Origin of the sequence: Rudaea sp., from assembly GCF_047601565.1 — a bacterium.
GTDB lineage: Bacteria > Pseudomonadota > Gammaproteobacteria > Xanthomonadales > Rhodanobacteraceae > Rudaea.
This window is the reverse complement of sequence record NZ_JASGIY010000001.1, coordinates 1,662,688-1,778,030: the sequence shown is the minus strand read 5'-3', so window position 1 is coordinate 1,778,030 and position 115,343 is coordinate 1,662,688. Positions and strand designations below refer to the sequence as shown.

General features: G+C 65.7%; 90 protein-coding genes, 1 tRNA gene and 3 pseudogenes (2 of these 94 only partly in view). 36 read left to right on the top strand and 58 right to left on the bottom strand.

The window, feature by feature from the left end; all coding sequences use genetic code 11:
* The 8 genes from QM741_RS07650 to QM741_RS07615 form a co-directional block, all read right to left on the bottom strand.
* Positions 1 to 758: the 5' portion of an amidohydrolase family protein gene (locus QM741_RS07650; protein WP_415207121.1), read on the bottom strand. 271 nt of this gene lie to the left of the window's left edge; the window shows 758 of its 1,029 coding nt (coding positions 1-758); the start codon lies at positions 756 to 758; its stop codon lies off the left edge, out of view.
* Positions 755 to 1,480: a substrate-binding domain-containing protein gene (locus QM741_RS07645; protein WP_415207120.1), complete on the bottom strand. Its 726-nt coding sequence runs from the start codon at positions 1,478 to 1,480 to the stop codon at positions 755 to 757. Before QM741_RS07645 ends, QM741_RS07650 begins: the two co-directional genes overlap by 4 nt.
* Positions 1,477 to 1,803: a hypothetical protein gene (locus tag QM741_RS07640; protein WP_415207119.1), complete on the bottom strand. Its 327-nt coding sequence runs from the start codon at positions 1,801 to 1,803 to the stop codon at positions 1,477 to 1,479. Before QM741_RS07640 ends, QM741_RS07645 begins: the two co-directional genes overlap by 4 nt.
* Before the next feature lie 201 nt (positions 1,804 to 2,004).
* The gene (locus tag QM741_RS07635; RefSeq protein ID WP_415207118.1) at positions 2,005 to 3,357 is read right to left on the bottom strand and encodes a hypothetical protein; all 1,353 of its coding nucleotides are present in this window, start codon (positions 3,355 to 3,357) and stop codon (positions 2,005 to 2,007) included.
* 105 nt (positions 3,358 to 3,462) lie between these two features.
* On the bottom strand, positions 3,463 to 4,629 hold the full coding sequence (locus tag QM741_RS07630) for a glycoside hydrolase family 172 protein (RefSeq protein ID WP_415207117.1): 1,167 nt from the start codon (positions 4,627 to 4,629) through the stop codon (positions 3,463 to 3,465).
* 52 nt (positions 4,630 to 4,681) lie between these two features.
* Entirely contained in the window at positions 4,682 to 7,240 is a 2,559-nt protein-coding gene (locus QM741_RS07625; RefSeq protein ID WP_415207116.1) for a TonB-dependent receptor domain-containing protein, read from the bottom strand.
* Between the two features lie 136 nt (positions 7,241 to 7,376).
* Positions 7,377 to 8,366 (bottom strand): FecR family protein, encoded by a 990-nt coding sequence (locus tag QM741_RS07620; protein ID WP_415207115.1) that lies wholly within the window; start codon positions 8,364 to 8,366, stop codon positions 7,377 to 7,379.
* A gap of 25 nt (positions 8,367 to 8,391) precedes the next feature.
* Positions 8,392 to 8,931, bottom strand: coding sequence for an RNA polymerase sigma factor (locus tag QM741_RS07615; RefSeq protein ID WP_415209091.1), 540 nt, complete (start codon positions 8,929 to 8,931; stop codon positions 8,392 to 8,394).
* A gap of 269 nt (positions 8,932 to 9,200) precedes the next feature.
* Between QM741_RS07615 and groES the strand changes: the two genes are divergently transcribed.
* Both groES and groL read left to right on the top strand, forming a co-directional pair.
* Positions 9,201 to 9,491: a co-chaperone GroES gene (gene groES / locus QM741_RS07610; protein ID WP_395644183.1), complete on the top strand. Its 291-nt coding sequence runs from the start codon at positions 9,201 to 9,203 to the stop codon at positions 9,489 to 9,491.
* 54 nt (positions 9,492 to 9,545) lie between these two features.
* On the top strand, positions 9,546 to 11,195 hold the full coding sequence (groL, locus tag QM741_RS07605; RefSeq protein WP_415207114.1) for a chaperonin GroEL: 1,650 nt from the start codon (positions 9,546 to 9,548) through the stop codon (positions 11,193 to 11,195).
* An 80-nt stretch (positions 11,196 to 11,275) separates the two neighbouring features.
* Here the strand turns inward: groL and QM741_RS07600 are convergent, their stop codons facing one another.
* From QM741_RS07600 to QM741_RS07580, 5 genes are all read right to left on the bottom strand, one after another.
* Positions 11,276 to 15,049: a choice-of-anchor Q domain-containing protein gene (locus tag QM741_RS07600; protein ID WP_415207113.1), complete on the bottom strand. Its 3,774-nt coding sequence runs from the start codon at positions 15,047 to 15,049 to the stop codon at positions 11,276 to 11,278.
* A gap of 49 nt (positions 15,050 to 15,098) precedes the next feature.
* Positions 15,099 to 18,500, bottom strand: coding sequence for a choice-of-anchor Q domain-containing protein (locus tag QM741_RS07595; RefSeq protein WP_415207112.1), 3,402 nt, complete (start codon positions 18,498 to 18,500; stop codon positions 15,099 to 15,101).
* Positions 18,501 to 19,017: 517 nt separating this feature from the next.
* Positions 19,018 to 21,882, bottom strand: coding sequence for a protein kinase domain-containing protein (locus QM741_RS07590; RefSeq protein ID WP_415207111.1), 2,865 nt, complete (start codon positions 21,880 to 21,882; stop codon positions 19,018 to 19,020).
* A gap of 86 nt (positions 21,883 to 21,968) precedes the next feature.
* On the bottom strand, positions 21,969 to 22,517 hold the full coding sequence (locus tag QM741_RS07585; protein WP_415207110.1) for an ECF-type sigma factor: 549 nt from the start codon (positions 22,515 to 22,517) through the stop codon (positions 21,969 to 21,971).
* A 138-nt stretch (positions 22,518 to 22,655) separates the two neighbouring features.
* Complete coding sequence (locus tag QM741_RS07580; protein ID WP_415207109.1) at positions 22,656 to 23,861, bottom strand: fatty acid desaturase; 1,206 nt, start codon at positions 23,859 to 23,861, stop codon at positions 22,656 to 22,658.
* Between the two features lie 327 nt (positions 23,862 to 24,188).
* Here QM741_RS07580 and QM741_RS07575 point away from each other — a divergent pair, with 327 nt between their 5' ends.
* The gene (locus tag QM741_RS07575; protein WP_415207108.1) at positions 24,189 to 25,250 is read left to right on the top strand and encodes an IS110 family transposase; all 1,062 of its coding nucleotides are present in this window, start codon (positions 24,189 to 24,191) and stop codon (positions 25,248 to 25,250) included.
* Between the two features lie 593 nt (positions 25,251 to 25,843).
* On the opposite strand, the gene cutA is transcribed toward QM741_RS07575, so the two are convergent.
* The gene (gene cutA / locus QM741_RS07570) at positions 25,844 to 26,005 is read right to left on the bottom strand and encodes a divalent cation tolerance protein CutA (RefSeq protein WP_415209090.1); all 162 of its coding nucleotides are present in this window, start codon (positions 26,003 to 26,005) and stop codon (positions 25,844 to 25,846) included.
* 212 nt (positions 26,006 to 26,217) lie between these two features.
* On the opposite strand from cutA, the gene QM741_RS07565 reads away from it, so the two are divergent.
* Positions 26,218 to 27,234, top strand: coding sequence for an IS110 family transposase (locus tag QM741_RS07565; protein WP_415205730.1), 1,017 nt, complete (start codon positions 26,218 to 26,220; stop codon positions 27,232 to 27,234).
* A gap of 403 nt (positions 27,235 to 27,637) precedes the next feature.
* Here the strand turns inward: QM741_RS07565 and QM741_RS07560 are convergent, their stop codons facing one another.
* Positions 27,638 to 30,049 carry an ABC transporter permease gene (locus tag QM741_RS07560; RefSeq protein ID WP_415207107.1) on the bottom strand — a complete coding sequence of 804 codons (2,412 nt, stop codon included), beginning with the start codon at positions 30,047 to 30,049 and terminating at the stop codon, positions 27,638 to 27,640.
* Positions 30,050 to 30,111: 62 nt separating this feature from the next.
* Positions 30,112 to 30,375, bottom strand: a pseudogene (locus tag QM741_RS07555) (integrase core domain-containing protein); the annotation flags it as partial.
* Positions 30,376 to 30,498: 123 nt separating this feature from the next.
* Here QM741_RS07555 and QM741_RS07550 point away from each other — a divergent pair.
* Both QM741_RS07550 and mutM read left to right on the top strand, forming a co-directional pair.
* The gene (locus tag QM741_RS07550) at positions 30,499 to 31,215 is read left to right on the top strand and encodes a transposase (protein WP_415207106.1); all 717 of its coding nucleotides are present in this window, start codon (positions 30,499 to 30,501) and stop codon (positions 31,213 to 31,215) included.
* A 57-nt stretch (positions 31,216 to 31,272) separates the two neighbouring features.
* Positions 31,273 to 32,085, top strand: a complete 813-nt coding sequence (mutM, locus tag QM741_RS07545) for a bifunctional DNA-formamidopyrimidine glycosylase/DNA-(apurinic or apyrimidinic site) lyase (protein ID WP_415207105.1) — start codon at positions 31,273 to 31,275, stop codon at positions 32,083 to 32,085.
* Between the two features lie 8 nt (positions 32,086 to 32,093).
* On the opposite strand, the gene QM741_RS07540 is transcribed toward mutM, so the two are convergent.
* The 5 genes and pseudogenes from QM741_RS07540 to QM741_RS07520 all read right to left on the bottom strand — a co-directional run bounded on the left by QM741_RS07540 (position 32,094) and on the right by QM741_RS07520 (position 38,658).
* The gene (locus tag QM741_RS07540) at positions 32,094 to 32,561 is read right to left on the bottom strand and encodes a DUF1348 family protein (protein ID WP_415207104.1); all 468 of its coding nucleotides are present in this window, start codon (positions 32,559 to 32,561) and stop codon (positions 32,094 to 32,096) included.
* 245 nt (positions 32,562 to 32,806) lie between these two features.
* Positions 32,807 to 34,214, bottom strand: a pseudogene (locus tag QM741_RS07535) (MATE family efflux transporter).
* Positions 34,215 to 34,491: 277 nt separating this feature from the next.
* Positions 34,492 to 35,796: an amino acid permease gene (locus QM741_RS07530; protein WP_415207103.1), complete on the bottom strand. Its 1,305-nt coding sequence runs from the start codon at positions 35,794 to 35,796 to the stop codon at positions 34,492 to 34,494.
* 64 nt (positions 35,797 to 35,860) lie between these two features.
* Positions 35,861 to 36,202: a zinc ribbon domain-containing protein YjdM gene (locus QM741_RS07525; RefSeq protein ID WP_415207102.1), complete on the bottom strand. Its 342-nt coding sequence runs from the start codon at positions 36,200 to 36,202 to the stop codon at positions 35,861 to 35,863.
* Positions 36,199 to 38,658, bottom strand: coding sequence for a prolyl oligopeptidase family serine peptidase (locus QM741_RS07520; RefSeq protein ID WP_415207101.1), 2,460 nt, complete (start codon positions 38,656 to 38,658; stop codon positions 36,199 to 36,201). Before QM741_RS07520 ends, QM741_RS07525 begins: the two co-directional genes overlap by 4 nt.
* Before the next feature lie 167 nt (positions 38,659 to 38,825).
* Here QM741_RS07520 and QM741_RS07515 point away from each other — a divergent pair, with 167 nt between their 5' ends.
* The 4 genes from QM741_RS07515 to QM741_RS07500 all read left to right on the top strand — a co-directional run bounded on the left by QM741_RS07515 (position 38,826) and on the right by QM741_RS07500 (position 42,328).
* A complete protein-coding gene (locus tag QM741_RS07515) occupies positions 38,826 to 39,488 on the top strand; it encodes an alpha/beta hydrolase (protein WP_415207100.1) in 663 nt (220 codons plus the stop codon).
* A 15-nt stretch (positions 39,489 to 39,503) separates the two neighbouring features.
* Positions 39,504 to 40,589, top strand: a complete 1,086-nt coding sequence (locus QM741_RS07510; RefSeq protein WP_415207099.1) for a sensor histidine kinase — start codon at positions 39,504 to 39,506, stop codon at positions 40,587 to 40,589.
* Positions 40,586 to 41,320: a LytR/AlgR family response regulator transcription factor gene (locus QM741_RS07505; protein WP_415207098.1), complete on the top strand. Its 735-nt coding sequence runs from the start codon at positions 40,586 to 40,588 to the stop codon at positions 41,318 to 41,320. The genes QM741_RS07510 and QM741_RS07505 overlap by 4 nt, the downstream gene beginning before the upstream one ends.
* A 72-nt stretch (positions 41,321 to 41,392) precedes the next feature.
* Entirely contained in the window at positions 41,393 to 42,328 is a 936-nt protein-coding gene (locus tag QM741_RS07500) for a carbohydrate kinase family protein (RefSeq protein WP_415207097.1), read from the top strand.
* 72 nt (positions 42,329 to 42,400) lie between these two features.
* On the opposite strand, the gene QM741_RS07495 is transcribed toward QM741_RS07500, so the two are convergent.
* From QM741_RS07495 to QM741_RS07485, 3 genes are all read right to left on the bottom strand, one after another.
* Positions 42,401 to 43,930 carry a sulfatase gene (locus QM741_RS07495; RefSeq protein WP_415207096.1) on the bottom strand — a complete coding sequence of 510 codons (1,530 nt, stop codon included), beginning with the start codon at positions 43,928 to 43,930 and terminating at the stop codon, positions 42,401 to 42,403.
* A 122-nt stretch (positions 43,931 to 44,052) separates the two neighbouring features.
* On the bottom strand, positions 44,053 to 45,912 hold the full coding sequence (locus QM741_RS07490; protein ID WP_415207095.1) for a M1 family metallopeptidase: 1,860 nt from the start codon (positions 45,910 to 45,912) through the stop codon (positions 44,053 to 44,055).
* Positions 45,913 to 46,004: 92 nt separating this feature from the next.
* Entirely contained in the window at positions 46,005 to 47,615 is a 1,611-nt protein-coding gene (locus QM741_RS07485; RefSeq protein WP_415207094.1) for a S10 family peptidase, read from the bottom strand.
* Positions 47,616 to 47,808: 193 nt separating this feature from the next.
* Here QM741_RS07485 and QM741_RS07480 point away from each other — a divergent pair, with 193 nt between their 5' ends.
* Both QM741_RS07480 and QM741_RS07475 read left to right on the top strand, forming a co-directional pair.
* A complete protein-coding gene (locus QM741_RS07480) occupies positions 47,809 to 48,684 on the top strand; it encodes a DNA-methyltransferase (RefSeq protein WP_415207093.1) in 876 nt (291 codons plus the stop codon).
* The gene (locus tag QM741_RS07475; RefSeq protein ID WP_415207092.1) at positions 48,684 to 49,295 is read left to right on the top strand and encodes a BglII/BstYI family type II restriction endonuclease; all 612 of its coding nucleotides are present in this window, start codon (positions 48,684 to 48,686) and stop codon (positions 49,293 to 49,295) included. Before QM741_RS07480 ends, QM741_RS07475 begins: the two co-directional genes overlap by 1 nt.
* Before the next feature lie 2 nt (positions 49,296 to 49,297).
* Here the strand turns inward: QM741_RS07475 and ubiE are convergent, their stop codons facing one another.
* A complete protein-coding gene (gene ubiE, locus QM741_RS07470; protein WP_415207091.1) occupies positions 49,298 to 50,068 on the bottom strand; it encodes a bifunctional demethylmenaquinone methyltransferase/2-methoxy-6-polyprenyl-1,4-benzoquinol methylase UbiE in 771 nt (256 codons plus the stop codon).
* A gap of 177 nt (positions 50,069 to 50,245) precedes the next feature.
* Between ubiE and QM741_RS07465 the strand changes: the two genes are divergently transcribed.
* From QM741_RS07465 to QM741_RS07455, 3 genes are all read left to right on the top strand, one after another.
* Positions 50,246 to 50,830 carry a nucleotidyltransferase family protein gene (locus tag QM741_RS07465; RefSeq protein WP_415207090.1) on the top strand — a complete coding sequence of 195 codons (585 nt, stop codon included), beginning with the start codon at positions 50,246 to 50,248 and terminating at the stop codon, positions 50,828 to 50,830.
* A gap of 121 nt (positions 50,831 to 50,951) precedes the next feature.
* Positions 50,952 to 51,422, top strand: a complete 471-nt coding sequence (locus tag QM741_RS07460) for a (2Fe-2S)-binding protein (protein WP_415207089.1) — start codon at positions 50,952 to 50,954, stop codon at positions 51,420 to 51,422.
* On the top strand, positions 51,412 to 53,643 hold the full coding sequence (locus tag QM741_RS07455) for a molybdopterin cofactor-binding domain-containing protein (RefSeq protein ID WP_415207088.1): 2,232 nt from the start codon (positions 51,412 to 51,414) through the stop codon (positions 53,641 to 53,643). The genes QM741_RS07460 and QM741_RS07455 overlap by 11 nt, the downstream gene beginning before the upstream one ends.
* 31 nt (positions 53,644 to 53,674) lie before the next feature.
* On the opposite strand, the gene QM741_RS07450 is transcribed toward QM741_RS07455, so the two are convergent.
* The 3 genes from QM741_RS07450 to QM741_RS07440 form a co-directional block, all read right to left on the bottom strand.
* Positions 53,675 to 55,090, bottom strand: a complete 1,416-nt coding sequence (locus QM741_RS07450) for a sensor histidine kinase (protein ID WP_415207087.1) — start codon at positions 55,088 to 55,090, stop codon at positions 53,675 to 53,677.
* A gap of 10 nt (positions 55,091 to 55,100) precedes the next feature.
* On the bottom strand, positions 55,101 to 55,781 hold the full coding sequence (locus QM741_RS07445) for a response regulator transcription factor (RefSeq protein ID WP_415207086.1): 681 nt from the start codon (positions 55,779 to 55,781) through the stop codon (positions 55,101 to 55,103).
* A gap of 93 nt (positions 55,782 to 55,874) precedes the next feature.
* Entirely contained in the window at positions 55,875 to 56,324 is a 450-nt protein-coding gene (locus QM741_RS07440) for a hypothetical protein (RefSeq protein WP_415207085.1), read from the bottom strand.
* A gap of 152 nt (positions 56,325 to 56,476) precedes the next feature.
* Between QM741_RS07440 and QM741_RS07435 the strand changes: the two genes are divergently transcribed.
* The gene (locus QM741_RS07435) at positions 56,477 to 57,301 is read left to right on the top strand and encodes a universal stress protein (RefSeq protein WP_415207084.1); all 825 of its coding nucleotides are present in this window, start codon (positions 56,477 to 56,479) and stop codon (positions 57,299 to 57,301) included.
* Positions 57,302 to 57,389: 88 nt separating this feature from the next.
* Positions 57,390 to 58,100, top strand: a complete 711-nt coding sequence (locus QM741_RS07430) for a queuosine precursor transporter (protein WP_415207083.1) — start codon at positions 57,390 to 57,392, stop codon at positions 58,098 to 58,100.
* Here QM741_RS07430 and QM741_RS07425 read toward each other — a convergent pair.
* The 3 genes from QM741_RS07425 to QM741_RS07415 form a co-directional block, all read right to left on the bottom strand.
* Positions 58,084 to 59,145, bottom strand: a complete 1,062-nt coding sequence (locus QM741_RS07425; RefSeq protein ID WP_415207082.1) for an XdhC family protein — start codon at positions 59,143 to 59,145, stop codon at positions 58,084 to 58,086. The genes QM741_RS07430 and QM741_RS07425 overlap by 17 nt on opposite strands.
* Positions 59,146 to 59,239: 94 nt before the next feature.
* A complete protein-coding gene (locus QM741_RS07420) occupies positions 59,240 to 60,754 on the bottom strand; it encodes a YifB family Mg chelatase-like AAA ATPase (RefSeq protein ID WP_415207081.1) in 1,515 nt (504 codons plus the stop codon).
* A 383-nt stretch (positions 60,755 to 61,137) separates the two neighbouring features.
* Positions 61,138 to 61,437 (bottom strand): accessory factor UbiK family protein, encoded by a 300-nt coding sequence (locus tag QM741_RS07415; RefSeq protein WP_415207080.1) that lies wholly within the window; start codon positions 61,435 to 61,437, stop codon positions 61,138 to 61,140.
* A 209-nt stretch (positions 61,438 to 61,646) separates the two neighbouring features.
* On the opposite strand from QM741_RS07415, the gene QM741_RS07410 reads away from it, so the two are divergent.
* The 4 genes and pseudogenes from QM741_RS07410 to QM741_RS07395 all read left to right on the top strand — a co-directional run bounded on the left by QM741_RS07410 (position 61,647) and on the right by QM741_RS07395 (position 69,666).
* Positions 61,647 to 61,985 carry a P-II family nitrogen regulator gene (locus tag QM741_RS07410; RefSeq protein WP_415207079.1) on the top strand — a complete coding sequence of 113 codons (339 nt, stop codon included), beginning with the start codon at positions 61,647 to 61,649 and terminating at the stop codon, positions 61,983 to 61,985.
* A 263-nt stretch (positions 61,986 to 62,248) separates the two neighbouring features.
* Positions 62,249 to 66,704 (top strand): annotated as a pseudogene (gene gltB / locus QM741_RS07405) (glutamate synthase large subunit).
* Between the two features lie 20 nt (positions 66,705 to 66,724).
* Positions 66,725 to 68,281, top strand: a complete 1,557-nt coding sequence (locus tag QM741_RS07400; protein WP_415207078.1) for an FAD-dependent oxidoreductase — start codon at positions 66,725 to 66,727, stop codon at positions 68,279 to 68,281.
* Between the two features lie 203 nt (positions 68,282 to 68,484).
* Positions 68,485 to 69,666, top strand: a complete 1,182-nt coding sequence (locus QM741_RS07395) for an aromatic amino acid transaminase (RefSeq protein ID WP_415207077.1) — start codon at positions 68,485 to 68,487, stop codon at positions 69,664 to 69,666.
* A 132-nt stretch (positions 69,667 to 69,798) separates the two neighbouring features.
* Here QM741_RS07395 and QM741_RS07390 read toward each other — a convergent pair whose 3' ends face one another.
* The 9 genes from QM741_RS07390 to rpmB form a co-directional block, all read right to left on the bottom strand.
* Positions 69,799 to 72,054 carry a carboxy terminal-processing peptidase gene (locus QM741_RS07390; RefSeq protein WP_415207076.1) on the bottom strand — a complete coding sequence of 752 codons (2,256 nt, stop codon included), beginning with the start codon at positions 72,052 to 72,054 and terminating at the stop codon, positions 69,799 to 69,801.
* Positions 72,055 to 72,196: 142 nt separating this feature from the next.
* A complete protein-coding gene (gene lipA / locus QM741_RS07385) occupies positions 72,197 to 73,213 on the bottom strand; it encodes a lipoyl synthase (RefSeq protein ID WP_415207075.1) in 1,017 nt (338 codons plus the stop codon).
* Positions 73,210 to 73,935 (bottom strand): lipoyl(octanoyl) transferase LipB, encoded by a 726-nt coding sequence (gene lipB, locus QM741_RS07380; protein ID WP_415207074.1) that lies wholly within the window; start codon positions 73,933 to 73,935, stop codon positions 73,210 to 73,212. The genes lipA and lipB overlap by 4 nt, the downstream gene beginning before the upstream one ends.
* 122 nt (positions 73,936 to 74,057) lie before the next feature.
* Positions 74,058 to 74,363, bottom strand: a complete 306-nt coding sequence (locus tag QM741_RS07375) for a DUF493 family protein (RefSeq protein WP_415207073.1) — start codon at positions 74,361 to 74,363, stop codon at positions 74,058 to 74,060.
* Complete coding sequence (locus tag QM741_RS07370; RefSeq protein ID WP_415207072.1) at positions 74,363 to 75,739, bottom strand: D-alanyl-D-alanine carboxypeptidase family protein; 1,377 nt, start codon at positions 75,737 to 75,739, stop codon at positions 74,363 to 74,365. The genes QM741_RS07375 and QM741_RS07370 overlap by 1 nt, the downstream gene beginning before the upstream one ends.
* A 124-nt stretch (positions 75,740 to 75,863) precedes the next feature.
* Positions 75,864 to 76,817 (bottom strand): septal ring lytic transglycosylase RlpA family protein, encoded by a 954-nt coding sequence (locus QM741_RS07365; protein WP_415207071.1) that lies wholly within the window; start codon positions 76,815 to 76,817, stop codon positions 75,864 to 75,866.
* Positions 76,814 to 77,833, bottom strand: coding sequence for a lytic murein transglycosylase B (gene mltB / locus QM741_RS07360; protein WP_415207070.1), 1,020 nt, complete (start codon positions 77,831 to 77,833; stop codon positions 76,814 to 76,816). Before mltB ends, QM741_RS07365 begins: the two co-directional genes overlap by 4 nt.
* Positions 77,834 to 78,123: 290 nt before the next feature.
* The gene (rpmG, locus tag QM741_RS07355; RefSeq protein WP_018972500.1) at positions 78,124 to 78,288 is read right to left on the bottom strand and encodes a 50S ribosomal protein L33; all 165 of its coding nucleotides are present in this window, start codon (positions 78,286 to 78,288) and stop codon (positions 78,124 to 78,126) included.
* A 12-nt stretch (positions 78,289 to 78,300) separates the two neighbouring features.
* Complete coding sequence (rpmB, locus tag QM741_RS07350) at positions 78,301 to 78,537, bottom strand: 50S ribosomal protein L28 (protein WP_415207069.1); 237 nt, start codon at positions 78,535 to 78,537, stop codon at positions 78,301 to 78,303.
* 315 nt (positions 78,538 to 78,852) lie between these two features.
* Between rpmB and rplM the strand changes: the two genes are divergently transcribed.
* The 4 genes from rplM to QM741_RS07330 all read left to right on the top strand — a co-directional run bounded on the left by rplM (position 78,853) and on the right by QM741_RS07330 (position 80,291).
* Entirely contained in the window at positions 78,853 to 79,293 is a 441-nt protein-coding gene (gene rplM / locus QM741_RS07345; RefSeq protein ID WP_415207068.1) for a 50S ribosomal protein L13, read from the top strand.
* Positions 79,294 to 79,364: 71 nt separating this feature from the next.
* A complete protein-coding gene (gene rpsI / locus QM741_RS07340) occupies positions 79,365 to 79,757 on the top strand; it encodes a 30S ribosomal protein S9 (RefSeq protein WP_415207067.1) in 393 nt (130 codons plus the stop codon).
* Between the two features lie 87 nt (positions 79,758 to 79,844).
* Positions 79,845 to 79,918 (top strand) — tRNA-Gln (locus QM741_RS07335).
* A gap of 241 nt (positions 79,919 to 80,159) precedes the next feature.
* Positions 80,160 to 80,291, top strand: coding sequence for an Arm DNA-binding domain-containing protein (locus tag QM741_RS07330; RefSeq protein ID WP_415207066.1), 132 nt, complete (start codon positions 80,160 to 80,162; stop codon positions 80,289 to 80,291).
* 93 nt (positions 80,292 to 80,384) lie between these two features.
* Here QM741_RS07330 and QM741_RS07325 read toward each other — a convergent pair whose 3' ends face one another.
* The 5 genes from QM741_RS07325 to QM741_RS07305 all read right to left on the bottom strand — a co-directional run bounded on the left by QM741_RS07325 (position 80,385) and on the right by QM741_RS07305 (position 84,036).
* Entirely contained in the window at positions 80,385 to 81,725 is a 1,341-nt protein-coding gene (locus QM741_RS07325) for a type II toxin-antitoxin system HipA family toxin (RefSeq protein WP_415207065.1), read from the bottom strand.
* 1 nt (position 81,726) lies between these two features.
* Complete coding sequence (locus QM741_RS07320) at positions 81,727 to 81,987, bottom strand: helix-turn-helix domain-containing protein (protein WP_415207064.1); 261 nt, start codon at positions 81,985 to 81,987, stop codon at positions 81,727 to 81,729.
* A 231-nt stretch (positions 81,988 to 82,218) separates the two neighbouring features.
* On the bottom strand, positions 82,219 to 82,968 hold the full coding sequence (locus tag QM741_RS07315) for a FecR family protein (RefSeq protein ID WP_415207063.1): 750 nt from the start codon (positions 82,966 to 82,968) through the stop codon (positions 82,219 to 82,221).
* 52 nt (positions 82,969 to 83,020) lie between these two features.
* Positions 83,021 to 83,485, bottom strand: a complete 465-nt coding sequence (locus QM741_RS07310; protein WP_415207062.1) for a hypothetical protein — start codon at positions 83,483 to 83,485, stop codon at positions 83,021 to 83,023.
* Positions 83,482 to 84,036, bottom strand: a complete 555-nt coding sequence (locus QM741_RS07305; RefSeq protein ID WP_415207061.1) for an RNA polymerase sigma factor — start codon at positions 84,034 to 84,036, stop codon at positions 83,482 to 83,484. The genes QM741_RS07310 and QM741_RS07305 overlap by 4 nt, the downstream gene beginning before the upstream one ends.
* Before the next feature lie 216 nt (positions 84,037 to 84,252).
* Between QM741_RS07305 and QM741_RS07300 the strand changes: the two genes are divergently transcribed.
* A complete protein-coding gene (locus QM741_RS07300; RefSeq protein ID WP_415207060.1) occupies positions 84,253 to 85,242 on the top strand; it encodes a TonB-dependent receptor plug domain-containing protein in 990 nt (329 codons plus the stop codon).
* Between the two features lie 422 nt (positions 85,243 to 85,664).
* Here the strand turns inward: QM741_RS07300 and QM741_RS07295 are convergent, their stop codons facing one another.
* Entirely contained in the window at positions 85,665 to 86,699 is a 1,035-nt protein-coding gene (locus QM741_RS07295; RefSeq protein WP_415207059.1) for a YncE family protein, read from the bottom strand.
* A gap of 127 nt (positions 86,700 to 86,826) precedes the next feature.
* On the bottom strand, positions 86,827 to 87,369 hold the full coding sequence (locus tag QM741_RS07290) for a hypothetical protein (RefSeq protein ID WP_415207058.1): 543 nt from the start codon (positions 87,367 to 87,369) through the stop codon (positions 86,827 to 86,829).
* A gap of 218 nt (positions 87,370 to 87,587) precedes the next feature.
* Between QM741_RS07290 and QM741_RS07285 the strand changes: the two genes are divergently transcribed.
* The 3 genes from QM741_RS07285 (at position 87,588) to QM741_RS07275 (ending at position 91,005) form a co-directional block, all read left to right on the top strand.
* On the top strand, positions 87,588 to 88,490 hold the full coding sequence (locus QM741_RS07285) for a hypothetical protein (protein ID WP_415207057.1): 903 nt from the start codon (positions 87,588 to 87,590) through the stop codon (positions 88,488 to 88,490).
* Positions 88,487 to 89,935, top strand: coding sequence for a substrate-binding domain-containing protein (locus QM741_RS07280; RefSeq protein ID WP_415207056.1), 1,449 nt, complete (start codon positions 88,487 to 88,489; stop codon positions 89,933 to 89,935). Before QM741_RS07285 ends, QM741_RS07280 begins: the two co-directional genes overlap by 4 nt.
* Positions 89,936 to 90,084: 149 nt before the next feature.
* On the top strand, positions 90,085 to 91,005 hold the full coding sequence (locus QM741_RS07275) for an alpha/beta hydrolase (protein WP_415207055.1): 921 nt from the start codon (positions 90,085 to 90,087) through the stop codon (positions 91,003 to 91,005).
* Between the two features lie 205 nt (positions 91,006 to 91,210).
* Here the strand turns inward: QM741_RS07275 and QM741_RS07270 are convergent, their stop codons facing one another.
* Genes QM741_RS07270 through QM741_RS07260 form a run of 3 tightly spaced genes read right to left on the bottom strand, consistent with a single transcriptional unit; the run spans position 91,211 to position 93,584 of the window.
* Positions 91,211 to 92,584, bottom strand: a complete 1,374-nt coding sequence (locus QM741_RS07270) for a sensor histidine kinase (RefSeq protein ID WP_415207054.1) — start codon at positions 92,582 to 92,584, stop codon at positions 91,211 to 91,213.
* Complete coding sequence (locus QM741_RS07265) at positions 92,581 to 93,246, bottom strand: response regulator transcription factor (protein WP_415207053.1); 666 nt, start codon at positions 93,244 to 93,246, stop codon at positions 92,581 to 92,583. Before QM741_RS07265 ends, QM741_RS07270 begins: the two co-directional genes overlap by 4 nt.
* Entirely contained in the window at positions 93,246 to 93,584 is a 339-nt protein-coding gene (locus QM741_RS07260) for a PepSY domain-containing protein (protein ID WP_415207052.1), read from the bottom strand. Before QM741_RS07260 ends, QM741_RS07265 begins: the two co-directional genes overlap by 1 nt.
* Before the next feature lie 124 nt (positions 93,585 to 93,708).
* Between QM741_RS07260 and QM741_RS07255 the strand changes: the two genes are divergently transcribed.
* The 6 genes from QM741_RS07255 (at position 93,709) to QM741_RS07230 (ending at position 103,305) form a co-directional block, all read left to right on the top strand.
* Complete coding sequence (locus QM741_RS07255) at positions 93,709 to 94,014, top strand: PepSY domain-containing protein (protein ID WP_415207051.1); 306 nt, start codon at positions 93,709 to 93,711, stop codon at positions 94,012 to 94,014.
* 112 nt (positions 94,015 to 94,126) lie between these two features.
* Positions 94,127 to 95,281, top strand: a complete 1,155-nt coding sequence (locus tag QM741_RS07250; RefSeq protein ID WP_415207050.1) for an efflux RND transporter periplasmic adaptor subunit — start codon at positions 94,127 to 94,129, stop codon at positions 95,279 to 95,281.
* Positions 95,278 to 98,355, top strand: coding sequence for an efflux RND transporter permease subunit (locus tag QM741_RS07245; RefSeq protein ID WP_415207049.1), 3,078 nt, complete (start codon positions 95,278 to 95,280; stop codon positions 98,353 to 98,355). The genes QM741_RS07250 and QM741_RS07245 overlap by 4 nt, the downstream gene beginning before the upstream one ends.
* 482 nt (positions 98,356 to 98,837) lie before the next feature.
* Positions 98,838 to 101,063, top strand: a complete 2,226-nt coding sequence (locus tag QM741_RS07240; RefSeq protein WP_415207048.1) for a TonB-dependent siderophore receptor — start codon at positions 98,838 to 98,840, stop codon at positions 101,061 to 101,063.
* Between the two features lie 23 nt (positions 101,064 to 101,086).
* The gene (locus tag QM741_RS07235; protein WP_415207047.1) at positions 101,087 to 102,256 is read left to right on the top strand and encodes a PstS family phosphate ABC transporter substrate-binding protein; all 1,170 of its coding nucleotides are present in this window, start codon (positions 101,087 to 101,089) and stop codon (positions 102,254 to 102,256) included.
* Complete coding sequence (locus tag QM741_RS07230) at positions 102,253 to 103,305, top strand: PstS family phosphate ABC transporter substrate-binding protein (RefSeq protein ID WP_415207046.1); 1,053 nt, start codon at positions 102,253 to 102,255, stop codon at positions 103,303 to 103,305. The genes QM741_RS07235 and QM741_RS07230 overlap by 4 nt, the downstream gene beginning before the upstream one ends.
* A gap of 41 nt (positions 103,306 to 103,346) precedes the next feature.
* On the opposite strand, the gene QM741_RS07225 is transcribed toward QM741_RS07230, so the two are convergent.
* From QM741_RS07225 to QM741_RS07195, 7 genes are all read right to left on the bottom strand, one after another.
* The gene (locus QM741_RS07225) at positions 103,347 to 104,552 is read right to left on the bottom strand and encodes a PstS family phosphate ABC transporter substrate-binding protein (RefSeq protein WP_415207045.1); all 1,206 of its coding nucleotides are present in this window, start codon (positions 104,550 to 104,552) and stop codon (positions 103,347 to 103,349) included.
* Between the two features lie 28 nt (positions 104,553 to 104,580).
* Positions 104,581 to 105,624 carry a PstS family phosphate ABC transporter substrate-binding protein gene (locus tag QM741_RS07220; RefSeq protein ID WP_415207044.1) on the bottom strand — a complete coding sequence of 348 codons (1,044 nt, stop codon included), beginning with the start codon at positions 105,622 to 105,624 and terminating at the stop codon, positions 104,581 to 104,583.
* Positions 105,621 to 106,784 (bottom strand): PstS family phosphate ABC transporter substrate-binding protein, encoded by a 1,164-nt coding sequence (locus tag QM741_RS07215; protein ID WP_415207043.1) that lies wholly within the window; start codon positions 106,782 to 106,784, stop codon positions 105,621 to 105,623. Before QM741_RS07215 ends, QM741_RS07220 begins: the two co-directional genes overlap by 4 nt.
* 65 nt (positions 106,785 to 106,849) lie before the next feature.
* Positions 106,850 to 108,088, bottom strand: coding sequence for a PstS family phosphate ABC transporter substrate-binding protein (locus tag QM741_RS07210; RefSeq protein ID WP_415207042.1), 1,239 nt, complete (start codon positions 108,086 to 108,088; stop codon positions 106,850 to 106,852).
* Positions 108,085 to 109,368 (bottom strand): PstS family phosphate ABC transporter substrate-binding protein, encoded by a 1,284-nt coding sequence (locus QM741_RS07205; RefSeq protein WP_415207041.1) that lies wholly within the window; start codon positions 109,366 to 109,368, stop codon positions 108,085 to 108,087. The genes QM741_RS07210 and QM741_RS07205 overlap by 4 nt, the downstream gene beginning before the upstream one ends.
* 155 nt (positions 109,369 to 109,523) lie before the next feature.
* Positions 109,524 to 110,687 carry a PstS family phosphate ABC transporter substrate-binding protein gene (locus QM741_RS07200; RefSeq protein ID WP_415207040.1) on the bottom strand — a complete coding sequence of 388 codons (1,164 nt, stop codon included), beginning with the start codon at positions 110,685 to 110,687 and terminating at the stop codon, positions 109,524 to 109,526.
* A gap of 50 nt (positions 110,688 to 110,737) precedes the next feature.
* The gene (locus QM741_RS07195; protein ID WP_415207039.1) at positions 110,738 to 111,835 is read right to left on the bottom strand and encodes a PstS family phosphate ABC transporter substrate-binding protein; all 1,098 of its coding nucleotides are present in this window, start codon (positions 111,833 to 111,835) and stop codon (positions 110,738 to 110,740) included.
* Between the two features lie 334 nt (positions 111,836 to 112,169).
* Here QM741_RS07195 and QM741_RS07190 point away from each other — a divergent pair, with 334 nt between their 5' ends.
* Positions 112,170 to 114,815: a PAS-domain containing protein gene (locus QM741_RS07190; RefSeq protein WP_415207038.1), complete on the top strand. Its 2,646-nt coding sequence runs from the start codon at positions 112,170 to 112,172 to the stop codon at positions 114,813 to 114,815.
* Between the two features lie 8 nt (positions 114,816 to 114,823).
* Here QM741_RS07190 and QM741_RS07185 read toward each other — a convergent pair whose 3' ends face one another.
* On the bottom strand, positions 114,824 to 115,343 hold the 3' portion of the coding sequence (locus tag QM741_RS07185) for a LuxR C-terminal-related transcriptional regulator (RefSeq protein ID WP_415207037.1). Its footprint extends 119 nt past the window's final position; only the last 520 of its 639 coding nucleotides appear in the window; its start codon lies beyond the right edge, outside the window; its stop codon occupies positions 114,824 to 114,826.

The following is a 115,343-nucleotide window of genomic DNA, read 5'->3' as shown; positions in this document are numbered from 1 at the left end:
CCCAGCAGCGCCTGGCGTGGCTCAGGCTTTTTCAGCATCTGCGCCAGCCCGCGGAAGCGCCCCCAGTGGTAGGGCACCGCGCCGCCGCCGTGCGGAATGACGAAGCGCAGGGTCGGGAAATTCCTGAACAGATCATCGGTCAGCAGTTGCATGAAGGCAGTGGTGTCGGCGTTAAGGTAGTGCGCGCCGGTAGTGTGGAAGCAGGCGTTGCAGCTGGTGGACACGTGCACCATCGCCGGTATGTCGTATTCCACCAAGGTTTCGTAGACCGGATACCAATGGCGATCGGTCAACGGCGGCTCGCGCCAATGGCCTCCGGACGGATCGGGGTTTAGGTTGACCGCGACGAAGCCGTATTCCTCCACGCAGCGGCGGATCTCGGGGATGCAGGTGGCCGGGTCCACGCCCGGCGATTGCGGCAGCATCGCCGCGCCGATGAAGTGATCCGGGTAAAGTTGCGAGACTCGGAAACACAATTCATTGCAGATCGCCGCCCAGGTGCTGCTGACCTGGAAGTCGCCGACATGGTGAGCCATGAAACTTGCGCGCGGGCTGAAGATCGTCAGGTCCGAGCCACGCTCGCGCATCAACTTGAGCTGATTGAGTTCGATCGTTTCGCGCAGTTCGTCGTCGCCAATCGACAGATCGGACGCCTTCGGCGCCTGCGACGGATCCTTGATGCCGGCGACCTGGCGCTCGCGCCAGTTCTCCAGCGCCTTAGGCGCAGTGGTGTAATGGCCGTGGCAGTCGATGATCATGCGGATGTCCGGGAAAGGTTGGAAGGCAACGGAATGGGTTGCATGCCTTCGCGCCGCTTGGCCGGCTCCGCCTCGGGCGAAGCCATGAAGGACAGCAGCCGGCGTACGATGTCGGCGTTTGGCGAACCGGCAACCACGCCGGCCGAGAACACCGTATCGATGGCGATGGCCGGCGGCAACGGCCCGACGATGCAGATGCCTGGCACGTGGATCAGTTCGCTCAACTGCTGGAAACCCAGCGCGACCTCGCCGCTGGCCACCAGCGTGGCGACCGGCACACCCGGCGCGGCCTGCACCGTGCGCGACGCCAATTCCCTGGCGATGCCCCAGCGTTCGAACAACTTCTGCAGCGCGACTCCGCTGGGGCCTGTGGAATAGCCGATGCTGGATGCGGCTAGCACTGCGTCGCGCACTGCGTCCTCGCTGCTGATGTCCGGATGCGGGCTACCCGCCAGGACCGCCACCGCCGTTCCCGACAACATCAGGTCCACCTTGCTGCCGGCGACCACGCGTCCCGACGCCAGCAGGCGATCGAGGGCGTCGCCGGCTAGGAACACTGTGTCGAAGGCTTCGTTGCCGCCCTGCACGCGTTTCACGGCATCGACACCGCCGACCGCCTCGATGGCGATCGGCTCGCCGCCGCCGGTCTGCCAGACGGTGATCAGTTCGGCCAGTACCCGGCGCGTGGCCATCGACGAGATACCCTTCAGCGGAAGGCTCACGTGCGCTTCACGCAACCGAACAGGATATCGCCGTACGGCGCCAACGTCGCAATCTCGATCTTCATGGGCCGATTGTCTCGCCATCGGATTCGCAATGCCCGCCGAATCTTGCGATACGGCGCATCGGCAACATCGATGCCTTTGAATGCTGCCGCTCGCCCGAAAGTTTCCCCGCCCGCAACGGCCTCGAGAATCCGCAATCCGGTCGGTCGAACCGCCGGAAAGATTCCCGACAGACGACGATCAGACCAGTTCCGCGTCGAGCGCGCGGTGCATCTCCTGCGCAAAACCGATCGCGCGCTTTCCCGGATCGCCGCGGACACGGGATTATGCGATAAGAGCCATATGAAACGCGCAGCCCGCCGCTTGCTGGACCGTACGCGGACGATCGTGCGCAGGGAGCGCGCCGAGTTCGCAACGTGGCGACGACCGATGTCTTCGCCGCACCCGGCGCCAACCCACCCCGTCAGGGTTTTCGAAATCCTGCAAGCACCTGATCGAACCGGCGAAGCGGAGCGAATTCGCTATTCCGGTTTCTTTCCCGTCTCGACCCACTCGATCACGTCGTTGACCGCAGGAACGATCTGTTCGGGAGTGAATCCGCAATGGGCGAGGCCCGCCATGCCGGAACCGAGCACGTGCGGGTCTTCCTTCTGCGGCACCGGCCGGTCGACGAAATTGTCGGCGTTGCCGGCTTGCGCGATGGCGTCGCGCAGCTGCGGTTCGTTGACGTCGGTCGACACGAGCGGGTCGACCGCGTTGTAGATCGAGATCAGTTTCGCTTCGAACTTGCCGGTTGGTTTATACCATTCGTTGGCTTTGGCCACGGCGGCGGGATCGGCGTGCACACGTTCGATGTCGCGGTTCAGCGCGGCGTTCTCGGCTTCGGAAAGATGCGGGCTCGAATAGGTCTTGTGCGTGTTGTCGTAGATCATGCCGCCGAACGTGGCGTTGAGATCGTCCTGGCCGAGCGCGACGGTGGCGAGCGGTACGGCGAACGCGGCCGGGTCCTTCACCGTGCCGGCGACGGCGACGATGTTGTCGATGATGCGGTCCTCGACGCCTCCCGGATTCGTCTTGGCAGCGGCGAACAAGGCCAGCACCGGGCCGCGCAGGCGCGTGATCTGCACGATGATCGAGACCGGTGCGATGGAACTGAGCGGCCCGGAGGGAAACGTCGCGAGAGCCGAATGCGCGATGCTCTTGTCGCCAGGCAATTCGTAGGTCGTGCCGCGCGTGAAGTAGTTGTACGCTGCGCGAATGTCGATCAGCCAGCCGATCTCGTGCGGCCAGTCGCCGACCACGCCGCAGGCGGCGATCGCGCCGGCGAAATCGTGCGGGTATTTTTCGATCATGCCCATCGTGATGTTGCCGCCCATCGAGCCGCCGAACATGTAGGCGCGCGTGGAGCCCAGTTTGTCGGTGAATTGCTTCAACCGGTACGTGTTCTCGATCGCGCTTTCCACCGCCATGCCCGATTTGTCGTAGGCGCTCTCGCCGACGGCGAAGCCGCGCGCGTAAGGTGTCTTGAGCACGCCGAGCGTGTCGTGGTCGAGCGGGTCGGCCGCCGCGGTGAGATTGTTGCGGGCACCGGGTGCGCTGTAGCCGTTTGCCCAGAGCACGACCTGTTTGTTCCAGTGCCACGGAATGAGGAGGCTGAACGAGCGCCCTTCGAGCATGCCGTTCAAGCGCAGGCCGCCGTCGTCCGTGTGCGTGCCCGTGAGCGACGTCGCACCGGCTTTCTGCGCTGCGCCGACGAGCGCGGCCTGTGCGTCGTCGAGTCCGGGTACGCTGCGGCTGATGTACCAACTGCCGCCGACGCCGAGGGCGAACACGAGCAGCAGCAACGCGACGACGAGCAGGATTATTTTTTTCATGGCAGGCTTCAAATAAAGGTCCGACATGCCGTTTCAGATCAAGAAGGAATCCACGCACGACCTGCTTCGCGGGCACGTCCGGATAAAAAATCGGCAAACAGGGTACTAGCCTCCATTGCCCGGCCCGCCCGTCGGCTGCACGGCCGGCAGCCGTTCGTTCACCGGAGGAAGTTTCGGAAACGCGGCGTGCGGCTCGGCCTGGTACCAATAGGCCACGGAGTAGTAGCTGTCGGATCGATGATTGGCTGTGCCGTGCTCGATCGTGGCGCGGAAGGATTTACGGAACGGAATCGGCGAATCGAGATGGAAGCGATAGACGCTCGAACGTCCGCCTGCCGACTCCGCGCCGACGACGGGGGCGCCGTACAACGCGTACGAAAACGGCTTGCCGCCGAAGTTCCATGCGCCAAGGAAATAGTCTTCCGAGCCGGTGCCGACGATCGAAGGGTTCTTTTCTCCGTCGACGAAGAACATCTCGTCGCCTTCGCCCCACCAGTCGTCCTGGTTTTGCAGCACCGACATCGTCACGCCGACGAACTGGCCGTGCCCTTTGGCCTCCATCCAGACGTAGTTGTCGGCGCCGTCGGTGTTCGGCTTGTTCACGATCTTCGGATCGCCGTTGTTGCGCCAGTCGCGGCTCCAGCCCTTGTTGGGCTGCGCCTGGCGGTATTGCGCGTGGAAGTACAAGGTATCGGGCGGCAGCGGCGTTGCATACGTGCGATAGTCGATGTTGTAGTAGAGCGCCTGGATCGGTTCCTGGCCTTCGTTGGATACGGTGATACGAGCGTGTTTGGCAAACGGCATCGGGAAATAGCAGTTCAATGCCTTGACGCTGCCGACCGACAGCATCTGCGACTGCCAGTTGTGATAAGTGCCGAGCCCCAATCCGAAGAAGTCTCCGATCGGCGTTTCGACGCTGGGCGTTGCCTCGCCGTCCCAATACATGCGCAGCACGATGCGCTTGAGATGCAGCGGTTCGTCGTCGGCAAGGGTGAACCAGATGTGGGAGATCGTGCCGGGGCCGTCGGCATCCATAACCGTAATGGCGCCGCCCGCTTCCACCTTGCGCGAGTCCGCGTTGGCGCCGGTCGGGTCGGTGCTCGAGACATGATGCGGGGTATAGGATTGCTGGCGCGTCAGATCAGGCTGCCGTGCTTCCTGCGCGGACGCGCTCCCTGCGGCGAAGGACATCATCGCGGCGGCCAGTGCGGCGCACGGCGTGAACCCTGCCGCGCGATTTGCCGGGCGTTTGGCGGTCGCAATTTTTCTCATGCGGCGCAAGCCTCGAATTGAAAGGACATGCAATGGCTTCTCGTGCGCGTCCTCAGAAGCTGCCGGACAGCCGCAGCATCCAAGTGCGCGGTTGAATATACGTGACTTCGTGCCACGGCACTCCGGCGACGACTTCGCCGGAATACGAGGCGTTGATGGCGCGCTTGTCGAAGGCATTGTCGAGGGTCAATGCCAGCTCCGGAGCGGTCGGCAGGGTGGGCAAACCGATGCGAACCTGGGCATTGATCTGGTTGTAGTTGAATACCGTGTCCGATTGGCCGACGCCGAAGGTGGCGCGGCCGACATAGGCATCGGTCAGGAATCCGCCCCAGTACCAGTTTCCCATGCTGTGCTGGTAGTCGAGCGTCGCACTGCCTTGCCACTTGGGCGACAGCGGCCACTCCGAGCCTTTGGGCACCAGCTCCGATTCGACCGCGGTGATGAAGTCCGTCGTTGTCCTTGCGCGGTCGTAGGTTCCCGATATGCGGAACTTCAAGCCGGGCACCGACGAAAACAGGTACGCCAGCGACGTCTCGAAACCCTTGCTGATGACGCCGCCGACATTGTCGATGTACGCCCCCAGACCGTTCGACACGAACACGAGGACCTGCGGATTTTTCCAGCGCTCGTAGAACGCGGTGGCATCGAATTGCAGCCTGTTGTCCAGCCACTTCGAGCGCAGGCCGATTTCGTAGTTCCAGATCGTGTCGGTCTTGAACAGCGAGGGTGCGGGCTCGGAGGCGAAGAAGCCGGAATTGCCCCATTGCACGCCGCCGACGCGATAGCCTTTCGAGACGAGGCCGTACAGCATGACGTCGTCGTTCAGATGCCACTGCAGCGAGGCCTTGGGATTGAATCCGTGTTGCTTGACGGTCTTGTCCAGGTGCTGCCCATTCGGAAACCCGGTCAGGTCCAGCAGCAGGCCGCCGTTGTCGACCGTGCCGCCGGACGAGGTGTCGTACAAGCGCCCGCCGAAACTCGCTTCCCAATCGCCGAACTTGCGCGACACGTCGAAGAACGCGGCAAGTTCTTTCACGGTCACGTCGACGTTTGCGATCTGGTAAGCCGGCTGGCCCAGCTCGATCCAGGCCTGTCCCGCGCCGGCGCCGAGCGCCGCGTCGACGAGGCCGGCGGTTTCCGCCAACGACAACGATGGGTCGCCGAGCGGGAAAGCGCCGTATTGCGAGACGCTCTGATGCGAGGCGAACACGCCGGCGACCCATTTCCCGGGCGAATCCGCGTCGTCCTTCGACACGAGGCGGAATTCCTGGCTGAACGACGTCGAATGGTCGTAGGTGTCCTGCAGCAGGATCGGCAAACCGCCGCCCGGAACGACGTGACCCGAGGCTTCCGCGTTTTCGATGAACTGCTTCCAGACGTAGCCGGAATCGGAAACGAAATTGAACGCCCCGAAATCGTATTGCAGCTTCAGCGAGGTCAGGTCGTATTGGCTGCTCCAGGGACTCGCGCGCAGGCGGTCCTGAGTTTGCAGAAGGCCGTTTTCATTGTCCGCGTCGGCTTCGTCGTGCCTCGTCGTGCGCTGCGAGGCATAGGTAAGCGAAGCCTGGAAGTCGTCATTCGGTTTCCATGCGAGGATCGCGCGCTGGCCGCTCTGGTGGCCGCGGTTGGCATCCTTGTCCCGGTTGAGAATATTGTCGATCCAGCCCGGCAAACCCGAGTCGTAGGCGACTACGCGCAATGCGAGCGTATCGCTCGTGAGCGGGACGTTGACCATTGCGCCGCCGCTCCAGGCCTGGTCGCCTGCGCTGACTTGGCCGTATTCGGCGTAATACTTTCCGTCGAAAACACCGAATTCGGGTTGCTCCGGCACGTAGCGAATCGCGCCGTTGAGCGCCGATGCGCCGAACAGCGTGCCTTGCGGGCCCTTGAGCACTTCGACGTTCTCCATGTCGAACGGGTTCGGATCGAGCATCACGTGCGGCACGTAGGCATCGTTGAACGAAATGTCGTCGAACAGCACGCCGGTCGTCGCGTTCGTGTCTCCGTCATTGGTGATGCCGCGGATAGTGATTCGGGAGGTGGTGCCGTCCTGCATCGACACATTCACGCCGGGGACGAGCTCCGCAATGTCCACGATGCCTTGCGCGCCGCGTTGCTCGAGCTCGCTGCCCGAGATGGCCACGATGCTGGCGGGAATCGATTCGACCGATTCCTGGCGCTTCGTTGCGGTGACGACGATCGATTCGAGTTGCGTCGATGCGGGTTTGGCGGCGGGCGGGGCTTTCTGGCTGCTGCCTTGCGCAGCGCCGGCCTTGATGGCGATCGTGCTCCCATCGGTGAAGTCGTAGACGAGACCGGTGCCTTTCAGCAACGCCTGCAACGCCTTCTCGGCCGATACCGTGCCGTTGAAGGCCGAGGCATGGAGATTCTGCACGAGCGCCGGGTCGTACAGCACCTGCATGTGGCTTTGCGTGGCGAACTGGCGAAGCGCGGCATCGAGCGTCCCCTGCGAGATGTGGAATGCATGTGCATCGCTCGGCGCGGGCGTGGCTGCCAACGCCGGCAATTGCGCGGCAACGCCGATCGCGAGCGCCAGTGCGCTGGCACGCGCGTGAAAACGGCTGGCCATGCCGATGGAAATCGAACGCATGAATTTGTTCCCTCGATGTTCGTTGGTGCGGTTCTTATGAACTTCCACTACCAACAACGCAGCGAGGATGGATGTCCCCTATCGAATCGAAAAATATCGGTCGGGCGGAAAGGGGAGCCCGACATGACGCACTGCGTCAGCGACGTGCGTGCAGATGCGTTTCGCCGGCCACGGTCGTTTCGGCGCGGACAGGGAATGCGCTTTGCAACGCGCGCACGAACGCCTGCGCGTTGCCTATGTGGAAGTCCCCGCTGATCTGCAGCGCTTCCAGCGAACGGTCGGCGATGACGATGCGGTCCTTGTCGTAACGATTGATCTTCGCCACGGCATCGCGCAGCGGCGTGGCGAGGAAGACGAGATGGCCGCTGGTCCATTCCGTCACGCTTGCCAGATTGGAAACCGTTTGCTTGCGCCAGGTGCTGGCGTTTGAGATAAGCTGATCGCCCGGCGTGAGCTCGACCACGCTCGTGTCGCCGCCGCGCGTGACTTCCGCCAGCCCGCTGATCAGCGTGACCTGCGTCGAGCCGGTATCGTTGTGGATGTCGAAACTCGTGCCGATGTCGGTCACGATGAGGCCGTCGGTGCGTACGTGGAATGGACGCTCGGCTTCGTGCGCAACGTCGAACAAGGCCTCTCCGCGCAGCAATTCGACCTCGCGCGAGTTCGGATCCATGCGCACGCGAATGCGCGTGTCGGTGTTCAGGGTCAGGTGCGAACCGTCTTCCAGCGCGAGCACGTGTTGTTCGCCGGGAGCCGTTGCGTATTCCTTCGCTACCTGTCGGACCGGTTCGGATGGCCGATATCGCGTAGCAAGCACCAGGCACGCGGCCAAGACTGCGGCGGACAGGCCGGCGACCCAGCCGGGAAAGCGGCGTTTCGCAGGAGTTTCGCCGGCGCAAGCCTCGGTGCGCCAGCGCGCGATTTCAGGATCGTCCGCGAGCGGGCCGAGATCGTCCCAAAGCATTTGCGTGCGCAGATAGGCCGCGGAGTGTTCGGGCGAGGCATTGATCCACGCCTCGCAGTCACGCCGCTCCTCGACGGAAAAGTCGGGCGCGCGCCGACGCGCGAACCAGTGTTCGGCCCGTTCGCGGACCGCTTCGGTTTTCGCTGTCGCACGCGAGTTCATCGTTGGATACAACGCATTCGGCCGCTTAATCCCCTAATGCGCGCCGGCAAGCCGCCAGCGCGTGCGCGATCTGATTTTCCACCGTACGCGGCGAAGTGCCGAAACGCTGCGCGATGTCCCGGTAGCTCAGTCCCTCAAAACGATGCAGCAGAAACGCGTCGCGGCAACGCGGCGGCAGGCCGCGAATGGCCACCAGGATCAAGGCCAGATTCTGGCGGCCGATCTGCACCTGCTCGGGCTGTCCGTCGGCGGTCGGCAGTTCCACGACATCGAGCGGACAATGGTCCGCGCAGCGATGCGATTCGGTGCGACGATGGCGATCGGCCATCACGTTAGCGGCGATGCGATAGAGCAAAGCGCGCAAGTCATTGCCGCCCACGCTGCCCCGATAACGCAATGCACGCAGGCAGCTCTCCTGCACCACGTCGTCGACCCCATCCACGGCGCCTAATTGTCCGCACACGTAATGACGCAACGACGGCGTCAACGTCGCCAAACTGTGCGCAAACGCGTCGTCGGCTTCGGGCGCGGCGGAGCTCATGCCGCCAGGAAAGGAAGAAATCACGGTCAAGGATAGCAGCCGGACGATCGATGGTACCGATGTCATCAATCTCGGAATTTGAAGTCAAGTGCGGTCGCAGCAATTCGCCTGAGCACAGGTTGGCGCACAGGTATACCGGCGACTCTTGAAATCGTATTGCCGAGGCATATATCTCTTCGCGCGGCGAAACGTTTACACCGGGGTTGTTTTGTCGCTAAACTTGGCACTCGGCGTCCAGGAGTGCTAACAATCCGGACAAATTCCCAGTTTTTCAATCAGTTGAGGATACGCTTATGAAGCTTCGTCCATTGCATGATCGCGTGATCATCAAGCGCCTGGAGGCCGAGACCAAATCGGCCGGCGGCATCGTCATTCCCGACACCGCGACCGAAAAGCCGATCAAGGGCGAGGTCATCGCGGTCGGCGCGGGCAAGATTCTCGACGACGGCAAGGTTCGCCCGCTCGCGGTCAAGGCCGGCGACAAGGTGCTGTTCGGCAAGTATTCGGGCACCGAGGTGAAGGTCGACGGCGAAGAGCTGCTCGTGATGCGCGAGGAAGACCTCGTGGCAGTGATTGAGGGTTGATCGGCCGGCGCCGATCCCCGACAGACAAATCCAGATTTCCTGAGGAACTAGACAATGGCAGCTAAAGAAATCCGTTTCGGTGAAGACGCCCGCGCCCGCATCCTGCGCGGCGTGAACACCCTGGCCAACGCGGTCAAGGCCACCCTCGGCCCGAAGGGCCGCAACGTCGTGCTCGACAAGAGCTTCGGCGCGCCGACGATCACCAAGGACGGCGTGTCCGTCGCCAAGGAGATCGAACTCGCCGACAAGTTCGAGAACATGGGCGCCCAGATGGTCAAGGAAGTCGCTTCCAAGACCTCCGACGTCGCCGGTGACGGCACCACCACCGCGACCGTGCTCGCCCAGGCGCTGATCCGCGAAGGCTTGAAAGCCGTCGCCGCCGGCATGAACCCGATGGACTTGAAGCGCGGCATCGACAAGGCCGTCGTCGGCGCCGTCGCCGAGCTGAAGAACCTGTCCAAGCCGTCGGCCGACAACAAGTCGATCGCCCAGGTCGGCACGATCTCGGCGAACGGCGACACGCACATCGGCGACATCATCGCCGAGGCGATGAACAAGGTCGGCAAGGAAGGCGTGATCACGGTCGAGGAAGGCTCGGGCCTCGAGAACGAGCTGGATGTCGTCGAGGGCATGCAGTTCGACCGCGGCTATCTGTCGCCGTACTTTATCAACAACCAGCAGTCGCAGCAGGTCGAACTCGAAGATCCGTACATCCTGCTGCACGACAAGAAGATCTCGAACGTGCGCGAGCTGCTGCCCGTGCTCGAAGGCGTGGCCAAGGCCGGCAAGCCGCTGCTGATCGTGGCGGAAGAAGTCGAAGGCGAAGCGCTGGCGACCCTCGTCGTCAACACGATTCGCGGCATCGTCAAGGTCGCGGCCGTGAAGGCGCCGGGCTTCGGCGACCGCCGCAAGGCGATGCTCGAAGACATGGCCATCCTCACCGGCGGCCAGGTCATCAGCGAGGAAGTCGGCCTCTCGCTCGAGAAGGCGACGCTCAAGGATCTCGGCCGCGCGAAGAAGATCGTCTCCTCGAAGGAGAACACGACGATCATCGACGGCGCGGGCGACGCCAAGGCGATCGAATCGCGCATCGCGCAGATCAAGACGCAGATCGAGGAGACCACTTCCGACTACGACCGCGAGAAGCTGCAGGAGCGCGTGGCCAAGCTGGCCGGCGGCGTGGCGGTGATCAAGGTCGGCGCCGCGACCGAAGTCGAGATGAAGGAAAAGAAGGCCCGCGTCGAAGACGCCCTTCACGCCACGCGTGCGGCGGTGGAAGAAGGCGTGGTGCCGGGCGGCGGCGTGGCCCTCGTGCGCGCGCTCGACGCGATCAAGAAGCTCAAGGGCGACAACGAGGACCAGAACCACGGCATCCTCATCGCCAAGCGCGCGATGGAAGCGCCGCTGCGCGAGATCGTCACCAACGCCGGCGAAGAAGCCTCCGTGATCCTCAACAAGGTCGCCGCGGGCAAGGGCAACTACGGCTACAACGCCGCCAACGGCGAGTACGGCGACATGGTCGAGTTCGGCATTCTTGATCCGACCAAGGTCACCCGCACCGCGCTGCAGAACGCCGCGTCGATCGCCGGCCTCGTCATCACGACGGAAGCCATGGTCGCCGAGGCGCCGAAGAAGGACGAAGGCCATGCCCACGGCGCACCGGGCGGCGGCATGGGTGGCATGGGCGGCGGGATGGATTTCTAAGTCGCGCCGACTTTTGGAGTATCACGAGAAACCCCGCTTTTGCGGGGTTTCTTTTTGCCCGAGCACAATCCTTCGAGACATCAACCGCGCAAACCTCGCCTCAGCCCAATCGCACAGACCAGCAGCATCAACAATCCCATCCCCCACCAACTCGCGGCCGGCGCCGATACCGTGGTGGTATCTCCGCCGTTTCCACCGCCGGTCGTCACGAGCAACTGCATCGTGCCACTCGACCCCGCGTAGTTCGCATCGCCGCTGTAGACCGCGGTCAAAACATGCGTACCGGCCGTGGCGAAACTCAGTGCACAACTGCCGCTGCCGTTGCTGATAGTGGCCGTGCAGACATTCGCGCCTTCGCTTACCGTCGCCGTCCCGGTCGGAATCGGCGTCGCCTGCGGAGCGGCACCCGCAAGCAAGGCGGTCGCGCTTGGCGCATGCGTGCTCAGCCCATTGACCAGAACCTGGACGGTGACGTTCTGGCCGACCGTCGCCGGATTCGGATTCGCGACGAGGCTGGTCGCACTCTGCAACCGCGTCGCCGCGGCCGAGCAGCTCGCGGTCGCACCGCCGTTGCTGCCGGAGCACGTCCAGGTCCATGGTCCGTCGCCCGCGACCACGCTCGGTGTACCCGCGCTGCATAGATTCGTCGGCGTCGAAGCAAGCGTCTTGCCGTCGTCGCTGCCGCAGACGCCGTCGACCGGCGTCGCCGCCGGAACGAAAGTCGCTATCACGGTGCAGTCGGCCGTCACCGCCGCGGTGGTGTATACATTTACACTCAGGCTGCCGCCGCAGGTGCCGCCGACCGCGCCGATCGCGTAGTTCGCATCGGGTGTCAGGGTGAAGCTGGCGGTGGCGCCGTCGTTGACCGTTTGCGCCACGGCTGGACTGATCGCGCCGCTGCCGCCGGCCGACGGCGTGACCGTCCAGGTCGTCGCGGTGGTGCCGTATCGCGCCATGCAGGCGGCCGTCGTGCCGCTGCCCTGGCCGCCGCACGACCAGGTCCAGGGGCCGTTGCCGAGCAGGATGCTTGGCGTGCCGGTCGTGCACAGTTGCGTCGGCGATGCGGAAATCGTGTGGCCGTCGTCGGGGCCGCAGGCGCCATCGACGGGCGGTATCGCCTGCGAGAACGTGACGAACACCTGACAGTAATATCCGTCAAACGGACCTGGGGCACTGAGGGGTTCGGTCGTGTAGACGTTGCCGGCGAGGTTGCCGCCGCAACCCGTCGCGCCGGCCACCTGGTAGCCCTCGTCCGGCACGAAGGTCAGCACGGCCGGAACGCCGGCAAGAAAATTCTGGTTCTCGCCTCCCTGCGTGTGACCGTGCGAGGGCGGCTGTTGCGTCGGGTTTTGACCGTCGAACACGCCCACCGGCCAATACTGCGGCGCGGCGCTGGAACATTGTGCGGTGGTTCCGCCGTTGACGCCGGAGCAGGTCCACGTCCACGGGCCGGTGCCTGCCGGCGCACTGGTCACGCCTGCATTGCAAGTGAGTGCGGGGGGCGTGAACATCGTCTGGCCGTCGTCCGCGCCGCAGGCGCCGTTCACGCGCGTGTTCGCGTATTCGACGATCAGCGTACACACGCCAATGTCGTGGTACGGGCCTTGATCGGACTCCATCGGTATCGACGTGAACACGTTGCCCGCGAGCGTGCCGCCTCCGCAACCGCTGATGCGCGAAACCACGTAGCCCGAGTCGGGCGTGATCGTCATCGAATACACCATGCCGACGAATCCGTCGATCGGGCCAAAGGTGACGCCGGGCGATATGCTGTAACAGAGGATCGGAGCCGCGACGCAATCCGAGCCGACGACGTGAGCGTTTGTGAGAGTGCCGTGGCTGCCGTTGACAATGCTGGCATGCAGGTTCAGCTTGTGCAGCGAGCAGCTCGCGTCCGTGCCGCCGCCTTGACCCAGGCATTGCCACGCGATGGCGGGGTCGCTTCCGTAACCCGTGGCTGAGTAAACCACATTCGCAACCGGGCCCGTTGCGCACATCTGGTTGTGGTTCAGAGCCAGGATGTATGGCGGGCCGCTTATCGCGGCGCCGATCGGGCTCACCTGAACGTAGCAGGCGCCATTGATGGGAACGATCGCCTGCGCTTCGAAAGCGCCGATATCCTGCCCGCTGTAGTTGCGGTTGAACGGTTGTCCGCGCTGGTCCCAAGACAGGCTCAGCTCGGAGTTTGCCGCGCCGATGGCGCAAGAACCCGGCGCCAGTGCGTGAGTCAACGTGCCACCGCCGTTGTCGGCAAGCGGACCCAGTTGTGGATTGCAGCTCAGATCGTGCGTGCCGGCAGGCACGATACGCGAGCCGTGGGTGCCGACCAGCGTGTAGTCCGCGTAGAGCAGACCGTTCAACGCTGGCGCCGCGATGGTGTCGACATCGAAGCCACCCGTGTTGCCGTAGATCAGTGTCGAATCGGCGACCGCGATGTTGGTGCCCACGTACAGACCGGCGCCCAAGCCGCCCGCGGCTATCGTGTTGGCGGAAAGGGTGACGGAGTAGAACAGCAGCGTCTCTTTGCTCGAGGCGTTTGTCTTCGCCAAGGCAACGCCGCCGCCGATGCCGTCGGCGGCGGTGACGTGATTGCCGCTGATGGTCGTGTTGTAGATGGACATATCCAGCTGCGGCACCGTGGGCGTCAGGGCGGATTGGCTGATCGCGCCATCGCCGTAAATCCCGCCGCCGCCCTCGACCGCGGTATTGGCGTCGATCAGCAACTGGTTCAGTGCGATTTCGCTGCCGCCCTGATAGTGGATGCCGCCGCCGAATCGTCCGGCCGAGTTGCCGCTGATGCGCACGGGCAAGTACGTGCTGGAAGCATCGCTTGCCGTGTAGGGCAATGGCAGATTGATATTCACATGCGAAGTATTCACGCTGCCGTTGAACACGCCGCCGCCATCGGAGGTGTCCGACGTCGCCGCATTGCCGATGACCTGGCTCGCGTTGTTCAAATAGAAAAAGTTTTGGCCGGCACGATGTTCGATATGGATGCCGCCGCCGCTCGACCCGGCGCCCTGCACCTGGTTGTTGCTGACCGTGGTGTGTTCCAGATCCATGTAGGTGTTCGTGTAGATGCCACCGCCGCCCGAGTTGGCGCCGGTGGTGATGTTCGAGTCGATCGTCGCGTGATCGATCACGACGTTGCCCGCAGTGCCGTTCGCGCACACGCCGGCGCCGGACGCATTGGTGCCGCTCAAGCGGTTGCCGCTGACGGTGGTGTACGCGATCGTGGAGTTCTGACCGCCCTGCAGCGCGATGCCGCCGCCGCAGACGTTGTTGCCCGTGGCCGTGCTGTCGCGCACGATGCTGTCGGCAAGAGTCAGCGCCATGCCCGGATCGGACGGCGAAAAGCGAATGCCCGCACCCGAGCCGACATCGCCGTCAAGACGCAGGTGGCCGTTGGCGAGTGCGATGCCTTTGAGCGTCAGTGTGGCGGTGGCGTCGATCAGGCGGAAATCCGGGACGATCGGGCCGCTGCCGCGCTCGATCGTCACCACGGGCACGCCGGAGTTCTCCACCGCACCGCCGTCTATCGTGAGCGGCGCGGTGACGATCAGTGCGCTGGTATCGAACAGCGAACCGGGTATGGTCAGCACGATGTGATCGATGCCCGGCGCGAAGACGATCGTGTCGGCGCCCGCGCCCGGCGCGCAGGTCGAACCGGGCGCGGCCTGATCGGTATCGGCCGAGACGACCGCGTCCTGCAGCGTGCAGGCGCCGAACACGCTGCCGCTCGATGCGTCGTCGACGGTGATGATGGCCGACTGGGCCGCCGGCATCCCGCACGCGCACGCGATCAGGACGAATGCGGCGCCGGCACGAAAAACGAACCCGGATGTTTTGCGCATGGATGCCTCCTCTTTTTCGGCAACGCGATCGGCGGAAAAAATCGCGGCGTCAGCGCCGCGCAATACGGCGCGCCCCGCAACGAAACGCGACGAGCAGGATCAGCGATCCAAGCAACACCAATGCCCAGCAACTCAGTGATGGCGCCGCGACGGCCGCCGGCGTGGCGCCAGCGGCGACGACGAGTTGCGCGGTACCGCTCGACCCCACGTAGTTCGCATCGCCGCTGTAGACCGCGGTCAAAACATGCGTACCGGCCGTGGCGAAACTCAGTGCACAACTGCCGCTGCCGTTGCTGATAGTGGCCGTGCAGACATTCGCGCCTTCGCTTACCGTCGCCGTCCCGGTCGGAATCGGCGTCGCCTGCGGAGCGGCACCCGCAAGCAAGGCGGTCGCGCTTGGCGCATGCGTGCTCAGCCCATTGACCAGAACCTGGACGGTGACGTTCTGGCCGACCGTCGCCGGATTCGGATTCGCGACGAGGCTGGTCGCACTCTGCAACCGCGTCGCCGCGGCCGAGCAGCTCGCGGTCGCACCGCCGTTGCTGCCGGAGCACGTCCAGGTCCATGGTCCGTCGCCCGCGACCACGCTCGGTGTACCCGCGCTGCATAGATTCGTCGGCGTCGAAGCAAGCGTCTTGCCGTCGTCGCTGCCGCAGACGCCGTCGACCGGCGTCGCCGCGTTGGTCACGGTGATCGTCACGAAGGCCGGCACCGACGTGCCGTTGGCGTCGCTGACGGTAAAGGTGAACGAATCGTCGCCGGTGTAGCTGGCCGGCGCGGTGTAGGTGGCGAGGTTGCCGGACAGGACTACGCTGCCGTGCGCTGGCGGCGTGGCGATCGCGTAGGCGAACGTCCACGGGCCGCCCGCATTGGGATCGCTGCCGGCGAGCGCGATCGGCGTGACGCTGCCGGCGACGACGGTGAGGTTCTGCGGAATCGCGACCGGCGGCGCGGCCTGGGCGAAGCTCACGTCCACCTCGCAGTCGGCGGCGAGCGCGGCGGTGGTGTATACATTTCCACTCAGGCCGCCGTCGCAGCCCGTGGTGGTGACGCTCGCGATCGCGTAGCCGCTGTCCGGCGTCAGCACGAGGTCGACGATGGGCGCATCCGGCTCGCTCGAATAGACCGCGGGGCAGCCACCGATGTCCTCGAAAGTGCAGTTGGCGATGCCGCCGCTCAGAACTGCGGGCGGCACATTCTCGTCGACGCGGCCGTGCTCGCCGACGACGACGCTGAGCTTGACCTGCTTCACCTCGACCGCGCCGATGTCGCAATGCGCGCCCTGCGGCGTGGCGACGCCGCGCTGATCGGCGGACGTGCAGATGTCGCCGCCGCTGTCGATCGCCGCGCTGCCGGCGAGTGGCAGCATCGTCGGCGTCCAACCGCCGTTGTCCTGCAGCGGGCCAAGCTTCGGGTCGGCATCGAGATTGTCGCCGTCGTCGGTGCCGAACGATGCGTCCCAGCTCGCGCTGCCGCCCGAGCCCTGCACGATGCTGTAGGAGAAATGCGCCTTGCTGGATGGGCCGCGCTCGATCTCCGCGCCGGTGGGAGCGGTATCGCCCCAGAGTATCGTGTCGACGAAATGGATATCGACGTTGCTGTCGTTCGTGTTGAACACCACGCCGCCGCCGACTGCGGCGGAGTTGCCGTTGAATGTCGCATTGGCGAAATAGACGCTTGCGATGCCGCCGCTGTATGCGCTGTTGTAGATGACGCCGCCGTAGTAGTCGGCGCTGTTGCCGCTGAAGGTGACGTCGACGAACGCGGGCTCCGCGGTCTCGTCGCTGTTGCCGGGTTGCAGGAAGATCGCGCCGCCCCATCCGGCGTGGTTGCCGCGGAACGTCGTATTGGAAACAGTCGGACTGCTGGCTCTGATCAGAAGCATGGCGCCGCCGGTGTCGCCGAGGTTGCCGGAAAAAACGAGGTTGGCGAGCGTCGGGTTGCACGTGACGGCGTCCTGGCCACCCGCGCAGATGAAGCCGCCGCCGTCCTCCGACGTGACGCCGCCGCCGGTAATCGTGAAGCCGTCGAGCACGGTGTCGGGGCCAATGGCGCCGAGCGCGGTCGTGGCGAACATCACGACGACGTGCCAGCTGTTGTGGCCGGCGATGTCGGTATACGCAAGGTCGATCTGGTCGCCGCCGGCGTGCGCGTCGTTGCCGTCGATGTCGCCCGAGAGCACGGTCGGGTTCTGTTTCGCGTCGCGCGCGTCGCGCGTGGTCTCGTTGCCGGCGAAGCCGCCGTAGACGGCCACGCCCGGATGGATGTCGAAGTAGATCGTCGGGTCGCTGGTCGAAGTCGGTTTGTAGACGCCCTTCGCAACCCAGATTTCCGCGCAGCCGGAATCCTGCAGCGCCCATTGCAGGTCGGTGTAGGCGTTGGCCCACGAACTGCCGTCGCGCGCGCCCGTCGCGTCGGCCTTGACGTAGCAACGGCTGCCGGCGGCGTGCGCATCGACGAACAGCGAGATCGAAGCCGACGACGGCGCAATCACGCCGTAGCTGGTGCTGTCGGGCTGGAACACGACCGTGATGCTGTGTGGCCCCGGCGTCGCGAAGGTCAGTTCGCAACTGCCTGCGTAGGTCGCGAGCGTGGCGGTCGGGCAGAACGTCGCCGGATCGGCATCGTCGTGCACCGACACCGTGCCGGAGACGAGCGGGAAGGCGGGGCCGGGAACGTCGAAACTCACGGTCACGGGGCTGCCCGCGACGGGCGCGGCCGGCGTCAGCGCGATGTTCGCCACCGCCGTCTCCACGGTGGGGCAGCCCGCCGACCACAGATCGCCGGCGCTGCCGTGCGTGGCGACGTCCCAGGCCTCGTCGTTCGCGCTTTCGGAACTGCCGGCGGGAGTGAACCGGTTCGGACAGAGCCGGCTGCCGTGCGCTGCCAAACTCGTCGGCGCGGTCGGTGCCGGCCCGCCGAAGGCGTTGCCGTCGAGATAGACGCTGACGAGGTTCGGCGGAAACGTGGCGGCGCTCATGCTGCCGCTCAGCGCGTTGTCGCCCACATCGAAGGTGAGCAGGGAGGTCAAGCCGCCCATCGGCGGCAGCGAACCGGTCAGGTGGTTGTGGTAGACGCTGAATCGTTGCAGCGAAGCCAGTCCGTCGAGCGCGGGAATCGAGCCGGTCAGCTCGTTCTCGTCGAAATAGAATTCCTGCAGCGCCGCCAGCGCGCCGAGGGCGGGAATCGGGCCGTGCAGATCGTTGGCATAGAGCGCAAGGATTTGCACGGCGGACAGCGCCGACAGGTCCGGCAGCGAGCCGGTGAGCTGATTGTTCTGCAGGTTGATTTCCGTGACGTGACCGTTTCCGGCGTCGCAAACGACGCCGTACCAGGTGCATTCGGTGCCGGCCGCGCCGTTCCAGTGGGTGCTGTCGCTCCAGCCGGCGCCGCTGGTCGAGGTGTACAGGTCGATCAATGCCTGGCGTTCGCTCGCGGGAATCGCGGCCACGGCGCCGTGCGCGAAAAGAACGGCGGCGAATGGGAGAAGCGAGGAAAAAAAGCGGCGTGAAATTCGGGCAGGCATCGTCATCGACTCCGGGGCGGTCCGGTTTCGATCAACACCGAAACGACCCGGTTTGTGACATGTGCGCCGTCCGAAACATCGAACGCCGTCATTCCGGCAAAAGCCGTAGGGGCGCGATTCATCGCGCCCGGCTCTCGCCTTCTCGAATTCGCCGGGGGAAAGCGAAAGGCGCTGGATTCCCGCCTGCGCGGGAATGACGAGCAAAGGCGGCTTTCGCGGGAATGACGGACAAAGAAACGTGCCACACCGTCATTCCGGCAGGGACTGCCGGAATCCAGTCACAGGGATGTGAACCTCACGGATACCGGTACGTTGCCATCCTTGGCACTGGATTCCGGCAGTCCCTGCCGGAATGACGGTGCTTGGGTGCAACTGGATTCCCCTCAGCCCGCTGTCGCGGGCTTCGACCCTGCCGGAATGACGTCACTCGTTTGCCAAAGCCTCAATGATCGACGGTGCCGCGCGCCACTGCGGCCGCGTCTTCGGGCGCGAGCAACGCGGGCGGCACGTTCAGCGCGCGCGCTTCGGCGATCATGGCGGCCGCGCTCGCCGCGTCGCCACCGGCCGCTTCGATTCGCGCGCGCTGGATCAGCAACGCCGCCCGCCACGAGTGCGCATCGGGCGCCGCCTTGACGACGAGTTCATGAGCGCGGGTCGCGTCGGCGAGCGCCTCCTCGCGACGACCCAACGCGGCGAGCGCCAACGCACGCGCCTCCCGCACTCTTGCCTCGGCGCCCTGCGAGGAAGCCGAAGCAACGAGCCCGGCAAGAACGGACAATGCCCGGTCACCGATGGCCAGCCCGTTTCGCGCATCGTGACGCGTGACGGCGATGTGCGCGGCGAGAGCGAGGGCACGCGCGGTCATGAGGTCGTCGCCGCCGCTCCGCCGTTGCAATTCCGCAAGGGTCGCCGTGATCTGCGCCGCAGCTTCGTCCGCATTGCCATTTTCCATCAACGTGCGTGCGAGGTGCATGCGTGTGAAAGCGAGATCGTTTTCCTGCTGGCCCGCATCTGCGACGTGCGCAAGATAAAGCGCCAGCGCTTCGCGCAGATGTTTCTCCGCTTCGCCGAATTGCCGCTGCGCGGCTTCCAGTGTGCCTAGCGAGTCGAGCGTGCTCGCGGTATGCAGGTTGTCCGCGCCGAACACTTCACGATTGATCGCCAGCGCTTCACCGAGAGGCGCTTTCGCTTCGGCGAAACGCTCCTGGTTGGTCAGGAAAATCGCGAGCGCTTCGAGTGCGCTGGCCAGCCGATCGTTCGCATGCCCGGCGTAGATGCGCCGGCGCAGATCAATGTTTTCGCGGAATAATCTCTCGGCACCGGAAAGATCGCCGATGCGCTCCTTCGCTACTGCCATGCTGCCGAGCACCTGGACGAAGTCGGCATCGGGCGGCACGTCCAGCGCGCGCCAGCGCGCCGCCACGGGTTCGAGCACGGCAAGTCCTTCTTCCGAGCGTCCGAGCAATACGTCGATCTGGCCGGGAAACGACTCGGCCTTCACCGCATCCAGCGAATCGGCCGGCAGAATGCGCCGCGCCTTGGCCGCCGCCTCCTTTGACAACTCGAGCGCACGATCCGCGTTGCCGGCGAACATCCGGGTGAGCGCGTAAAGCATCAGACCTTCGACTGCGGTCTGCGAATCGGTGGCGCGCAATCGCGGCAGAACGGCGGCGATCAACGCATCGGCCTGCGCGTTGCGGTCGGTGGCCTGCAGCAAGTTGCCCTTCTGCACGGCCAAGTCCAGACGCTGCGGCGCGGCGCGCGACAAGCCAGCCTCATCCTGCCGCTTTGCCGCGTCATCAAGCAGCGTCTCAGCTTGCTTGTAGTCGCCCATCAATCGGCTCACCGTGCCAAGCGTGAGCAACAGATCAGCGCGCAGCTCAGGAGCAACGGATGCGTCCTCGCGAGCGCGCTTGCTCGCCTCTGCCACAAGTACTTCGGGCGTCGGACGCTGATTCGTCGGCAGATTGGCTTTGGCCGCGTCGAACAACTGCATGAGAAAATCGCGTACCGCGTTCGCGCGCGCCGCTTCGCGATGCGCGGCGCGCGCCTGCCACAAGGCCGTGCCGAGCGCGGCGAGCAGGGCGACGGTGAGGACGGCCGTGAGCGTCACGCCGCCGCGATGGCGCCGCACGAACTTGCGCGTGCGATACCAGCGCGTCGGCGGATGGGCTGCGACGGGGCGGCCGTCGAGATGGCGTTCGATGTCGTCGGCGAACGCGCCGGCCGAGGCGTAGCGCCGCGCCGGTTCGTTTTCCAGCGCCTTGAGCAGGATGTTGTCGACGTCGCCGCGCAGCGCGCGGCGCAAGTGCTGCTTCGACGAAACCAGCGACGTGGCCGATGCCGCCGCGTCGCCGTTCGCGGGCAGGCTTTGCCCGGCCAGCGACGACGGTCGCAGCGGTTCGCCGTCGGCGTCGAATTCCGGTCTCGATCCGAGCAGCAGTTCGTGCAGCAGCACGCCGAGGCCGTAGACGTCGGTCGCGGTCGTGATCGCGCCGCCTTTGGCCTGTTCCGGCGCGGCATAACCCGGCGTGTAGAAACCGAGCGTGCGCGTGGCCTCTTCGCCGTCGTCCTCGATCAGCTTGGCGACGCCGAAATCGAGCAGCTTGGGTTCGCCGCCCGCGGTGACGAGGATGTTCGAGGGCTTGATGTCGCGATGCACGACGAGGCTGCGGTGCGCCACCTCGACGGCGCGGCACACCTGCGCGAACAGGCGCAGGCGCTGCGTCAGGTCGAGCCCGCGTTCGTGCGCGTGGCGCGTGATGGCGACGCCGTCGACGAATTCCATGACGAGGAACGGCACGCCGGCGTCGGTGACGCCGCCGTCGATCAGGCGCGCGATGTGCGGATGGTCGAGGCCCGCGAGCACCTGGCGTTCGCGCTGGAACAGACGCTGTTCGAGTTTGGAATACAGGCCGCGGCGCAACAGCTTGATCGCGACCTGCTGGCTGAAATCCACGCCGGCGCGCTCGGCCAGAAACACGGCGGCCATGCCGCCTTGGCCGAGTTCGCGCACGAGGCGCCAGCCGCCGATCTGTCGGCCGAGGTAATCCTCGGCTTGCAGTTCGGCGACGCCGATGCGCGCATCGAGTTCGCACACGGGCGTATCGAGAATGCCGCCGTCGTCATCGGCGGCGAGCAGGCAGCGCAAGGCATCACGGTCGCCCGCATCGGCGACGTGCTCCGCTATCCACGCCTCGCGTGCGGCGGGCGCAAGTCGCACCGCAGCGTCGAACCATTCGCACAAACGGTTGAACGTGTTGTCTGGATCGATCGAAAAATCCGGTTCGGAATCGTCGGCCTGCATCGCGGTTGGCTCTCCGCCTCGCTCGCCTCGTCGGCATCGGGAATCGTCTCGTATCCTAAAACACGCTTCGGCGCTCGTTTGTGACATCAGCCCAAGCGCTGATGGATGAACGCGCAGGCGAAACGCCAGTCGCGATCGACCGTGCGCCGGGTGATGCCTAGCGCGCTCGCGGTTTCCTCCAGTTGCAGGCCGGCGAAGTAGCGCAGTTCGACCACGCGCGCGGCGCGCGCGTTGGCCTGCTCCAGTTGCGCCAGCGCCTGATCCAGCGCCAGCGCCTTCTCCGCGCTCGCCACCGCCAGGCGTTCGTCGCCGCCGGTCAGGGTGATGCGCAGCCAGTCGCCGCCGGCGCGCTGGCGCAGGCGGTCGCGGGCATGGTTGACGAGCAGGTTGCGCATCGCGCTCGCGGCGTAGGCGAAGAACTGCGCGGGATGGGCGAACTCGAGCTCGCGGTTCGCGCTGAGGCGCAGATACAGTTCGTGCACGAGTGCGGTGGTGTCCAGCGTGGCGCCGGCACGGCGCTGTGCGAGTTGGCGGCTGGCCATCGCCTTGAGCCGCGCATAGACCTCATCGAACAGCGCATCGGCGTTCTGCGGGCGCGCGCCCACGGCGTCTTCGACCTCGATCGGCTTGGACATCGGCATGGGCTCCGGCACAAAGATCGACTGGCTGTGTCCGCCATCGCGGAAAGCATAGCCGCGGCGTCGCAGCGAAGGCAAAGGCAAAACAAAACCCGCCGCGGCGGGTTTCGTTGGTTGTCTATGGCAGTGAAGCGATCAGGCCCGCATTGGCGCCAGCGCATACCCGCGCAGGCGCGCGGCGAACGCGGCGAGCGTCTGGATGCCGCTGGCCTCGGCTTCGCGGCACCATTCGATCAGGGCCGCCTTCATCGCCTCGGCGCCGCCGCTGTTGCGTTCGAGCACGGCGGCGAGGCGCGCGCGGAAGTCGCACACCGTACGCAGGGTCGGGCGGTTCTCGAGCAGCGCCTGCATCTTCTGCCGCGAATGCTCGTCGAGCCAACGGCCGCCGTTGCCGAGCGCGCGGCGCAGAGCGCGCGGGACCGCCTTGAGGTTGGCGCCGGCCTGGGCGGCGTCCTCGCGCAGCGTCGGCACGATCACGCCGCGGAAGTAGTCGCTCATGACCTCGAACTTGTGCGAGACCAGCGCCTTGATCGTCTCCGCATCGGGCAGTTGCATGTTCGGGCGCACGTCGAGCGTCGGTGCGACGCGCAGCACCTTGGCAAGGCCGAGCGCGCGCAGCGCGCAGATGATGGCCCAGCCGATGTCGACCTCGAATTTGCGCAGCGCGAACTTGGCCGAACTCGGGAACGCGTGATGGTTGTTGTGCAGTTCCTCGCCGCCGATCCACACGCCCCACGGCGACAGGTTCGTCGCCATGTCCGCGGTCTCGAAATTGCGGTAGCCCCACCAGTGGCCGAGGCCGTTGACGACGCCGGCGGCCCAGAACGGAATCCAGATCATCTGCAGCGCGGAAATCGCCACGCCCCAGATGCCGAACAGCAGGATGTTGACGACGAAAGTCAGGGTCGGGCCCCAGTACGCGTGCGGCGTGTAGAGATGGCGTTCGATCCAGTCGTCCGGGCAGCCCTTGCCGTATTTTTCCAGCGTTTCCCGATTGAACGACTCGACGCGGTACAGGTCGACGCCTTTCCACAGCACCGTGTTGACGCCGAAGATCTTCGGGCTGTGCGGGTCTTCCTCGGTTTCGCACTTGGCGTGGTGCTTGCGGTGCACCGCGACCCACTCGCGCGTGACCATGCCGGTCGACAGCCACGACCAGAAGCGCAACGCGTGCGCGACGAGCGGATGGAAATCCACGCCGCGATGGCAGGCGCTGCGGTGCAGGTACAAGGTCACCGCCAAGATCGTCAGCTGGGTGACGATGAGGAAGTAGACCACCTTGAACAGCCAGCCTGCATGCAACAGGCCGCCATTGAGAAAATCCAGAACCGTATCAAACATATGCTTCTCTTCAGACCCCACCCCTAACGAATGTGTGACTATACGGCAGGCGCGAAGTTCGCGCCAGTGAAGCCCTTCGCGTCCGGCGAATTTGAGCTACGTCGTGAACCGCTGACGCTTCTCCATAGCGGCGGCACAAAGCCCAGCGCGTACCGGATTCAAGACGACATACCTCGACACTTCGAGCAGACACGCATCGCGATCCACCAACACGGCTTTGTAGCGGCCCTGCAGCAAAGAGAAAAGGTCAGGTCTAAGGGATGACTCGCCGCGGCGCATGCTATTGGCCAGCGCCGTCCTCTTGCGGCGATGGCAACGGAGCCTCTCATGAACACCCAGACCTATTCTTGCATCGGCATCGATATTGGCAAAACGAATTTCCACGTGATCGGATTGGGCGCTGATGGCGCCGTGAGCGTGCGTAGCAAGCATCATCGAGGCGGTGTGGTTGCGGCGTTGGTGAAGCTGGATGCGCAATGTTTCGCGATGGAGGCCTGCGGCGGCGCTCACGACTTGGCGCGTCGGCTCCGGGGGTTGGGTCGCGAAGTACGCTTGTTGGTTCCTGCCGATGTGCGCGCGTTTGTGCGCACGCAGAAGAACGACTACAACGATGCGCAAGCCATCGCAGAGGCGGCCTTGCGACCGACGGTGCGCACGGTGCCGATCAAAAGCGTCGAGCAACAAGATGTGCAGTTGCTGCATCGTGCACGGCAGCGGCTGGTGCGCCAGCGCACCGCACTGATCAACCAAATTCGGGCTATGCTGCTGGAAGCGGGGCTTACCGCGGGCAAGGGCCGCAAGGTACTCAGGCGGGCATTGCCGATCCTGCTGGAGGATCCCGGCAACGACTTGTCGGCACGGCGGCGCGCCTTGCTGGCCAGTTGGCGTGAGGAGTGGCAGTCCATCGAAAAGACGATTGCGCAATTGGAGAGTGAATTGCACAACGAGGCGCGCAACGACCCTCGGTGCGCCCGGTTGATGACCATTCCCGGCGTTGGCGTATTGATCGCCACGGCGCTGGTGGCAGCCATCGGCGATGCCAGTGAGTTCCGCCACGGACGCGATCTGGCGGCATGGCTGGGCTTGGTCCCGCGTCAGCACAGCACCGGTGGCAGAGCGCGTCTGCTGTCGATCAGCAAGCAGGGCAACACGTACCTGCGCTGGCTGTTCGTTCACGGCGCGCGCTCGGCGCGCGAACACCTGGATCGCAGCCAGCACGAATGGGGGCCGTGGCTGGACGAATTGGAGCAGCGTCTGCACCCGAACAAGGCGACCGTAGCGCTCGCCAACAAACTGGCGAGGATTGCCTGGGCTGTGCTCCGCCACGGCGTCGTGTATCGAGAGATCGACCCGAGACAGAAAGGCTTATCGAGCAGTGCGAGCGGCTGAGAAGCATCCATGGCGGCAACGCGCATCGCGCGTCGCGGACACTCTGAGCAAAACAACGATCTTCGAGATCGAGCGTCTTGTTAGAACCGCGGCGGGCGACTTCACCATGATGGCTATCGGCAAACCCGATAAGACCGGCTAGATTGACGCAACGCGTTTTCCGTCGAACTGCGATGGCTCAAAGTCATCAAGTGTCTCATTGTGGACAGATACCCTCCGCAGTGCCGGGTCCGTCCGGCGAACCAAAACGCGGACCTCCTGTCCTGTAGACGGCCGCTTCGCGGCCTCTTGCGTTGAAGCGGCGAGTCATAGATTGCGTTGAAGCGGCGAGTCATAGATGTTTTGCAACAAGCTTTATTGCTCGCGTGTGAGGGACGGATGTTGCAAAACAAGACCTGACCCTTCTCTCTCGACGATGCCGGCCCCTTGAATAAAGATTCAGGTTCAGTTCGCCGGCTGGGGCCGGCGGGAGTCCGATGCTGTATTGCGCGGCTCGCCCGACATCGCCGGAAGCATGAAAGCCGCGTTCACGTGTGGCGAGCATGCTGTACAGTTCGCGCGACGAGGAAGCAGGATGCAGGAACCGATCGGGCTCAGGTCACGGCATCCCGCGTCTGCGCCTCGATCCACGCGAGATACGGCGCAAGTGCCGCCGCGATGTCGAGCGCGACCACTTCCGGCAACTCGTACGGATGCAGCGCGACGATGCGCTCGCGCAGCGCGTCGAAGCGCTCGCGCGTGGTCTTGATGACCAGCAGCTGTTCCTCGTCGCGGTGGAGAAGGCGTTGCCAGCGGTAGGTCGAAATGAGGCCGGAGTGCCATTCGTGTCAGAGGCACTTTCTGAGGCTCTTTGCTGATGGCTGCGCCAAATAAGTGAACCTGAAGACTCATGTCGCCGCCGCCTGCGCGTGGCGGTATGTTCGGACTTGCGAAGTTCTGAACATCCCCCCCGCGACAGGAGGCAGCCATGTCACTTTACGCAGCCATCGATCTGCATTCCAGCAATAGCGTGCTGGCCGTGATCGACGAAACCGATCGGCCCTTGCGGCAATGCCGCTTACCCAATGAATTGCCGGCAATCCTCAAAACGCTGGAGCCTTTTCGAGAGGAGATTGCCGGTCTGGTTGTCGAATCGACCTACAACTGGTATTGGCTCGTCGATGGCCTGAAGGATCATGGCTATCGTGTGCACTTGGCCAACACCGCGGCCGTGCCGCAGTACGACGGACTCAAGTACAGCGGTGACGAATCCGATGCCCGGCACTTGGCGCATCTGTTGCGTCTGGGGATTCTGCCCGAAGGGTATATCTACCCGCGCGATCAGCGTGCGATTCGCGACCTGCTGCGTCGCCGCTTCCAGTTGGTGCGCATGGCCGTCGGTCTGATGTTGTCGGTGCAATCGAGCTGGGCCAGACATACCGGACAGCGCATCTCGGCCAATGCGGTGCGCCAGCTCTCGGGCGAAGTCATCGAGCGGGCCTTGCCCGATCCGTCGGTGCGCTATGGCGTGCTGGCTCAGTTGCAGGTCTGGTTGCACGTGGAAGAGCAGATTCGGCAGGTGGAAAAGTGGGTCCTCGCCTCGCCCGTCCGCCATAGCGAACAGCGCGTATTGCGTTCGATACCGGGCGTCGGTTCGATTCTGTCCATGACGATCGCGCTGGAAACCGGAGACGTCGCGCGCTTCGCCGAGGTGGGCGACTATGCTTCGTATTGCCGCATGGTCAAGAGTGAGCGCATTTCCAACGGCAAGAAGAAAGGCCACGGCAACCGCAAGTGCGGCAATCGCTACCTGGCTTGGGCATGGATCGAAGCGGCGAACTTTGCCACGCGATTCAGCCCGCCCATCCAGCGCTGGTTCGATCGCAAGGCCAGTCGATGCCATAAGGTCGTCGCCCGCAAGGCCGTAGCGCACAAGCTCGCACGAGCCGGCTACTTCCTGATGCGCGACGGCGGCCGCTTCGACGTGCAGCGCGCGTTCGGATGATCCGATCATGCCGGCGGCGATCCGCTCGCAACGGGGTTGGCGTCCAGCCCGGACTCTGAATAGCGATCCTCGCCGGCGCCCGTGTTGGAGGAAACCGCCCATCGTCCGAGCCCTCTTGGGTTGATCCCCTTCGGGTGAGATCAGGCATCTGTGCGCCGCATCGCGGGCACCTGGACGGCACGATGGCAACCGACGAGTGTTTGGGAGCGCAGCTCAGGGGCGAGAAGCCTTGATCCAGAACGGTGACTGGGCGGAATCCTTCCGCATCCACCCGACAACACCAGGCAGCGGTTCATTCACGACACGGCATTACCGTTCCTCTTCCGCTCTTCCGAGCGGAGTGGATATCTTGTTGCCTATTGACGGAGGCGGCGAAATGGTGACACCGTTACCGCCGCAGGTTCTATTCTTGTCGCAGCGCCACCATTGGATCCACGCTGAGTGCGCGCCGCGCTGGCAGCGCTACGGCAAGGACGCTTGACGCGATGAGTACGGCTATTATTGTTGCAACTACTACAGCGTCGGCTCCCGCGATTCCACGAAGAGATCCGCTAAGTACTCGCGCGTAAGGCACCCCAATCGCGGTACCTATGAGTAACCCAATCGCCAACCACACCATCACTCTAGAGAACAGGCTGCGGAGCAGTGAACCGTTGTTGGCTCCGAGCGCTCTGCGGACTCCTATTTCTCTAGTGCGCCTACTTACCGAGACTGACGTAACACCATAGATGCCTGCACCCGCCAATATCAAGCTCACAACTCCGAGTACATTGAACCACTTGGCAACTGTACTCTGAATCAAAATGCCGCCACGAATTACCGACGCGTAGTCTCGCACGGGTGCAGGCATTTCAGGATCGAGAGTTCGCATGATCTCGGTGAACCGAGGAACAAAGCTATCCGCCGCTATTCGTGTCCTGACAGTTATGCGCGCAGTCCTTTCTGGAGTTTGGCGATAAGGAACAAGCAATGCCGGCTGAGAGGCCTCGCCAGCGACGTCTAGTGAAAGTGGCGCGATAACCCCAACAACTGTGACGGTACTAGGTTTCTGTCCCTTCGGGGTAAGCTGAAACTGGCGATCCAGCACCGAAGTAATTCCGCCGAAGCGGTCTGCGAAGCGCCTATCTACAACCGCGACCAGTGCGCCTGTCGCGGTATCCCGTGAATCGAAAAACCTTCCATTTAGAAGGGTCAGTCCAAGCGTTTCCAGAAAGTGATCGTCTACGGCGCCAACGTGTGTCTGCGGCAGCGCGCCGTCAGGCATTGGGGCGCCCACTTGTACAACGTCACGTGTGGGATTGTAGAAGGAGCCGGGAGCTATTGTACCGACCGTCACGCTAGAAACATTTGCCTCAGAAGAAAAGGCATCCCTTACACGATCATAGAATGCTTGCACGTCGTTCAGCGACACATATTTGCCTTGCGATGCAGTTACCTTGACGGTCGAAAGATTCTCCGGATTGACCCCTCGGCTTTCCGGTTCGAGCGAGGAGATACCACGAATCATCGTTGCGACGCATATCAATAGCGCGCAAGAAAGCGCCACCTCGCCCACTACTAGCAGCGGTATAAGTGTGGCCAAGGAGCCGCTTGTACCAACAACTCCTTTTGCCCCTTCGTGCAAATTTCCGGCAACTGCGGCTCGACTCGCACTCAGTGCTGGCGGCACGCTTGTGATAATTGCCGTCGCCAATGCAGCACCGAGCACGAACAGCAGGGCAAGCCCATCAATATCGAACCTCATCCAGTGAGCAGGGCCAAAGTCGTTAGCGCGAAACCAAGCCAGTAGCCAAACAACGCCAAGTTTCGCAATCAAGAAAGCCAGACCTACGGCGGTCGTGACGAGCAAGAATCCTTCAAAGAGCAAATGTTGTATCAATTGAGAACGGCTCGCGCCCAGCGCGGCGCGCACGGCGAGCTCATGCCTTCTCTGAATAACTCGTGTCACCATCAAATTGCCAGCATTTGCGCAAGCAACGAGCAAAGCAAGCATCACAGCCGTAAACATTAGGTATAGAGTACTGCGCATTCCTGGCGTGACGTTAAGATTGGCAAGCGGCTCAGTCCCGAAATGCTTCCCTTTGAACTTTTCAGGTTCAATCTCCATGGCGTGATTTAGCCAACTGGTAAGCTCGCCGTCGATTGCAGATTGCGTTGTCGTCTCATTCCGTCGCAAGACGATCCAGTTCGACGGGGGGCCCGGCTGCGAGCCCAGTGATGTACGCGCAGGCAGCCAAATTGTTTCTTTTGTCGGAAAACTAAAGTCCTTGGGCATCACGCCCACGACCTCCCTAGTCTGACCATTGATCCGAATCTTTCGCCCGATAATATCCGGATCATCTGCGTAGCGAGCGTGCCACAGTTCGTACGAAACAACCGCAACTGGTGCTTCGTCGCGCTCGTCCTCCTCTGTGATGCCACGACCTTTCAATGGCGCGACGCCAAGAACGGCAAACAGATTGGCAGTTACATATGCGCCGTCTGTTGGATAAGGACGTTCAATATCAGTGAGATCGATCGCAACGCGACCGAATGAAGCGACATCTGCCAGTCCTCCGAGTTGCTTCCTAATCTGAAGAAGATCGACTCCGGTGACTGGTGCGAGGAAGTCTGGATAACCCTCGTCATATATCCCCGCATGAAGCAATCTGTCTGGATCCAAATATGGCAATGGCCTGACAACAAAGCCGTTCAACATAGCCATCATGAAAATTGCGCAAGCGAGGCCGCTCGACAAGACCCCAATGGCCAATACTGAAAACCCGGGTTGGCGCAAGACGCCACGAGCAGCGGAACGAACTTCGGCGAGGATCATGGCTGCTTCAACTCCTGTAGGTTTGAACCGCCCCGGGAACGTCGGAGGCTGGTTGGTGTGAGTCAAGCCGCCATCGGCATCTCACGGTGTTGCTGTTGCTGATGATATATCGCTTCGGCTTCCGCCGGCGGTCGGTGTCCGATCGAGGAGAGTAGGCGGTGGTGGTTGAACCAGTTCACCCACGCCAGCGTCGCCATTTCCACGGCTTCCAGGTTCGGCCAGGATCGGCGGTGGATGACCTCGGCCTTGTACAGCCCGTTGATCGTCTCGGCCAGCGCGTTGTCGTAGGAGTCGCCCACGCTGCCGACCGACGGTTCGATGCCGGCCAGGGGGAAAGCGGGTCAGGTTCACTTATCTGCCTATTCCTACAAGCACGTCAGCCCAAATCCGACTGGACACCGCACGAATCCTCCTTGGGTGCGCAAACAGAATGAGACATTCTTTACGGCATGGCCCGCCTGCCTCGATTCGATCTAGCCGATATCCCACAGCATGTCGTCCAGCGCGGCAACAATCGCCTTCCTTGCTTCCTCGATGACGGCGATCGATCGCGCTATCTAACCCTCCTGAAAGACGCCTTGCTGAAAAACCGATGCCGCTTGCATGCGTACGTACTGATGAGCAATCACGTCCATCTGCTCGTCACTCCGCCCGAGACCGGAGCCATTGGCCGCATGATGCAGCAACTTGGACGAAACTATGTCTCCCTTTTCAACGCACGCCATCATCGTACCGGCACTCTCTGGGAAGGGCGTTACAAAGCCTGCCTGGTCGACAACGAAGATTATGTCCTTCGCTGTTATCGCTACATTGAACTCAATCCCGTTCGCGCTTGCATGATCGACGACGCGGCAGCGTATCGCTGGTCCAGTTGCGCTGCAAACACGGGCCTTCTCTTGTGCTCCGATCTACATCCCCATCCCGCTTATCTTGCCCTCGGCGCTGACATCGCCGAGCGTTGCCAGGCTTATCGCGGCTTGCTGGAAGAAACCATGCCGTATGACGTCATTCAGCAAATTCGCGTCTACCTCCAACAACAACGCGCCCTGGGGCGTGATTCCTTCCAAAATATGGTGGCTGCCAAAATGCGTCGTTTCGCCGGCATCAGACCCGCGCATCGCCCGTGCTCGCAAGACGGGCCCGAAAGCAAATCCAGCGATAAGTGAACCTGCCCCCTTCGGAAGCCGGAAGCGGGCGGCGCGGCCGAACTGGCACAATGCATCATGCCCGAACTGCCCGAAGTCGAAACGACCCGCCGCGGCATTGCGCCGCACCTCGTCGGCCGCCGCGTCGAAGCGGTGGTCGTGCGCCAGGCGCGGCTGCGCTGGCCGATTCCGCAGGCACTGCGCGACCGGCTCCCCGGCCAGCGCGTCGGGGCGATCGAGCGGCGCGCGAAATACCTGCTCGTGCACACCGGGGCCGGCAGCGCGCTGCTGCACCTGGGCATGTCGGGCTCGCTGCGCTTGCTCGCGGGCGAAACCGCGCCGGGCGCGCACGATCACGTCGACTGGCAACTCGATTCCGGACGCATCCTGCGTTACACCGACCCGCGCCGCTTCGGCTCGCAGCTGTGGCAGCCTCCCGGAACGACGCACGAACTGCTTGCCGGGCTCGGCCCGGAGCCGCTCGGCGACGAATTCGACGGCGGCTACCTGTGGACGCGTGCGCGCGGCCGCGCGGCACCGGTGAAGACCTTCCTGATGGACCAGAAGATCGTCGTCGGCATCGGCAACATCTACGCGGCCGAGGCGCTGTTCGCCGCGGGCATCCACCCGAACCGCGCGGCGGGCTCGGTGTCGCTCGCGCGCTACGAGCGGCTCGTCGGCGAGGTGAAACGCATCCTCGACTACGCGATCACGCGCGGCGGCACGACGCTGCGCGATTTCATCTCGCCCGACGGCATACCGGGCTACTTCGAGCAGGAACTGTTCGTTTACGGGCGCGCGGGCGAGCCGTGCAAGGTGTGCGGCACGGCCGTCCGCGCGGTCACGCTCGGGCAGCGCTCGACGTTCTATTGCTCGCGTTGCCAGCGCTGAACGACGCCTCAAAGACCGAGGTCGCTCAACCCCGGATGATCGTCGGAGCGCCGTCCCAGCGGCCAGAAGTACTTGCGCTCGGCTTCCTTGATCGGCAGGTCGTTGATGCTCGCGAAACGGCGATGCATTTGGCCGCTTTGCGCGAACTCCCAGTTCTCGTTGCCGTAGCTGCGGTACCAGTTGCCCGCATCGTCGTGCCATTCGTAGGCGAAACGCACGGCGATGCGGTTCTCGCCGAACGCCCACATTTCCTTGATAAGCCGGCAGCCCAGTTCCCGCGCCCATTTCCTTTGCAGGAACTCGCGCACGCGTTCGCGGCCGACCGGAAACTCGGCGCGGTTGCGCCAGATCGTGTCGAGCGTGTAGGCGAGCACGACGCGGTCCGGATCGCGCGTGTTCCACGCGTCCTCGGCAGCGCGCACCTTCTGGATCGCGGTTTCGCGCGTGAACGGCGGAACGGGCGGGCGTGTTTCCATGATGCGAATGCTCCGGCTGGCAGCAGTGTAAACAGACTTGTCTACATGGAACTCCATCGCATGTAGGCGACGACGGCGGCTTGCGCGGCTGCGTCTTCCTCGACAGCGTCGCGGAAACCGGCCGCGACGGCGACGGAAATCGCGGAGATCACGCGCGCGCAAACGCGAGATGAACACCGTGATCGGGTCTCTGCTGCCGCGGTCGCGGCACTCAACACGAACGTTTTTTCATTTACGGACAAGTTCTAGGCGGCCTGCCCGGCCCTCTCCGGGGCAGGCGTCGCGAGCATGTGCGCGCGACGCCAGTTGCCGAAGCGGTAGTACAGCGCGGACAGCGTCATCGACACGATCGAACCCAACGGAAAGCTCCACCAGATCGCATCGCCGCCCCAAAGTCCGATCAGCGAGTAGGCGAACGGGATGCGCACACCCCACAGCGCGATCGCGAGGATGATCAGCGGCGGAACGACCGCGCCGGTCGCGCGCACCACGCCGGCAAGCACGAACGACACGCCGAAGAACAGGAACGACCACACCGAGATGTGGTTGATGTGCTGCGCGATCGCGATGGCATCGCCGTCCGGCAGGAACAGGCCGAGCGCGCCGCGGTTGAACAGGTAGACGACGAGGACCAGCGAGCCGGTCAGCAGGAAATTGAAGCCGACGCCCGTCAGGGCAACCGCGTTGACGCGGTCCCAGCGCTTCGCGCCGACGTTCTGCGCGGCCATTGACGACACCGCCATGCCGACCGCGAACCCCGGCATTTGTATATAATTCCACAATTGGAAACAGGCGCCGTAGGCGGCCGTGGTCTGCGCGCCGAGGCTGTTGACGAGGCTGATCAGCGCGAGCATCGAGCTCGACATCACGACCATCTGCAGGCCCATCGGGATGCCCTTGAAGACCAGCGACCTGAGGATCGCCGGATCGACGCGCAGGTGCCGCAGTTCCGCGCCCGACAGGCGCAGGAAATGCTTGCTGCGGTAGAGGTGCGCGACGAGCAGCACCAGCGTCAGCGCCGTCGCGATCAGGGTCGCCGTCGCGGAACCGGCGATGCCGAGCTTCGGAAACGGGCCGAGGCCGAAGATGAAAAGCGGGTTCAGCGCAATATCGAGCACGACGTTGAGCGCGAGGAACAGGAACGGCGTGCGCGAGTCGCCAGCGCCGCGCAGGCTCATGCTGATGAAGTTCAACACGTAGATGAACGGCATGCCGAGAAAGATGACGCGCAGGTAGGCGACCGCGAGCGGCAACGATTCGGCCGGCATGCTCATGCCGCGCATCAGCGATTCGGAGAAGACCAGGCCGAACGCCGCGAGCAGCACCGATACCGCGGCGAAGAACACGAGGCTGGTGCCGATCACGCGCTTGGCCTGCGCCGTGTCGTTCGCGCCGACGCTCTGGCCGACGAGAATGGTGCCGGCCATGCCGACGCCGAACACCGCGCTGAGCAGGAAGAACAGGATCATGTTCGCGTTCGAGGTGGCCGCGAGCGCGGCCTCGCCGAGGCCGCGGCCGACCCAGAATCGCATTGACCGAGCCGTTGAGCGACTGCATGACGTTGCCGGCGAGTATCGGCAGCGAAAACAGGAACAGCGTCTTGCCGATCGCGCCCTCGGTCAGGGCGTGGTTGGGGCGTTGCATCGAGGACATGCGGATCGCGTGGTCGCGCGGGCTTGAAGGACAGGGCGGATTCTACACCACGACCGCGCACGGCCCCGCCCGGTATCTTGGCCGCGAGCCGTCGTGCCGTTCGGCCCGCGCTGATGTGGCTGTACGCCAAAAAAACAGCAGGCGCCGGATGTGTCGTCGTGGTGCGTGGGTTGTACCGCAGCGCGGGCCATCCCTTGACGCCGGGCTTTCCGATCGTGTTCTGGGCGGTATCCCGCCGATCGCCGCAGCGGCGGCTTCGGAATTGCGCGAGGGAGGGTCAGGCGGCCGTGCGCGCGGGGCGGTTTGCCCGGCGCTGCATGAAATGGAACGGCACGCCCGCGAGCAGCAGTCCCGCGCCCCAGAGCAGGGCCTCGGCGCCGGTACCGACGAGCGCCCACAGGCCGTAGACGAGGGCCAGCGCCGCGACGAGCAAACGCCATGCGGATGGCCGTGGCGCACGCGATTCCAGCCGCAGCATCGCGGCCGCGCTGAACGCGTAAGGCAACAGCGCCGCCGCGGTCGCGAGCAGGATCGATGCGGTGAACACCGCAACCAACGAGCCCGTGAAGTTGGCGACGACGAGCAAAGTCGCGAGCGCACTGCCGATGACGAGACCGATGCGCGGTGTGCCGTTGGCATCGGTCTTCGCGAAACAGGCCGGGAACAGACCGTCGCACGCCGCGGCATACGGTATCTGACCCTGCACGAGAATCCAGCCGTTGAGCGCACCCACGCAGGAAACGGCCATCGCCGCTGCCATCGCGACGCCGGCCCCCTCGCCCCAGAGCTTCGTCGCCACGTCGGCGAACGGCGCGGTCGAATCCTTCAACCGATCCAGCGGCACGAGACCGAGCGCGACGGTGCAGGCCGCGATCGTCACGACCGCGGCGAGCGCGACGCCGAGCAGGGTTGCGCGCGGGATCGTACGCTTCGCGTCGGCGACGTGCTCGGCCGGGATCGTCGCGCACTCCATGCCCTGCAGCGCCCACAGCGCGAGCGCGGCGGTCGCCGTCGTCACCGGCAGCCAGCCCTGCCCGCTCGGATTGAACGGGGTGAACGATTGCGCGTCGAGCCGGCTCGCGCCGACCGCGATCACGACGAACAGCGGCAGAAATTTCAGGATCGTGACCGCGAGCTGGGCGATGCCCGCCGTGCGCACGCCGGCGAGGTTGAACGCCGTGCCGAGCCATAGCACGATCAGTGCGCAGGCCGCTTCGCGCACCGGCGCCGCGAGCGCGGGAAAGATCGCCGCCATGCTGCCGGCAAACGCGACGGCGATCGCGGCGACTGCGCACCAGACCGAGATCCAGTAGCTCCACGCCATGACGAAGCCCGTGAAATCGCCGAACGCGATGCGCGCATAAGCATACGGACCGCCGGCAACCGGGTGGCGCCGCGCCAGGCTGGCGAACACACCGGCCAGCAGCAGCGCGCCCGTCGCCGAAAGTATCCAGCCGTACAAGCTGGCCTGCCCGTATGGCGCCAGCGACGCCGGCAGCAGGAACACGCCCGAGCCGATCATGTTGCCGACGACCAGCGCAGTCGCCGACCAAAGCCCCAATGCACGCCGCCCCGTCGTCATGCGGCGATTGTGGGACTACGGCCGTTCCATCGCAATCGGGACGGCGATGCCGTCCAGGCAACGGCTAGGCTTTCTTTACGAACTCCGACTTCAACCCCATCTGGCCGATGCCTTCGATCCTGCAATCGATGTCATGATCGCCATCGACGAGCCGGATGTTCTTCACCTTGGTGCCGACCTTGACCACGGACGAAGAACCCTTGACCTTGAGATCCTTGATCACGGTCACCGTGTCGCCGTCGGCAAGCACGTTGCCGACCGCGTCGCGCACGACCTTCGCCTCCTCGGCCGCCTCGAGCGCCGCGTCCTGCGTCCACTCGTGCGCGCATTCGGGACAGACGTAAAGGTGCCCGTCGGCATAGGTGTATTCGGAATTGCATTTCGGACAGGCGGGCAGATGGCTCATTGTTTCAAATTCGTCTCGAACAATTTGTAGATGCGCTTGTACTCGTCCAGCCACGAATCGGCATTGGTGAAGCCGTGACGGTCGAGCGCGTAGGGCGAGATCGTGAAATTGTCCTTGTGCAGCTCGATCAGGCGCTCGTACAGACGCATCGAATCCTCGAACAGCACGTTGTCGTCGATCACACCGTGGCAGATCAGCAGCGGATCGCGCAGGTTCTCGGCAAACTCGATCGGCGAAGAGCGCCGGTACGCGATCGGATCGTCCTGCGGCGTGTTGAGGATGTTTGCGGTGTACTCGTGGTTGTACTGCATCCAGTCGGTGACCGGACGCAGCGCCGCGCCCGCGGCGAACTCGCCCGGCGCGCGGAACAGCGCCATCAAGGTCATGAAACCGCCGTACGAACCGCCGTAGATGCCGACGCGCTTCGGATCGACGTTGGCGTGATCGACCAAGTATTTCTTGCCGTCGAGCAGGTCTTCCAGCTCGGGATGGCCCATCTGCCGGTAGATCGCCGTGCGCCAGTCGCGGCCGTAGCCTTCCGAACCGCGATAGTCCATGTCGATGACGACGTAGCCCTTCTGCACGAGCAGGTTGTGGAACATCTGCTCGCGGAAATAGGCCGGATATTGCAGATGCACGTTCTGCAGGTAACCCGCGCCGTGGACGAAAACCACCGCGGGATGCTTCGACGTACCCGTGTCGGCCGGTTTGTACAGCTTGGCGAAGATCGATCCCTTGAAATGCGTCGACGGCACTTCGACGATCTCCGGCGCGATCCAGCTCATCGCCGCATAGGCGGCGCTGCGCGCATCGCCCAGTTCATGCGGCGTTCCCGAGCCGTCGGCGTTGACGATCGCGAGCTGCGCCGGCACGTAGCTGGCCGAATGCGTGACCAGCAACTGCCTGCCGTCGTGATTCAGCGCAAAGCCTTCCATGCCCTTGTACTGCGTGATGCGCTCGAGCTTGCCGCCGCCGCTCGGCACGCGGTAGACGTCGTAGGCATACGGCGCCTCGGCATTGGCGCGCACGTAGAACCAGCGCCCGTCCGTCGACTGCTGCGGATGCGAGACCTCGAACTTGCCGGCGGTCAGCGCGACCGCCTTGCCGCCGGCGGATTTCGTATACAAATGCGCATAACCGGTTTCCTCGGACTCGAACCAGAGCGTGCGCTCGTCGTCGAGGAAGCCGAAATCGTTGAAGTTCCAGTTGATCCAGGCCGGATCGGTCAGGCGATGCTGCGGCACGAGCTTGTGCGCGCCGAAATCGACCGTGGCGATCCAGCGATCCTTGTTGTCGATCGCGCGCAGCTGGATCGCGAGCGCCTGGCCGTCGCGGCTCCAGACGATGCCGCCGCCACCGCCGTCCTCGGCATTCGAGACGATGCGCACGGCGCGCGTCTTGGGTTTGTCCGCCTTGTCGTCCTTCTTCGCCCCGGCCTTCCCCGCCTCGGCTTTTCCGCCGGCATGCGCCTTGGCGTTTTCCTCGCGCACGCTCTTGAGCGGATCGTCGAAGATGCCGGGCAGGCCGTCGATCAGCAGCGGATACGCCTTGTGCGCCGCGAGGTCGAGCAATTGCAGCGACTGCGGCACGGGCGCGTTGCGGCCGACGCGCACGCGCTCCTTCTCGAATTCCTCGTAGCCCGACTCGGTGACATAGCGCGTCAGCTCGCCACGTTTGCCCTCGTCGTGCTGCTTCGCCGCGGTGACGACGAGCATCCAGCGCGCATCGGGCGACAGTTCGGTGTCGAGCACCTTCACTTCGTCGCCGAGCCAGAACGGCGCGGCGGCGCGCGTCGGATCCTGGCTGCGCAATTCCTCTGCGTGCTCGCGGCGCGCGTCCTTGTCGTCCTTCAATTTCTTCAGCGTCGAGAACGTGCGCAACTGGAAATCGCGCAGGTCGTCGTCGGCCGGCTTGGCGTCGGGATCCTTCTCGGTCTTGATCTCGGCCACCGATGCGGTCACGCGGCTGGCGAGATCGTGCACGAACCACACGTTGCCCGCGCGGAAGCTCAACGAACGCCCGTCGGCCGAGAACTGCGGCGCCGATTCCTGCTCCGGCGTGCGCGTGACCTGGGTCAGCGCGCCGTTGCGCAGGTCGCGCACGAAGATGTCGCCGTTGCGCGAGAACGCCGCGCGCGTGCCGGCGCGATCGTAGACCGTCTCGGCGCCGTCGCTCGCCGCCATCGCGGCGCCGTCGGTCACGCCGTCCTTGCCACTCGCGAGATCGATGCGGTGCAGGTCGACGACGGCCGAATCGCGGCGCTTCGCCGAGTAGTAGACCGCCTTGCCGTCGGCCGACCAGTACGGCTGTTGCGGCACGGCGCCGATCCAGCCCGGGTCGGCCATGATCGTTTCCAACGTCAGTGGCGGCGAGACGACCGGCGCGGTATCGGCCCGCGCCAGGGCGGACGCGAAGACGAGCGAGGCAATGAAAACGGTGAGCGGACGGCAAATCATGTGCTTAAATCCCGTTGCGCGCAAAGCGCGCAGCATAACGGAGGTTGCTGGGCCTGCAAGCAGCCGGAAGTCACGGCTGTAAGCTTTTTTGCTTGTCATTCCAGCTTTCGCTGGAATGACGAAGCCCCTATGCTTTTCCCGATCCACCATCCTTGATATCCGTGCCCATGCCTCTCCCTACCGTCGAAATCGAAACCGCCCCGAACCCCAAACACGCCGTCATCTGGCTGCACGGCCTCGGTGCCGACGGGCACGATTTCGAACCGATCGTGCCCGAACTCGTCGACCGCGGCTGGCCGGCGCTGCGCTTCGTGTTTCCGCACGCGCCGGTGCGGCCGGTCACGGTCAATGGCGGCATGCCGATGCGCGCGTGGTACGACATCGCCGGCATGGAGATCGCGCAGAAGCAGGACGAGGCCGGCATGCGCGCGTCCATTGTCCAACTCGAAGAATTGATCGAACGGGAACGCGCGCGCGGCGTCGCCAGCGAAAACATCGTCCTCGCCGGCTTCTCGCAGGGCGGCGCGATCGTGCTCGCCGGCGGCGTGCGCCACGCCGCGAAACTCGGCGGCATCGTCGCGCTATCGACCTATCTGCCGATGGCCGAGAAAACCGATGCGGAAACCGCGCCGGCCAACCGCGCGATCCCTATCTTCATGGGCCACGGCACGGTCGATCCGATCGTGCCGCTGCGCCTCGGCGAGATGAGTCGCGACTGGCTGCAACGCCTCGGCTACGCGGTCGAATGGCACGGCTATCCGATGGCGCACCAGGTCTGCGCCAAGGAAATCGCCGACTTGCGTCGCTGGCTCGGCACCCGCCTGGGCTGATGCCTGCGCCGCGCGATGAGCGACACGCCTCCGCCATTCGCACCGATACCGTTGCCTGCGCCTGCCGTCGCACCGTGGCTGCCGGATTTCTGCTCGCTGCCCGTGCTGCTCGCGACGATGCTCGTGGTCGAACTGCTCGTCGTCACCGTCCTGCTCGCACCGAGCGACGAGAGCCTGCCGCTGCTGCCGCGCCTCGGTACGGCGACCGTGTTCGCGCAATGGCTGGCCCTGATCTGCATCGTCTGCCTGTGCCTGTCGCGCGCGGCGCTGTCGAGACTGCCGTCGCTGCCCGGCGTGCTCGCCGCCTACGCGCTCATTCTCGCCATCGTCGCGGTCGGCAGCGCCGTCGTGTTCACGCTCGACCGGCAACTCGGCGCCGGGCTCACCCTTGCGCCGCCGTTCGGCGCGCGCTTCGTGTTGCGCAACACCGCGCTCGCCGCGCTCGTCGGCGCGGCGCTGCTGCGCTATTTCTACGTGATCGAGCAATGGCGCGGGCGGGTGCGGGCCGAAGCGCGCGCGCGGCTCGACGCGCTGCAGGCGCGCATTCGCCCGCATTTCCTGTTCAACAGCATGAACACGATCGCGAGCCTGATCCGCACCGAACCGGCCGCGGCCGAGCATGCGGTCGAGGATCTCTCCGACCTGTTTCGCGCCGCGCTCGGCGCCGACGGCAAGCCGTCCACGCTCGGCGCCGAACTCGAACTCGCGCAGCGCTACCTCGCCATCGAGCGACTGCGCCTCGGCGAGCGGCTGCATGTGGACATCGATCTCGCCGCCGACCTGCCGAACGACTTGCCCGTGCCGGCGCTGCTGCTGCAACCGTTGGTCGAAAACGCGATCCACCACGGCATCCAGCCGCTGGCGCAAGGCGGCAGGATGGCCTTGCGCGCGCGGCGCACGCACGAAGGCGCCGTCGTCACCATCGCCAATCCGCGCCCGGCCGACGGCGCGCGCGCGCCGTCGCGCAATGGCGTGGCGCTCGCCAACACGCGCAGCCGGATCGAATACCATTTCGGCCGGCGCGGCGCGCTCGATGTGCGCGAAGGCGCGGAAGATTTCGAAGTGGTGTTGCACCTGCCCAATACGACTGCGCAGCGATGAAAGCTCTGATCGTCGACGACGAACCGCCCGCCCGCGCGCGCATGGCGAGCCTGCTCGCCGAGCTCGGCGGCGTCGAGATCGTCGGCGAGGCCGGCGATGGCCGCACGGCGGTCGAGATGGCGGCGCGGCTCGCGCCCGACCTCGTCCTGCTCGACATCAGCATGCCGCTGATGGGCGGCCTCGAGGCCGCGCGCCACCTTGCCGCATTCGATCCCGCACCGGCGGTGATCTTCTGCACCGCCTACGACGAACACGCGCTCGCCGCGTTCGAAGCGAATGCGATCGACTACCTGGTCAAGCCGATCCGCCGCGAGCGCCTCGATGCCGCGCTTGCGCGCGCGCGGCGCTACGGCGGCGCGGACGTGGCCAGGGCGCAATCGATCGGCGCCGAACCGGTGCCGCGCACGCACTTGTGCGCGCGCGTGCGCGGCAACCTCGTCATGGTGCCGGTCGCCGACGTCGTCTACCTGCTTGCGGACGACAAGTACGTGCGCGTGCACCACGGCCGCGGCGACGTGCTGATCGAGGAGTCGCTGAAGACGCTCGAAGCCGAATTCGACGACCGCTTCGTGCGCGTCCATCGCAATTGCCTCGTCGCCAAGAACCGGCTTGCCGGCCTCGAACGCACGGGCGACGAGCGCCTCTTCGTGCGCCTCGTCGACAGCGAGGAACGCTTCGAGGTGAGCCGGCGCAACCTGCCGGCGGTGCGTCGCTTCGTCAAGGGCGGATAGCGCGCGCGCAAATCTGCGACAATGCGAAACTCGAATTCCCGCCACCGCTTTTCCAGCCCCCGCCCTATTCCCATGTCAGCACTGATCTGCGGCTCGCTCGCCTACGACACCATCATGGTGTTCCAGGACCAGTTTCGGAATCACATCCTTCCGGACAAAGTGCATATCCTCAACGTGTCGTTCCTCGTGCCGCGCATGCGCCGCGAGTTCGGCGGCTGTGCGGGCAACATCGCCTACAACCTCAAGCTGCTCGGCGACGATCCGATCCCGTTCGGCGCGGTCGGCCAGGACTTCGGTCCGTACCGCGAGCACCTGCAGCGCTGCGGCATCCGCCTCGACCACGTGCTCGTCTACGACGAGCTGTTCACGCCGCAGTGCTTCATCACCACGGACATGGACAACAACCAGATCACCGCCTTCCATCCGGGCGCGATGCTCAACTCGCACGAGCATCACGTGAAGGACGTCGAGGGCGTGAGCTTCGGCATCGTCGCGCCCGACAGCCGCGACGGCATGCTGCAGCACGCGCGCGAATTCGCCGAGAAGGGCGTGCCCTTCATCTTCGATCCGGGCCAGGCGATGCCGCTGTTCAACGGCGGGGAATTCCGCACGATGATCGAGCAGGCCGACTACACGATCGTCAACGACTACGAGTCGCAGCTGCTGCAGACGCGCACCGGCTGGAGCGCCGACGACATCGCCGCGCGCGTGAAGGCCTATATCGTGACCCAGGGCCCGAAGGGTTCGATCGTGCACGAAGGCAAGAAGCAGCACGTGATCCCGCCGGGCCACGAGCGCCGCATCGTCGATCCGACCGGCTGCGGAGATGCCTACCGCGCCGGCCTGATCTTCGGCCTCACGCGCGGGATGGACTGGCCGACCACGGGCCGCATCGCGTCCCTGATGGGCACGCTCAAGATCGAGCATCCCGGCACGCAGAACCAGCGCTTCACCTACGCCGAATTCGCCGACCAGTTCAAGCAGCAGTTCGGTTACGCACTGGATTGACGAGCGCAGCGGGCGTCGCTTTTCCCGGCGTTTCTCGGCTGCGCAGCGCGCGGTCGGAGTCGATCGGCGTCTTCAGTAGTGACAGGCCTGCGGGATCTGCTGCGGCGGCAAGTAGTCGGGCGGATCGTGGTCCGCGTATTGCTCGCGCAATGCGGCCATGCGCGTCTTCAGGCGCGCCTTCTCGGCGGCAAAGGCCGGGTCGTCGACCAGGTTGCGCTCTTCGTCGGGATCGTTTTTCAGGTCGTACAGTTCGTATTCGGCCGGATCGCGCCAGAACTCGATGAGTTTGAACCGCGCATCGCGGACGCCGCGGTGCGGGCGCACGCAATGTACGCCGGGGAATTCGTAGTACTCGTAGAGGAAGTCCGTGCGCCATGTTCGCACGTCGCCGGCAAACAGGGGCAGCCAGTTCGCACCTTGCATCGTCGCCGGCACCGATACGCCGGCCAGAGAGAGCATCGTCGGCGCCACATCGATGTTGAGCGTCATGTGCGTGCCGTCGACGCTGCCGGGCCGAATGCCCTGCGGCCAGCGGACCAGCAGCGGTACGCGGATCGCGGGTTCGTACATCAGGCGCTTGTCGAACAAGCCGTGTTCGCCGAGAAAGAACCCGTTGTCGGTCGTGTAGACCACCAGCGTGTTTTCGGCCAGTCCCGCGCGGTCGAGCCAATCGAGTACGCGGCCGACGTTCTCGTCGACGCCGAGCAGCACGCGGTAGTAGTTCTTGATGAAATTCTGCCAGTTGAGACGGGCCGCGGTGTCCTCGTCGAGCTTGCCGCCCGGCTGCAGCTTGCGGAAATCGGGCATTTCGCGGATGCGCATCATCGTCTGCTGCACCGCGTGCGAGCGATGTTGCAGCGATTCGAAAAAACTGACCGGCAGCGGCACTTCGACGTCGTCGAAACGCCGTGCGAAGCGCGGCGCGGGCTGCCACTCGCGATGCGGCGCCTTGAACTGGTAGCACAGCGCGAAGGGCTTGTCGCGCGGACGATTTTTCAGGAAACGCAGGGCGTGGTCGCCGATGAGGTCGTCCGTGTGTCCTTTTTGGTCGTGCCATTCGCCGTCGATGTACATCGGCGGATCGAAGTACACGCTCTGTCCCTTGAGCACGGCGATGTAGTCGTAGTTCTCGGGCAGCGTGTTGATGTGCCACTTGCCGACGACGCCGGTGTGGTAGCCCTGCGCGCGCAGCAGGTTCGGCCAGGTCGCCGCGTTGCGCAAGCGCGGCTCGGCGGTGAAGCCCGCCTCCTCGCCGTTCGTGCGCAGGCCGTGCGTGTGCGGATACTGGCTGGTGAGGTAGCTGGCGCGGCTGGGCAGGCACAGCGAGCAGGTGACGAAGGCTTCGTCGAAACGCAGGCCTTCATGGGCGATGCGGTCGAGATTGGGGGTCTGCAGGATGCGGTTGCCATACAGGCTCATCGCCGTGCGCGAGTGATCGTCGGTCATGATGAAGACGATGTTCGGACGCCGCTTGTCCGCGGCTCGCGATCCGTGCACCGCCGGCGCGCAGCCGGCGGACAGGCCGCCGCCGGCGATGACGCCGGCAGCGAGCGAACGCAACGCCTTGCGGCGCGAGGCGGAAAATCCGCTGCTTGTATTCATGTCGGCGATTCTCGATCGGCAGCGAAGGGCCGAAGACATGCGCAGGTTCTACTCTTCCCGCGCAGGCGGATCAAGGCCGAGTGGCGCGCACGCAACGCATTGTCATGGCGCCCGGTTCCGGGTCATCGGCCGCCTTTCGACGCCAATGCCTTTTCCACCGCCGCACGCGTCATCGGGTGATAGCCGGGCCCGGCTTCGGCATAGATCTTCTCGGCCAGCGTCTTGCCTTGCGCGGTCTTCGCCAGTTCCGCGTAGAGCGGCACGACGAGGATGCGCCGGCCGATGCGCAGCATGTGCTCGCGCATCGCCGGATACGCGGCTTCATAGCCGCTGCCGATCGCGAGGCGATACCAACGGAACGCGATCTCGGCGTTGTGCGTGCCGGTCAGACGATACGCGTCGTCGAGCGCCTTCATCTGCGCGAGGCTCAGCTTCGGCGGCAGCCGGTCGAGGAAATACTGCCACTCCTGCGTGCGCCAGCCCTTCGCGCCGAGGGCCTTCGCGTCGATCCTGCCGACGACGAATTGCTCGCGCAGTTTGTCCTGAGCGGCGAAAGCACTCGACACCGGCAGCGGCGCGTCGGCCGGAATGCCGGGCCGGTGCAGCCATTCGTCGACTTCCTCCATGCCCACCTTGCCCGGAGTTTTGTCGAGCAAGTTGGCCTTGAGGTAGTCGGTGAACTGGTCGGTCGTGATGCTCTGGAAGGCGAAATGGTCGAAGTAGCCGCGCAGGAACGCGTCGAACGTGTCGCGCCCGAACTTGCCCTCGAGGTATTGCAGAAACCACGAGCCCTTGGTGTACGGCGCGTCGGTGAGCGAATCGTCCGCGTCCTTGCCGGTCAGGTCGGGCACGAGCAGCTGCGCGCTTGGCGCTGCCGTCTCGAATTCCTTGCGCAGCTCGTTCGCGGCGACGAGGAATTCCTCGTCCTTCTGCTGCTTGCCGTAGACGGCTTCGACGATGCGGCCTTGCACGTAGGTCGTGAAGCCCTCGTTGAGCCAGACGTGCTTCCACGCCGCGTTGGTGACGAGATTGCCCGACCACGAGTGCGCGAGCTCGTGCGAGATCACGCTGACGAGCGACTTGTCGCCGACGATGATCGTCGGCGTGGCGAAGGTCAGACGCGGGTTCTCCATGCCGCCAAACGGGAACGACGGAGGCAGCACGAGGATGTCGTAGCGTTCCCAGCGGTAGGGGCCGTAGAGCTTCTCGGTCGTGACGGTCATCTTCTCGATGTCGTCGAATTCCTTGGCCGCCGCGTCGACCGTTTCCGGCTCCGCATACACGGCGCTGCGCGGCCCGATTTCCTTCACCGCGATGTCGCCGATCGCGAGCGCGAGCAGGTACGACGGAATCTTCTGCGGCATCGCGAAGCGGAAGTCGCCATCGAGCGGATGCTTCGCGTCGTTGTTCGCGCTCATCACCGCGCGCAGTTCTTTCGGCGTGCGGACATGCGCCGTATAGGAAAAGCGTACCTGCGGCGTGTCCTGCAGCGGAATCCAACTGCGTCCCGCGATCGACTCGGACTGCGAATAGACGAACGGATATTTCTTGCCCGCGGTCTGGCCCGGATCGAGCCATTGCAGACCGGCCGCGTCGGGGCTCGTCGAGTAGGCGATGCGCACCTTGCCGCTCTGCGCCGGCAGCGCGATGCGCAGCGCCGAGCCGAGCATCGGGTCGGGCTTGTCGAGCGCGAACTTCGCCGCGTTCCATTTGCCGGCCTTGTCCTCGGCTTCGATCGTGTCGATATCCAGGCCGTTCGTATCGAGCACGAGCTCGTGCGCCGACTTGTCGAGCCAGTCGAGATCCAGCGTCGCGCTGCCGGACAGCGCGTGCTTTTCGAACGAGACGGACAGATCGAGGTCGAGCGCGGTCACGCGTACCTTGTCGGGCTGCGCGTAGGAATGCGGATCGGATTCGGCGTGGGCGAGACTGAGGGCGGAGACGGACATGGCGACGGCGAACAGGCGAGGAAACAGGCTCATGATGATTTCCGGCAGACTCGACTCGGGAGTGTTTCGAGTCCGTGATTCCCGCTTTTGCGGGAATCACGGAAAACGGCGTCGCCACAACGCAATCAGCGCGCCACCGCCCCATCGTAGAACTTCGCCAGGTCCGCCTTGAACTGCTTGAGCGCATCGGCGTTCAAATACACCATGTGGCCCGACGGATAGTAGGTGAAGCTCAGGTTGCCGCGCAGCTTCGGGTCGATGTCCATGTGCGCGAGATCGTACTCGGTGGCGAAGAACGGCGTGGCGAGATCGAACCAGCCGTTCGCCGACAACACCTTCAGGTGCGGATTGGTGCGCATCGCCGCCGACAGGTCCGGCACCATCACCGGCAGTTGCGCCTTGTAGCGCGAACCCGGCAGCGCATGCTTCCAGTCCCAGTCGCCGATGGCCGAGCCGGCCGACACCTTGTAAGTCACGTCGCTCGCGTACTTCAAGTCGCGCGTCAGATAATCGTTGAGCGCGGAGATGAACGCGCCGCTGATCGCGGTGCTCGACGGATCGGTCTCCGGCGCCTCGCCCGCGGCATCGGCGTCGATGCCCTCGAAGCGCGCGTCGTAGCGCCCGAGCGTGCGGCGCTGATCGCGCAGCAGCTCCTTGCGGAAGCGCGGCTGGCTGACACGCAGGTTGGCTTCCTTGAGGTATTCCGGCGACAGGCCGATGTAGCGGCTCAGCTTCTGTGCGATCGCATCGCGCTCGGCGGGGCCGAGATCCTGGCCTTTCGCCAGCGCGACCGAGTATTCGCCGCGCGCGAATGCGCGCACCTCGTCGAGGAACGGCTCCAGCGTCGCGGGCTTGTTCGGGATCTTGCCGTGGTACCACGCGATCGCCGCGAACGTCGGCAGCAGATTGACGTAGTCGTTGTCGAGACCGGGCAGGCGCGAACCGTAGTTGAGGATCGACGACAGCAGCACGACGCCGTTGAGCGCCACGCCGTGATCTTCCAGATAGTGCGCCAGGCCCGCCGAGCGCGGCGTGCCGTAGGATTCGCCGAACAGTAACTTCGGCGAATTCCAGCGCTGGTTGACCGTGACGTAGCGGATGATGAAGCGGCCGAACGCATCGATGTCCTGATCGGTACCCCAGAAACGCTTGTCGGGATTGGCGTCGTCCTTCCCGCCGTCCTTTCCGGCGTCTCCCTTCTCGCCCTTGTCGTCCTTCTCCTTCGGCAGGCCCTTGGAGTAGCCCGTGCCGATCGCGTCGACGAAGACGAGATCGCTCTTGTCGAGCAGGCTTTCCCCGTTCTCCACGACGCGGAACGGCGCCGGCGGGATCGCCTCGGGGCCGTTCGTCACCACGCGCACGGGGCCGAACGATCCCATGTGCAGCCATAGGCTCGCCGATCCCGGACCGCCGTTGTAGAGAAACGTCACCGGGCGTTTGCTTTCCCCTTTGCCGTCGCCGACGGTGTAGGCCACGTAGAACACGCTCGCATCGGGCCGGCCCTTGTCGTCGCGGATCGTCAGCGTGCCCGCCGTCGCCTTGTAGGCGTAACTGCGGCCGCCGATCGAGACGCTGTGGTTCGTCACCACGGATTTTTCCGCGGCCGGATCCGCCTTTTCCTTGACCGCCGTCGCGGCCTTGTCTTCCGGTTTGCCCGACTCGTCGTGCTCGGCCGCCAAGGCGGCACCGCCCGCGACGACGAGAGCGAGCAGGGAATACAGAACGTATTTGCGCATAATGGATGTCTCCCGGCGTGAAATTCGACGATTATGCCCACGTACGGACGAAGGCACCTATGCCAAAAGCCCTGTTCGGAACCGGGACGGCGTCAAATTTTGTAACCACGATGGATCGCGACGATGCCGCCGGTGATGACTTTCCAAAGCACAGCGCGGACAATGCCCTCGTTACTACCGCCCGGGGCGACCGATGACCGCAAGTGCCCAAGTCATACCTCTTTTTCCGCTTTTCGATCAGCCCCGAGCGGACATCGCCTGCGCCGACAATCTCGGCTACATGCGTCCGCTGAAAAACGAAAGCATGCAGCTCATCGTTACCTCGCCGCCCTACAACATCGGCAAGTCGTATGAAAGCAGGCGCGAGTTGGAAGAGTACGTCAGTCAGCAGAGTCAGGTCATTTCGGAGTGCGTTCGACTGTTGAGTCCCACCGGCTCATTGTGCTGGCAAGTGGGAAACCATGTCGACGATGGCGAAGTGTTCCCGCTGGATCTGATTCTGTATCCGCTGTTCAAGAATCACGGTTTGAAGCTGCGCAATCGCATCGTGTGGCACTTCGGCCACGGGTTGCATTGTTCCAAACGCTTCAGTGGCCGGCACGAAACGATTCTCTGGTTTTCCAAGACCGACGATTACGTCTTCAACCTGGATCCGGTTCGCGTTCCTTCCAAGTATCCCGGGAAAAAGCATTTCAAGGGACCTCGCCGCGGCGAGCTTTCCGGCAATCCTCTAGGCAAGAATCCTTCCGATGTATGGGACATTCCCAACGTCAAGTCCAACCACGTCGAAAAGACCATCCATCCCTGTCAGTTCCCGGTCGAATTGGTCGAACGCCTCGTGCTCGCGATGACCCATCCGGGGGACGCCGTTTTCGATCCCTACATGGGCGTGGGTTCGACGATCGTCGCCGCTCTCATGCACGATCGCGTCGGCTACGGCTGCGACACGGTACAGAAATATGTCGACGTCGCCCGGCAACGCATAGATGACCTGCTGGCCGGAACCCTGCGCACGCGCGAGATGGGCAAGCCGGTCTACGATCCGACGAAACCTGGCGGAGGGCACTGATGCGCATCGCCGCGCACTATTCGCACCTCAATGGCCTGGAGTATCTGCTGGTCCATCAGCCGGGAATCTGGAAGGAAATCCAGGCCATCGTTGCTTCGGTGGATGCGGCACGCTGCAAAACGAAAGTGTCCAAGGAGCGGGGCATGGTGGGCAACGTGCTTTACTCGCCCAAGGACATGAACCAGGCCATGCGCGAGGGCTTCGACAAGCACAAATGGCAGGAATCGCGCGTATCGTATTGGGTGACCCAAGATGCGAGGCTGATCCGGCGCACGATGCAGATGAATGCCGATGAGCAAAAGAAGGAGATCGAGGCGGCGGGATTCAAGCCGATCTTCTCGTACAACCAGACCGACTTCGTGAAGAACCGCGTCGCGGTCGAAGTGCAGTTCGGCAAATACGCTTTCGTCGCCTTCGATCTGTTCGTCAAGCACTTGGCGTTCTACGTGCGCGACGTCATCGACGTCGGCGTGGAAATCCTGCCGATGAAAGAATTGCAGGCCGAAATGAGTTCCGGTCCGGGTTACTACGAAGGCGAGTTGTACAATCTGATTCGCGAAGGGCGAGGCGTGCCAGCCGTCCCACTCGTTCTGATCGGCGTCGCTCCGTAATCTCAAATCCGGTAACCGCGATGGATCGCAACGATGCCGCCGGTGAGATTGCGCACGTCGACTCGGGCGAAGCCGGCCGCTTCCATCATCGCCCTGAGCGTGGCCTGGTCGGGATGCTTGCGGATCGACTCGGCGAGGTACTGGTAGCTATCCGCGTCGCCGGCGATCAACGAGCCCAGGCGCGGCAGCACCTGGAACGAGTGGAAATCGTAGAGTTTTTTCAGCAGCGGATCGCGCACCGCCGAGAACTCGAGGATCAGTGCGCGCCCGCCGACGCGCAGCACGCGGTGCATTTCGCGCAGCGCCGCGTCCTTGTCGGTGACGTTGCGCAGGCCGAACGCGATCGTCACCGCGTCGAAACTCGCGTCGGGAAACGGCAGCGCCTGCGCGTTGACCTGCGCATACGACAGGCCGCGCACGCGCCCTTCGTTCAACAACCGATCGCGGCCCTCGCGCAGCATCGCCGCGTTGATGTCGCCGAGCACGACGCTGCCGGCCTCGCCGACGCGCGGCAGCAGCAGCGCGGCGATGTCGCCCGTGCCGCCGGCGAGGTCGAGCACGTGGTCGCCCGCGCGCACGCCCGAGGTCGCCGCGAACCAGCGCTTCCACAGCCGGTGGATGCCGAACGACATCGCATCGTTCATCACGTCGTATTTCGACGCGACGCTGGTGAACACGCGGCCGACGAGTTTTTCCTTCTCCGCGACTGGCACGTCGCGATAGCCGAAGTGGGTGGTGGGCACGTCCGTGCGTGCGGGGTCCGGGCGATTCATGGCCTCGATCTTACCCGATACGTCCCGGCACCGGCCTGAATTCACCATGGCGGCGTTGACTCGCCTGTCGGCCGCGGCGCGTTCGTGGTTCAATCCGACCCCATTGGGCAAACAAGCGGACGAGCGCGATTGGAAATACTCGCCACAGAAGGCGTGGGCAATCCGCGGCGCGGAACGATGCCTGGACAGGCTTCCGCTCACGGCGTCGTCGTCCTCGCGGCCGGCGCTTCGCAGCGATTGGGGCAACCCAAGCAGCTCCTGCTTCATCACGGCGAGACGCTGGTGCGCCGCGCCGCGCGGCTCGCCGTCGAAACGCGGCCGCGCGACGCGGTGGTCGTTCTCGGCTTCGACGCCGACTCCATTTCCCGGCAGATGGAAAACCTGCCGATACGCCGCGTCGACTGTACCGATTGGCGGCTCGGGCTCGGCACGTCGTTGCGTGCCGGCGTGGATGCGTTGCTGCCGGAGTGCGCCGGCGTGCTCGTGCTGCTCTGCGACCAGCCCGAACTCGATGCGCAACATCTCGCGTCGCTGTGCCGCGCCTGGGGCAGCGCAGCGGATCGCGGTGCCGCGTCGTTCTACGCGAATCGGCTCGGTGCGCCGGCGTTGCTGCCGCGCACCTGGTTCGACGCGCTCGATGCGGGATCCGATCGCGGCATGCGCGATCTGCTGGCCCAACGTGCCGGCCGAATCGACGCGATCGCCAACGAGGCGCTGGCTCTCGACGTCGATCGTCCCGACGATTTGCGGCGCTTGTCCTGACCTTCGGCGCGCGGCGGTGTTTGCCGGTCGGATGGGTCAAATTATTCATGATCGCCGGCTGGATTTCCACACTGTCGAGTAGTAGCTTGACCGGATCGCAGCCAACGCCACGAGGTGTCCGATGAAACTCGATGTCAACGGGCAGGAGCACGAAGTCGACGCCCCTGCCGACATGCCTCTGCTCTGGGTGTTGCGCGACGTGATCGGGCTGACCGGCACGAAATTCGGCTGCGGCATGGCGCAATGCGGCGCGTGCACGGTGCACGTGGACGGCGTGGCGATGCGTTCCTGCATCACGCCGGCCGTCGCGCTCGTCGGCAAGAAGATCACCACGATCGAAGGCATCGGCCATGACGGCGACCATCCGGTGCAGCGTGCCTGGATCGAGCAGGACGTCGTGCAATGCGGCTACTGCCAGTGCGGTCAGATCATGACGGCGGTCGCGCTGCTCAAGCAGAAACCGCAGCCGACCGATGCCGACATCGATGCGGCGTTGAGCGGAAACATCTGTCGCTGCGGCACGTACCAGCGCATCCGCGCGGCCGTGCATCGCGCCGCGGAACTGACGCGGGAGAATTCTCATGTGGCGTGACGACGATTTTTCCGGTGTCGTCGAAGCCGCGACCAATGCGGCGCTTCCCGAACGCGGAGCCGGCGGCATGAACCGGCGCGCTTTCCTCAAGACCGGCGCCGGCGCGTCGGCGGGGCTAGTCGTGGGCTTCTTCATGCCGCTCGGCATGCGCAAGGCATTCGCGCAGGACGTGGCGAAGCAGCCGGCGCAGATTTCGCCGAACGCCTTCGTGCATATCGCACCCGACAACAGCGTGACCGTGCTGCTCAAGCACTCCGAGATGGGTCAGGGCGTATGGACCTCGATCCCGATGGTCGTCGCCGACGAACTCGATTGCGACTGGTCGAAGGTCAAGGTCGAGCACGCGCCGGCCGCGCCCGAGTACAAGCACACGGTGTTCGGCATGCAGATGACCGGCGGCTCGACGAGCACGTGGGAATCGTTCGCGCAATTGCGCCAGGCCGGCGCGACCGCGCGCGCGCTGCTGATCGCGGCGGCGGCGAAGAAATGGCATCTCGGCGGCACATCGGATTGCCGCACCGAAAATGGTTACGTGTTCTGCGGCGACAAGAAGGCCAGCTACGGCGAACTTGCCGACGCCGCGGCCAGGCTGCCGGTGCCGGCCGATGTCGCGCTGAAGAAGCCCGAGGAATTCCGCCTGATCGGCAAGCCGACGAAGCGCCTCGACAGCAAGGCCAAGGTCACCGGCACGGCCGAATTCGGCATCGACGTGAAGCGGCCGAACATGCTGATCGCCACGGTCGCGCGCGCGCCGGTGTTCGGCGCCAAGGTGAAGTCGTTCGACGCGACCAAGGCGAAGGCCGTGGCCGGCGTCGTCGACGTGGTCCAGGTGCCGAGCGGCGTGGCCGTGCTCGGCAAGCATTTCTGGGCGGCCAAGCAAGGTCGCGATGCGCTGGTCGTCGACTGGGATCTCGGCGACGGCGCGAAGATTTCGACCGAGGGCCTGCGCGCCGACTATCGCAAGCTCGCGCAGACGACGGGCGCCGTGGCGAAAAAGGCCGGCGATGTCGACGCCGCGCTGAAAGCCGGCAAGGTCATCGAGGCGGAGTACGAAGTGCCATTCCTCGCGCACGCGCCGATGGAGCCGGAGAACTGCACGGTCGAATACGATCCGACAAAAGCGGGCAAGGACGGCGTGGACATCTGGACCGGCACGCAGTTCCAGACGATGGACCAGGGCCTGTCCGCGCAAATCCTCGGGCTGAAACCCGAGCAGGTGCGCGTACATACGATGTTTCTCGGCGGCGGCTTCGGCCGGCGCGCGAATGCGACCTGCGATTTCGTCACCGAAGCGGTGCAGGTGGCGAAGGCGTCCGGCAAGACGGTCAAGGTCGTATGGACGCGCGAGGACGACATCCACGGCGGCTACTACCGGCCGATGTGGCTGTCGCGCCTGCGCGCGACGCTCGGCAAGGACGGCAGGCCCGCGGCGTGGGCGCACACGATCGTCGGCCAGTCGATCATCGCCGGCACGCCGTTCGCGGCGGCGATGATCAAGGACGGCATCGATGCGACGTCGGTCGAGGGCGCGGAAGATGCGCCGTATCTCGAAAACATTCCCGCGCACCGCATCGACCTGCATTCGCCGACGAGTCCCATCACGGTGCTGTGGTGGCGTTCGGTCGGGCATTCGAACACGGGCTTCGTCGTCGAGAGTTTCGTCGACGAGCTCAGCGTAGCGGCGAAGCAGGATCCGCTCGAATATCGCCGCGCGTTGCTGCCGGAAAAATCACGCGAACGCCTCGCGCTCGATCTGGTCACCGAGAAGTTCGGCTGGGGCAAGCCGCTGCCGAAAGGCCACGCGGCCGGCATCGCCGTGCATGCCTCGTTCGGCAGCTACGTCGCGCAGATCGCCGAGGTCTCGGTCGAAGACAAGAAAATCAAGGTGCATCGCGTCGTCTGCGCGATCGATTGCGGGCCGGTGGTCAATCCGCTCACGGTCGAGGCGCAGATGCAGTCGGGCATCGCCTTCGGCCTCGGTGCCGCGCTGCACAGCGAGCTGACCTTCAAGGACGGCAAGGTGGAGCAATCGAACTTCCACGACTACGTCGTGCTGCGCTCGAACGAGATGCCGAAGGTCGAGGTGCACATCGTGCCGAGCACCGACAATATGGGCGGCGTCGGCGAACCCGGCACGCCGCCGATCGCGCCGGCCGTGGCCAACGCGGTATTCGCCGCTACGGGACAACGTTTGCGCAAGCTGCCGCTGAAACTCGCGTAGGCGCAGCCGATCGGGCTGCGGTCGTCCGCCGTCAGGCCGCAGCCTGGCAATACAGGCTCATGCGCGTGCCGGTGCCGCCGTAGGCGTCGGCGATCTCGAAACGGTAGTCGTGCAGCTTGACGATGGCGCTGACGATGGACAGGCCGAGGCCGTAGCCGGGCGCTTCGCATTCGTGTTCGTTGCGGCAGACCTTGGTGCGATAGAAACGGTGCAGCACCGCGTCGCGTTCCGCCGCGGGAATGCCGGGACCGCTGTCGACGACGTCGATGCGCGGTCCGTCTTTTTCGTCGACCGCGCGCAGCGCGACGCGGCCGCCGACCGGCGTGAACTTGATCGCATTGTCGACCAGGTTGGAGATGGCCTCGAACAGCAGGCCGCCGTCGCCGCGCACGCGCGCGAGCACGGGCGGAAGCTCCAGCGCGAAGGCGATCTGCTTGTCCTCGGCGAGCGGAGAGAACAGTTCGTGCACGCGTTGCAGTTTCTCGCGCAGGTCGACGTCGCCGAAGCCGGCCCGGCGATGCAGGTCTTCGAGTTCGGAGATGCGCAGCAGCGCGCGGAAGCGGTCGAGCAGATTGTCGGTGTCGGCGATGCAGCGTTCCATCGTCGCGGAGCGTGCGTCGTCGGCCGGCGTTTCGCGCTGCAGGCGGTAGAGTTGCGCGCGCAGGCGCGTCAGCGGCGTGCGCAGGTCGTGGGCGATGCAGTCGGACACGCCCTTGACCTCGCCGAGCAGGGTTTCGAGACGGTCGAGCATGCGGTTGACGATGTTCGCGAGCATGTCGACTTCGTCGCGCCGTTCGGACAACGGCAGGCGCGCGCCAAGATCGCCGCGCATGATCGGTGCGACCGCGGTCTCGATGCGGCGCACGCGCTTGAGCGAGCCGCGCGCGAGCAGGAAGCCGCCGAGCAGGCCCGGGATCAGCGTGAGCGACAATGCCCAGACGAAGCCGTTGCGGATGATGATACCGACGCGGTCGATGACGTCGGTGGTGCGCGCGAGCACGACGCGCGAGCCATCGGCCGCGCGCATCGCGACGCCGCGGCTCGGCCCAGTGTGCTCGCCGTCGACGCGCACGATGCCGTCGGGCAGCGGGTGCACGGCGCCGTCCTCGGGCAGCAGCGTGGGCGGCTTGTCGATGTTGCCGGCGACGTAGCGGCCGTCGGCGTCGAACAGGCCGAAGCTCATCACGCCGCGCAGGTCGATCGCCGCGGTCATCGCCAGCGCGCCGGGCAATCTGGCGCGATCGAGCGTGCCGAGATAGGCGATGCGCTGCTCGAGGATTTCGTCGACGACGTGCTCGAGATAGCGGTAGGTCTGCCAGTTGATCAACGCGACCAGCAGCACGGTCCAGGCGAGGAAGAAGCCACCGTATATGAGCACCAGGTGCGCCGTGCTCGAACGCCAGCGTTCGCCTAGCTGGGCAACCGGCGGGGTGTCGAGCCGGGTCATGCGCGCGCCCTCAGTCCGCGCCGCCGATGCGATAACCGCGGCCGCGCAGGGTGTGGATCAGCGGCGGCAGGCCGTCGGGATCGACCTTGCGGCGCAGGCGCGCGATGTGCACGTCGATCACGTTGGTACCGGGATCGAAGCTGTAGCCCCACACGCTTTCGAAGATCATCGAGCGGGTAAGGACTTGCCCGGAGTTGCGCATGAGGAATTCGAGCAGGCGGAACTCGATCGGCAAGAGTTCGAGCGTCGCGCCGTGACGCGTGGCGGTGCGCGCCATCAGGTCGAGGTCGAGATCGGCGACGACGAGATGCGTTCCCGGCGCGGCCGCGCGGCGCCGGCGCAGCAGCACCTCGACGCGCGCGGCCATTTCGTCGGGCGCGAACGGTTTGGTCAGGTAGTCGTCGCCGCCCGCGCGCAGGCCGCGCACGCGTGCGTCGACGTCGGACAGCGCGCTGATCATCAGCACCGGCGTGTCGATGCCGGCGCGGCGCAGTTCGGTGACGAGGGCGAGCCCGTCGACCTCGGGCAGCATGCGGTCGAGCGTGATCGCGTCGTAGGCGCCGGTCAGCGCGCGCTCCAGGCCTTCACGCCCGTTGCCGACGGTCTCGACCTCGTTGCCGTTGGCGGCAAGCTCGGCGGCGATCTCGCGCGCGGTCAGTGCGTCGTCTTCGATCGTGAGTATCCTCGCCATGCCGGCCAGAATAGCGCGGCGGCATGGCGAAGGAAATTTGTATCGGCCAAGTCACTGGATCCCCGCCTTCGCGGGGACGACTCGCTGCGTGGGTCACTTCGTGCGCGTGATCGTGAACTTGCCGAACGAAATGCCGAGATCGACGCCCTCGCCCGCACCGGACAGAGCCAGCGTCGAGGTGCCCTTGGTCAGCACCTGCGCGGTGCCGGATTTGACCAGCCCGGCATTCGCCTCGCCCTGCGCATAGCTGCCGAACAGTTGATCGGCGCTCGACACTTCGGCGAACTTGCCCTTGCCGTTCTCCACCTTGTACTTGCCGGCGGTGAGACCGCCGCCGACCGCGGTGATGTGCACGTTGAAGCTCCGTCCGTTGTTGCAGGTGATCGTGCCGTTGCCTTCGGCGTGCTTGTAGATCGCGGCCCAGCCGGACAGATTAAAGCGCAGTTCGCAATCGATCTTGTCGGCCGCGCGGGCGCGGGTGGCGTACAGTCCCGTCGATGCGGCGGCAACCAGGGCGAGTGCGATGAAATTGCGGTTACGCATGGCCAACTCCTTCTGCTTAGGGAGTCCCGATCATAACCGGTGGAAATGAATGAAAACGTAAAACCGGCGGCCCGGCGCGCGAACTCGCACGGCTTCGACGGGTCAATGGAAGTAAGCTTGCGCCATCGTGCAATAGACGAAAGGGTGCAATCATGGCTCGCTTCGACATTCTCGTTCACATCCGCCGCTACGAAGGGGATTCGCTGGCCGCGGGCGTCGCATTTGCCCTTGCGCGCCGGCTCGATGCCTACGTGTCCGGACTCTATGTCGCTTCGCTCGGCACGGTGGCCTATTCGACGCTGGAAACCGTCGTGTTCCAAGTGCAGGAGGCCGACGAGATCTACCACTCCGCACTCGCGCAGGGCGAAAGCTGGACGCAACGCATCGGGGCGGCCGGCGTGAAAGGCGAATGGCTGGTCGCGCAGGGCGAGCCGGTCGAAGCCATCTGCCACGCCGCACGCTGGCACGACCTCGTCGTCGCCGAGCGCCCCCAGCTCAACGCCGACGCGCCGGTCGGCTGGGGCCTCGTCTCGCGTACCGTGTTCGGTGCGGGCGTGCCGGTGGTCGTCGTTCCCGAAACGACGAAGACCGCCGATGCCGGCGAACGCGTCGTCATCGCCTGGAACCACAGCCGCGAGGCGGCACGCGCGATCCATGGCGCGCTGCCGTTGCTGCGCCAGGCAAAGGAGGTGCTGGTACTCGACGGCGTCGAGCAGACGAGCCTCGTCGGCGCGCGCCACCTGCCCGCGCTCGATCTCGCCGCCTGTTTCGCACGGCACGGCGTGAAAGCGCAATTCCGCCCGTTTGAGGCAACGGGCAACTACGGCGCTGGCATCCTCGAGGCGGCGCATGCGGCCACGGCGGACCTGATCGTCATGGGGGCGTGGGGCCATTCGCGCATCGCCGAACTCGTGCTCGGCGGCGCCACGCGCCACCTGTTCCAGCACAGCGACGTACCGCTGTTCGTGGCGCATTGACGCGCCGAGGAGCCTGCGCACGCCGATGCTGGCGCTGCGCACGCACTCGCGGCATGCTAGGCGGAACCTTCTTCCGACGCATGCCGACATGCCCCAGCCCGCCGCCGTACCGCGCACCTACCGCTACTACGATTTCATCCTCGGCGCTTTCGTCTGCGTGCTGCTGTGCTCGAACCTGATCGGGCCGGCCAAGGTCGCGAGCGTGCACCTGCCGCTGCTCGGCGACGTGAGCTTCGGCGCGGGCGTGCTGTTCTTCCCGATTTCCTACGTGTTCGGCGACATCCTCACCGAAGTCTACGGCTATGCGCGCGCGCGGCGCGTGATCTGGTCCGGTCTTACCGCGCTGGTGTTCGCGTCGATCATGGCCACCGTCGTCGTGAAGCTGCCGCCGGCCGCCGGCTGGCACGGCCAGGAAGCCTACGAATCGATCTTCGGCCAGACCCCGCGCATCGTGTTCGCCTCGATCACCGCGTTCTTCCTCGGCGAATTCGTCAATTCGTACACTTTGGCAAAAATGAAATTGTGGACGAACGGCAACGCGCTGTGGTCGCGCATCATCGGCTCGACCATCGCCGGCGAAGGCGTGGACTGCCTCGTGTTCTACCCGACCGCGTTCCTCGGCGTCTGGGAGACCAGGCTCGTGCTCGCCGTGATGCTTTCGAACTACGTGATGAAGGTGCTCTGGGAAGTGCTGGCGACGCCGCTCACGTATCGCATCGTCGCCGCGCTCAAGCGCGCGGAGAACGAGGACTATTACGACCGCGACACGCAGTTCTCGCCGTTCACGCTGGGCACCTGAGGCTTTCCGCGTCACGAACGGCTTGCCGCAGCGCGGAAAAATACTCCTGCAGCTGCGCCGCGATCGCCAGCGCGACCGCCTCGCCGCCGTGGCCGCCGAGATCGAGGCCGACCGGCGCGCGCAGGCGCGGCGCGAGCAGCGCGCGCGCCGACGCGCCGAGTTCGTCGATCAGCGCGTCGCGCCGCACCGCAGGGCCGAGCAGGCCGACGTAGGCCGCCGAAGCCGTCGCGCAGAAACGCAGCCAGGCCAGATCCATCGAATAGTTGTGGCTCATCGCCAGCATCGCGTCGTAGCGCTCGCCCGCGAGCGCGGCGCTGGCCGCCTCGGGTACGAGTTCGAGCAGGCGGTCGATCGCGGCGTCCGCGGCGAACGCGGTCCAGCGTCCGCGGTGCTCGACCACGTCGATGAACCAGCCGAGCCGGTGCGCGATCGCCGCGAGCGGCGCCGTTTCCGGCCCCGCGCCGAGCAACAGCAGGCGCGGCGGCGCGGCGACGTCGATGCGCAAGGTCGCGGCGACTTGCGTCTGCGCGGTGCGGCCCTCGCGGTTCCAGCGCGCGGCCGGCGCGGCCGTCGACTCGCCTGCGACGAGTGCGACGCCCGCGCCGAGTTCGCTTCCGTCCGGCACGAATGCGAGTTGCAGGGCCACGCCGCGATCGAGCGCGGCGAACAGCGCGCGCGCCAGCGGCGCCCGCGGCGGCAGCGGCAGCAACAGCAAGCGCACGCGGCCGCGACAACCGATGCCGCTGCCGAACAGCAGGTCTTCGTCGCTGCGCGTGTCGAATTCGACCGCTTCCGCGCGTCCGGATTCGCGCACCGCGCGCGCGGCGTGTTCGAGCGCGGGCTCGAGGCAGCCGCCGCTGATCACGCCATGGCGCAAGCCTTTATCGTCGAGCAACACGAGCGCGCCGGGCTTCTGATAGGTGGAGCCTTCGGTCGCGGTCACGATACCAAGCACCGCGCTTTCGTCGCGCGCATGGATGCGCCACAGCGCGGCCAGCAGGCCGCGCAGGCCGCCGGCCGCGGCATTCGTTGCGTTCGTCGCCATGCGCCGCATCTTAGCGCAGGCGCGCACGGCACGAGCAAAACGCCGCAACGCGGATCGGTTTCGCAAAGCGGTCGCAACGAACCGCGCCCGCTCTTCAATCGCGCACAACCAGACGCCGATACTGGATCGCTTCCATCAAATGCGGCGTGGCGATCGCATCAACGCCGGCGAGATCGGCGATCGTGCGCGCGACGCGCAGGATGCGGTGGTAGGCACGCGCCGACAGCCCGAGCTTGTCGAGCGCGCGCTCGAGCAACGCGCGATCGGGCGCCGACAGCGCGCAGTCGCGGCGCAATTCGCGCGAGCCGAGCGTCGCGTTCGGTTTGCCCGCGCGCCGCATCTGCCGCGTGCGCGCGGCGACGACACGTTCGCGCACGACCGCACTGGACTCTCCCGCGGGCGCCGCCTCGCCGAGTTCGGCCAGCGGCACGCGCGGCACTTCCACCTGCAGGTCGATGCGGTCGAGCAGCGGTCCGGAAACGCGTGCGCGATAGCGGCGCACGGCATCGGGCGTGCAGGCGCAGCGACCCGACGGATCGCCGGCGTAGCCGCAGGGACACGGATTCATCGCGGCGACGAGCTGGAACGCGGCAGGAAATTCAGCGCAGCGCGCGGCGCGCGAGATGGCGACGCGGCTGGACTCGAGTGGTTCGCGCAACACCTCCAGCACGCTGCGGTCGAATTCGGGCAGTTCGTCGAGGAAAAGGACGCCGTGGTGGGCAAGCGAAATTTCTCCCGGCCGCGGGATCGAACCGCCGCCGACGAGGGCGACGGCGGAAGCGGTATGGTGAGGCGACCTGAAAGGCCGCAATTTCCACTTCTGGAAATCTATACTTTGGCCTGCGACCGAGCGCACCGCGACGGACTCCAGCGCCTCGGCCTCCCCGAGCGGCGGCAGGATGCCGGGCAGCCGGCTCGCCAGCATGGTCTTGCCGGTGCCGGGCGGCCCGACGAACAACAGATGGTGCGCGCCGGCGGCGGCGACTTCGAGCGTGCGCCGCGCCTGCGCCTGGCCGCGCACGTCGGCGAGGTCGGGAGGCTCGCCTTCGCCGTGGCACGCGTTCGCAAGCGGCGCCACGATGCCTGCGGGCAAATCCCCCGCGCCGCGCAAGAAGGCGAGCACGTCCAGCAAGGAGTCGGCGCCGCGCACCTCGGCCGCCGAGACGAGGGCGGCCTCGGCCGCGTTGATTCGCGGCACGACGAGTGCGCGGCCCGCATGCACGCTCTTCAGCGCCGCCGGCAGCACGCCGGTGACCGCGCGCAATTCACCGGACAGCGCCAGTTCGCCGAGGAACTCGAAGCGCGCGAGCGCATCCTTCGGCACGTGCCCAGCGGCGGCGAGGATGCCGAGCGCGATCGGCAGATCGAAGCGGCCGCCGTCCTTGGGCAGGTCGGCCGGGGCCAGGCTGACGGTGACGCGGCGTGCGGGATATTCGATCTGCGCGTTCTGGATCGCCACCCGAACGCGGTCGCGCGCCTCCTTCACGGCAGTCTCGGGCAGGCCGACGATGGACGTGCCTGGCAAGCCGCCGGAGAGGTGCACTTCGACGGTGACCGCCGGCGCGGCGACGCCATCCTGGGCGCGGCTGTGGACGATGGCGAGGCTCATCGATGCGGAACCGTCATGCCGAAAAGTCGAAGATCATGGGGGATGACTGCTTTCGATTCCCGCGGGCAGGGACGATCGCGGAAACAACGGACATCCGTGTCCGGCCGCCGGTCCCGACGGAGTCCCGATGACATGGCGTCCCTGCCTGAAAGCTCGGCTGCGTCCAGCCGGTCGTTGTTTGCCGCGATCGCCAGCGGGGGAGATTCCGCGTACGGCCGTGCCGGTTCCACCCGCTGTCCGTGCAAGGAGGTTCGCAATGCATGCCAACCGGGCGGCGAGCCGTGATCGCCGCAACCATCGGCGCGAAGCGCCCGGCCAGGTTCACGACCGTCCGCGGAAAGGGGCGACTCCACCGGCATCGAGCCGATTCGCCTTGACCTTGCCTATTGCAACGCCTCCTTGGCGCCGAGCCGGGCTTCGAGTTCGGCGAGGCGATGCTCGAGCGCCTCGACCGTTTCGCGCGTGCGCAGCAACACCTGGCGCTGCGCATCGAACTCCTCGCGCGTGACGAGATCGAGCTCGCGCAGGCCGGCGCGCAACGCATCCTTGATATTGGCGGACAAGTCGTCTAGCGCATCGAGCGTCGGCGCAGCGGCACTACCGCGCGCGTCCACGAAAGCGGGGGGAACGACGATGCTCGCCAGCCTGCGGGCCAGCTTGTTGAACGCGGAGACGGAAATCACGGCGAAACCTCTCCATCGGATGTCGAGTGTGCAACGGACCCTGAAAAGCTTAACCGGGGGCCGTGCCGCCGACTGTGGCAGTTTACTGATTTTCTTGTAGGAATTTTCCTACACGATGGACGCGAAGGCAGCGACGCCGCGCGTTCGGCGGCAGCGCGACCGGTGGTTTTTCGGTATAGTCGGCGTACACGACATTCCTGCCGGAAGCCATGAAACTCGTCACCGCCATCATCAAACCGTTCAAGCTCGACGACGTGCGCCAGGCGCTCGCCGAAGTCGGGATGCAAGGGATAACGGTGACCGAGGTCAAGGGTTTCGGCCGGCAGAAGGGTCACACCGAACTGTATCGCGGCGCGGAGTACGTCGTCGATTTCCTGCCCAAGATCAAGATCGAGATCGCGGTGGCCGATGCCGTCGTCGAGCGCGTGGTCGAAACGATTCTCGCTTCCGCCAACAGCGGCAAGATCGGCGACGGCAAGATTTTCGTGCACGACCTGGAACAGGTGATCCGCATCCGCACCGGCGAAACCGGCGCGGATGCGCTGTGATCGCGCTCGTCGCCGATCGCGGGAGACCGGAGGTAGCATGCGGCCGTGCCGCCCGGTCAGTCCGCGCTCTGCGACAATTGGCCGTATAGACGTCCAGGCGGACAGGATGCGTTTGCTTTGACGCGACGCAGCATTTGTGTTGTAGTCGCGTGCGTGGAATATCCACATAACCAAGGCGGGCGCCGGGATGCGCCGGCTTTGTCGTCGCCAGATGCCGGCGGATCGGAGCGATCGCGTGGCATCGAGCCGGAACTGACTCGACCATGTTGCAACAACGCGCTAATACGCTGTACGACCCCTCGTTCGAGCACGACAGCTGCGGTTTCGGGCTGATCGCGAACGTCGACGGCAAGGGCAGCGCATGGCTGGTCGATCAGGCGTTCTCGACGCTGGCGAAGATGTCGCACCGCGGCGGCATCGGCGCCGACGGCGTCACCGGCGACGGCTGCGGCATCCTGCTTTACCGTCCGTTCGGCTGGCTGCGCGCGCTGGCGAAGGATGCCGGCGTCGACGTCGGCGAGCGCTTCGCGTCGGGCCACGTCTATCTCGACCGCCACGATGCGGCGCGCGCCGCGACGCAGAAGGCCGAACTCGAAAAACATCTGCGCGCGGAAGGACTGGGCGTGGCCGGCTGGCGCGAAGTGCCGGTCGACGCGCGCGCCTGCGGGCCGATCGGCGAGGCGCATCGTCCGCGCATCGAACAGATTTTCGTCGACGCGCCGGCCGGCATGGACGAAGCCAGATTCGACCGCGCCCTGTTCCGCGCACGCCGTCTCGCCGAAAAAACCTTCGCCGACGACGTGCATTTCTACGCCGTCACCCTGTCGGCGACGACGTTCGCAGCCAAGGCGATGGTCGCGCCGGGCCAGTTGCGCGCGGCGTTCCCGGATTTTTCGCACTCCAGCCTCGAAGCCTGCGCCACGGTGTTCCACCAGCGCTACTCGACCAATACGATGCCGCACTGGCGCCTGGCGCAGCCGTTCCGCCTGCTCGCGCACAACGGCGAGATCAACACGATCAAGGCCAACCGCAACTGGGCGACCGCGCGCGCGGCGAAATACAAGTCGCCGCTCGTCGACTTCTCCGATCTCGGCGAGCTGGTCACGACCAAAGGCTCCGATTCGCAGAGCCTCGACAACATGCTCGAAGTGCTCGTCGCGGGCGGCCTCGACGTGCTGCTCGCGATGCGCGCGCTGATTCCGCCGGCCTACGCTTCGCGCGACGATCTCGACGAGGACCTCGAAGCGTTCTACGAATACTACGCGCTGCACAGCGAGCCGTGGGATGGGCCGGCCGGCATCGTCCTCTGCGACGCGCGCCATGCGGCCTGCGCGCTCGACCGCAACGGCCTGCGCCCCGCGCGCTGGGCGCGCTCGGACGACAATCATCTCATCGTCGCTTCGGAAGCCGGATTGTGGGACGTGCCCGATTCGCGCATCGTCGCCAAGGGCCGGCTCGGGCCGGGCGAGATGATCGCGGTCGATCTCATCGAGCACAAGCTGCTCGACAGCGCGGCGATCGACGCGGTCAACCGGGCGCGCGCGCCGTACAAGAAGTGGCTGCGCCAGGAGCTGACCTATCTCGAATCGCACCTGATCGATCCGGCGCTCGCCGCCGAGCCGTTCTCGCCCGAGGTGCTCGCGCGCTACCAGAAGCAGTTCGCACTGACCCGCGAGGAGCGCGACGTCATCCTCAAGACGCTGGCCGAGGACGAGGCCGAGGCGACCGGCTCGATGGGCGACGACACGCCGATCGCGGTGCTTTCGCAGCAGTCCAGGTCGCTGTACGAATACTTCCGCCAGTCGTTCGCGCAGGTGACGAACCCGCCGATCGACCCGCTGCGCGAGCGCCTGGTCATGTCGCTGACCACGCAGATCGGCCTCGAGCGCAACGTCTTCGACCTGTCGCCCGACAACGCGCAACAGGTGCTGCTCAACTCGCCGATCCTCTCGCAGCGCAAGCTGCGCCAGATACCTCGCGCTGCCGCACATCGCGCCGGCCAACATCAAGCTCGATCTTTATTACGACGAGAAGATCGGCCTCAAGGCCGCGATCGAGGACCTTTGCGATCGCGCCGAGCGAGCCGTGCGCAACGGCACGATGCTGATCCTGCTGTCCGACCGTTACCCGGTACCGGGCCTGCTACCGATCCACTCGCTGCTCGCGACCGGCGCGGTGCACGCGCGCCTGACCCGCAAACAGTTGCGCTGCGACTGCAACATCCTCGTCGAGACCGCGAACGCGCGCGACGCGCATCACTTCGCGTGCCTGATCGGCTTCGGCGCCACCGCGGTCTACCCGTACCTCTCGTACCAGACGCTGTACGACATGAACCGGCGCGGCCAGCTCAAGGGCCGCCAGGGCGAGCCGCCGAGCGAGATCGGCCGCAGCTATCGCCGCGGCATCCAGAAGGGCCTGCTCAAGATCATCTCGAAGATGGGCATCGCCACGATCGCGGGCTACCGCGGCGCGCAGTTGTTCGAGATCGTCGGCCTCGACGCCGAAGTCGTCGATCTGTGCTTTCCCGGCACGCCGTCGCGCATCGGCGGCGCCGGCTTCGCCGACATCCAGAACGAGTACAAGGCCCAGGCGATCGCCGCGCGCGATCCGAACTACGCGCTGCCGCCGGGCGGCCTGATGAAGGCGCTGCCGGGCGGCGAATTCCACATGTACAACCCCGAAGTCGTCGGTTCGCTGCAACTCGCGGTGCGCACGGGCGATGCGAAATTGTATAGAAAGTACGCCGACGCCGTGGACACGCGCGTGCCGGCGGCGCTGCGCGATCTGCTCGCCGTGCAGCCAGTCGGCGCGCCGGTGCCGCTCGAGGAAGTCGAGCCGGTCGAGGCCATCCTCAAGCGCTTCGACTCGGCCGGCATGTCGCTCGGCGCGCTCTCGCCCGAGGCGCACGAGTCGCTCGCGATCGCGATGAACCGGCTCGGCGCGCGCAGCAACTCGGGCGAGGGCGGCGAAGACCCGGTGCGCTACGGCACCGAGAAGATGTCGAAGATCAAGCAGGTCGCCTCGGGCCGCTTTGGCGTCACGCCGGCGTATCTGGTCAACGCCGAGGTGCTGCAGATCAAGATCGCGCAGGGCGCCAAGCCCGGCGAGGGCGGCCAGTTGCCGGGCCACAAGGTCAACGCGATGATCGCGCGCCTGCGCTATGCGCGGCCCGGCATCGGCCTGATTTCGCCGCCGCCGCATCACGACATCTATTCGATCGAGGATCTCGCGCAGCTGATCTACGATCTGAAGGAAGTCAATCCGACTGCGCTCGTCTCGGTCAAGCTGGTCTCGAACGCGGGCGTCGGCACGATCGCTGCGGGCGTGGCCAAGGCCAACGCCGACCTGATCACGATCTCCGGCCACGACGGCGGCACGGGCGCCAGTCCGCTGACCTCGATCCGCTACGCCGGCTCGCCGTGGGAACTGGGCCTGTCCGAAGCGCAGCAGACGCTGGTACGCAACGGCCTGCGCGAGCGCGTGATCGTGCAGACCGACGGCGGCCTCAAGACCGGCCTCGACGTGATCAAGGCGGCGATGCTGGGCGCGCAGTCGTTCGGCTTCGGCACCGCGCCGATGGTCGCGCTCGGCTGCAAGTACCTGCGCATCTGCCATCTCAACTCGTGCGCGACCGGCGTGGCCACGCAGAACGACGAATTGCGCAGGAAGCACTACGACGGCCCGCCCGAACAGGTCGAGAACTTCTTCCGCTTCGTCGCCGAGGACGTGCGTGCGCATCTCGCGCGGCTCGGTGCGCGCCGGCTCGACGAGATCGTCGGTCGCACCGATCTGCTCAGGCAGCGCGCAGGCGCGACGGTCAAGCAGAACAAGATCGATCTCGCGCCGCTGCTCGCCGACGGACTCGACGGCAACGTGCCCGGCTGCGCCGCGGCGCCGATCCCGCGGAGCGACCTGGCCCGGCGCATCGCCGCCGACACGAAGGCGGCGATCGAGAACGCGAGCGGCGGCGAGTTCAGCTACGCGATCGTCAACACCGACCGTTCGATCGGCGCGCGCCTGTCCGGCGACGTCGCACGTCGCCACGGCGATCAGGGCATGGCGGCCAATCCGGTCACGCTGCGCCTGTCCGGCGCGGCGGGCCAGAGCCTCGGCGCGTGGAACGCGGGCGGCGTACACATTGTGCTCGACGGCGAAGCCAACGACGGTGTCGGCAAGGGCATGGCCGGCGGCCGCATCGTCGTGCGCCCGCCGAAGGACGCGGGTTTTCCGAGCCACGAATCGTCGATCGTCGGCAACACCTGCCTGTACGGCGCGACCGGCGGCGAACTCTACGCGGCCGGCCGCGCGGGCGAGCGCTTCGCCGTGCGCAACTCGGGCGCGCTCGCCGTCGTCGAGGGCGTCGGCGACCACTGCTGCGAATACATGACCGGCGGCACCGTCGTCGTGCTCGGCCGCTGCGGCGTCAACTTCGGCGCCGGCATGACCGGCGGCTACGCCTTCGTGCTCGACGAGGCGCGCGATTTCGTCGACCGCTACAACCACGAACTCGTCGACATCACGCGCATCTCGCACGAGGGCATGGAGAACTACTGGCAGCACCTGCGCAGCCTGCTGCTGCGCTACGTCGAGGCGACCGACAGCGCCTGGGGCGGCCGCATCGTCGACGAGTTCCGCGAGCTGGTGCACAAGTTCTGGCTGGTCAAACCGAAGGCGGCCAGCCTCGACTCGCTCGCCGACGAACTGCGCCGCGCCGCCTGATAGCTGAAGAATCGATCAAAGTGAAAAAAGATAATTTTCCATTTTTGCGCTTCCCGCGCGAGTTGCCGCGCGAGTTGAACGTGCCTGTGCGCGTGCTCGGCTACGGCGAGATCCATACCGCGTTCACCGGCTCGCAGATCACCGAGCAGGCCTCGCGCTGCATCGACTGCGGCAATCCGTACTGTTCGTGGGGCTGTCCGCTCAACAACCACATCCCGCGCTGGCTCGAACTGGCGCGCGAAGGCCGCGTCGAGGACGCCGCTGCGCTGATGCACGAGACCAACCCGCTGCCCGAGATCTGCGGCCGCATCTGCCCTCAGGACCGTCTCTGCGAGAAGGCGTGCACGCTCGAAACCGGCTTCGGCGCGGTGACGATCGGCGCGATCGAGCGCTCGATCACCGACGAAGCGTTCAAGCGCGGCTGGCGGCCGAAGCTCGACAACGTCGAGCCCACGGGCAAGAAGGTCGCCATTGTCGGTGCCGGTCCGGCGGGACTTGCCGCCGCCGACGTGCTCGCGCGTTCGGGCATTGCCGCGGAAGTGTTCGACCGCTACGAGGAAATCGGCGGCCTGCTCACGTTCGGCATTCCGCCGTTCAAGCTCGACAAGAGCGTCGTCGACACGCGCCGCAGCGTGCTCGAAGGCATGGGCGTAAAGTTCCGGCTCAAGACCGAAATCGGCCGCGATGTGGATTTTTCCATATTGGTAAAAGACTACGACGCGGTCTTCCTCGGCACTGGCGCGTACAAGTTCGTCGACGGCCGCCTGCCGGGCCAGACGCAGCCCGGCGTGCACGCCGCGCTGCCGTTCCTGATCGCGAACATGCGCCGCCTGCTAGGTACCGGGTCGAACATGGATCATCCTGATCCAGTTCAACTCGCCGAATCCGGAGCAAGTCCGGACTCGGCTCCGCCGCAGCCCGCAAGCGGGCAGCGCGGGCGAGCCATCCCTGGCTCGCTGCCTTATGGCGACGTAGTAGTCCCCGATTTGCTCGGCAAGCGCGTCGTCGTCCTCGGCGGCGGCGACACCTCGATGGACTGCGTGCGCACTTCGGTGCGCCATGACGCCGAACGCGTCACCCTCGTCTATCGCCGCGACGAAGCCAACATGCCCGGCTCGCGCCGCGAGGTGAAGTACAGCCGCGACGAGGGCGTGGACTTCCTGTTCCGGCGCCAGCCGCTGGAAATCACGGGCGACGCGAACGGCGTCACCGGCGTGCGCGTGGCCGAGACGCGCCTCGTCGACGACGGCAACGGGCGCGCACGCTCCGAGGTCGTGCCCGGCAGCGAAGAGGTGCTGCCGGCCGACGTCGTCATCCTCGCCTTCGGTTTCCTGCCCGAGCCGCCCGCCTGGGCGACCGCGAACGGCATCGAGTTCGCGCCGAACGGCAAGATCGTCCTCGGCGGCGCGGGCCGCTTGCCGTTGCAGACGACGAACCCGAAAGTCTTCGCCGGCGGCGACATGTGGCGCGGCGCCGACCTCGTCGTGCGTGCCGTGCTCGACGGCCGCGAGGCAGCGAAGCAGATCAAGCAGCAGTTCGCCGAGCAAGCGGCCGCGGCGGAAGCGAAAATCTTTTGACTGTCGCATCCGCCGTTTCGAAGAAACGTGAAACCAGAACCCACTCGCCTTGAGCCTTTCGGCGAGCTCGGGACGGGCCACGGCACGAGGCATCGAAGTCGAAAGGCACCGTGCCAGTCGCTTCGACTTCGCCCGCCGCGCGAGCTACGCTCGACGCGAACGGATGCTGGAACGTCTTTGCAATTACGAAAACAGAGAAGCCCATGTTCGAAACCCTGACCCAGCCCGCACCCGACAAGATCCTCGCCCTGATCGCACTGTTCCGCGACGATGCGCGCACGAACAAGGTCGACCTCGGCGTCGGCGTCTACAAGGATCGCGAAGGCCGCACGCCGATCATGCAGTCGGTGCGCGACGCCGAGCAGGCGCTGTTCGCCGAGCAGACGACGAAGAGTTATCTCGGCCTCGCCGGCGACACGACATTCGACGCGGCGATGATCGCTCTCGTGCTCGGCGATGCGGTGCCCGCCGCGCGCGTGCGCGCGATCCAGGCGCCGGGCGGATCGGGCGCGCTGCGCATCCTGTTCGAGCTGCTGCGCCGCGCGCATGCGGACGCCACGGTGTGGGTATCCGATCCGACCTGGCCCAACCACATTCCGATGATCGAGGCGGCGGGGCTCAAGCACGCCCCGTATCCGTACTTCGACGCGGCCACGGGCACGGTGCGCTTCGAGGCGATGCGGGCCGCGCTCGAGCAGGCGAAGCCGAGCGACATCGTCCTGCTGCACGGCTGCTGCCACAATCCGACCGGCGCGAACCTCACGCTCGAGCAATGGCGCGAAATCGGCAAGCTCGCCGCCGCGAAGAACCTCTTTCCGTTCGTCGACATGGCCTACCAGGGCTTCGGCGAAGGCCTCGACGCCGACGCCGCCGGCCTGCGCCTGCTCGCCACGATGGTGCCCGCGATGGTCGTCGCCGCGAGTTGCTCGAAGAATTTCTCGGTCTACCGCGACCGCGTCGGCTGCGCGATCCTGCTCGCGCCGTCCGCGGCCGAAGCCGATGTCGCCTGCGCCCAGCTCTGCTCGGTCGCGCGCGCCAACTACTCGATGCCGCCGGACCATGGCGCCGCCGCGGTGCGCATCATTCTCGCCGACCCGGCGCGGCGCGCGGCGTGGGTCGCCGAAGTCGATGCGATCCGCGAACGCATGGTCGCGTTGCGCGAAGGCCTCGCCGCCGCCCTGCGCAAGCACTCGGGTTCGAACCGTTTCGATTTCGTCGCCCGCCACCGCGGCATGTTCTCGCGGCTAGGCCTCTCCGTCGAACAGGTGCATCGCCTGCGCGCCGAACACGCGATCTACATGGTCGACGACAGCCGCATCAACGTCGCCGGCCTGCCCGACGACCGCCTCGACGACGTCGCGCGCGCCATCGTCGCGGTGCTTTAGCCAAAGCAAAACTGGACTCCCGCCTTCGCGGACTGCGTAGGCAGGATGCCGAAGCGAACATTCGCGCAGCGAATGGCCCGAAGGGCGAGCTGCGGATGCAGCGAGTCAATGACGAACAAGGAACCGACTCGCTCAGTTGACCACGTCCTTGACCATCGAGCCGCCGCGCGGCAGCACTTGTGCCGCGAGCTTGGTGTCGGCTCGCAGCAGGTCCACTTCATCGGCGACGATGTGCGCGGCTTCGTCGAGGACGACGTCCTTGAGCGCCTTGCGCCGCTTTTCTTCGGCGAGATCGGACTTGAGGCTGCGTTCGTCGGCCTGCAGGCCATCGTCCTGGTTCGCATCGTCGGTCGCGCCGCGCCGATTCGGCGCGGGCTTGGCGTTTGCCTGGCTGGCGCCGTTGGCGCCCGCCTTCGCCTGATCCGCGTTCGCATCGGCGAACTGCTCCGGATGCCGCTCGCGGCGCTTGGCTTCCTGATCGTCGCGCTCCTTGCGGCGCACGGCCTCGTTGAGCGAGATGGTCTTGTCCTCGCGCAGCTTGCGCGCGTCGGCGACATCGGCCTGGTAGGCCAGCCATTCCCGTTCGCTCGCGGTACGCTTATCGTGGCGCGCGCCGAGCAGCGGCGCGAGCGCCTTCAGATCGCCGGTCGGCTTGTAGTCGGCAACAGGAATCGAGGTCCAGGGCAGCGCGTTGTCGAACGACTGTTCTCCATTTTGGGCGAAGTCGCCGGTGACCGGGAAAGAGATGTCGGGAGTGACGCCGCGCAACTGGGTCGAACCGCCGTTGATGCGGAAGAATTGGGCTATCGTGTATTTGAGTTCGCCGTAGGTCGGCTTCTCGTTGCCCTGCATCTGGTCGAGGTCGAGCAGGCTCTGCACCGTGCCCTTGCCGAACGTCGGCTCGCCGATGATGAGGCCGCGACCGTAGTCCTGGATCGCGGCGGCGAAGATCTCCGACGCCGAGGCCGAGTTGCGGTTGACGAGCACGGCGAGCGGACCGCTCCAAGCCATGCCGCCGTTGCGGTCCTCCTCGGCGTCGATGCGGCCGTTCGAGCTGCGCACCTGCACGACCGGCCCCTTGTCGATGAACAGGCCGGTGAGGTCGGTCGCCTCGTTGAGCGAGCCGCCGCCGTTGTTGCGCAGATCGATGAGGATGCCCTCGACGTTCTGCTTCTTCAGGTCGGCGATCTGTTTGGCGACGTCGCGCGTGGCGCTGCGGTAGTTGGCGTCGCCGCGGCGGCGCGCCTCGAAATCCTGGTAGAAGGTCGGCAGCGTGATCACGCCGATCTTGTGGCTGACGTCGCCGTCCTTCGTTTCGATGACCGAACTCTTGGCCGCCTGCTCCTCGACCGCGACCTTCTTGCGCACGAGCGCGATCGTCTCGTGCTTGCCGTCGGGGCCGGCGTCGGCCGGCAGGATCTCGAGGCGCACCGTGGTGTCCTTGGTGCCGCGGATCTTGTCGACCACGTCGTCGAGACGCCAGCCGACAACGTCGGTGATCGGCCCGTGCTCGCCCTGGCCGACGCCGACGATGCGGTCGCCGACCTTGACCTTGCCCGACAGCGCGGCCGGGCCGCCCGGCACGATTTCGCGGATCGCGGTGTAATCCTCCTCGCGCTGCAGCACCGCGCCGATGCCTTCGAGCGAGAGCCGCATCTGGATCTCGAAATTCTCGGCGTTGCGCGGGCTGAGATAATTGGTGTGCGGCTCGATCGCCATCGCGTAGGCGTTGAGGAAGATCTGGAACGCATCCTCGCCGGTGAGCTGGCGCACGCGTTCCATGTAGTTCGCATAGCGCTTGTCGAGCGTCTCGCGGATCTTCGCCTCGTCCTTGCCGGCGAGCTTGAGGCGCAGCCAGTCGTTCTTCACGCGCCTGCGCCAGAGGTCGTTGGCCTCGGCATCGGTCTGCGGCCACGGCGCCTTGTCGCGCTGGTACGGGTAGCTTTCGTCCTTGGTGAAGTCGAAACCCTTCTTCAGTTCGGCGCGCGCGAACGCGGTGCGCTCGCCGATGCGCTCGACGTAGAGGTTGAAGATCGCAAACGGGACGGACAGGTCCTTGTCGCGGATCGCGTCGCCGAGCTTGTCGCGCGCGGAAGCGAAGCGGTCGATGTCGGCCTGGGTGAAGAACAGGCGCTCGGCGTCGAGCGCGTCGAGATACTTGTCGAACACCTGCCGCGACATCGCCGCGTCGAAGGCCTCGGGCTTGTAGTGCATGCGCGTGAGGATCTTCGTCGCCATCAGCGCCGCGTCGGCCTGGTCGGACGTCGGCTTGAGCGCGATCGCGGTCGCCGCGTCGCCGGCCGGCTTGGCGAACGCCAGTGTCGTGGCCAAGGCCACCGCCAGCAAGGCCGGAACGATCCACAAGGACTTACGGTTACGCACCAGCATTTTTATCTCCAGTACTTCAAGACATCGCAAAGTAGTCTTCAGTCGTCATTCCCGCGAAAGCGGGAATCCAGTTTCTTCTTTTAATGCTTTTCGATAAGAACAGGATCAAAATGGATTCCCGCTTTCGCGGAAATGACGCCTCTTAGGCCACTGCCTCGACGAATCCGGCCGCATGCGCCATCTGGTCCGCGTGGTACGACGAACGCACGAGCGGACCCGAGGCGACATGGGTGAAGCCGAGCTTGTGCCCATAGTCGGCCAAGGCGTCGAACTCGGCCGGCGTCCAGTAGCGCAGCACGGGATGGTGATGCGACGTCGGCTGCAGATACTGGCCGATCGTGACCATATCGACATCGTGCGCGCGCAAATCGTTCAACGCGCCGTGCACCTGCGCTTCAGTTTCGCCGAGGCCGAGCATGATGCCGGACTTGGTCGGCACGTCCGGATGCTGCGCCTTGAAGCGTTGCAGCAGCGTCAACGACCAGTCGTAGTCGGCGCCCGGGCGCACGTTCGGGTACAGCTCGCGCACCGTTTCGAGGTTGTGGTTGAAGACGTCGGGCGGCGCGTCGGCGAACACTTCCAGCGCGCGCTCCATGCGGCCCTTGCCGCGGAAATCGGGCGTGAGGATCTCGAGCCGGGTCGCCGGATTGAGCGCGCGCACTTTGCGGATGCAGTCGGCGAAATGCTGCGCGCCGCCGTCGCGCAGGTCGTCGCGGTCGACCGAGGTGACGACGACGTAGCGCAGGCCCATGTCGCGGATCGTCTCGGCCAGATGGCGCGGCTCCTCCGCATCGGGCGGCTTGGGCCGGCCATGGGCCACGTCGCAGAACGAGCAGCGCCGCGTACAGACTTCGCCGAGGATCATGAACGTCGCCGTGCCTTTGCCGAAGCATTCGTGGATGTTCGGACAGGACGCCTCCTCGCACACGGTGACGAGACGGTTGGCGCGCAGCTTCGATTTCAGTTTCGCGACCGCATTGCCGGCCGGAATGCGCACGCGGATCCAGTCGGGCTTGCGCAATAGCGGCGCCGTGCGGTCGAAGCCGGCGCGGTTGCGCGCGGTCTTGTCCTCGCCGAGCAGCTTTTCGCCGGTGCGGATCGCGGCGGCGCCGACGTCGCCCACCAAGGCGATCGGAATGGTCTTGTCGAGGGAATTCATGGTTGCACGCTAACATCCGGCAAGGGTGGCGCGCCAGTTCCGATCGTCACGGGCGCCGCGAAAGCGGGGCTCAGGCCCAGTTGCCCGGCCAGCCGGGCGACGAGTTCGGCTTCAACGTCGGCCAACGACGACGGCCCGCCGAGGTCGGTCAATTGGGTCACGGCCAATCCCTGGTAGCCGCAGGGATTGATGCGATGGAACGGCTCGAGGTCCATGTCCACGTTGAACGCGAGACCGTGGAACGTGCAGCCGCGGCGCACGCGCAGGCCGAGCGCGGCGATCTTGGCGCCGGCGACGTAGACGCCCGGCGCGCCTTCCTTGCGCACCGCTTCGACGTTCCAGTTCGCCAGCGTGTCGATGATCGCCTGCTCGATGCGGCAGACCAGCTCGCGGATGCCGAGCTTGAGCCGGCGCAGGTCGATCAGCGGGTAGGCGACGATCTGGCCCGGACCGTGGTAGGTGACCTGGCCGCCGCGGTCGACCGGCACGACCGGAATATCGCCCGGCAACAGCACGTGCTCCCACTTGCCGGCCTGGCCGAGCGTGAACACGGGCGGATGTTCGACGAGCCAGAGTTCGTCGGGCGTTTCCGCGTCGCGCGCGTCGGTGAACGCCTGCATCGCGCGCCACATCGGTTCGTAGGGCGACAGGCCGGGGAAACGGCGGACGATCAAAGGCCGTGATTCGGGATGGGTGACTGGCGATTCGAGTAAAGCGGACACGGCCGATCCTGCAATGCTTCAGTGATCTCAATACTGTCCGCCGCGGGGAATATCAAGCGCGACGCGGGCCCAAAAGCATGGCTTTTTCGAATCACGAATCACCCGTCCCGAATCACGGCATTTCACAACGTCCATTTCACCGCCGCATCCTCGCGCAGCGCCGCGTGCGCGGCCTCGTACCTCTCGCGCGAGGGGCAGGTGAAGGTGACGCTGACCGAAACGAAATTGCCGTTGCTCGACGGCCGCACGCGCTCGGAGCCGGCAACCACGCTCATGCCGAGACCGGCGATGGCCGCGGGCACGCGCTGTTCGAGACCCGCGTTGGCCTGGCCGACCGCGGTGATCTCGAATGCGCCGGGAAACTGGAATCCCTGGCCGGGATTCTCGGCGTGGATCTTCTCCAGTTCGCGCGGATCGAATTTCTTCATCATTTCACCGGCGTCGGATTGCCGACCTCGGCCGTGCCGACGGCCGAGGTTTCCGTGGTCGGCGCGCTCTTGAAGAACAGCACGATGCCGTCGACGAAGCGCCGCCACCAGCCGCCCTCGGGCTGTTCGTCGAGCACGACGAGCGGGCGCTCGACGAGCACCTTGTCGTCGAGCTTCACGCGCACGGTGCCGACCTGCTGGCCCTTCGTGTACGGCGCGATCAGGCGGCTGGGCATGTCCATCGTCGCCTTCATGTCGGCGTAACGGCCGCGCGGCAGCGTGATGAGCAGATCGTCGGCGAGGCCCAGGCCGGCGGAGTCGTTCGCACCGCGCCACAGCGCCGGCGTCGCCAGCGGCTTGTTCGCATCGAACAGCTTGTGCGTCTCGAAGAAGCGGAAGCCGTAGTTGAGCACGGTCTGGTTCGCGTCGGCGCGCTCCTTTTCGCTGCCCGTGCCCATCACGACCGCGATCAGGCGCTGGTCGCCGCGCTTGGCCGACGTGGCGAGGCAGAAGCCGGCGTCCTGGGTGTGGCCGGTTTTGATGCCGTCGACCGAGGAATCGCGCCACAGCAGCGAGTTGCGGTTGTGCTGGGTGATGCCGTTCCACTCGAATTCCTTGATCGCGTAGATCTTGTATTCCTCGGGATAGTTGTGGATCAGCGCGCGCGACAGAATCGCAATGTCGTGCGCCGTCGTGTATTCGTCCGGCGAGGGCAGTCCGGTCGGATTGACGTAGTGCGTCCCGGTCATGCCAAGCTGCTGCGCATACTGGTTCATCAATGCGGCGAACGTCTGTTCGGAACCGGCGACGTGTTCGGCCAGCGCGATCGCCGCGTCGTTGCCCGACTGGATGATCATGCCGTACATCAGGTCCTTGAGCGCCACCTTCGAGTTGAGCTTGAGGAAACTGGTCGAACCGTCGGTGCTGGCGCCGCCGCCGCGCCAGGCGTTCTCGCTGATGTAGACCTCGTCGTCGAGCTTGACCTTGCCCGCGGCGAGTTGCGCCGCGACGACGTAGGACGTCATCACCTTGGTGATCGAGGCGGGTTCGACGCGCGCGTCGATGTTGTCGCCGGCGAGCACTTGGCCACTGGTGTAGTCCATCAGCGCCCAGCTCTTCGCGGCGAGCTGCGGCTGCGGCGGCACCGGCACATTGAGCGCGTTCGCCGCCGGCATCGGCGTGGCCGGCTGCGCGGGCAACGCCGCCGCCGCGGCGTCATCGGATTTCTGCTCGGCCGGCTTCTGCTGCTCGGCCTTCTGCTGCTGCGCCTGCGCGTGGCGGTGCCGGGTCTTGGCCTCGGTCGACGCCGCGGCGATCAGGGCGGCGGCGGCGAAAGTACACAATGCCGCCTTTTGTACAAATTGCCAATTTTTCATTTTGCAATGATGTCCAGTAACGCCGTCATTCCCGCGCAGGCGGGAATGACGAGCAAAAAACAGCGCGAGCCGCGCCGATCCTCAAATTTTACACGCCAACGCTGAACAGGACGATGTTTTGCGTTCAGTCGTCGATCGCCACGCGCGGCTCGCCGAGACCGAGCGCGCGCACCTTCGGCGCCAGCGCATCGGCCTCGTCGGCGTCGCGCAGCGGACCGATGCGCACGCGGCGGACGGGCTTGCCGTTCGACGTACCCTCGACCACGCGCACCGCACCCAGCCGCGCGCCGCGCACCGCCGCCGCCGCGCGTTCCGCATTGGCTTCGTCCGCGTACGCGCCGACTTGCAGGTATAGCGCAGGCTTGTGGGTTTTCCCGTGCGCCGCAAAAGAGGCGGACTGGGCCTCGTTGCGCGGCGTCGGCGCGACCGCGGCCGATGCCGCACGCATCGGGCCGCGCGCGACCGGATCGCGCTCTGGATGCTCCGGATCGATCGCGCGCACCTCGACCAGGCCCGTGCCCTTCTGCCAGATGCCGAGCTTGACCGCGGCGACGTAAGACAGGTCGATGACGCGGTTTTCCGCGAACGGCCCGCGGTCGTTGACGCGCACGATCACGCTCGCGCCGTTCTCGAGGTTGGTCACGCGCGCGTAGCTCGGCAGCGGCAGCGTCTTGTGCGCGGCGCTGTACGCGTACATGTCGTATTTCTCGAAGTTCGAGGTGGTGTAGCCGTGGAACTTGTTGCCGTACCACGAGGCGATGCCGCGCTCGACGTAGCCCTGCGCGCTCGGCAACACGCTGTAGATCTTGCCGAGCACCTCGTACGGCGACTTGTTGCCGTAGACCGAGCGCGGCTCGACCCTGGGCACGGGCTCGGGAATCTTGCTGACGTCGGGCAACGCGCCGCCGGGGCCGGAATCGTTGTCCTGCGCGTAGCGGCGCGACTGCGGGCGCGACGTGTCGTCGCTGCGCGGCGAGGACGACGGACGCACGGACTTGTGGCCGCCGCAGCCCGCGATCAGCAACACGCCCGCGGCGAGCCCCGCGCGCAGCAGGCAGCCGGCCGCGGCCGCCCTCATTTCGGCGTGGACTGGCCGCCGACCTGCGCGGCGATTTCCGCGCTAAGCTGGTACACGGCGAGGCTGTACAGCGGGCTGCGGTTGTAGCGCGAGATCGCGTAGAAATTCTGCAGCGTGATCCAAACTTCGGGGCCGTCCTCGCCTTCGAGCCGGACCAGCGTGGCCAGCGTGTCGTCGCCGACGTCGAGCCGGGTCGCCGGCGCGTAGCCCCATTCGGCGAGCTGCCGCAGCGGATACACGGGCTTGAGATTTTCCGGCGTCACCGCGCGCGCGTCGGCACCGACCTTCGCGCGCACCGCGACCGGGCCGCCGCTCTTCCAGCCGTTGCCGACGAAGTAGTTGGCGATGCTTGCGACGATGTCGGGCAGCGAATTCCACAGGTCGATCCTGCCGTCGCCGTCCTCGTCGCGCGCGAACTTGGCGATCGACGACGGCATGAACTGGCCCATGCCCATCGCGCCCGCGTACGAGCCCATCAGGCTCTCGATCGGATACGGGAAACTCGCGCCGTGCAGCAGGAACAACTGGCGCAGTTCGCCGCGGAAGAAGTCCGCGCGCGGCGGATAATAGAAGCCGAGCGTGGTCAGCGCGTCGAGCACGCGGTAGCGCGTCGGCGTGCGCCCGTAGTTCGTCTCCACGCCGATGATCGCGACGAGGATCGTGGCCGGCACGCCGAATTCCTTTTCGACGCGATCGAACAGCGCCTGGTTGGCGCGGTAGAACGAAACGCCGCCGTCGATGCGCGCGGAGGTGAGGAAAATCGGCCGGTATTCGCGCCAGGTCTTCGACTCGGCCGGGCGCGAGATCGCGTCGATGATCGACTGCTGGTAGCGCGCCTTGGCCAGCGTCGCCAGCACGTCGGCCGCGGAAAGATCGGTATCGCGCGCCAAGTCCTCCGCAAACTGCTTCTGTGCCGCGGCCACCTGCGCCGGCGTTGGCGGGTCGTAGGCGTGCGCATGGGCGGCGAGCGAGGCGAGCGCGAGGCAGGCGCACCAGCGAAAGACGCGGAAAGTCATCGATCGGCAAAACGGGAAATGGAGTGCGGCGAGGTTAGCATGCTGCGCCGCCAGCGTCGCCCCGCCCCGGAACTCCCGCAGAGCGGACGCAAAGCGACCGGGATCGCACGACGGAAATCGACACAAACAAAAAACCCGCCTTGCGGCGGGTTCTTCGTGCCTGTGACCAAGGCTTGAGTAATCCCGGATCAACGCACATCCATGTGCTGTCCGGGATGACGAATCGTATTGAAACTGGATCCCGTGTCATCGTACATCCCTGTACTGCACGGGATAAGTTCATCCTGAACTTACTTGATCTTCGCTTCCTTGTAAGCGACGTGCTTGCGCACCACCGGATCGTACTTCTTGATTTCCATCTTGTCCGGCGTGGTCTTCTTGTTCTTGTCGGTCGTGTAGAAATGACCGGTGCCCGCGGAAGACACGAGGCGGATTTTGTCGCGCTTGGATGCCATTGCGTGTTCTCCTTAGACCTTTTCGCCGCGGCCGCGCAGTTCGGCGAGCACGGTTTCGATGCCGTTCTTGTCGATCGTACGCAGGGCCTGGGTGGAAACGCGCAGTTTCACCCAACGGTTTTCGCTCGGCACCCAGAAGCGGCGCTCGTGCAGGTTCGGCAGCCAGCGGCGCCGGGTTTTGTTGTTGGCATGCGACACGTTGTTGCCGGATTGCGCGCGCTTGCCGGTGACTTGGCAGACTTTAGCCACAGCTTACTCCTCGATATCGGAACGGCTGCCCTTGGCCAGGGCAGAATCGGCCCGGCCGATGTTGCCGGCCGGAAATCGCCGCGGGAACCGCAGCGAGCCGCCTATTAGAGCAGAATCGTCTGATCCGTACAAGTTTGGGATTGGCTGTCGGAGTTGGAGGACGTCACTCCGGCAGGGACTGCCGGAATGACGCGACCTCTTGTGTCAGCCGGTCCGCGTCCGCGGTCGGTCTTGCGCATCGAGTCGGTGTTCCGCTAAAATTCGCGGTTCCTCGCTTCACGCATCAATTCGAGCCCGCAGGGCACAGGTTTCCCAATGAAGACTTCCACTGTCAGCGCCAAGGCTGAAACGGTCAAGCGCGACTGGTACATCGTCGACGCCAGCAACAAGACGCTCGGCCGCCTCGCGACCGAACTTGCCCTGCGCCTGCGCGGCAAGCACAAGCCGGTCTACACCCCGCACGCCGACACCGGCGACTACCTCGTCGTGATCAACGCCGAGAAGATCGCGGTCACCGGCAAGAAGATGGACGACAAGGTCTACCACCACGTCACCGGCTACATCGGCAACATCAAGTCGATCGCGCTGAAGGACCTGCTCGTCAAGCATCCCGAGCGCGCGATCGAAATCGCGGTCAAGGGCATGCTGCCGAAGAACCCGCTGGGCCGCGCGATGTACCGCAAGCTCAAGGTCTACAAGGGCGCCGAGCATCCGCATGCCGCCCAGCAGCCGCAAGTCCTCAACATCGCGGCGTAATTTTTCGCGAATCCCTTCGCAAGAGCCCGCACATCCCTGTGCGGACTTTTCAACAAAAGCAGACGACCAACATGGCTACACAACAGTCCTACGGCACCGGCCGCCGCAAATCCTCCGCCGCCCGCGTGTTCCTGCGCGCCGGCAAGGGCGCGATCACCGTCAACGGCAAGCCGCTCGACGAATTCTTCGGCCGCGAGACCTCGCGCATGATCGTGCGCCAGCCGCTCGAGCTGACCCAGAACACCGACAAGTTCGACGTGCTCGTCACCGTCGAAGGCGGCGGCAACACCGGCCAGGCCGGCGCGATCCGCCTCGGCATCGCCCGCGCGCTCGTCGAGCACGACGAAACGCTCAAAGCGCCGCTGCGCAAGGCCGGTTTCATGACCCGCGACGCACGCGAAGTCGAGCGCAAGAAGGTCGGCCTGCACAAAGCCCGCCGCGCCACCCAGTTCTCGAAGCGCTAAGCTTTACCCGGGCCATCGTCTCGCGACGCTGGCCCGGACTCCCAAAACCGGATCGTCGCCAAGTCAGATAGACGCTCCGGCCAGGATTGGGGGATCGTCTAATGGTAGGACTGCAGACTCTGACTCTGCCTATCTAGGTTCGAATCCTAGTCCCCCAGCCAATAAGACTTCCAACGCAGTCCCAGGAAGTTCCGCAACACCAACTAACCCCGCGAAATTGCGGGGTTTTTTGTGCCTGTCGGTTCCAAGTCGTCCCGCTGAAGCCCGTCGCTCGTGTGGGGTAAAGTGTGGGGTAAGGCAGAAATCGCACTCGAATTTACCCCACAAAACGAGTTCGAAGTTCGCCGAAGGCGGCTGTAGGCCGCGTAATTACTAGCTTTTCAGGCTCGGAAATTACCCCACATGGCGACCAGACTTACAGATTTGGCCATTCGCAAAGCCCAACCCCGGCAGAAGAAGTACAAGCTATCCGGCGGCGGCGGCCTAACCCTCATCGTCATGCCCGACGGCGCCAAATACTGGCGCATACGGTAAAGCTGGGCCGGAAAAGGGAAGGAACTCTCTCTCGGCCGACCGTATCGAAATGACTTTGTCGGAGACGATTAGAAAGCTTCGCCGTGCTATTGGTTAAATGGCCATTGCCATCAGCGTAGCTGCGGCTCGCTCGAGCCCGCCAAGGATAGTTTCGGCAACCCGCGGAGAGAAATCTGCCGGCAGTTCCGTCTGCACCTGCGCGATGGCCGCCGGCGTGCGTCTCAGGATGTCTTCGATGATCGGCTCGGCGGTCGGTGCGTAGCCCACCTTCTGCGCGGTGCTGTCGAAATGGCGGCGCTGGATGGCGTGCATGGCGTAGTGCTTGTTTTTGCCGAGCAGCGCCATCGCCAGGTTGACCTCGCGCGGCGCCCATTGGCTGGGGCCATCACCGATCACGGGATAGGCCGACATCACGTCATACAGCCGCGTCAGCCGGACACGCCCGCGTGGCAGGATCTGGATGCTGAAATTCTTGGCATGGCCGTCCGGTGCACGCAGCAGCCAGAACAGGACCTGCGCAGCCATCAGTGTCTTCATGTCAGCCTCGGCATTCACCGATTGTCGCAATGTGGCAAACAGGGCCATGAGTCCCGGTCCGCCCTCGTTCTCGTATTTGCGCAGCGGCGAGCAGCCTTCCACTTGGCAGAAGTCCTCCTGCGGCAGTCGCATCAGCCATTGGCCATCGGGCGAAACACGCCGGTCGAAGCGCTCGACCACGAGCACACGTTGTTTGCCGAAGGTCGCGATGCGGGCGTCGGCAACGTCCAGTCCGTAAGCCTTAAGCAGGCGAAGGCACAGCCACTCATTGTCGACCGAGGTGGTGAAGTCGGCCTGCCGGCCACCCACCAAGCCGAGCGGAAGTTTGAAGATGTGGCTGGTGGGCGTCGCACCGTGAGGTGCCCACCACTGCCCGCCCCACCACAAGAAGGCAGTTTTCTCCTGAGCGCCGGCCAGGGAGATGCGGAAGTCCGCGTCGAGATCGCTGCCGGCGCCGAAGGCGCGCGGAGAGATCGTCTCGATCAGATGCCGCTCGATGGCGTCCTCGGACAAGGGTGCGCCTTCGATCCGATCGAAACCCACTGGCACCTCATCCTCGTCCAATATCTGCACCGCGCCCACGCAGTCGCGGCCGATGGCCTTGAGGAGGTCGAAAGGATCGGTTGATCCCGTACGGAAGCGCTCAGCGACACGCTTGCGGATGGCGTCACTGTCGGGCAAGAGGTTGTCGAAGTAGTTGGCGACCTTTTCGCCTCTGAGCGGTAGGTTGTCCAGGTTGAAAGGCAGCGATAGCGATAGCGGGCGGCCGATGGCAGAGGCAACCCAGTCCGCGTCGTAGCGCAGTTCCATCTCGCCGCGAGCAGGGATCGTCCAGCACCCGACGCGCACGCCGTTGCTCCAGAGCGACAGGCTGCGGCTGTGTGAGCGGCGTCCCATGTCACCAATCCGCCTGCATGTCGGAGGGCGTACGGTCAACACGCGCGCCTACGGCTAATTCCAGGCCAAGCGCCGAGCACCAGGCCAACAGTTGGCCCAGGCTCAAGTCATGGGGATTCAGCTCCAGATGGGACACCCGCGACTGGCTCAGGCCGATGCGACCGGCCAGAGTCGACTGGGTGATGCCCTTGGCCTTGCGGGCGGCCTGCAGTATTGATCCCAGCTGCGAAGGAGTGGTCAGGACGTGGAGTGGCGACGCCATGGCGAATACCCGGATTGCGAGTAAATGCAATTTACCCCTAAATCAGATATTCGTCAAATATTCGAATAGCAGGTGGGACTCGGTCCCGGGTAGTTGCAGCTAGGCCCACAGTCCGGCGAAAAATCTTAGTTCGATTTCGCGCGAAATTTTCTCGGGGTAAAGGCTGGGGAACAGCAAGTTCTCAGGAGAGAAAGGTCATTACTTCATAGCATTAGGAAGCATGTTCGAATCCTAGTCCCGTGTCGCCTTGGCCCCACCCCTGGGCCGAACAAATATCTCCCCACTCCGCTTCTCGACAGCCAGGTCCGGCTCCTGCTTGAGAAGCGCCGCGAGGGACTCCGGGTCGTCCGCGTTGAAGGCGCCCGTGAACCGGTACGCGCCGGGGGCGATGCCTTCCAGGCGGAACTGCATGCCCTTGTTGTAGCGGTTGAACTCGGTCGTGATGTCTTCGAGCGCGGTGCGCTTGAAGATCAGCTTGCGCTGCTGCCAGACGACGGCCTCGGCCACGTCGGCGTGGTCGACGCGATCGACGCGGCCGTTCTTCTGCACGCGCGCTTCCTCGCCGGCGGCGACGAGGACGGGGTCGGAGGCCAGCGGTCCGGCGCCGGACACCTTGACCCTGCCTTCGATCACGGCCACGTTGGTCGTGCCGTCCGGACGATCGTCGACGTTGAACTGCGTGCCCACGGCTTCGACGACCGCGCGCGCGGTGTGCACGCGGAACGGGCGGGTGCGGTCGTGCGCCACCTTGAACGTGGCCTCGCCCTGCAGCAGGCGAACGTCGCGCTGCGTCTCGTCGAAGCGCACGTCCAGGCGCGACTGCACGTTCAAGTTGACGACGGAGCCTTCGGTGAGCTGGATCGTGCGCTGCTCGCCGACCGGCGTCTCGAAGTGCTGCCAGGAAAGGGACGAACGATACGCCACCGTGCCCAACGCCACCGCCGCCAGCGTCGCCGCCGCAGCCAGCGTCAGGCGGCGCATCGCAACGCGGCGACGCGGCCGCGCCCGGCGCGCGGCTTGCGGAGAACCTGTCTCAAAACCTCCGTTCGCCCTGAGCGTAGCGCCGAAGGCGCGAAGTCGAAGGGCCGAGGTTGGCGTAAGTTGTGGTGTTTCGACTTCGCTCGCTACGCGAGCTACGCTCAACACGAACGGTTTTTCGATTTTGAGATAGGTTCGAGTCTCCCGCTCTCCGGCGGGCACGCTCTCGCGCAGCGGATCGCGCGTCACCGGCAGCCGCGCGATTCTGCGGCCCGGTGTCGCGCAGCAGCTCGTCGAGGTCGAACGCACCCGAGGCGAACACCTTGCGCATCGCCTGGGCTTCGCCCGCGACGGACAGAAACGCCTCCATGTGACGCGGCGATTCCGCAATCCACTCGACGAACGCCGCGCTGTCCCCGTCCGCGCCGTCCTTCAGGCACTCGTACCACTGCGCGGCCCGCAGCGCGATCAACTCGTCGATTCGATTCTGTACGTTCTTCATCGGCTTGCCCCAACTCATTTGGGCTTGCGTTTCCAGCGGCCGTCCAGCGCCAGCTTCAGCGCCGCGCGCCCGTGCATCACGTAGGTGGCGATGGTGTTGGGCGTGAAGCCGCTCGCCTTCGCCGCCTCCTTGTACGACATGCCCTGGCCCTCCACGAGCATCAGCGCCGTGAGGTAATGCGCCGGCAGTTGCTCCAGCGCCGCGCGCACGTTCTCCTGCGCCACGAGTTCCTCCGCGTCCTCGCTGGACGACGCGCGCGCGTCGAATCCCAGTTCGTCCGGCAACTGCCGCGAGTCGAAGATCACGGGATTGCGCCTGTCGTCGGCCAGCGCCGTGCCGACCACGTGGAAGGCGATGCGGAACAGATAGGCGAGCGGATTGCGGATCACCTCGGCGCGATCCTTGCGCTTGACGAACAGCTCGAACACCTCCTGCACGAGATCGTCCGCGTCCTCGGGGCGCCGCAGGCGCCGGGCGAAGTACCGGTTCAGCGCCGCGGCATAGCGGTCGTAGACCGCGGGCGAAAACGGCGCCGTTTCGTTCGGATGTTCTGGCCGGCCGGGCGACATGACGGAAATTCTGGTGTACTCGTCCTCGGAAATCCCGAATCGAGACTCCCCAACTACTAAAGAGGGCCCCCGAGCCCGTTTTATAGATCGAAAAAAGAAAATATCCATAACCCGCGCCCCACCCTCCTCTTCAGTAGACGTAGGCGCATGCGACGAATCGTCGACGGCGCCGGAACCGCAACGCGGAACGTACCTACCGGGGAGGCACACACGATCATGAGCATTCACAGTCGCGCACTGAAGGCGGTATTCGGCAGCATCTTGCTGGCCTTGGGAGCGGCCCAGGCGGCCGAAACGCCGTCCCAGTCCGCTCGCCCCACCTTGCCCGTCAGTTGCGATGCGGCGGCCGCAACGGGCAACACCGCCAAGGTCGATTTCAACATCGCCCAGGAACCGCTAAGCGACGCGCTGGCGGAATGGTCGCGGCAATCGGGCCTACAAGTGCTGCGCAGAGACGGCGCCGCGAACGTCCAGGAGATCACTGCACCGAAAGTCGCCGGGAAGTTCTTGCCTACAGAAGCGCTGGATCGGATGCTGGCCGGTTCGGGGTTTCGATACGAGTTCGTGAACGGCTGTACGGTGCGGATCAGCTCCGCATCGGATAAGCACGCCGCCGCTGCGCACGTCGGCAAATCGGATGAGGCGCAAGCTACGCCTGGCGCTACGGCAGGAAGCCAAGCTCAGAAAACCCAGGATAATCCATCAACTGATGCGCCCGAATCGGCTTCGCAAAAGAAGACAGCTCAGCTCGAAGATGTCGTCGTCACAGGGACGCACATCCGAGGCGTGCAGCCCTCTTCGCCGGTGCTGATGATCAGCCAAGACGACATGCGGCTGGCCGGCGATAACAATCTCGGGGATGTGATCCGGTCGCTGCCGCAGAATTTCAATGGTGGCCAGAACCCCGGCGTGATGATAGGAGCGTCAGTAGGAGGGATAGCGAACCAGAATATCACTGGAGCCTCCAGCTTGAACCTGCGAGGGTTAGGGCCGGATGCAACACTGACGTTGCTCAATGGTGTGCGATTGCCGTATGACGCCTTCAGTCAGGCCACGGACGTCGCAGTGATTCCCGTATTCGCGCCATTGCTTCCGGGCGAGGGGCAGATCGACCGGCACCTTCTCGATGTGATCGACGATGCCGTCGTCGAGAAGTGGGCTGGGCTGACGCACGAGAGCGATCTTCGACATGAGTTCCTCCGGTAGTGGCCAATCTTATCCCCGATGTGTTGCCTCGGGGCGCGGCTGACGGCGCGGGACACGAGACCCTGATGCGGTGGGAGTTTTCGGCACGGAGCGTTCGGTATTGATGGGCCTCGTCGGCACAGGCCTCTGCCCGTCGCTCACCCCGCCAATGCATGAGGCAGAGGCGCGGGCGGCGCCTTCGTAGAGGAAGGCGGGGATTTGACCGCTTGCGTAGAATTATTGGCCATGACGCATAAATCCAGAATATGCGTCAAATCCGATACGGATGTTTTATGCGGCTTCCCAGGATGTTTCAGGAAGTCTCATGAAAGCAAAAACCCCGCTGTGATGCGGGGTTTTTGTCCCTCCAATAAGCAAGCAGAAGAACATCCAGCCGGTAATGCGTGCCGGGAACGCGCATGCAGGAAACGGCGAAATGGTCGCTACTTGGCGCCGCTGCCCACGACCTGATAACGCAGCACGCCGGCCTTGGTGTCCTTGGCGCCGCCGACGGCGAGATAGAACAGGCCGGCTTCGGGAGCGAGGAAGCAGGTCTTCGCGCCTTTCTCCGTCGGCACGTGGGCGAGCTCTTCGTAATGATCCGCATTGCGCTGGGCGAACACGCCGGTGTAGTCGTCGCCGCAGGCGTAGAGGCGGCGGTTGGCCGCGTCGAAGACGAGGCCGTTGGTGCGACCGGGCGCGTCGAAGCTGGCGACCGACTGGCCGTTGTCGGTGTTGACGACGACGAGCTTGAACGGCTTGCGCGTGATGATGAACAGGCGCTTGTTCTTCTCGTCGAGATTGATCGCCGAGGGATTCTGCCCTTCCTTCACCGGCCAGGTGGTGAGCACCTTGCCCGTCTTCTTGTCGAGCACGGCGATTTCGCTCAAGCCCGCGACGTTGACGAACAGGCGCGAGCCATGCTGCTCGGCGATGATGCCTTCGGTGAAGTCGGTGTCGAACTGGGTTTCGCTGACCGTCTTGCCGCTGTCGGGATCGACCTGCGCCACGGTGACCTTCGGCAGCTTTTTTTCGCCGTTCTTGCCGCCGACGACGAACCAGAGGCGGTTGGTCGACGGATCGTGGTACATCACGTCGGCGCCCGGGATCAGCTTGACCGTGCCGATCTGGTTGTAAGTCTTGCCGTCGAGGATGTGGGTCAGGCCGTTGCCGGAGTTGCTGAGGAAGATGCGGTCCTTGTTCGCGTCGTAGTAGATCGCGTGCGGCTCTTCCATGCCCTTGACGGTTTTCAGATGCGCGCCGGTGTGCAGGTTGAAGACTTCGAATTCGCCGCCGTCTTCGCCGGCGAGGAACAGGCGGTCGCCCTTGACGTCGGCGCCGAAGTGGTCGAAATCGCCGTCGTAGCCGGGCATGTCGGTGCGGCCGAGCGGCTTGAGCGTGGCGGCGCCGTCGGCGAACGCGAGCGCGGGCAGGACGAAGGCGAGCGCGGCCGCCAGCGCGTGGATTTTCGTTTTCATGTGTCGTTTCCCTCTGGGCATGGGTGCGGCTTCGCGATCAAGCAAGAAACCGGATTCCGCCCGCCGCGCCATGCACGCTGCGGACGGAATCCGGATCGGCTGCGCGGCAAGCCGCCCCCGGATCGGCTTATTTGGCTGCGTCGAACAGCGCGTTGTAGCTCGGAATCTTCTTCGCCAGCGCGTCGCGCAACTCGGTCGCCTTCTTCAGATAGGCCACTTCCTGCTCGCTGCTGTTCGGATTCGCCGGCGGGTTCTTCCACGCGTAGACGACGAGGCCGATGTTCGTGCCCGCCGCATCGCGCATCGGCATGAGGATGACGAACTTCGTCGGGTTGTCCTGCGTGCGGTGCCAGCGCGGATCGACGATCGTGATGCCCTTCTTGGAGACGTCGATATCGTCCGGATCGTCCGGGTTGCCGACGCGGTCGTGGTAGGAGCCGGCGAACATCGTGTACTTGTCGGTCTCGCCGGGCGGCACGCCGTGCAGGGTGATGCTGAGCAATTCCGGATGCGCGGCCATCGTCTCGTCGGCGAGCTTCTGGCCGTAGATCGTGTGGGCGGGCGGCGTCCAGTTCTTCGCGGGGGCATCGGCGGCACAGGCCGAAGAGGCCACACCAAACATCGTCGCGCCCGCGAGCGCAACGGCCAGGGTCAACTTGAACAGCTTCATGAAAACCTCCCTCACTATGTGGGTTTGTCGCATCCGGGTTTGGAAGCGTCCGCGAAATTTAGGCGGTGACTCTATACGCATCCTGTCGCGATCCTGAAAAGTCTTTAAGCCTGGCGCATTCCGCGACCTGACGACGTTTTCATGGAGTTTTCACCTTCGCGACAGGTTGCGCCACTAGCGTGTCGCGCGCGCCCAATACCCAACGACGGAGCAGACAAATGACGAAACGCAAAACGCGGCCCTCGGCGTGGCTGCCGATGATCGCCGTCGCCGCGATTGCCGCGATCCTCTCGTCGCAGGCACAGGCGCAGACTACGATTCCGGTGAAGATCTACGCGCAGGAACTCGTCGACCGCACCGTCGCGCAGCATCCCGACCTGCGCACGATCGCGATCTACGCCACGCCGCCGAAAACGAACACCAGCCTCGTCCTCGCCTCGAACATCGGCCTGATCGGCACGCCGGCGGGCAGCGAGGACGCCGGCGTCGCCGCGAGCGGCAAGACCCGCGTCGTCGAAAGCGCGAACCAGCGCCTCGAAATCGAACTGCCGCTGCACGACCTCGCCGGGCTGACCGTCGGCACGCTCGCACTGACCTGGGCGAATCCGGGTACGGGCGGCCGCGCCGCGCTGGAGAAAAAGTCGGCGGACATCCGCGACGGCCTCTCGCACCGCATCCTCAACACCGCCAACCTGCTCGACCCGTATCCCTACGTGGCGACGGCGACGACGCGTTCGCGCGCGCAGACCCTGATCGAGGACACGGTGCGCCGCCATCCCGAAGTGACCGTGCTCGCGCTGCGCCTGAAAGTGCCGCCGAAGAACGATCTCGTCGTGGTCGGCTCGACCTTCGGCCGCCACGGCAAACCGGCCGACAACGACGACCTGAAAGTGCTCGACTCGCCGGCGCCGATCCCGGGCCTGTACTCGAACGACAAGCGCTTCGGCGTCGATCTGCCGGTGAAGGACGCCAAAGGCGGCGCGATCGGCACGATGAACGTCGGCTACGCCTACAGCGGCAGCGAAGACAAGAAGGCGCTCGAAGCGAAAGCCGTGGCGCTGTGCGATGAAATCCAGACGCGGCTTGCCGCGATCCCCGCTCCCGAGGAAATCGATCCGTGACCGCACCGAAGTTCATTCTTCTAGCTGTCGCCGCTGCGGCCTTGCATTTCCCCGCCACGAGCCGCACCGCCGAACAAATCACCGTGACCAGCATCGGCGAGCGCGAGACGGGCCCGCTCATGGACGCGTGGATGCAGGCGCTGCACCGCGCGCATGCGGACATCGCGCGCGGCGCGAAATGGCAGCATCTGAGCAACGACGCCGCGATCGGCGCGCTGATGTTCGAGCAGGCCGACCTCGCGCCAATGACGCGGGCGTTCGAGAAGGAAGAGATCGCGCCCTACGTGCACCAGTTCGCCGGCGACATGATGAAGGCGCCCGTGACCGTGCGCGTCGCGCTGCGCGACGGCAAGCCGGTGTTCCTCGCGTTCAACAAGCGGCCGGACACGCCGCCCGTGCCGGCGGTGTCCGCATTCGCGCGCTTCGCGCTGAGCGCAGAAGGCCAGAAGATCGTCGCGCAGACGGCCGGATTCCAGCCGCTGCCGGCGGCCGACATCGCGCAGGAACTGCCGAAGGTCGCCGGCTACGTCGCCAGGCTCGATCCCGCGCTGCCAGTTTATACAGCGAGCGCGCAGGTCGGCGGCGATATCCGCAGCGTCGGCAGCGACGGCATGAAGTCGCTGATGGAGCGCTGGATGCGCGACTTCCGCGCCTTGCAGCCCGGCGTGCGCAAGGGCGATCCGTGGGAACACCTCGGCACGCTCAACGGCTTCGGTGCGCTGATGGTCGGCATGACCGATCTCGCGCCGATGGGCCGCGAACTCTGGCCCAGCGAGGCCGCCGCGTTCGCCAATCTGCACGGCGGCGAAAAGCTGTTCGAGATCCGCGTCGCGCGCGGCGGCTTCGACACGCCGCAGCGCACGACCGCGCAGGCGATCTTCGTCAACGAGAAGAATCCGCTCAAGCAGATCACCCTGGCGCAGCTCAAGGCGGCGTTCGGCAAGAATCCGACGATCACGCGCTGGGGCCAGCTCGGCCTCGGCGGCGAATGGGCGGACAAGCCGATCGCGCTAGCCGCGCCGCCGCTGGTCGCGCCGAACGCGATGTCGATGCAGTTCATGGCGCTGCAGGGCGGCGAATGGGCCGGCAACGTGCATCAGGGCACGATCGACGCAACGGCGAAGGCGATCGCGGCGGACACGAATGCGATCGGCTTCGGCGGCCTCGAGGAAGGCGGCCCCGGCCTGCGCGCCGTGCCGGTCGCGCTCGACGACAGGAGCCCGGCGATCGCGATCGACGCCGACAGCGCGTCGAGCGGCCGCTATCCGCTGACGCGCTACATGTACATCCGCCTGCGCCGCGCACTCGGCCAGCCGCTGCCCGCGGCGATCAAGGAATTCCTGCGCTACGTGCTGAGCCGGCAGGGCCAGGAACCGATTCCGTATTCCGGCTACTTCCCGCTGAGCGCAGCCGAAGTGAAGGAAGAACTGGCCAAACTCGACTGACATCGCAGCAAAAGCGCCGGGGCCGCTTCGCTCCGGCGTCGAACCTTCGCTGTTGCGCCCCACTCGAAATATCCGGCGCCGCCCCGACATGAAAATAATGTCCGAACGCATCGCTGCATCCGGTGCGAGCCGGCATATCGACTCAACTCATGGCGGGAATCAACGTGATGAAACCGGTGACATTCAAGAACAGAACCTGGGACGTGGCGGCCGAATTGCACTTCCCGTCGGATTTCGACGAAAAGAAGCGGTATGCGGCAATCGTCTGCGTCCATCCGGGCAGCAGCTGCAAGGGGCAGACTGCCGGCCTGTATGCCGCGAAGCTGGCCGAACAGGGCTTCGCGACCATCGCCTTCGATGCGTCGTTCCAGGGCGAAAGCGGCGGCGAGCCGCGCTACATCGAGGACCCGGCGACCCGCGTCGAGGACGTGCGCTGCGCCGTCGACTACCTGACCACCCTGCCCTGGATCGACGAAGAGAAGATCGGCGTGCTCGGCGTCTGCGCGGGCGGCGGTTATGCGGTGAACGCCGCGATGACCGAAAAGCGCATCAAGGCCGTCGGCACCGTGGTCGGCGCCAACATCGGCCGCATCAACCGAGAAGGCGACCCGATCGCGGTGCTGGAAGCGATCGGCAAGCAGCGCACCGCCGAAGCGCGCGGCGCCGAGCCGCTGATCAACCACTGGATCCCGAATTCGACGCAGGAGCGCGACGCCGCCGGCATCACCGATGTCGATGTCTCGCAGGCCGTCGACTACTACCGCACGCCGCGCGGGCAGAACGCCTGCGCGCCGAACAAGCTGCGCTTCACCAGCCTCGCCAGCGTCATCGCCTTCGACGCCTTCCATCTGGTCGAGGAACTGCTGACGCAGCCGATCCAGATCATCACCGGCTCGGTTCCGGGCGCGTTCGGCTCGATGCAGGACGGGCAGGAACTCTACCGGCGCGTGAAGGGCGAAAAGGACCTGTTCGTCGTCGAGGGCGCGACCCACTACGACCTCTACGACCAGCCCGAGCCCGTCGCCAAGGCGGTCGCCAAGCTTGCGCCGTTCTACAAGAAACACCTCTGACCTGCACGCACATCGGTTTGAGCAAGAGCCGGTTCATTGCCGGCGCATCGTCCGGCTTCGGCAAGACACTCGCGAAGCCGTGCTGGCCAAGGGCCGCAGCACCGCCCTCACTTGCGCGGGTTTGAACGCCATCCACGACGCATGCGCCGCCCGGCGAAATACGTGACGCCGGCCGCGCGACGAGCGCAGCGGGCTTTTTCCAAGCTTATCGGCGCGCGGTTTTCCCCGCGCGCCATGTCAACACCACGCGCAGGCCGCCAAGTTCCTCCGAGCGACAGAGCGCGATCTCGCCCGCGGTCGCCTCGACGAGGTCGCGCACGATCGACAGGCCGAGGCCGTGGTGCGCCGTGCCCGCTTCGTCGAGGCGGCCGCCGCGCATCAGCGCGGTTTCGGCGCTGATGTCGAGGCCTTGGCCGTCGTCCTCGACGACGAGCGAAAGACCGGCGGCGCACGCGCCCGAAACACGCACGCGCCGGCGCGCGAAGCGTGCGGCGTTCTCGATCAGCGCGCCGAGGATTTCGGTGAGATCGTCCTCGGCGATCGGCGCGCGCAGGCCTGCGTCGATCTCGACCTCGAACACGATGCGCGCGCCGGCCTCGGTGCGCTCGACTACGCCGATCACGCGCTCGGCGATGAGCTGGGGCGAGGACTCCTGCGTGTCCGTCGTATCGCGGATCGCGGCGGCGCGCGAACGCGCGAGTTCGGTTTCGACCGCGGCCGACGCGGCGGCGATCGCGCGGTCGAGGCCGTCCGCCGCTTCGGTCGCGCCGGCCGCGCGCGCACGCCGGCTCTGCGCGCTCAGCGCGGCCAACGGCGTCTTCAGCGAATGGGCCAGATCGGAGGCGCGGCGGCGCGCACGCGTGAGATCGCGTTCGCGCGCTTCGGCGAGATCATTGATCGCCGCGGTCAGCGGCGCGATTTCCACCGGATGCACCGCGCCGAGGCGCGCGGACGGATCGCGGCGCAGCGCGGTGAGCTCCTCGCGCACGCGCTGCAGCGGACGCAGCCCGAGCTGCACCTGCACCCAGGCCGCGCCGAGCAGCACGGCCCAGAGCAAGGCGAGGAACAGCGCGAGTTCGCGACCGAACTCGCGGCGCACGCTGCTCAATTGCGCCTCGTCGACCGCGACCTGCACGAGCACGCCGTCGCCGCTGCGGTCGGGACGCACGCTGCGTTCGATCAGGAACACGCGGCGGCCGAACGGGCCCGGCGCATAGCGCGACGCCCAGCGTGCGGACGCGGTCGCCGGCATGGCGGCGGCAATGGGCGACGGCAGCGATTCGTCCCAAAGCGAATGCGAGCGCAGCGCGCCCTGCTTCGTCGTCAGTTGCCAGTAGTAGCCGCTGTCGGGCGTCTCGAAGCGCGAGTCGTGCGGCGGATCGTCGGCCACGGGCACGCCGTCGGCGCCGATGCCGAGCTTGGAGACGAGTTCGACCGCATCGTAGGTCAGCTCGCGCGCCGCGCGCCGCTCGATGTGGTGGGCGAACAGCACCGACATGACCACCCAGGCCAGCAACATCGCGACGAACACCGCGGCCGCCGCACCGAGGAGCAGCCGCAGGCGCAGCGAGCGCGTCATCCGGCGGGGCTCGCGAGCACGTAGCCGAAACCGCGCCGCGTCTGCACCACGTCGGCGCCGAACTTGCGCCGCAGCCGCATCACCAGCGCCTCGATCGCGTTGGTGTCGCCCGATTCCGCGACGCCGTAGAGATGCTCGGCGAGTTCGCCTGCGGACACGGCGCGATCGCCCTGGTGCGCCAGATAGTCGAAGAAGCGGAATTCGAGCGGCGACAGGGCCACGGGCTTGCCGTCGAGCGTCGCCGACATGCGCCGCGTATCGAGCATGAGCCGGCCGCAAGCGAGTACGGACGAGGCGCGGCCGGCCGCGCGGCGCACGAGAGCGCGCACGCGCACGATGAGTTCGCCCATTTCGAACGGCTTGGCCAGGTAGTCGTCGGCACCGGTTTCGATGCCTTGCACCTTCTCGGTCCAGTCGCCGCGCGCGGACAGGATCAGGACGGGGAAATTGCGCCCCGCCGAACGCCAGCGGCGCAGCACGGAAAGTCCGTCGAGACGCGGCAGGCCGAGATCGAGCACGGCGATTTCGTAGTCCTCGACGTCGCCCTTGAACCAAGCCTCCTCGCCGTTCGTGCACAGGTCGACGACGAAGCCGGCGCTGCGCAGCGCGTCGGCCACGTCGGCGCCGACGTCGGGATCGTCTTCGACCAGGAGCGCCCGCACTACTCGTCCTCGATCTTGATCACGTTGCCGTTGCGCGCGTCGAGCACGACCTCGCGCACGCGGCCGCTCGCGGTCAGCACCTTGACCTCGTAGACCGGGCCGCCCTTGAACTCGACCTCGACCACGTCGCCCGCGACACTGGATTGCGCGATCGCGAGGATTTTCGTCAGCGGCAGGATCTCGCCGCGCTGCATCGCCGCGAACGCCTCCTGCTGCGCCTGTTTCTTGCGCGCCTTCGCGGCGGCCTTGTCCTGCGCGCCATGGTCTTGCGCATGCGCGGCATTCGCGGCAAGCACGAGCGCGGGAAGCAAGGCGATGAACGTTCTGCGTGTCTTCATGGCGCGCACCCTGCCAGCGGAGCACTGACATTTGCCTGACGCCGGCCACGGGCTTCGCGTCAGCTTGGTTTGGTCAGGATGGCGTCGCCGTCACCGGCAACCACCCATGCAGAGGAGTTTAGCCATGCTCACCATCAATACCAAATTCGCCGCCTATGCCGTTTTCGCCGCCCTCGTGCTCGTGTTCGGCGCCGGCGCGCAGACATCCGCTTCGGCGGCCGCCCCGGGCCTGCTGAGCCTCGACGAAATCGAAAGCCGCGCCAGCGCCGAAGGCATCCAGGTCAACGACTTCGAAGTGCAGGGTCAGGGCCGCCTCGTCGAAGTGGAGGGACGCGACGCCAACGCGCAGAAGGTCAAGCTCGTGTACGACCGCAAGACCGGCGAACTGCTGTCGCGCGAAGTGAAGGCGCCGAAGGCGAACCGCCGCTGAGCGCAGCGCGGCCTTCCTTGCCCTCGATGGTGCCGCGGACGCATTCCGCGTCCGCGGCGCCCGGCTCCCGCACCAACGCGACTTTCCACTTCCCTCCTGCCGACAAGCGACCATGAAGAAATCGTCCCGCCCCATCCTCGGTCTCGCGGTTCTGGTCCTGGCCGCCGCTGCCGTTTTCGTGTGGAACCCCTGGGCCGCCGCGGACAAGGCCAAGTCCGCCGGCAAGCCGCCGCCGCTGGTCGGCGTCACCACCTCGCGCACGCTCGACCTGCCGGTGCTGTTCGCCGCGCAGGGCCATATCGTGCCGCTCAACCAGGTCGACGTCCGGCCGCTGGTGGCGGGCGTAATCCGCACGGTGAATTTCCGCGAAGGCGACGAGGTGAAGCCGGGGCAGCTCCTGTTCGAGCTCGACGCCGCCGACGTCGTCGCGCAGTTGCGCCGCGCCGAGGCCAACGCCAACCAGATCCGCGCGCAGATGGACGACGCCACGCGCGACCTCAACCGCACGCTGCAACTGGTCAAGTCGGGATTCATGTCGGCGGCCGTGGTCGACACCGCGCGCAGCAAGGCCGAATCGCTGCAGGCGCAATACAAGGCGGCGCTCGCCGACGTCGAAAGCGCGCGCGTGCGCGTCGGCTACATGCGCATCGTCTCGCCGATCGCCGGCAAGGCCGGCGCGCTCGCCGTGCATCCGGGCAGCCTCGCCCAGCCCGGCGATACCGCGGCGCTCGTGAGCATCGTCCAGTTCGATCCGATTTCGGTGGAATTCACCCTACCGGAGCGCAACCTGGCCGCGGTGCGCGACGCGCACGCGGCCGGCGCCACCCAGGTCGGCATCGATCTCGACGACGGCACCCGGCGCACCGGCCAGCTCAGCTTCATCGACAACCGCGTCAACGCCAGCACCGGCACGATCGGCCTTAAGGCGACGTTCGAGAACGCGGACCGCCATCTGTGGCCCGGCGCCTACGCGCGCGTCGCGCTCAACGCGGGCACCAGCAAGGGTTCGGTCGTGCTGCCGCCGCAGGCGGTGCTCGAAGGACCCGAAGGCCATTTCGTCTTCCAGCTCGGCGCCGACGACAAGGTCGCGCTGCACCCGGTCAGGCTGCTGCGCATCCAGGACAACAACGCCGTCGTCGAAGGCCTCGACAACGGCGCCACCGTCGTCGTCGAAGGCGCGCGCGGCCTGCGCGACGGCGTCGCCGTGGCGATCGACAAATCGGCCGCGCCGGCGACGGCGGCCAACGCCGGCGGAGCCGCCAAATGAACCTCGCCGGCCTTGCCCTGTCGCGCCCCGTCGCGACGACGATGCTGTGGCTCGCCGTCGTCGTCGCCGGCGTGGTCTGCTGGCTCAACCTGCCGATCTCGGCGCTGCCGAAAGTCGAAACGCCGGTGATCGAAGTGAGCGCCAAGCTGCCGGGCGCCAGCCCGGAGAACATGTCGACGTCGGTGGCGACGCCGCTGGAAAAGGAGTTCTCGACGATTCCCGGCCTGATCGGTTCGACCTCCGAAAGCATCCAGGGCGAGACCAGCATCCAGCTCGAATTCGATCTCGGCCGCGACATCGACGCCGCCGCGGTCGACGTGCAGGCCGCGCTGTTCCGCATGGGCCGCCAGTTGCCCGCGGAAATGCCGAACCCGCCGACCTACAGCAAGATCAACCCGGGCGACGCGCCGATCCTGCTGATCGGCCTGAATTCGTCCACGCTGCCGCTCAGCGACCTCAACGCCTACGTCGAAAACCTCGTCGTGCCGACGCTGTCGACGATCAACGGCGTCGCCCAGATCGTGGTCAAGGGCGGCAAGCGCTTCGCCGTGCGCGCGGAGATCGATCCCGAGCGCCTCGCCTCGCTCGACCTCTCGCTGATCGACGTCGGCAACGCGCTGAAGACGGCGAACTCGGTCACCCCGCTCGGCCAGCTCGACAACCCGCGCCAGATGCTCTCGCTGCAGATGCCGAAGGGCCTGATGAAAGCCGCGGATTTCGCCAACGTCGTCGTCGCCATGCGCAGCGGCCAGACCATTCGTCTCGCCGACCTCGGCCGCGTCTACGACAGCATCGAGAACACGCAGAAGAACAGCGAGATCAACGGCACCGATTCGATCCTGCTGCAAATCCAGCGCCAGCCCGGCGCCAACGTCGTCGAAACGATCGATGCGATCCGCGCGACGCTGCCGCAATTGCGCTCGGAACTGCCGAGCTCGGTGCGCATCCGCCTCATGGGCGACCGCTCGCAATCGATCCGCGACGCGATCCACGACGTCAACGTCACCCTGGTGCTGACGATCGCGCTCGTCGTCATGGTGATCCTGCTGTTCCTGCGCCACGCGAGCGCCGCGCTGGTGCCGTCGATCAGCCTGCCGATCTCGCTGTTCGCCACGTTCGGTCTGATGTATTGGGCCGGCCTCAGCCTCGACAACATTTCGCTGATGGGCCTGACCGTCGCCGTCGGCCTCGTCGTCGACGACGCCATCGTCGTGCTCGAGAACATCATGCGCTACATGGAGGAAGGGCTGTCGCCGCGCGACGCCGCGCGGCGCGGCGCGCGCGAGGTCGGCTTCACGGTGTTGTCGATCTCGGTCTCGCTGGTCGCGGTGTTCATCCCGCTGTTCCTCACCCACGAACTGAGCGGCGCGCTGTTCCGCGAGTTCGCCATCGTCGTCTCGCTCGCGATCCTCGTCTCCGCCGCGGTGTCACTGACCCTGATCCCCGTGCTCGTGCCGATGCTGATCAAGACGGCGCCGGAGCACGACGACGCACGCGGCTGGAACCGCGCCTTCGAAGCCGGCTTCGCGCGCGTGCTCGATCTCTACCGGCGCACGCTCGAACGGGCGCTCGCCCATCGCAACCTGGTCCTGCTCGCCGGCACCGCGACCGTCGCGCTCACCGCGGTCCTCTACCTCGCCGCGCCGAAGGGCCTGTTCCCGCAGGAAGACACCGGCCAGATCGCGGTCAAGATCAAGACCGGCGAAGACATGTCCTACGAAGGCCGCGTCGCAGTCATGCACAAGGTCCAGGCGGGCCTGCTCGCCGATCCGGCGATCGCCACCGTCGCCTCCAAGGTCGACCACGACACGACCGCGCTGACGATCGATCTCAAGCCGCGCGGCCAGCGTCCGCCGATGCCGCAGGTGCTCGACACCCTGCGCGCGGAAACCGCGCGCCTGCCCGGCGTCAGCGTCAGCTTCAGCCCGGTGCAGAACCTCAAGGTCGGCGCGAGCACCTCGGACAGCGCCTTCCAGTACACGCTGCAATCGGTCGGCGGCGACGACCTCGAACTGTGGTCGAAGAAATTGCTCGCCGAACTGTCGAAGTCGCCCGCTTTCGCGCAGATCGACACCGACTACGAGACCAACGGCCTCGAGGCGCACATCGACATCGACCGCGACAAGGCCGCCCAGCTCGGCGTCGACATGGCCAGCCTGCGCACCACGCTCAACGGGGCGTTCGGCACGCGCCAGGTGTCCACGATCTACGCGTCCGACGCGTCCTACCAGGTCATCATGGAACTGAAGGACGAATCGCGCCGCGACGAGACCGACATATCGCGCATCCGCGTGCGCGGCAGCAACGGCGCGCTGATCCCGCTCGACGCCTTCGCCCGCATCACGCGCGGCAACGGCACGACCGTGGTCGCGCACAAGGCGCAGCTGCCGGCGATCAGCTATTCGTTCGAGCTCGCCAACGGCAAGTCGCTGTCCGACGCCGCCGATGCGATCAATGCCGCGCGCGCGGCGATCAACCTGCCGCAGACGGTCTTCGGCAGCTTCGGCGGCCAGGCCGGCCTGTTCGAGAAATCGCGCACGAGCCAGCTCTGGCTGATCGCGATCGCGCTCGCCACGATCTATCTCGTCCTCGGCGTGCTCTACGAGAGCTGGGTCCATCCGCTGACGATCCTGCTCGGCCTGCCTTCGGCGGCGGTCGGCGGCCTGCTCGCGCTGCGCCTGCTCGGCATGGAATTGAGCTTCATCGCAATGATCGGCATGCTGCTGCTGATCGGCGTGGTCAAGAAGAACGCGATCATGATGATCGACTTCGCCCTCGACGCGCAGCGCACGCGCGGGCTGCCGCCCGGGCAGGCGATCCGCCAGGCCTGCCTGCTGCGCTTCCGTCCGATCACGATGACCACGCTGTGCGCGCTCGCCGGCGCGCTGCCGATCGCGCTCGGCTTCGGCGCCGGCGCCGAACTGCGCCAGCCGCTCGGCGTCGTCATCGTCGGCGGCCTGCTGTTCTCGCAGTTCATCACGCTGTACATCACGCCGGTGCTGTACCTGTGGTTCGACGGACTGACCGCTCGATCGCGCGCGGATTCCTCGCCCGCACCCGTCCAGCCCGTTTGAAACGACAGCCGTTTCCGTTCCCACCCCGCCACCGGCGGGGATAGCCGACCCAAGACGTCCGGCCGCCCTGGCTTTCCCCGTATCGGGGCCAATGCGGCGAACGCCGGCCTGCCGCCGCGCCTTCGCAAACAGGCGTTTACGCCTGAAAACCGCAGCTCCCACTTCCCCTAATACGAATGTGTTATTGGGCAGCGGCCCGGCCTGGGATAAAAATCTCGCCGACGAAGAGAAGCCGGAACACGAAAGGACTTAGAGCAAGAATCATTCGGCCGGAGGCTTGGAAACAGCCACCGCACCTCACTTCGGATTCGCTGTCCGCCTGATGGAGCGAAGCATTTTGCGGGTTCGCCCTTTCAGCAAGCCGTTGGTCGGCGCGGCCGGATCGGGCTGCGGAACATAAGAACGAGAACGTCGGGCCCGGCTGTACGCAGAGTACGGGAACCGGAAATCATTCCAACAAATCGTTCGGGGAGACGAAGAACATGCTTTCGCGTAAACCACTTGCGTATTCCATTGCCGTCCTGTTGCTCGCCAACACCGTCACCGTGGCCGAAGAGACTGTCAGCGGCGCAGAATCCGCTCAGCCCGCAGACGCGCAGACCGAGAAGAAAACGCAGGACTTCGACACGATCACGGTCGAGCAGAAATTCACCAAAGCCGACGCCAAGAGCGCGATGAAGATGGACGTGGCCGTCATGGACACGCCGTTCTCCGTGCAGAGCTACAGCGAGGAGCTGATCAAGTCGCTCGAAGCCTACACGCTCGCCGACGTGTTCGGCCATATGACCGGCGTCAAACTGGCCGGCCAGACCGGCATGGACATGACGCTGCGCGGCTTCCAGAGTTCGGGCACCGACATGAACGCGATCCTCGTCGACGGCCTGCCGGGCCTGTCCGAGCGCTTCAGTTCGCCCCCGACCGTCTCCCTCGATCGCATCGAACTGGTGCGCGGCGCGATGTCCGTGCTGTACGGCCAGAACCAGCCGGGCGGCTTCCTCAACCTGGTGACCAAGAAACCGCAGTTCGATCCGGTTTACGACTTCGGCGTCAGCACCAGCGGCTACGCGGGCCATGGCCTCGGTATCGGCGACGACCCGTCATACCACTTCGATTTCGACACGGCCGGCCACATCGACAGCGAAGGCTTGTTCAACTATCGCTTCCTCGGCGAGTTCAACGACAACCACAATTTCCGCGATTTCAACTACGACCGCTCGCGCTATCTGGCGCCGAGCGTCGCCTGGAACATCAACGAATCCACCCAACTGCTGGCCCAGGTCGAATACCGCAAGGACAAGGGCCGCATCGATACCTACCTCGTCGCCCCGGGCTGGAATGTCGCCAACGTTGCACCTATCAACACCTACTATGGCGAACCCGGCACGAACCGATTGGAAGAAGGCACCACCGCCACGCTGCAGTTCAACCATACGTTTGCCAACAACTGGGTCTGGAACGCGGCCTACCGCTACGTCGACTATTCGACCGAACAGACCGACTTCAGCGCCGTCAACGTCCTCGCCGACGGCGTGACCCTGCAGCGCCGCGCCCGCGCCCTCAATACCGCGCGCAGCAACAAGACCTTCGATACCAACTTGGCGATTCCGCTGGAAACCGGCCCCATTTCGCAGAAGATCGTCGTCGGCACGACCATCGAAGACTACTCGATCAACAACAACCGCTCGAAGTTCTACAACAGCACCTGCCCGGGCGCCTATTGCTTCAACATCAACGTCTACAACCCGGTGTATTACCGGGTGCCGCAATGGGACACGATTCCGGCGGGGCCGGCGACGTCGCTGACCAACAACATCAACAAGGACACGACGACCGCGTTCTACGTTTCCGACCTGATCTCCATCGGCGAACGCTGGAAGGTTTCGCTCGGCGCGCGCAATTTCAAGGACGATTCCACGGCGGTTTCCATCAATCCGCCGGCGCCGGATTACAACAAGACCCTCAAGAAGTCTCTGCTGCCGATGGCCGGTGTGCTGTTCCAGCCGAACAAGAACTGGACGCTCTATGCGAGCTACTCGGAGTCCTACGTCCCAGTCGACCCGACATATTTCGATATCAACGGCAAAAGTCCTTTTGCTCCCACCGAAGGCAAACAGTACGAAGCCGGCGTGAAGAGCGACAAGTTGCTCGACGGGCGCCTCACCGCGACGCTGGCGGTGTATCGCATCGAACAGACGGGCATCATGCAGAGCTACAGCTGCGCCGCCTACGGCCAGTGCTGGATCCAGGTCGGCGCCGCGCAGTCGGACGGCCTCGAGTTCGAAACCAACTTCGCCGTGACCAAGCAGTGGCAGTTGATTTTCGGCTATGCGCATGACAATGCCCGCGTGACGGCATCGAACCAGCCGATACAAATCGGCAAGAAGCTGCAGAACGCGCCAGACGACAGCGCCAACCTGTGGTCGCGCTACAACTTCGACAACGGCTTCTCGATCGGTGCGGGTTTCGTCTACAACAGCAGCTACGCGGGCAACACGCCGTCCAATCAGGCGCCGTTGCTCATCCACATGCCGGGTTATACGGTCGCGGATATGGACCTCGCCTACGAGCACGACAACTACACCATCAACCTCAAGCTCAACAACCTGTTCGATCGTACCTACTACCCGGCCACGGGTTCGACCCCGCAGGTGATGATCATTCCCGGGGCACCGCGCAGCTTCACGCTTTCGTTCCGCGCCAAGTTCTGATTGCCTCCTGCGCCGACGCCATCATGCCAGGATCCCGCACTTCGATCGGGCATGCATGGCTCGGCGCGTTTTTACTTTTGCAGGGCGTCGTGGCGGCGGCGTCCGATCCCGCCCTTGCCGAACGGCAGGCCGCAGGCCCGGGTGCATCTTCCGCATCATTGTCGCAATGCAGTCCGCCAACAGGCGGTGAAGACAATCGCAACAAGATTGCCGAAAAGGCGATCGATCAGTTTCCGGACTACGCGCCGACGCGCAAGGTGACCGGCACGATCCGGCTCTGGGGCCACGGCAGCGCCAAGCGCGACTTCATGGGCGATCTCGTGCGCGCGTGGATCGAGGCCTTTCACCGCCGGCAACCGGACGTCCGTTTCGACTATCGCATGTACGGCACGGCATCGGCGGTCGGCGCACTCTACACGGGCGCCGGCGACATCGCCCTGCTCGGCGAGGAAATCAGTCCGGCGGCCGCGCGCGCTTTCCGCCGCGCGAAAGGCTACGCCCCGACCGGGATCGAAATCGCCACCGGCAGCGTCGACACCAACTATTTCGACTACGCGCACATGATCTTCGTGCACGCGGACAATCCGCTCGAATGCCTGTCGCTGCGCCAGCTCGACGCGATCTTCGGCGAGCAGCACCGGCGCGGCGACCGCAACATCCGCGACTGGTCGCAACTCGGCCTCGGCGGCGCATGGGCCGGGCACCGCATCACGCCGTACTCGTGGAAGACCGACGAGGACTTCGGCCTGTTCTTCCGCGAGCGCGTGCTCGAGGACAGCCACCGCTGGAACCCCGACGTTCGCGAATACGTCCACGGCGTGCGTGCCGACGGCAGCCAATACGACCAGGGGCAACGGATCCTCGACGCGCTCGCGCAGGACCGCTACGGCATCGCGATCTCGAACGTGCGCTACGCGCGCCCGGGCGTGAAGGCGATCGCCCTGGCCTGGCGCGACGGCGGGCCGTCGGCACGCGCGACGACGTCGAGTCTGATCGACCGGAGCTACCCGCTCGTGCGCATCATCCCGGCGATCGTCGATCGACCGCCGGGCGGCAAGCTCGCGCCTGCGGTCGAGGAGTTCCTGCGTTTCGTGCTCAGCCGCGAGGGCCAATCGCTGCTGGTCGAACGCAGCGGCTACCTGCCGCTCGACCGGCGTGCGCGCGAGGCGCAGATCGGGAAGCTGGAGCAATGACAGGAAGGACCGCAGTGCGTCCCGCCGCGGCGCGCAAGCGCGCTCGCGCGTTCGCCCTCGCCCTGGCATTCGCATCGCCAGCCTGTCTTTGCACGGGCGCCGAGCCGATCGCGCCGCCGCCTTGGCAGTCGCCGTCCGGCATGCTGCGCATATGGGGCACGCCGCGCGCCGCGGACATCGTGGGCCGCTGGCAAACCGGGTTTCGCGACGCGCGCGTGGTCGCGCACCTGACCGGAAGCGATATCGCGATGGCCGGCCTGTATACCGGCCAGGCCGATATCGCGCTGATCGGGCGCGAGGCGACCGACGCGGAGGTCAAGGCGTTCGAATGGGTGTTCCACTACCGGCCCACGCGCATCGAGGTCGCCGCCGGCAGTCTCGCCAGCCCGGGGCGTTCGCCCGCGCTCGCCGTGTTCGTGCATCGCGACAATCCGCTGACCCGCATCGATTTCGCGACGCTCGCGTCGGTGTTCGGCGCGACATCCGCGCAGGGCGCGCGCAGCATCCGCCATTGGGGCGATCTCGGCGCAGGCGGCAAGTGGTCGCGGCACCGGATTCATCTCTACGCGCCGGACAGCGAAAGCGGCAGCGGCGCGTTATTCCGCGCGCGCGTGCTCGGCGGCGACAGCAAGCTGAACTGGGAGAATCTCGACGAATTCGCCGAGCCCGCGCGCACGCCGGGCGGCATCGACGTGGCCGCCCGCGACGTGCTGCGCGCACTCGCCAAGGACCGCTACGGCATGGCGATCGCCGATCTGGCCTATGCGGATGCCCGGGTAAAGGCGCTCGCGCTCAGGAGCGACGGCGAGTTTCAGCGGCCGACGCGATCGACCTTGACCGATGGCGTCTATCCGCTGCGCCGTTCGCTCTACGCCTACATCAACGTGCCTGCGCACGCGGCGCCCGATGCGACGGTCGGGGAATTTCTGCGCCATGTCCTCGGCGCCGAGGGCCAACGCGCGCTCGCGGCCGATCAGGACGGCTATCTCCCGCTCGCAAAGGAAGCCGCGCGGCGCCAGCTGCGCGCACTCGACGAACTGCCGAAATAGCGCAGGCGTTCCGATGGAGCGCGCCGCGCGGGTTTTCGTCGCTACCCTCCATCCGCCTTCGCGGCCTTGCCGCCCGCTTCGAGTTTGGCGCGCTGCTCGGCCGCGAACGCCGCCGTCATCGGCAGGTACTTGCCGTCGCTCTGCACGCAGGCCTGGCCCTCCCGGCTGAGCACGAAACGCAGGTATTCCTTGACGCGCGGGTTCATCTGTCGGCCCGGATTCTGAAATGTGTAGTAGTACACTTCCCGCGTGAGCGGATAGGCGCGGCTCTGCACGGTCTGCAGCGTGGGCATCAGGAACGGGCCGGCCGCGTTTCTGGCCAACGGCACCGTCTTGGTCCGTGCATCGAGATACTTGATGCTCGTGTATCTGATGCCGTACTTGTCCTCGGCCACGGCCTTGATCAACAGATCGCCGGCGCTGATCAGCTTGCCGTCGGCCGAGGCAGCGTTGCCGAACTCGCGCATCGTCTCGTTCCACTTGTAGCCGCCGCCCATCACCCTCTCGGCGAAGTCGCGCGGGAAGTGATAGTTGAGGTTGTAGCCGTAGACGTGAATGGGCTTGTTCGCCCACGCGCCGGTCAGGCCGAGCTGGCCCCAGGTGCGGATGTTCTTCTCCGGTCCGCGCGCCGCCTGCGGATCCCACTCGTTGCCTTTCCAGCCGCCGTCGCGCTGCGCGCCGAAAATGCCGTCGAGCTGTTCCAGCGTCAGCTTCGCGAGCGGATTGTCCTTGTGCAGCACCGGCGTCAGCGCCCAGGTCCAGCCCGGAATGTCGAGCGAGCCGGTGGCCATCGCAATCTCGACGGGCCGGCTGTCGAACACGCGCTGGAACGCCTGCGTCTCTTCCCACGTCGCCTTGCGACCCATCGCGGCGACGTCGGCGCGATCCATGTAGAGCGAGGCCATGCCGATGAAAGTGCTCTTCAGGTTGTCCTCGAAGGTGACATCCGGTTGGAATTTGCGGAAGCCGTCTTCGAGGCACTTGGCGAGCGTGCTGTCGGCGAGATAGTTCGAACCCCAGTGGCGGATCGTGCCCGAAAGCTTCTGCTGCGGCCGATAGGCAGGCAGCGCGCTCAAGTCGAATTGCGGCGCGTAGTAGACCTTGTTGGATTTCGCGGCGAGCCAGGCCGCGCGTGCGCGCTGCATCTCGAGCGGATCCTGCGAACCTTCGGCGGCGCGCGCCGGCGCCGCAAAACCCGCAAGCGACGCCAGGACCGAATACAACAGAAGGGAGCGGTGATACCTCATCGGAAACGCCTCGCGAAGCTGAAGGGAGTTACGGCCGGTCGAGAATCTTCATCTGCGCATCGCGCACCGCGGCGAAGAGCGGCAAGTAACCGGGTTCGCGCTCGATATCGGCCTGGCCTTCGCGGCTCAACGCATAGCGCAGGAACTCGCGCACCTTCGGATCGACCGGTTTTCCGGGCGCGCGGTCGACGACGGCGTAGGTGCGCCGCGCCAACGGGTAGCTGCGGTCGACGACGCTTTCGCGCGTCGGCAACACGAACCGGTCGCCGGCTTCTGCCGCAAGCGCCACCGGCGCCAGCCCGGGCGTCGCCGCGCGCAGCGTCGACACGGCAATGCCGTAACGATCGGCGCGCAGCGCGGCAGCGGCTTGTTCGGCGGCACGATCCGTCGAACCGTCGGCGCGGCGTCGGTCGGTGAAGTCCTCGACGCGGTTCCAGGCGAGGCGACGGCTGCCGTGCGTGATCCGGCTCAGCAGAAAAAGCCCCGTGCCGCTTTCAATGTCGATCAGATACAGCCGCACCGGTTTGTCGGCCCAATCGCCGTGGGCGCCCAGCTCTCCCCAAGTGAGCGTGCCATGTTCATCGCGCGCCCCGCCGCAACCGGCGATGCGTTCGAGCTGGCGCAACGTCATCTTGCGCACCGGGTTGTCGCGATGCACGAGCACCGCGAGCGCCGCTGACATGGCGTTCATGTCGAGGCTGCCGCTCATCGGCTCGACCAGCGTGTACCGATATTGCTTCGGCCGCAGGAAACCGTTCTCGTCGGTGATGTTCGGTTCGCGGCCGAGCAGGGCGATGTCGGCACGGCCGCCGTAGAGTCCGGGCACGGCAGTATCGCTGCCCATGAGCTGCGGCACGACGGCGATCTCCGGATGGAAGCGGCGGAAGCCTTCGGCCCAGCGCTGCACCACGCCCGCGAACGACGGATGCCCCCAGATGCGCAGCGTGCCCGCGGGCAGCGGCTGCGGTGCGAAGGCCGATGCGTCACCCTGCGCTGCCGTCGCTGCGGCGGCGCAGAGCATCAGCGCACACGACACGAGACCGCGAAGCCGCGCAGCGTACCTCGCCTTCATTCGAGCTTGCTCAGCTGCTCGGCGATCAGATCGGGCGACAACGGCAGATAGCGGCCGTCGCGGATCACCATTTCCTGGCCGTCGCGGCTCAACAGGTAACGCAGGAATTCCTTCACCTTCGCATCGATCGGCAGGCCGGGTTGGCGGTCGACGACGGCCGGGATCGTGCGCGCGAGCGGATAGCGATGTTCGACCAGCGTCCGCTTGGTCGCCTGGTAGAACGGTCCCGCGGCGGTCGCGGCGATCGCCAGCGGTTTGACCTTGGCTCCCGCATAGCGGATGTTCGACACGGCGAGGCCGTAGCGGTCGTTCTCGAGCGCATCGAGTATCTGCTGGCCGTGGTCGTAGATGCTGCCGTCGGCTTGGGACTGATGCACGTACTCGTGCAGCGCGCAGTTCCAGCGATGGCTGCCGCCGAGGAGATATTCCTGCAGATACGCGCCGAAGCTGTCGTCGATCGCCCAGCCATGGAGATGGATGGGCTTGTCGGCCCAGTCGCCGCTCAGGCCGAGTTCGCCCCAGGTGCGGATGTTCTTCGGCCCGCGCCGGTGCTCGGCGCCGAACACCGCGTCGAGCTGCTGCAGCGTCATTCGTGCCAGAGGATTGTCCTTATGCACGAAGAACTGCTGCGCGTAGTCGAAGTTGCGCACGTCGACGCTGCCGGTGACGATCTCGACGGCGAGCGGCGGATAGCGCTTCACGTGCTCGAACGCCCGTACCGCTTCGGGCAGGATTTCCTCGCCGAGAATGGCCACGTCGCCCGTGCCGTTGAACAGCGACGGCACGCCCGAGGAGGTGCCGTGCATCTGGTAATCGAACGTCACGCCCGGATGGAACCTGCGAAAGCCCTCCTGCCACAGCATCACGAGATGGCGCATCCACGGCAGCTTGAGGTTGCCGTGACCCCAGAGGCGGATCGTTCCCGTCACCCGCGTCTGCGGCACATACGCAGCCATCGTCGCGACGAGCCGCGCCTCGTAGCTGTCGCGCGCGGCCGGCTGCGGCGGAATCGATTCGAGCGTCGGCGGCGGGGTGAACTTCGGCGACGACGCCGCAAGCGGATGCGCGAAGAGCGGGAACGCAACGCAGCACGCCAGGGCCGCCCACCGCTTGGCCGCCTTCGACGGACGCGGCGTTTGGCGGGGGACCGGCGTTCGCATTCAAACCGCCCGCGGACGAGGCGCGGATTCGAGCCGCTTTTCCGGCTCGAAGGCCGCCACGCGCCTCATTTCGCGCCCGGCTCCAGTCTGGCCAGCATCGCCTTCACGACGAAACCCGTAAGCGGCAGATAGCGGCCTTCGCGCTGAATCTCCTGCTGCCCCTCCTGGCTGAGGACGAAGCGCAGGAATTCCTCGACCTTCGGCTCCATCGCCTTGCCCGGCGGCTTGTCCGCGAAGAAATAGATGTCGTTGATCAGCGGATAGCTGCGGTCGCGCACCGTTTCCAGCGTGCGTTGCACGTAGGCACCGCCGTTGAATCCCTGCACGGCGAGTTCACGCAGGTTGGGACCAAGCGACAACGGCGAGGCGATGCAGATCGACAGCGGATCGCTCTCCGCGGCATCGAGCACCTGCTTGCTCCACGAAGCGATCTTGCCGTCCGGCGTCGCATAGTTGGCGAAGGCGCGGTAGCCCTCGACCCATTGGTCGCTGCCGCGCAGCACCAGGTTCTGGAACACCACCTGGATATTCGCGCGCGGGCTCTGGCCGCAGGGGTGGATCGGTTTGTTCGCCCACCCGCCGGTGGCGCCGAGCTGGCCCCAGGTGCGGATGTTTTCCTCGGCGCCGCGCTTGTACGGATACTCGTTGTGCCAAGTGCTTCCTTCGTAGCCGCCGTTGCGCGCCGTGCCGAACACGCCGTCGAGCTGTTTCATGCTGATCCGGGTGACCGGATTGCTCTTGTGCACGAGGATGATGAATGCCGGCGACCAGCCGTAGACGTCGAACGAGCCGGTCGCGGCGTTGATCTCGGTGAGTCCGTAGTGGAAGACCTGCTCAAAGGTCAAGTGGTCCATGAGCGTCGCCGGACGACCGACGGCGAGATCGGCCACCTTGCCCGCCAGCGCGGGAATGCCGATGCCCGCGGTCGGCAGGTTGTATTCGATCGTGACGCCGGGCTGGAACTTCTTGAACGCCTCGGCCCAGTAGCCGCCGAGCGGTCCGTCTTTCAGATAATTGCTGCCCCAGATGCGCAGCGTGCCCTGCACCTGCCGCTTCGGCTGGTAGTGCGGCAGGTCGGAAAGGTCCCATTTCTTGGTGTAGCCGCCGTTCTTTCCGTGCTCCTTGCGGAAGCCGGTGACGTTGAGCGTCCAGATGCTGCGCTTGGCATTGGTCGGTGCGCTTTCCGCGGCGGCCTTGTCTTCACTCTGGCCCTGGGCCGGTGCGGTTTTCTCCGCGGGCTCTTGCGCGCTCGCGCCGGCGACCAGAAGCAGCAGGGTCGCGCCGAGAAGGGTGGGTTGCATCATGGTGAGCCTCCGGTTCTGGTGCTGGACGCGGCGGGGACGCCGATCTTTTCGAGTTTGCGCAATTCCTCTTTCGCGACGGCCGCGCTGAGCGGCAGGTACTTGCCGTCGCGCTGCACGAGTTCCTGGCCTTCGCGGCTCAGCACGAAGCGCGTGAACTCGCGGACCTTGGGATCGAGCGCCTGCCCCGGCCTCAGGCTGAGCCAGAACGACTGGTCGCCCCAGAGCGGATAGCTGCGGTCCTGCAAGCTGTCGATCGTGTATTTGACGGCCGGGCTGTTCGCGTCCCGGGCGACGTCGAGGATGCGCACGCCGGGCGGAAATCCCTGATGGAAGCGGATGTAGCCGATCGCGTAGGGATCGGCCTTGACGTGGTCGAAGATCTGGTTCGCCTCGAGATAGGTGCGGCCGTCGGGTTTCTTGAAGTTCGCGTAGGTGTGAAGGTCGCCGTTCCACTTGTCGCTCGATTGCAGCACCTTGGCGCCGAACTCGGTCGCGGTCGCGTAGCGGATCGCGAAACCGTGCACGTGGATCGGCTTGTCTGCCCATTCGCCGGCGAGGCCCATCTGCCCCCAGGTGCGGATGTCCTTGTCGGCGCCGCGCGCGAACTCGGGATGCCAGGTCTGGCCGACCCAGCCGCCGTCACGCACCGAGCCGAAGATGCCGTCGAGCTGCGGCATCGTGATCTTGGCGAGCGGGTTCTTTTCGTTGACGATGATGACGATGTTGTTCTGCCAGCCCACGTAGTCGTAGGAACCGGTCAGCACCGAGATGCCGACCGGCTCGGTGCCCTTGACGCGCAGATGCGCGAGTCCGTCGTAGAAACTCGGCTCGTGATTGATGCCGATGTCGGCGAGGTCGAGATACAGCGTCGGCACCGCGATCGCCGCGGTCGGCAGGTTGTACTCGATGCGGATGCCGGGCTGGTATTTTTCGAACGCCTCCTTCCACCATTTGCCGAGCGGGGAAAAATCGACGTAGTTGTTGCCGCTGACGCGCAGCGTGCCGCTGACTTTTTCCTGCGGCACGTAATGCGGCAACCCGCTCAGGTCGAACGTCTTCGTGTACGACTTCGCGTTCGCACGCTCGTTCATGCGCGCCTTGCGCTCGGCGGCCGAACCCTGCGGCAGCTTCTTCGATTGCTCGGTGGGCTGGGACTGCGCGGCGCAGGCGGCATCGCAGCCGTCCGCTGTGTCCGCCTGCTTCGCCTCCTGCGCCGTCGCCTGACCGGCCGCGCAGAGCATCGAGAATGCGAGGATGATGCGTCCGAAATTCCGCCTCATTTGCTTCCCTCCAGTTTCGCCGGTTGTTTCGCCGGAGCGGCGGCACGGGCAAACAGTCCTGCCCGTGCCCGATCACCTCGCGCCGTCGGCGGCCGCTCGGGATGCGGTTCCACCCGGCGACTTCTTCATCGTTGCACGCATCTTCCCGGTTCGCGTCAGTCGAGCTTCTTGAGTTGCTCGCTTGCGTAGCTCGCCGGCAGCGGCGTGTAGATGCCGGACTTGGCGATGATCGCCTGCCCTTCGCGGCTGAGGACGAAGCGCAGGAATTCCCGCACCTTCGGATCGAGGGCGCGGCCGGGCGGCTTGTCGACATAGACAAACGCGTCGCGGGTCAGCGGATAGCTGCGGTTGGCGACCGTGTCGGGGGTGAGCGCGACGGCGTTTCCGTTCGCGGAAGCGGACAGCGGCAGCACCTTGACGTTGGGATAGGCCGTGCACTTGGACCCGTCCGGATTCACGCACGAACCGTTGACGTGCATCATCGCGCCGAAGCCGATCGCGTATTTGTCCTTGGTGATCGCCTCGAGCATGCGGTCGCTGTTCACCGCGCGGCCCTCGGCGTTGTCGGGCGCTTCTTTCGCCTCGACATACTCCATGAAATTCGGATTCCATTTCGTCGACCAATGCATCACCTTGCGCTGGAAATTGATCGCGAATCCGGGCGCGACGTAGCCGTGCGTGCGGATTTGCTGGTTGGCCCACTCGCCGGTCAGGCCGAGCTGGCCCCAGGTGCGGATGTTTTTTTCGGGTCCGCGCGCATACTTCGCGGTGAACAGCAGGTTGTGCGTCGCGTCCTCGTTGACCGCCCACCCGCCCGAACGCTCGGAGCCGAAGATGCCGTCGAGCTGCGCCATGCTGAGCTTGGCGATCGGATTGTCCTTGTTGACGATGATCGCCATCGGCCACAGCGTGCCGCGCTTCTCGTAGCCGCCGGTCGCGATCGAGATTTCGGTCGGCACGTAGCGGTAGGAGGTGTAGAACGGCATCTGGTCGGTGATCTTCGCGTCGTCGCCCATCGGCGCGATGTCGGAGACACCGGCGTACATCATGCCGAGCGCGCCTTCGCTGCTGGTCTGGAAATTGGTCGACACGACCGCGTCGGGCTGGAACTTCTTGAATCCCTCGACGAGCAGATCGATGTTGCCCTTGAGTTCGCTGCCGGCGATGCGCAAGGAACCCTGCACCTTGAATTCGGGCTTGTAGGCGGGAAGCTGGCTGACGTCCGGGGCCTGCGCGAGAGCCGCGTTCGACACCAGCACGGCAAGAGCGGCCGCGAGGGAACAGGCGGTGTAGCAGCGGATTTGATCGAGTGTCGGCATTTCGTTGTGACTCCGTTGGGCTAGCGGCTGGTGGAACGGAAAAGGAAAACCTAGTCGAGCTTGGCGCGCTCCTCGCGCACGAGCTTCGACGTCAGCGGCAGGTAGTTGCCGTCGTCGGCGAGAATCTGCTGTCCTTCACGGCTCAGGATGAAGCGAAGGAATTCGCGCAGCCTGGGTTCGACCGGCTTCCGCGGAGCGCGATTGAGGTAGATGTAGATGTTGCGGGCGAGCGGGTAGCTGCGGTTCTGGAAACTCTGCCGGCTCGGCGCGACGTACGGGCCGGCCTCGGACTCCGCGAGCGCGACGGCCCGGAGCCCCTCGACCTTGCGCGCCTGCGGCTCGACCGTCCAGGCGATGCCGAATTTGTCGTGCGCCAGTTCGTCGGCGAGCATGTGCTGCAGGCCGCCTCGTTGTCCTGGATCGTCGCTGCCGATCATCTTGCTGCCGGTCTCGACGTATTCGCGGTAGTTCGGATTCCACTTGTCGCTGTTGCCGAGCACCTTCAATTGGAAGAAACGCGACGTGCCCGACGGCGCATGGCCGTAGGTCTGGATCGGCGCATCCGTCCATTCGCCTTTCAATCCGAGCTGGCCCCAGGTGCGGATGTCGCCCTCCCTGCCGCGCTCGCGGCCGAGCATCCACTTGAACCCGTCCAGGCCGCCGTTGCGCTCGGCGCCGAAGATGCCGTCGAGCTGCTTGAGCGTGAGCCGGCGGATCGGATTGTCGCGATTGACGTAGACGATCAGCCCGTTGGAGCGGCCCTCGACCTCGTAGGCGCCGGTCGCGACGACGACCGCAGTCACGTGATAGCCGAACACTTCGAAGAACGACAAGGTTTCCGTGATGCTCGGCTCGCCGCCGTCGGGGCCGAGATCGGCGCTGCCGGTGACGAGCGCCGGAATCGCGTAGTCGCTGGTCGGCAGCTTGTCGTCGAACTGCACGTCGGGGTGCAGCTTGCGGAACGCGTCCTCCCATTTCTTCAGCACGCCGCCGAGCCCGAAGCCGGCGTTGCGGATCGTGCCCGAGACGCGGCCGGTCGACTCGTATGCGGGCAAATCGCCGGCATCGAAGGACGCTTGCGCGCGCGTCGCCTGCGCGTCCGCGCGCACTGCGGGCGAGATGCCCGACAGCGCGCAGGAAATGGACAACGCGAACAGCGCGCGGATGAGGACCGTGCGAACCGGCGACCGCCGCTCGTGCCCGCACGACATCGGGCCGGTGCGATCCCTCCGCCCATCGCCGCCGCGGCCATCGCCATCGAGCACTGGTTGAAGTTTGTTCGATCCCACGATCTCCCCTTCTTGGTCCGCCGCGCCCTGCCCGCGCCTGGGTTTGTCACCGCACATGGCAACGCCTGTGCCCGAGGGTTCGATGCGCCGCGCGCAGGCCAGCCGCGGCGAAGTTGTACTCCGCGACCATCGCGTTGCCGATAACCTATTGGTATTAGTCGCGCCGGCGCGGCGCGCGCTAGACTTCCCGCGCATGCGGATTGCCCACAGACATCGCTTGGCGCTGCTCGTGCTGCTGGTGGTCGGCGGCATGCTGCTGGCGATGTCGACCGCCTACTGGTTCGCCGCGGGCCGCGCGCTGCAAAGCGAGCAGATCCAGGCGAAACGCCAGCTCGGCCTGTATGCGCAGTCGCTGCAGCAGCACATCGATCGCTACCGCAGCCTGCCGCAGGTCCTCGCGCTGGATCCGGATCTGCTCGCCGCGGTGTCCGCGCCGCTGAGTCCCGCGCAGCGCGACGCGCTGAACCGCAAGCTGGAGCTCGCCAACGACGTCGCCCACCTGTCGACGCTGACCCTGATCGGCCGCGACGGCGTCGCCCTGGCCGCGAGCAACTGGCACCTGCCGACCAGCAACGTCGGGCAGGACTACACCTTCCGCCCGTACGTGCAGCAGGCGCTGGCCGAAGGCAGCGGCCACTTCTACGGCATCGGTCTCACCACCGGCGCGCCCGGCTACTTTCTTTCGCAGGCGGTGCGCGACAATTCCGGGCGCGTGCTCGGAGTCGTCGCGATCAAGATCGAGCTGGCCGCGCTGGAGCGCGAATGGCTGCTCATGCCCGACATCGTCCTGGTCAGCGACCAGCACGGCGTGGTGTTCCTCGCCAGCCGCAACGAATGGCGCTATCGCACGCTGCGCCCGCTCGGCGAAACCGACCTGCGCGAACTGGGCAAGACGCGCCAGTACGCCGAACAGGCGATGCTGCCGGTACGCATGCAGACGTTGCGCGAACTCGGCGACGACTCGCGTCTGGTCGAGGCGGAAGCGCCGGCGTTGAAGCGCCCGGTGCTCTGGCAGGAGGTGGCGCTCGGCGAAAGCCGCTGGCACCTGCACCTTCTGCACGACACCGGCGAGGTCGTCGGCGCCGGCCGCAGCGCCGCGCTGGCGGCCGCGGGCGCATGGCTGGCGCTGGCGTTCCTCATCCTGTTCATGGAGCAGCGCCGGCGCCTTGCGCACCATCGTCAGCGCAGCCGCGAGGAACTGGAGGCCGTGCTGCGCCAGCACGCCGAGGAACTGCGCACCGCGCAGGACGGTATCGTGCAGGCGGCGCAACGTGCCGATGCCGGACTCAGCCGCAGCCTGGAGCACTTGCCGCAGGGCGTGGTCATCATCGACGCGCAGTTGAAACTCGTCGCGTGGAACTCGCGCTACGCCGAACTGTTCGGTTTTCCGCCCGACCTGCTGCAGGTGGGCCGGCCGATCGAAGACCTGTTCCGCTTCAACGCGCGCCGCGGCCTGCTCGGGCCGGGGCCGATCGAGAAAGCGATCCAGCGCCGCCTGGGCCACCTGCGCAGCGGCAAACCGCACCTGCGCGAGAGCGAGAAACAGGACGGCACCGTGCTCGAAATCCGCGGCAATCCGTTGCCGGAGGGCGGCTTCGTCACCAGCTACGCCGACATCACCAGCTACAAGAACGCGGCGCGCGAGCTGCGTTCGCTCGCGGATGCGCTGGAACGCCGCGTCGAGGAGCGCACCCGCGACCTCGCCGCGGCCAAGGCCGAAGCCGAGGCCGCCAACCGCTACAAGACCCGCTTCGTCGCTTCGGCGGTGCACGATCTGCTGCAGCCGCTGAACGCCGCGCGCATGTTCCTGTCCGCCCTGCGCGGCAGGTCCGGCGACTCCGACGCGAAGGACATCGTCGAACATGCCGACAATGCGCTGGCGGCCCAGGACGCGATCCTCAACAGCCTGCTCGACATCGCCAGGCTGGAGGCGCGCAGCCAGCAGACCCGCGTCCGCGACTTCCGCCTGGAATCGCTGCTCGAAGCGCTCGGGCATGAGTTCGGCGTCGTCGCCGCCAGCCGCGGCCTGCGCCTGCAGCGCATGGCGACCGGTGCCGTCGTGCGCAGCGACGAGGCGCTGCTGCGGCGCATCCTGCAGAACTTCCTGTCCAACGCGATCCGCTACACCGCGCGCGGTCGCATTCTGCTCGGCTGCCGCCGCGCCGGCGGAGGCGTCCGCATCGAGGTCCACGACCAGGGCCCGGGCATCCCGGAAAGCCGGCAGCAGGAGATTTTCGAGGAGTTCCGACGGCTCGACGACGGCGTCGCCCACGACCGCGGCACCGGCCTCGGCCTCGCCATCGTCGAACGCATCGGGCGCCTGCTCGGGCATCCGATCGGCCTGCGCTCGCGGCTGGGGCACGGCAGCGTGTTCTCGGTCACCGTGCCGTGCGGCGATCCCGCGGCCGTGGTCGCGCAGGCGCCTCCGGTGCCGATCGACACCGAGGGCGACTCCTCGCTGCGCGGACGCCGCGTATGGTGCATCGACGACGACGCGCATGTCTGCGAGGCCGAGCGCGTGCTGCTGCGCCGCTGGGAATGCGCGGTGGAATTTGCCGGCGGCGGCGGCGCCGCGCAGGCCGCGGCCGCAGGCGGCGCGCGCGTGCCGGACCTGCTCCTGCTCGACGCCCACCTCGACGGCATCGAAGGATCCGACCTGTATCCGCAATTGTGCGGACTCTGGCGTGCCGTGCCGCCCGTGATCCTGGTGACGGCCGAGCGCGACGAGACGCTGCGCGCGCACGCGCTGGAATGCGGTTGGGGGTTCCTGCCCAAGCCGGTGAAGCCGCCCGCGCTGCGCGCGCTGATGACGCAACTGCTGCTGCGCAATGCCGGATGAGGCTGCCGCTACGGCATGCCTTCGGGCTCCAGCGCCCTGACCAGCACCGCCGCCTGCGTGCGGCTGTGGCATTCCAGCTTCTTCAGGATCGCGGTGACGTGCACTTTCACGGTGTTCTCGGCGAGGCCGAGCTCGTACGCGATCTGCTTGTTGAGCAATCCGTCGGCGAGGCACAGCAGCACGCGGAACTGTTGCGCGGTCAACTGGGCCAGCCGCGCGGCGAGAATGGCGTCCTCGTTGGAGCGCTCGGCGGTCAGCGCCGGGAACCATGCGCCGCCGTCGAGCACCGCCGTCACCGCTTCGCCGATCGCCTCGGCAGGGGACGATTTGGGAATGAAGCCGACCGCGCCGAACTGCTGGGCGCGGCGGATCACCCGCGGCTGGTCATTCGAGGAAATGACCAGCACCGGGACATCCGGGCGCTCGACGCGCACGTACAGCAACGACGAGAAGCCGCGGGCGCCCGGCATCGCCAGATCGAGCAGGATCAACTCCGTCTCCGGATGCCTCGCCAGCACCTCGCTCAGC

What these genes read in the sequence shown, in the direction of transcription:
- QM741_RS07480 (WP_415207093.1), top strand. Translation starts at nt 47,809, where the DNA reads ATGACCGCAAGTGCCCAAGTCATACCTCTTTTTCCGCTTTTCGATCAG.
- QM741_RS07600 (WP_415207113.1), bottom strand. Translation starts at nt 15,049, where the DNA reads ATGCGCAAAACATCCGGGTTCGTTTTTCGTGCCGGCGCCGCATTCGTC.
- QM741_RS07510 (WP_415207099.1), top strand. Translation starts at nt 39,504, where the DNA reads ATGAGCGACACGCCTCCGCCATTCGCACCGATACCGTTGCCTGCGCCT.
- QM741_RS07295 (WP_415207059.1), bottom strand. Translation starts at nt 86,699, where the DNA reads ATGAAAACGAAAATCCACGCGCTGGCGGCCGCGCTCGCCTTCGTCCTG.
- QM741_RS07310 (WP_415207062.1), bottom strand. Translation starts at nt 83,485, where the DNA reads ATGAGTTGGGGCAAGCCGATGAAGAACGTACAGAATCGAATCGACGAG.
- QM741_RS07630 (WP_415207117.1), bottom strand. Translation starts at nt 4,629, where the DNA reads ATGAGAAAAATTGCGACCGCCAAACGCCCGGCAAATCGCGCGGCAGGG.
- QM741_RS07485 (WP_415207094.1), bottom strand. Translation starts at nt 47,615, where the DNA reads ATGCGCAAATACGTTCTGTATTCCCTGCTCGCTCTCGTCGTCGCGGGC.
- QM741_RS07250 (WP_415207050.1), top strand. Translation starts at nt 94,127, where the DNA reads ATGAAGAAATCGTCCCGCCCCATCCTCGGTCTCGCGGTTCTGGTCCTG.
- QM741_RS07410 (WP_415207079.1), top strand. Translation starts at nt 61,647, where the DNA reads ATGAAACTCGTCACCGCCATCATCAAACCGTTCAAGCTCGACGACGTG.
- QM741_RS07435 (WP_415207084.1), top strand. Translation starts at nt 56,477, where the DNA reads ATGGCTCGCTTCGACATTCTCGTTCACATCCGCCGCTACGAAGGGGAT.
- QM741_RS07320 (WP_415207064.1), bottom strand. Translation starts at nt 81,987, where the DNA reads ATGGCGTCGCCACTCCACGTCCTGACCACTCCTTCGCAGCTGGGATCA.
- rpmG (WP_018972500.1), bottom strand. Translation starts at nt 78,288, where the DNA reads ATGGCATCCAAGCGCGACAAAATCCGCCTCGTGTCTTCCGCGGGCACC.
- QM741_RS07425 (WP_415207082.1), bottom strand. Translation starts at nt 59,145, where the DNA reads ATGGCGACGAACGCAACGAATGCCGCGGCCGGCGGCCTGCGCGGCCTG.
- mutM (WP_415207105.1), top strand. Translation starts at nt 31,273, where the DNA reads ATGCCCGAACTGCCCGAAGTCGAAACGACCCGCCGCGGCATTGCGCCG.
- QM741_RS07520 (WP_415207101.1), bottom strand. Translation starts at nt 38,658, where the DNA reads ATGATTTGCCGTCCGCTCACCGTTTTCATTGCCTCGCTCGTCTTCGCG.
- mltB (WP_415207070.1), bottom strand. Translation starts at nt 77,833, where the DNA reads ATGACTTTCCGCGTCTTTCGCTGGTGCGCCTGCCTCGCGCTCGCCTCG.
- QM741_RS07590 (WP_415207111.1), bottom strand. Translation starts at nt 21,882, where the DNA reads ATGCAGGCCGACGATTCCGAACCGGATTTTTCGATCGATCCAGACAAC.
- QM741_RS07495 (WP_415207096.1), bottom strand. Translation starts at nt 43,930, where the DNA reads ATGAATACAAGCAGCGGATTTTCCGCCTCGCGCCGCAAGGCGTTGCGT.
- QM741_RS07305 (WP_415207061.1), bottom strand. Translation starts at nt 84,036, where the DNA reads ATGTCGCCCGGCCGGCCAGAACATCCGAACGAAACGGCGCCGTTTTCG.
- QM741_RS07395 (WP_415207077.1), top strand. Translation starts at nt 68,485, where the DNA reads ATGTTCGAAACCCTGACCCAGCCCGCACCCGACAAGATCCTCGCCCTG.
- QM741_RS07635 (WP_415207118.1), bottom strand. Translation starts at nt 3,357, where the DNA reads ATGAAAAAAATAATCCTGCTCGTCGTCGCGTTGCTGCTGCTCGTGTTC.
- QM741_RS07460 (WP_415207089.1), top strand. Translation starts at nt 50,952, where the DNA reads ATGAAACTCGATGTCAACGGGCAGGAGCACGAAGTCGACGCCCCTGCC.
- QM741_RS07315 (WP_415207063.1), bottom strand. Translation starts at nt 82,968, where the DNA reads ATGCGCCGCCTGACGCTGGCTGCGGCGGCGACGCTGGCGGCGGTGGCG.
- QM741_RS07420 (WP_415207081.1), bottom strand. Translation starts at nt 60,754, where the DNA reads ATGAGCCTCGCCATCGTCCACAGCCGCGCCCAGGATGGCGTCGCCGCG.
- QM741_RS07190 (WP_415207038.1), top strand. Translation starts at nt 112,170, where the DNA reads ATGCGGATTGCCCACAGACATCGCTTGGCGCTGCTCGTGCTGCTGGTG.
- QM741_RS07275 (WP_415207055.1), top strand. Translation starts at nt 90,085, where the DNA reads ATGGCGGGAATCAACGTGATGAAACCGGTGACATTCAAGAACAGAACC.
- QM741_RS07210 (WP_415207042.1), bottom strand. Translation starts at nt 108,088, where the DNA reads ATGATGCAACCCACCCTTCTCGGCGCGACCCTGCTGCTTCTGGTCGCC.
- QM741_RS07440 (WP_415207085.1), bottom strand. Translation starts at nt 56,324, where the DNA reads ATGCGTAACCGCAATTTCATCGCACTCGCCCTGGTTGCCGCCGCATCG.
- QM741_RS07300 (WP_415207060.1), top strand. Translation starts at nt 84,253, where the DNA reads ATGAGCATTCACAGTCGCGCACTGAAGGCGGTATTCGGCAGCATCTTG.
- QM741_RS07365 (WP_415207071.1), bottom strand. Translation starts at nt 76,817, where the DNA reads ATGAGGGCGGCCGCGGCCGGCTGCCTGCTGCGCGCGGGGCTCGCCGCG.
- QM741_RS07205 (WP_415207041.1), bottom strand. Translation starts at nt 109,368, where the DNA reads ATGAGGCGGAATTTCGGACGCATCATCCTCGCATTCTCGATGCTCTGC.
- QM741_RS07525 (WP_415207102.1), bottom strand. Translation starts at nt 36,202, where the DNA reads ATGAGCCATCTGCCCGCCTGTCCGAAATGCAATTCCGAATACACCTAT.
- QM741_RS07430 (WP_415207083.1), top strand. Translation starts at nt 57,390, where the DNA reads ATGCCCCAGCCCGCCGCCGTACCGCGCACCTACCGCTACTACGATTTC.
- QM741_RS07500 (WP_415207097.1), top strand. Translation starts at nt 41,393, where the DNA reads ATGTCAGCACTGATCTGCGGCTCGCTCGCCTACGACACCATCATGGTG.
- QM741_RS07220 (WP_415207044.1), bottom strand. Translation starts at nt 105,624, where the DNA reads ATGAAGGCGAGGTACGCTGCGCGGCTTCGCGGTCTCGTGTCGTGTGCG.
- groES (WP_395644183.1), top strand. Translation starts at nt 9,201, where the DNA reads ATGAAGCTTCGTCCATTGCATGATCGCGTGATCATCAAGCGCCTGGAG.
- QM741_RS07575 (WP_415207108.1), top strand. Translation starts at nt 24,189, where the DNA reads ATGAACACCCAGACCTATTCTTGCATCGGCATCGATATTGGCAAAACG.
- QM741_RS07370 (WP_415207072.1), bottom strand. Translation starts at nt 75,739, where the DNA reads ATGAAAAATTGGCAATTTGTACAAAAGGCGGCATTGTGTACTTTCGCC.
- QM741_RS07235 (WP_415207047.1), top strand. Translation starts at nt 101,087, where the DNA reads ATGCCAGGATCCCGCACTTCGATCGGGCATGCATGGCTCGGCGCGTTT.
- QM741_RS07620 (WP_415207115.1), bottom strand. Translation starts at nt 8,366, where the DNA reads ATGAACTCGCGTGCGACAGCGAAAACCGAAGCGGTCCGCGAACGGGCC.
- QM741_RS07565 (WP_415205730.1), top strand. Translation starts at nt 26,218, where the DNA reads ATGTCACTTTACGCAGCCATCGATCTGCATTCCAGCAATAGCGTGCTG.
- QM741_RS07390 (WP_415207076.1), bottom strand. Translation starts at nt 72,054, where the DNA reads ATGCTGGTGCGTAACCGTAAGTCCTTGTGGATCGTTCCGGCCTTGCTG.
- rplM (WP_415207068.1), top strand. Translation starts at nt 78,853, where the DNA reads ATGAAGACTTCCACTGTCAGCGCCAAGGCTGAAACGGTCAAGCGCGAC.
- QM741_RS07255 (WP_415207051.1), top strand. Translation starts at nt 93,709, where the DNA reads ATGCTCACCATCAATACCAAATTCGCCGCCTATGCCGTTTTCGCCGCC.
- QM741_RS07290 (WP_415207058.1), bottom strand. Translation starts at nt 87,369, where the DNA reads ATGAAGCTGTTCAAGTTGACCCTGGCCGTTGCGCTCGCGGGCGCGACG.
- QM741_RS07230 (WP_415207046.1), top strand. Translation starts at nt 102,253, where the DNA reads ATGACAGGAAGGACCGCAGTGCGTCCCGCCGCGGCGCGCAAGCGCGCT.
- QM741_RS07285 (WP_415207057.1), top strand. Translation starts at nt 87,588, where the DNA reads ATGACGAAACGCAAAACGCGGCCCTCGGCGTGGCTGCCGATGATCGCC.
- QM741_RS07505 (WP_415207098.1), top strand. Translation starts at nt 40,586, where the DNA reads ATGAAAGCTCTGATCGTCGACGACGAACCGCCCGCCCGCGCGCGCATG.
- QM741_RS07490 (WP_415207095.1), bottom strand. Translation starts at nt 45,912, where the DNA reads ATGAGCCTGTTTCCTCGCCTGTTCGCCGTCGCCATGTCCGTCTCCGCC.
- QM741_RS07215 (WP_415207043.1), bottom strand. Translation starts at nt 106,784, where the DNA reads ATGCGAACGCCGGTCCCCCGCCAAACGCCGCGTCCGTCGAAGGCGGCC.
- QM741_RS07225 (WP_415207045.1), bottom strand. Translation starts at nt 104,552, where the DNA reads ATGAGGTATCACCGCTCCCTTCTGTTGTATTCGGTCCTGGCGTCGCTT.
- QM741_RS07625 (WP_415207116.1), bottom strand. Translation starts at nt 7,240, where the DNA reads ATGCGTTCGATTTCCATCGGCATGGCCAGCCGTTTTCACGCGCGTGCC.
- QM741_RS07580 (WP_415207109.1), bottom strand. Translation starts at nt 23,861, where the DNA reads ATGTTTGATACGGTTCTGGATTTTCTCAATGGCGGCCTGTTGCATGCA.
- QM741_RS07200 (WP_415207040.1), bottom strand. Translation starts at nt 110,687, where the DNA reads ATGCCGACACTCGATCAAATCCGCTGCTACACCGCCTGTTCCCTCGCG.
- rpsI (WP_415207067.1), top strand. Translation starts at nt 79,365, where the DNA reads ATGGCTACACAACAGTCCTACGGCACCGGCCGCCGCAAATCCTCCGCC.
- QM741_RS07475 (WP_415207092.1), top strand. Translation starts at nt 48,684, where the DNA reads ATGCGCATCGCCGCGCACTATTCGCACCTCAATGGCCTGGAGTATCTG.
- QM741_RS07260 (WP_415207052.1), bottom strand. Translation starts at nt 93,584, where the DNA reads ATGAAGACACGCAGAACGTTCATCGCCTTGCTTCCCGCGCTCGTGCTT.
- QM741_RS07245 (WP_415207049.1), top strand. Translation starts at nt 95,278, where the DNA reads ATGAACCTCGCCGGCCTTGCCCTGTCGCGCCCCGTCGCGACGACGATG.
- QM741_RS07530 (WP_415207103.1), bottom strand. Translation starts at nt 35,796, where the DNA reads ATGACGACGGGGCGGCGTGCATTGGGGCTTTGGTCGGCGACTGCGCTG.
- QM741_RS07515 (WP_415207100.1), top strand. Translation starts at nt 38,826, where the DNA reads ATGCCTCTCCCTACCGTCGAAATCGAAACCGCCCCGAACCCCAAACAC.
- QM741_RS07445 (WP_415207086.1), bottom strand. Translation starts at nt 55,781, where the DNA reads ATGGCGAGGATACTCACGATCGAAGACGACGCACTGACCGCGCGCGAG.
- QM741_RS07455 (WP_415207088.1), top strand. Translation starts at nt 51,412, where the DNA reads ATGTGGCGTGACGACGATTTTTCCGGTGTCGTCGAAGCCGCGACCAAT.
- QM741_RS07330 (WP_415207066.1), top strand. Translation starts at nt 80,160, where the DNA reads ATGGCGACCAGACTTACAGATTTGGCCATTCGCAAAGCCCAACCCCGG.
- QM741_RS07540 (WP_415207104.1), bottom strand. Translation starts at nt 32,561, where the DNA reads ATGGAAACACGCCCGCCCGTTCCGCCGTTCACGCGCGAAACCGCGATC.
- QM741_RS07585 (WP_415207110.1), bottom strand. Translation starts at nt 22,517, where the DNA reads ATGTCCAAGCCGATCGAGGTCGAAGACGCCGTGGGCGCGCGCCCGCAG.
- QM741_RS07270 (WP_415207054.1), bottom strand. Translation starts at nt 92,584, where the DNA reads ATGACGCGCTCGCTGCGCCTGCGGCTGCTCCTCGGTGCGGCGGCCGCG.
- QM741_RS07450 (WP_415207087.1), bottom strand. Translation starts at nt 55,090, where the DNA reads ATGACCCGGCTCGACACCCCGCCGGTTGCCCAGCTAGGCGAACGCTGG.
- lipA (WP_415207075.1), bottom strand. Translation starts at nt 73,213, where the DNA reads ATGAATTCCCTCGACAAGACCATTCCGATCGCCTTGGTGGGCGACGTC.
- QM741_RS07560 (WP_415207107.1), bottom strand. Translation starts at nt 30,049, where the DNA reads ATGATCCTCGCCGAAGTTCGTTCCGCTGCTCGTGGCGTCTTGCGCCAA.
- ubiE (WP_415207091.1), bottom strand. Translation starts at nt 50,068, where the DNA reads ATGAATCGCCCGGACCCCGCACGCACGGACGTGCCCACCACCCACTTC.
- QM741_RS07240 (WP_415207048.1), top strand. Translation starts at nt 98,838, where the DNA reads ATGCTTTCGCGTAAACCACTTGCGTATTCCATTGCCGTCCTGTTGCTC.
- QM741_RS07325 (WP_415207065.1), bottom strand. Translation starts at nt 81,725, where the DNA reads ATGGGACGCCGCTCACACAGCCGCAGCCTGTCGCTCTGGAGCAACGGC.
- QM741_RS07465 (WP_415207090.1), top strand. Translation starts at nt 50,246, where the DNA reads ATGCCTGGACAGGCTTCCGCTCACGGCGTCGTCGTCCTCGCGGCCGGC.
- QM741_RS07375 (WP_415207073.1), bottom strand. Translation starts at nt 74,363, where the DNA reads ATGAAGAAATTCGATCCGCGCGAACTGGAGAAGATCCACGCCGAGAAT.
- groL (WP_415207114.1), top strand. Translation starts at nt 9,546, where the DNA reads ATGGCAGCTAAAGAAATCCGTTTCGGTGAAGACGCCCGCGCCCGCATC.
- QM741_RS07550 (WP_415207106.1), top strand. Translation starts at nt 30,499, where the DNA reads ATGGCCCGCCTGCCTCGATTCGATCTAGCCGATATCCCACAGCATGTC.